Origin of the sequence: Flavobacterium piscis, from assembly GCF_031457575.1 — a bacterium.
GTDB lineage: Bacteria > Bacteroidota > Bacteroidia > Flavobacteriales > Flavobacteriaceae > Flavobacterium > Flavobacterium piscis_A.
The window spans coordinates 57,672-173,014 of the sequence record NZ_JAVDWQ010000005.1 but is presented as its reverse complement, the minus strand read 5'-3'; the positions used below and the strand labels follow the sequence as shown (position 1 = coordinate 173,014).

Annotated in this window: 73 protein-coding genes, 1 tRNA gene and 1 pseudogene (2 of these 75 cut by a window edge); 39 read left to right on the top strand and 36 right to left on the bottom strand. The window is 33.9% G+C overall.

The genetic code is table 11. The annotated features are described in order from the left end of the window. The 5 genes in view from J2W48_RS09260 to J2W48_RS09240 are tightly spaced (at most 24 nt apart) and all read left to right on the top strand, a layout consistent with a single transcriptional unit that may run on beyond the window. Positions 1–1,183, top strand: the 3' portion of a protein-coding gene (locus J2W48_RS09260; RefSeq protein ID WP_310280575.1) for a glycoside hydrolase family 10-like protein. It extends 389 nt beyond the left edge of the window; the window shows 1,183 of its 1,572 coding nt (coding positions 390–1,572); its start codon lies beyond the left edge, outside the window; its stop codon occupies positions 1,181–1,183. Continuing rightward, entirely contained in the window at positions 1,170–2,441 is a 1,272-nt protein-coding gene (locus J2W48_RS09255) for an MFS transporter (RefSeq protein WP_310280574.1), read from the top strand. Before J2W48_RS09260 ends, J2W48_RS09255 begins: the two co-directional genes overlap by 14 nt. A gap of 21 nt (positions 2,442–2,462) precedes the next feature. Next, complete coding sequence (locus J2W48_RS09250) at positions 2,463–2,804, top strand: hypothetical protein (RefSeq protein ID WP_310280573.1); 342 nt, start codon at positions 2,463–2,465, stop codon at positions 2,802–2,804. 24 nt (positions 2,805–2,828) lie between these two features. After that, positions 2,829–3,278, top strand: coding sequence for a GNAT family N-acetyltransferase (locus J2W48_RS09245; RefSeq protein WP_310280570.1), 450 nt, complete (start codon positions 2,829–2,831; stop codon positions 3,276–3,278). Positions 3,279–3,280: 2 nt separating this feature from the next. Then, entirely contained in the window at positions 3,281–4,894 is a 1,614-nt protein-coding gene (locus tag J2W48_RS09240; RefSeq protein ID WP_310280568.1) for a glycoside hydrolase family 3 protein, read from the top strand. Positions 4,895–5,062: 168 nt separating this feature from the next. On the opposite strand, the gene J2W48_RS09235 is transcribed toward J2W48_RS09240, so the two are convergent. After that, positions 5,063–5,554 (bottom strand): acyl-CoA thioesterase, encoded by a 492-nt coding sequence (locus J2W48_RS09235; RefSeq protein WP_310280566.1) that lies wholly within the window; start codon positions 5,552–5,554, stop codon positions 5,063–5,065. 54 nt (positions 5,555–5,608) lie between these two features. Then, entirely contained in the window at positions 5,609–6,190 is a 582-nt protein-coding gene (locus J2W48_RS09230) for a TetR/AcrR family transcriptional regulator (protein ID WP_310280565.1), read from the bottom strand. Positions 6,191–6,495: 305 nt separating this feature from the next. Between J2W48_RS09230 and J2W48_RS09225 the strand changes: the two genes are divergently transcribed. The 12 genes from J2W48_RS09225 (at position 6,496) to J2W48_RS09170 (ending at position 17,447) form a co-directional block, all read left to right on the top strand. Beyond that, positions 6,496–7,134, top strand: a complete 639-nt coding sequence (locus J2W48_RS09225) for a peroxiredoxin (protein WP_310280563.1) — start codon at positions 6,496–6,498, stop codon at positions 7,132–7,134. Positions 7,135–7,300: 166 nt separating this feature from the next. Further along, a complete protein-coding gene (locus J2W48_RS09220) occupies positions 7,301–7,609 on the top strand; it encodes a thioredoxin family protein (protein WP_310280561.1) in 309 nt (102 codons plus the stop codon). Positions 7,610–7,695: 86 nt separating this feature from the next. Further along, on the top strand, positions 7,696–7,953 hold the full coding sequence (locus J2W48_RS09215) for a DUF6952 family protein (RefSeq protein ID WP_017495510.1): 258 nt from the start codon (positions 7,696–7,698) through the stop codon (positions 7,951–7,953). Between the two features lie 721 nt (positions 7,954–8,674). Next, positions 8,675–9,172 (top strand): thiol peroxidase, encoded by a 498-nt coding sequence (gene tpx / locus J2W48_RS09210; protein WP_310280546.1) that lies wholly within the window; start codon positions 8,675–8,677, stop codon positions 9,170–9,172. A gap of 18 nt (positions 9,173–9,190) precedes the next feature. Next, positions 9,191–9,565 (top strand): diacylglycerol kinase family protein, encoded by a 375-nt coding sequence (locus J2W48_RS09205; RefSeq protein WP_310280544.1) that lies wholly within the window; start codon positions 9,191–9,193, stop codon positions 9,563–9,565. 15 nt (positions 9,566–9,580) lie between these two features. Then, entirely contained in the window at positions 9,581–12,028 is a 2,448-nt protein-coding gene (locus J2W48_RS09200) for a DNA translocase FtsK (RefSeq protein WP_310280542.1), read from the top strand. A 52-nt stretch (positions 12,029–12,080) separates the two neighbouring features. After that, positions 12,081–12,728 carry an outer membrane lipoprotein periplasmic chaperone LolA1 gene (gene lolA1, locus J2W48_RS09195; protein ID WP_475690761.1) on the top strand — a complete coding sequence of 216 codons (648 nt, stop codon included), beginning with the start codon at positions 12,081–12,083 and terminating at the stop codon, positions 12,726–12,728. 8 nt (positions 12,729–12,736) lie between these two features. Beyond that, positions 12,737–14,191, top strand: coding sequence for an LptF/LptG family permease (locus J2W48_RS09190; RefSeq protein ID WP_310280539.1), 1,455 nt, complete (start codon positions 12,737–12,739; stop codon positions 14,189–14,191). A gap of 2 nt (positions 14,192–14,193) precedes the next feature. Beyond that, positions 14,194–15,327, top strand: coding sequence for a 3,4-dihydroxy-2-butanone-4-phosphate synthase (gene ribB, locus J2W48_RS09185; protein ID WP_310280537.1), 1,134 nt, complete (start codon positions 14,194–14,196; stop codon positions 15,325–15,327). Between the two features lies 1 nt (position 15,328). Further along, positions 15,329–15,718: an acyl-CoA thioesterase gene (locus J2W48_RS09180; RefSeq protein WP_310280535.1), complete on the top strand. Its 390-nt coding sequence runs from the start codon at positions 15,329–15,331 to the stop codon at positions 15,716–15,718. Positions 15,719–15,877: 159 nt separating this feature from the next. Continuing rightward, a tRNA-Ser gene (locus J2W48_RS09175) sits at positions 15,878–15,965 on the top strand. A 261-nt stretch (positions 15,966–16,226) separates the two neighbouring features. Continuing rightward, the gene (locus J2W48_RS09170) at positions 16,227–17,447 is read left to right on the top strand and encodes a site-specific integrase (protein WP_310280533.1); all 1,221 of its coding nucleotides are present in this window, start codon (positions 16,227–16,229) and stop codon (positions 17,445–17,447) included. A gap of 72 nt (positions 17,448–17,519) precedes the next feature. On the opposite strand, the gene J2W48_RS09165 is transcribed toward J2W48_RS09170, so the two are convergent. The 3 genes from J2W48_RS09165 to mobA form a co-directional block, all read right to left on the bottom strand. Continuing rightward, positions 17,520–17,804: a helix-turn-helix domain-containing protein gene (locus J2W48_RS09165; protein ID WP_310280532.1), complete on the bottom strand. Its 285-nt coding sequence runs from the start codon at positions 17,802–17,804 to the stop codon at positions 17,520–17,522. Between the two features lie 44 nt (positions 17,805–17,848). After that, a complete protein-coding gene (locus J2W48_RS09160; protein WP_310280530.1) occupies positions 17,849–18,274 on the bottom strand; it encodes a hypothetical protein in 426 nt (141 codons plus the stop codon). A 243-nt stretch (positions 18,275–18,517) separates the two neighbouring features. Beyond that, complete coding sequence (gene mobA, locus J2W48_RS09155) at positions 18,518–18,949, bottom strand: conjugal transfer protein MobA (RefSeq protein ID WP_310280528.1); 432 nt, start codon at positions 18,947–18,949, stop codon at positions 18,518–18,520. Between the two features lie 198 nt (positions 18,950–19,147). Between mobA and J2W48_RS23085 the strand changes: the two genes are divergently transcribed. Continuing rightward, on the top strand, positions 19,148–19,270 hold the full coding sequence (locus J2W48_RS23085) for a DUF6922 domain-containing protein (protein WP_409025171.1): 123 nt from the start codon (positions 19,148–19,150) through the stop codon (positions 19,268–19,270). Between the two features lie 193 nt (positions 19,271–19,463). On the opposite strand, the gene J2W48_RS09150 is transcribed toward J2W48_RS23085, so the two are convergent. Further along, positions 19,464–19,886: a hypothetical protein gene (locus J2W48_RS09150; protein ID WP_310280526.1), complete on the bottom strand. Its 423-nt coding sequence runs from the start codon at positions 19,884–19,886 to the stop codon at positions 19,464–19,466. Positions 19,887–21,094: 1,208 nt separating this feature from the next. On the opposite strand from J2W48_RS09150, the gene J2W48_RS09145 reads away from it, so the two are divergent. Together J2W48_RS09145 and J2W48_RS09140 are read left to right on the top strand one after the other, a co-directional pair. Continuing rightward, complete coding sequence (locus J2W48_RS09145) at positions 21,095–22,585, top strand: DoxX family protein (protein ID WP_310280524.1); 1,491 nt, start codon at positions 21,095–21,097, stop codon at positions 22,583–22,585. An 81-nt stretch (positions 22,586–22,666) separates the two neighbouring features. Then, on the top strand, positions 22,667–22,927 hold the full coding sequence (locus J2W48_RS09140) for a hypothetical protein (RefSeq protein WP_310280522.1): 261 nt from the start codon (positions 22,667–22,669) through the stop codon (positions 22,925–22,927). A 59-nt stretch (positions 22,928–22,986) separates the two neighbouring features. Here the strand turns inward: J2W48_RS09140 and J2W48_RS09135 are convergent, their stop codons facing one another. From J2W48_RS09135 to J2W48_RS09125, 3 genes are all read right to left on the bottom strand, one after another. Beyond that, a complete protein-coding gene (locus J2W48_RS09135) occupies positions 22,987–24,615 on the bottom strand; it encodes a S9 family peptidase (protein ID WP_310280519.1) in 1,629 nt (542 codons plus the stop codon). A 927-nt stretch (positions 24,616–25,542) separates the two neighbouring features. Then, positions 25,543–26,919 (bottom strand): RagB/SusD family nutrient uptake outer membrane protein, encoded by a 1,377-nt coding sequence (locus tag J2W48_RS09130; protein WP_310280517.1) that lies wholly within the window; start codon positions 26,917–26,919, stop codon positions 25,543–25,545. Positions 26,920–26,936: 17 nt separating this feature from the next. Beyond that, positions 26,937–29,966 carry a SusC/RagA family TonB-linked outer membrane protein gene (locus tag J2W48_RS09125; protein ID WP_310280515.1) on the bottom strand — a complete coding sequence of 1,010 codons (3,030 nt, stop codon included), beginning with the start codon at positions 29,964–29,966 and terminating at the stop codon, positions 26,937–26,939. A 707-nt stretch (positions 29,967–30,673) separates the two neighbouring features. Here J2W48_RS09125 and J2W48_RS09120 point away from each other — a divergent pair. The 5 genes from J2W48_RS09120 (at position 30,674) to J2W48_RS09100 (ending at position 37,719) form a co-directional block, all read left to right on the top strand. After that, a complete protein-coding gene (locus J2W48_RS09120; protein WP_310280513.1) occupies positions 30,674–31,111 on the top strand; it encodes a transcriptional regulator in 438 nt (145 codons plus the stop codon). Positions 31,112–31,331: 220 nt separating this feature from the next. Then, complete coding sequence (locus J2W48_RS09115) at positions 31,332–33,005, top strand: hypothetical protein (RefSeq protein WP_310280511.1); 1,674 nt, start codon at positions 31,332–31,334, stop codon at positions 33,003–33,005. A 40-nt stretch (positions 33,006–33,045) separates the two neighbouring features. After that, positions 33,046–34,230: a Shedu immune nuclease family protein gene (locus tag J2W48_RS09110; protein ID WP_310280509.1), complete on the top strand. Its 1,185-nt coding sequence runs from the start codon at positions 33,046–33,048 to the stop codon at positions 34,228–34,230. Between the two features lie 35 nt (positions 34,231–34,265). Beyond that, positions 34,266–36,140 (top strand): ATP-dependent nuclease, encoded by a 1,875-nt coding sequence (locus J2W48_RS09105; protein ID WP_310280507.1) that lies wholly within the window; start codon positions 34,266–34,268, stop codon positions 36,138–36,140. 4 nt (positions 36,141–36,144) lie between these two features. Further along, positions 36,145–37,719: a UvrD-helicase domain-containing protein gene (locus tag J2W48_RS09100; protein WP_310280505.1), complete on the top strand. Its 1,575-nt coding sequence runs from the start codon at positions 36,145–36,147 to the stop codon at positions 37,717–37,719. 55 nt (positions 37,720–37,774) lie between these two features. Here J2W48_RS09100 and J2W48_RS09095 read toward each other — a convergent pair whose 3' ends face one another. The 4 genes from J2W48_RS09095 to J2W48_RS09080 are packed head-to-tail and all read right to left on the bottom strand — an operon-like array spanning position 37,775 to position 42,344. Then, positions 37,775–38,812, bottom strand: coding sequence for a nucleoid-associated protein (locus tag J2W48_RS09095; protein ID WP_310280503.1), 1,038 nt, complete (start codon positions 38,810–38,812; stop codon positions 37,775–37,777). A gap of 3 nt (positions 38,813–38,815) precedes the next feature. After that, positions 38,816–40,672 (bottom strand): DUF3732 domain-containing protein, encoded by a 1,857-nt coding sequence (locus J2W48_RS09090; protein WP_310280501.1) that lies wholly within the window; start codon positions 40,670–40,672, stop codon positions 38,816–38,818. Next, entirely contained in the window at positions 40,669–41,121 is a 453-nt protein-coding gene (locus J2W48_RS09085) for a three component ABC system middle component (protein ID WP_310280499.1), read from the bottom strand. The genes J2W48_RS09090 and J2W48_RS09085 overlap by 4 nt, the downstream gene beginning before the upstream one ends. After that, positions 41,118–42,344, bottom strand: a complete 1,227-nt coding sequence (locus J2W48_RS09080; protein WP_310280497.1) for an ABC-three component system protein — start codon at positions 42,342–42,344, stop codon at positions 41,118–41,120. The genes J2W48_RS09085 and J2W48_RS09080 overlap by 4 nt, the downstream gene beginning before the upstream one ends. 520 nt (positions 42,345–42,864) lie before the next feature. Here J2W48_RS09080 and J2W48_RS09075 point away from each other — a divergent pair. From J2W48_RS09075 to J2W48_RS09040, 8 genes are all read left to right on the top strand, one after another. Next, complete coding sequence (locus tag J2W48_RS09075; protein WP_310280495.1) at positions 42,865–43,701, top strand: competence protein CoiA; 837 nt, start codon at positions 42,865–42,867, stop codon at positions 43,699–43,701. A 306-nt stretch (positions 43,702–44,007) separates the two neighbouring features. Then, the gene (locus J2W48_RS09070) at positions 44,008–44,316 is read left to right on the top strand and encodes a hypothetical protein (protein WP_310280493.1); all 309 of its coding nucleotides are present in this window, start codon (positions 44,008–44,010) and stop codon (positions 44,314–44,316) included. Continuing rightward, positions 44,313–44,912: a M48 family metalloprotease gene (locus J2W48_RS09065; protein ID WP_310280491.1), complete on the top strand. Its 600-nt coding sequence runs from the start codon at positions 44,313–44,315 to the stop codon at positions 44,910–44,912. The genes J2W48_RS09070 and J2W48_RS09065 overlap by 4 nt, the downstream gene beginning before the upstream one ends. A 10-nt stretch (positions 44,913–44,922) precedes the next feature. Beyond that, entirely contained in the window at positions 44,923–46,113 is a 1,191-nt protein-coding gene (locus J2W48_RS09060; RefSeq protein ID WP_310280489.1) for an HNH endonuclease, read from the top strand. A 65-nt stretch (positions 46,114–46,178) separates the two neighbouring features. Then, positions 46,179–46,862, top strand: a complete 684-nt coding sequence (locus J2W48_RS09055; RefSeq protein WP_310280487.1) for a hypothetical protein — start codon at positions 46,179–46,181, stop codon at positions 46,860–46,862. 84 nt (positions 46,863–46,946) lie between these two features. Continuing rightward, complete coding sequence (locus J2W48_RS09050; RefSeq protein WP_310280485.1) at positions 46,947–48,695, top strand: DUF4209 domain-containing protein; 1,749 nt, start codon at positions 46,947–46,949, stop codon at positions 48,693–48,695. Between the two features lie 32 nt (positions 48,696–48,727). Further along, positions 48,728–49,438, top strand: a complete 711-nt coding sequence (locus tag J2W48_RS09045; protein ID WP_310280483.1) for a DUF3800 domain-containing protein — start codon at positions 48,728–48,730, stop codon at positions 49,436–49,438. After that, a complete protein-coding gene (locus J2W48_RS09040; RefSeq protein WP_310280481.1) occupies positions 49,438–49,923 on the top strand; it encodes a hypothetical protein in 486 nt (161 codons plus the stop codon). Before J2W48_RS09045 ends, J2W48_RS09040 begins: the two co-directional genes overlap by 1 nt. Positions 49,924–50,132: 209 nt before the next feature. Here the strand turns inward: J2W48_RS09040 and J2W48_RS09035 are convergent, their stop codons facing one another. The 5 genes from J2W48_RS09035 to J2W48_RS09015 all read right to left on the bottom strand — a co-directional run bounded on the left by J2W48_RS09035 (position 50,133) and on the right by J2W48_RS09015 (position 58,141). Then, entirely contained in the window at positions 50,133–51,149 is a 1,017-nt protein-coding gene (locus J2W48_RS09035; protein ID WP_310280480.1) for a hypothetical protein, read from the bottom strand. A gap of 481 nt (positions 51,150–51,630) precedes the next feature. Next, the gene (locus tag J2W48_RS09030) at positions 51,631–53,844 is read right to left on the bottom strand and encodes an AAA family ATPase (RefSeq protein ID WP_310280478.1); all 2,214 of its coding nucleotides are present in this window, start codon (positions 53,842–53,844) and stop codon (positions 51,631–51,633) included. Continuing rightward, positions 53,837–54,565: an ABC-three component system middle component 1 gene (locus J2W48_RS09025; RefSeq protein ID WP_310280476.1), complete on the bottom strand. Its 729-nt coding sequence runs from the start codon at positions 54,563–54,565 to the stop codon at positions 53,837–53,839. Before J2W48_RS09025 ends, J2W48_RS09030 begins: the two co-directional genes overlap by 8 nt. A 2-nt stretch (positions 54,566–54,567) precedes the next feature. Next, positions 54,568–55,770, bottom strand: coding sequence for an ABC-three component system protein (locus J2W48_RS09020; RefSeq protein ID WP_310280474.1), 1,203 nt, complete (start codon positions 55,768–55,770; stop codon positions 54,568–54,570). A gap of 109 nt (positions 55,771–55,879) precedes the next feature. After that, entirely contained in the window at positions 55,880–58,141 is a 2,262-nt protein-coding gene (locus J2W48_RS09015) for an nSTAND3 domain-containing NTPase (RefSeq protein WP_310280472.1), read from the bottom strand. Positions 58,142–58,373: 232 nt separating this feature from the next. On the opposite strand from J2W48_RS09015, the gene J2W48_RS09010 reads away from it, so the two are divergent. Both J2W48_RS09010 and J2W48_RS09005 read left to right on the top strand, forming a co-directional pair. Then, positions 58,374–59,276 carry a hypothetical protein gene (locus J2W48_RS09010; RefSeq protein WP_310280470.1) on the top strand — a complete coding sequence of 301 codons (903 nt, stop codon included), beginning with the start codon at positions 58,374–58,376 and terminating at the stop codon, positions 59,274–59,276. 5 nt (positions 59,277–59,281) lie between these two features. Beyond that, positions 59,282–60,733: a hypothetical protein gene (locus tag J2W48_RS09005; RefSeq protein ID WP_310280469.1), complete on the top strand. Its 1,452-nt coding sequence runs from the start codon at positions 59,282–59,284 to the stop codon at positions 60,731–60,733. Positions 60,734–61,602: 869 nt separating this feature from the next. Here the strand turns inward: J2W48_RS09005 and J2W48_RS23200 are convergent. From J2W48_RS23200 to J2W48_RS08995, 4 genes are all read right to left on the bottom strand, one after another. Then, on the bottom strand, positions 61,603–61,743 hold the full coding sequence (locus J2W48_RS23200; protein WP_262710917.1) for a transposase: 141 nt from the start codon (positions 61,741–61,743) through the stop codon (positions 61,603–61,605). After that, positions 61,737–62,078 carry a transposase gene (locus tag J2W48_RS23195; protein WP_475690759.1) on the bottom strand — a complete coding sequence of 114 codons (342 nt, stop codon included), beginning with the start codon at positions 62,076–62,078 and terminating at the stop codon, positions 61,737–61,739. The genes J2W48_RS23200 and J2W48_RS23195 overlap by 7 nt, the downstream gene beginning before the upstream one ends. A 2-nt stretch (positions 62,079–62,080) precedes the next feature. Next, positions 62,081–62,338, bottom strand: a complete 258-nt coding sequence (locus tag J2W48_RS23190; RefSeq protein ID WP_475690760.1) for a transposase — start codon at positions 62,336–62,338, stop codon at positions 62,081–62,083. A gap of 205 nt (positions 62,339–62,543) precedes the next feature. Continuing rightward, positions 62,544–62,891: an ISAon1 family transposase N-terminal region protein gene (locus J2W48_RS08995; protein WP_310280467.1), complete on the bottom strand. Its 348-nt coding sequence runs from the start codon at positions 62,889–62,891 to the stop codon at positions 62,544–62,546. 342 nt (positions 62,892–63,233) lie between these two features. On the opposite strand from J2W48_RS08995, the gene J2W48_RS08990 reads away from it, so the two are divergent. Beyond that, positions 63,234–64,796 carry a Fic family protein gene (locus tag J2W48_RS08990; protein ID WP_310280465.1) on the top strand — a complete coding sequence of 521 codons (1,563 nt, stop codon included), beginning with the start codon at positions 63,234–63,236 and terminating at the stop codon, positions 64,794–64,796. Positions 64,797–65,711: 915 nt separating this feature from the next. Here J2W48_RS08990 and J2W48_RS08985 read toward each other — a convergent pair. The 13 genes from J2W48_RS08985 to J2W48_RS08925 form a co-directional block, all read right to left on the bottom strand. Next, on the bottom strand, positions 65,712–67,652 hold the full coding sequence (locus tag J2W48_RS08985; RefSeq protein ID WP_310280464.1) for an alpha/beta fold hydrolase: 1,941 nt from the start codon (positions 67,650–67,652) through the stop codon (positions 65,712–65,714). Between the two features lie 23 nt (positions 67,653–67,675). Continuing rightward, entirely contained in the window at positions 67,676–68,311 is a 636-nt protein-coding gene (locus J2W48_RS08980; RefSeq protein ID WP_310280462.1) for a 4'-phosphopantetheinyl transferase family protein, read from the bottom strand. A gap of 12 nt (positions 68,312–68,323) precedes the next feature. Further along, positions 68,324–72,787 (bottom strand): amino acid adenylation domain-containing protein, encoded by a 4,464-nt coding sequence (locus tag J2W48_RS08975; protein WP_310280459.1) that lies wholly within the window; start codon positions 72,785–72,787, stop codon positions 68,324–68,326. 68 nt (positions 72,788–72,855) lie between these two features. Then, positions 72,856–74,505, bottom strand: a complete 1,650-nt coding sequence (locus tag J2W48_RS08970) for a cyclic peptide export ABC transporter (RefSeq protein ID WP_310280457.1) — start codon at positions 74,503–74,505, stop codon at positions 72,856–72,858. 21 nt (positions 74,506–74,526) lie between these two features. Then, positions 74,527–75,213 carry a thioesterase II family protein gene (locus J2W48_RS08965; protein WP_310280456.1) on the bottom strand — a complete coding sequence of 229 codons (687 nt, stop codon included), beginning with the start codon at positions 75,211–75,213 and terminating at the stop codon, positions 74,527–74,529. Positions 75,214–75,224: 11 nt separating this feature from the next. Then, complete coding sequence (locus J2W48_RS08960) at positions 75,225–77,027, bottom strand: outer membrane beta-barrel family protein (protein ID WP_310280454.1); 1,803 nt, start codon at positions 77,025–77,027, stop codon at positions 75,225–75,227. Positions 77,028–77,076: 49 nt separating this feature from the next. Further along, the gene (locus J2W48_RS08955) at positions 77,077–87,258 is read right to left on the bottom strand and encodes a non-ribosomal peptide synthetase (RefSeq protein WP_310280452.1); all 10,182 of its coding nucleotides are present in this window, start codon (positions 87,256–87,258) and stop codon (positions 77,077–77,079) included. Between the two features lie 107 nt (positions 87,259–87,365). Beyond that, positions 87,366–88,991 carry an MBL fold metallo-hydrolase gene (locus J2W48_RS08950; protein WP_310280450.1) on the bottom strand — a complete coding sequence of 542 codons (1,626 nt, stop codon included), beginning with the start codon at positions 88,989–88,991 and terminating at the stop codon, positions 87,366–87,368. A gap of 80 nt (positions 88,992–89,071) precedes the next feature. After that, positions 89,072–91,453 (bottom strand): TonB-dependent receptor domain-containing protein, encoded by a 2,382-nt coding sequence (locus tag J2W48_RS08945; RefSeq protein ID WP_310280448.1) that lies wholly within the window; start codon positions 91,451–91,453, stop codon positions 89,072–89,074. A 104-nt stretch (positions 91,454–91,557) separates the two neighbouring features. Next, positions 91,558–97,119, bottom strand: coding sequence for a non-ribosomal peptide synthetase (locus tag J2W48_RS08940; RefSeq protein WP_310280447.1), 5,562 nt, complete (start codon positions 97,117–97,119; stop codon positions 91,558–91,560). A 12-nt stretch (positions 97,120–97,131) separates the two neighbouring features. Beyond that, positions 97,132–106,014, bottom strand: a complete 8,883-nt coding sequence (locus J2W48_RS08935; RefSeq protein WP_310280445.1) for a non-ribosomal peptide synthetase — start codon at positions 106,012–106,014, stop codon at positions 97,132–97,134. 501 nt (positions 106,015–106,515) lie between these two features. Then, positions 106,516–108,333, bottom strand: coding sequence for an ATP-binding protein (locus tag J2W48_RS08930; RefSeq protein WP_310280443.1), 1,818 nt, complete (start codon positions 108,331–108,333; stop codon positions 106,516–106,518). Between the two features lie 266 nt (positions 108,334–108,599). Continuing rightward, positions 108,600–108,833: a hypothetical protein gene (locus J2W48_RS08925; RefSeq protein WP_310280441.1), complete on the bottom strand. Its 234-nt coding sequence runs from the start codon at positions 108,831–108,833 to the stop codon at positions 108,600–108,602. Between the two features lie 117 nt (positions 108,834–108,950). Here J2W48_RS08925 and J2W48_RS08920 point away from each other — a divergent pair, with 117 nt between their 5' ends. Beyond that, entirely contained in the window at positions 108,951–109,625 is a 675-nt protein-coding gene (locus J2W48_RS08920) for a response regulator (RefSeq protein WP_310280440.1), read from the top strand. Positions 109,626–109,838: 213 nt separating this feature from the next. Here the strand turns inward: J2W48_RS08920 and J2W48_RS08915 are convergent. Continuing rightward, positions 109,839–110,378, bottom strand: a pseudogene (locus J2W48_RS08915) (SDR family NAD(P)-dependent oxidoreductase); the annotation flags it as partial. Between the two features lie 574 nt (positions 110,379–110,952). Between J2W48_RS08915 and J2W48_RS08910 the strand changes: the two are divergent. Next, a complete protein-coding gene (locus J2W48_RS08910) occupies positions 110,953–113,904 on the top strand; it encodes a TIM-barrel domain-containing protein (RefSeq protein ID WP_310280438.1) in 2,952 nt (983 codons plus the stop codon). Positions 113,905–114,050: 146 nt separating this feature from the next. Continuing rightward, positions 114,051–115,343, top strand: the 5' portion of a protein-coding gene (locus J2W48_RS08905) for a beta-galactosidase (RefSeq protein ID WP_310280436.1). The gene runs 801 nt beyond the window's last position; the window shows 1,293 of its 2,094 coding nt (coding positions 1–1,293); its start codon is at positions 114,051–114,053; its stop codon lies beyond the right edge, outside the window.

Here is a 115,343-nt window from a genome sequence, read left to right as displayed (position 1 = left end):
TGCCTGGCTGAATCCGTATCGCGCGACTTTCGATTTGAATAAACAACAATTGAGTTCAACTCACGATATTTTCAAACACCCGGAATGGATGATTGAATATGGTGGAAAATTATATTACGATCCTGCATTGCCGGAAGTTCAGGCACATTTGACCAAAGTAGTAAAAGAAGTCGTGGATAAATACGATATCGATGCGATACATTTTGATGATTACTTTTATCCGTATGCCGTTCCCGGAAAAGTATTTAACGACACAGCATCGTACAGAAAATACGGGAAAGGTCTGTCACTTGCCGATTGGCGTCGTGCAAATGTGAGCAACTTTGTACAAACGATTTCGACTACGATAAAAACAAGTAAGCCATGGGTTCAGTTTGGAATCAGTCCGTTTGGGGTTTGGCGCAACAAATCGGTTGACCCAAAAGGTTCTGATACGCAGTCCACTTCCAATTATGATGATTTGTATGCAGATCCTGTTTTATGGATGGATCAAAAGTGGATCGATTATATTCTGCCGCAATTGTACTGGAGTATGAATAATCCACGGGCTTCTTATTCGAAATTAGTAAAATGGTGGGCAGAAAACTCCAATAATACTGCCGTTTATATTGGTCATGCTTCTTATAAAATCAGAGGTGACAGTGATAAAAGCTGGAACTTTGCCAATGAAATCCCAACACAGATTGATTTTGCCAGAAGTTTTAAAAACGTTTCCGGCAGTGCTTATTTCAGCGCTAAATGGTTTATGGACAAAAACTTTGATATTGTGCGTCTTTTAGAAGAAAACCAATATAAATATCCAGCTCTTCCTGCTGCGGTTCCAAATTTAAAACATATCGTTATTGATACGCCGGTTGTAAACGAATTTGTAAAAGACAGTCTGCATTATTCATTTAATATTAAATATCCATTCAATACGAAAGTACGTTATATAGTTGTTTACGGTGCGGAACATGCTTCTAAACTCGATATCAATGATGCCAGACAAATTGTAGAGAAAGTAATGGTTTGCGAAAATACAGGAACCATTTCATTTACTATTCCGGCAGAAAAAATGAAACAATACAATGCCTGTGCGGTAACTTTTATTGATTATTATGCTAATGAAAGTACACCAACCACAATCGATTTAAGAAAGACTTTTAAAATTTACTCCCCCGCGCAGCCCCATGAAAACAGATAACACACCCTGGTTTTGGATTCCGTTGTTAAATTTTGCCTCCGGATTTCCTTATATAATTATTACATCGGTATCGGTACTGATGTATAAAAAATTAGGCATCAACAATGAAGATATTGGTGTTTATACCAGTTTATTATACTTGCCGTGGGTTATAAAACCACTTTGGAGCCCGTTTATTGATTTGCACGGAACCAAAAGAAAGTGGTTTCTCTCTATGCAGCTGCTTATTTCGATTGCGTTTTTAATCGTTGGATTTACGATTCCGCTGAATCATTTTTTCCTACTCAGTTTGTCCATTTTTTGGGTCGCTGCTTTTGCCTCTGCTTCTAATGATGTCGCTACTGACGGATTTTATTTACTGGCTTTAAAAAAAGAACAGCAATCCCTTTTTCTTGGAATCAGAAATACATGTTACCGATTGGCAATGTTAACCGGAAATGGCGTTATTGTACTATTGGCAGGATATTTAGAACACAAATATGGTGACAACACAAAAGCCTGGTCACAAACAATGGTTTTTGTTGGCATCGTAATGGTATTTCTAACAGCATATAATTTCTTTTCGACACCAAAAACAGTTGAAACCAAAATAGATACAAAAGCCGAATCTGATCAAAAAAGCTTTGGTTCTGTTTTTGCCAGTTTTTTTAAAAAGAAACAAATTGGTTTGATTTTAGTTTTCATTCTTGTGTTCAGACTTGGTGAATCACAATTACTTAAAATGCTGACTCCATTTTTAGTGGATCCGATTAGTAAAGGCGGAATGGGTTTAGAAACTGAAGATGTGGGACTAATTTACGGTACTTTTGGTTTGATTGCCTTATTATTAGGCGGAATTTTAGGCGGAATTGCGATCTCTACACAAGGTCTGACCAAATGGATGTTGCCCATGATTTTAACCATGCATTTACCAATTTTAGGTTTTGTTTTGCTGGCACATTTTCATCCAGCCTCAATTTATTATATTTATGCCGTAGTTATATTAGAGCAATTTGGGTACGGATTTGGTTTTGCTTCGTTTATGATGTTTTTAATTTATGTGGCCGAAGGCGAATCCAAAACCTCCCATTACTCTATTGCTACTGGTTTTATGGCATTGGGAATGATGCTTCCCGGTATGCTTAGCGGTTATATTCAGGAATACTTAGGCTATGGAAATTTCTTTATCTGGGTATTTCTGGCAACAATTCCAGGTATTATTTTATCACGCTTTTTAATCTTTCCAAAAGATTACGGAAAAAAAACAGAAGAAGTTTAACCCCAAACAAACATCTTACATATGGAAATCAATGAAAATTTACAGGCCGAACGCAATCTGAAAGGAGCAGAATTCGAAAAAACAGGAAATTTTGAAAAAGCAATTGAAGAATATGAGAAGAATGTGGAGGAAAGCTTTAAAGGAAATCATCCCTATGATCGACTGGCAACAATCTACAAAAACCAAAATGATATCGACAACGAAATTCGGATACTGGAAAAAGCCATTATTGTTTTTGAAGAAATTACGATCGAAGACAGAATCGAGGGATTACCTAAACTCTTTCGTTTTAAAAACCGGTTGGAAAAAGCATTGTATACTAAAGCACAGCTTGCCAAACAAAAGAAAAACAAACTGAAGTAAGAAATAAATTTCATAGTATTTTATATGACCATCTTAAAAAGAACCAACTCCGATGATATCGATTTTATAAATCTGGTAGTCTTGCTAGACCGTGATTTAGCAATCAGAGATGGAGAAGATCACGCCTTTTACAACCAATATAATAAAACTGATAAGATAAAAAATGTTATTGTTTTTTATGAAAATGATGTAGCCGCTGGTTGTGGCGCTTTTAGGGAAAAGGAATCTGATACAGTTGAAATCAAACGAATGTTTGTGCATCCCGATTACAGAAAAAAAGGAATAGCATCACAAGTTTTAGCCAAATTAGAAATTTGGGCAGCTGAAAATAAGTATACTTGCACCATTCTCGAAACAGGAAAAAAACAACCTGAAGCGATCAATTTATATCAAAAATCAGGTTATACTATAATTCCAAATTATCCGCCATATGAACAAATGGATAATAGTGTTTGCATGAAAAAGACTTTATAATAATGAAAATGACAGCTCAGGCATTACGACAAAAAGTGGGACAATTCTTTTTTCCCGCAGTTTTCATAAACGATACCGAAGAAAACATTCAGGCAACCGAACGTTTGATTAAGGAACATAATATTGGCGGATTGACTTTTTTTCACAGCCGTGCAAGTGCTGCTACGAATTATGAAAGCAAGAAAAAAGTGGTGTTTAATGATGACAGCTATCAAAAAATAAAAGAACTGATTGTTCGCTACCAAAAAGCGGCTTCTACTCCACTTTTAATCAGCATTGATGCCGAATGGGGTTTGGCAATGCGTATAGAAAAAACACCTCAATATCCGTACGCACTCACACTTGGCGCTCTGCCGGAAAGCAAATCGAATTTGGTTTATGAAGTTGGAAAACAAATTGGTTTAGACCTTAAGTCAGCCGGAATTCATTATAACTTATCGCCTTTGGCAGATATCAATAATAACCCTAATAATCCGGTTATTGGCTATCGTTCTTTTGGTGAAAACAAAGAAAAAGTTGCCCATTTTGCTGTTGAATATTTAAAAGGAATGTCAGAGGTTGGCATTTTAGGCTGTCTTAAACACTTTCCCGGACACGGAAACACCAATGTCGATTCGCATTTAGGATTACCGGTTTTAAAGGAAACCCTGCAAGAATTAATGGAAAACGAATTGTATCCTTTCATAAAAGGAATTGAAAATAATGTAGATTCGATTATGATTGGGCATTTGGCTGTTCCAAGTTTAAATGGTGGAAAAGATACCTCGTCAACTTTATCAAAAACAATCATTCAGGATCTTTTACGTGAAAAATTAGGCTACGATGGCTTGGTGATTTCTGATGCCCTAAACATGCACAGCGTTTCAAAACTCTACGAAACTAAAGGGAAACTGGAATTAGAAGCTTTTAATGCCGGAAATGATATTTTATGTTTTGCTGAAAATGTTCCTGAAGGAATTGAAGCCATCTTTAAAAGTGCCTCACCAGATCGCATATTTGAAAGCTATAACCGAATCATGAAAGCCAAAGAAAAAGTTGGAATTCTGTCTGGAAACACTTTTGGTTCGGGTGAATTAAACTTCAAAAAAGCATCAGCGTTAAACTTTCAAATCGCTCAGGATTCAATTACAAAAATTATTGACAATTCAAATACAGATTTAGCTTTTAAAGCTCAAAAAAAGAATCAATTAGCAAAATTGAGTTTGTATAAAAATGTCGAAAATACATTCTTCAAAACCATAAATTCAAAATTAGAATCTCCTGAATTTGCTTATGAAAATCTGGAAGTTTCCGATATTTCGGAAATCAAAAAAAAGCTTGAAAATTTCGAAACCATCATCATATCATTATTTGTTCCGAAGGCAAAACCAATGAATAATTTCGAAATAAATGACGAAGTTTTAGAATTGCTTTCAGAATTGCTTCAAACCAAAAATTGTATCCTTTATGTTTTCGGAAATCCGTACGTTCTACCTATTATTCCGAATCTTTCTAAGGTTTCCGGACTAATACAGGTCTATCAGGATTTTGAAGAGTTTCAAAAAAATGCAGGAATTCAATTTCTTGAAAATAGTAATTGCAATGGAAGTCTACCCGTAAATATTGTACTTAATTAAGATATAAAAAACACAATCAACTTTATTACAAAATCAAAAATATAAAAAGAATTCCGTAGAATAAAAGCAAAAAGTAGTCAGAAATTCATTCGACTACTTTTAATCTTTATTAGCTAAAAAATACTACACCGGGTAATCTTTCAAAAAAAAAATATTCGATTTTTTCGTTTAGACAGACATACCAGCTTTTAATTTCTGAATGATTTCTAAATATCTATTTTCAAAAATAGAATGTTCTACAGGCTCAACAACCGATTGAAATAGTTGCATTAAATCCTCAGAATGGTTGGCTGTTTTTTGTGTTTGAATATTAAATTGAATAAACTTTATCCATAGAATTGCCTTTAATTCTGTTTCATTTTCATTCCACATTTTCATTTCAACTACTAGAAAATTATCGCTATATTGAATCAATTGTGATTCAATTAATACCGTTTCCATTGTAAAAGCAGGTCTTATATAATTTATTTGATTTGATGCAACGACCCAGCTAAGTCCTGTTGTTTTTAGATATTTAAATATATCCAAATCATAATATTCAGCAATTTGATCCTCTCTGGTATTGATAAAATATTCCAAATATTTTGAATTATTCAGATGATTAAAAGGGTCGCAATCCTGAAATCTAATTTTTCTTTTTGTTTTTAATACTTTTTCCATTATTATTAAGATATATTATTTCAAATACCAATCGGTATGAAGGGTTAAAAAATTTTAATTTACGATATTGTTTATTATTGTTTCATCAATAAAATCCATAGTGTTGTTTATGTAGGTCTTATTATTATGAGTAAATGCCAAAAGCGAACTTCCTTCAATTAATGATAATATTATTTGCGCATATTTAACTGGATCTGTACTGCTTTTAATCTCACCATTAGTGATACCTTCGCTAATAATAGTAGTTAGACCTGCAATAAATTTACCTGATAATTTTTGAGCTGCTTCAAATAAAATTGGATTGATAAATTTTGTATCAACTCCTACCCGCAGCATGGGACAACCACCTCTATCATTAACTAAATCATAATAACTTCGCTGATAATTTGTTATGGAATATAACTTATTGATACTTCCTTCCTGAGTGGCAACTAATTTGAATAAAGGTGTTATTGCTAAATTTATATTTAACTGAAATGACTTTAGAGCCAAGTCTTCTTTATTAGCAAAGTTGCAATAAATTGCACCTTTTGTAAGACCAGTAGCATTGGTTATATCACTCAAACTCGTTCCAACATATCCTTGCTTGTTGAAAATTGGTGCAACTTTATCTAATATAAATTCTGAAGTATCCATAATTATAGCTTTAAGAGAAATATTAAATACAAATATAATCCAAATACCAATCGGTATGTAAGCAAACTATGTTAATTTTTAATTCCGATTGTTTAATCAATGAATAATTTTATTAAAGTTTCAAATCAAATTTCTTATTTATTTGAAAAATATAACTCAAATTCAATAAATTATATCTTTTATCTCCAAAGTAATAACAAAAATCTATTAATATATAAATAATTATAATCACATCTTATTGTAAATAATTCTACTTATACCCTACTTTTGCATCAGAAAATAAATTTTAACTTAAAACGAAAAATATGTCTTTAGTAGGAAAAAAATTTCCAAGTATTGCAGTAGATGCTATCTCAGAAATGGGTGATAACTTAAAAATCAACATTTTTGAAGAAGCAGTAAACAACAACAAAAAAGTATTATTATTTTGGTACCCAAAAGATTTCACTTTTGTATGTCCAACTGAATTACACGCGTTTCAGGCTGCATTACCAGAATTTGAAAAAAGAAATACTATCGTAATCGGAGCTTCATGTGACACAAACGAAGTTCACTTTGCCTGGTTAAACACTCCAAAAAACAATGGTGGAATCGAAGGTGTAACGTACCCAATCCTAGCGGATACCAACCGTAATTTAGCTAACATTTTAGGAATCCTTGACATCGAAGCTACAAGCTACAGCGAAGAAACTGATTCAGTTATCATTGAAGGTTCAAACGTAACTTACAGAGCTACTTACCTAATTGACGAAACTGGAAAAATCTTCCACGAAAGTGTAAACGATATGCCATTAGGCCGTAATGTAAACGAGTACTTAAGAATGGTTGATGCTTATACACACATCCAAGAAAAAGGTGAAGTTTGTCCTGCAAACTGGGAAGCCGGAAAAGAAGCAATGTCTGCTGACAGAATCAGTACTGCTGAATACTTAAGCGCGAACTAATTCTTTTAAAGGTTCTAAGATACTAAGATGCTAAGGTTCTAAGATTTCTCTTAAAACCTTAGTAACTTAAAATCTTACTACCGAAAAACATTCAAGAGACTGAAATAAAGAAGCTAAAAAACTTAGCAACTTAGAGCCTCAGTACCTCAGAACCTAAAAAAAAACTATGTTAATCGACTTAAACGAAGATACGTTAGCAGATTTAGTTGCTAAAAACGAAAAAGTAGTAGTACAATATTCAGCCTCATGGTGTGGAAATTGCCGTATTATGAAACCAAAATTTAAAAAATTAGCTACAGAAAATGAAGCTATCACTTTTGTTTTGGTTGATGCAGAAAATTCTCCTGAATCCAGAAAATTAGCTAATGTAAGCAACCTGCCTACTTTTGCCACTTTTGTAAACGGACAATTAGTTGGTGAAACCCAAACCAACAAACAGGAAGTTTTAACTGATTTGGTAAACGCTATTGCGTAAATAGATCATTAGGTTTTTAGACTGTTAGTTTTTTTTGAATCTTATCTAAAAATCCAATAATTGAGTAATCTAACAAATCTAAAAAAATGAAATTACCCGTAATAAAGCAATTGACCCAGTTCATCGAAGAAAACGATCAGGATTATATTATCGAAACGATCGAAGTTCTGGAAGCGATGACCGAAATTCCTTCTCTAAAAGACGAAGAATTAGATGTAATTGGCGAATTGATTTCGAATATGTATGGTGCTCTTGAAGTACACAAAATGGTCGTTCAGGGCACAGATAAAAAAGAAGCTTTAAATGCGTTCATGAAACGTGTTTTAGGTTCAATCGATAAATAATCGGCCTCTTTCCTGAGAAATTAAAAAAACATCACGTAAGAAGCGTTTCTAATTAAGAGACGCTTTTTTTATTTTCAGCTTTCAGTCCAATCTTATCATCCTGACACAAGGAAGGATCACACTTTAAATTCGACAAAGAAAATCGATAAACTTTGTAGAACTTCTAGTGTTTTTTCGTTCTTCAAAATGACAAACTTTGCCGATTAAACACATAGTAAAAACAATACTTCGGGCGAGACACCATTAGAAAAAGGGGCTAACATACTTTATCTTTATTCGCCCCTTTCCCTAATGCTGTCGGGCTATTTGCGCTACTTCGGTAGCCAGCGTCCATCCCTCTCGCGGACAGACGAACATAGAAAGGAGAAAATAGAGCAAAGATGGAAGAATTAAGAAATAAGACCGCAATTGTCACCCTGAGCGTAGTTGATGGCCTTCATAGCCCGAAAGGTCTTCTGCATCGATCACACTGATATTCGGAAGACACCTATCATAAAAAACTTTGACAAAGTAAACGCACGCAAAGTCATTCCTGAGGAACAAAGCTACCACACTAACAAGAGCAAACTTATAGAAACATAAAATGTTTAATCTGTATGAGATTGCTCCGTTCCTCGCTAAGACAAATTCACGTCTTAACCTATACTTAAACCCACAACAAATTCTTTTAGATTCAAATATTAATCCTTACTTTTGAACCTCATAAATTTAAACAAAAATCATGGCTTCAATAACATTAGGAGGAAATCCGGTTCATACATCAGGCGAATTACCAGCAGTGGGATCAAAACTAGCTGATTTCAAATTAGTACAAAACGATTTATCAGTTGCTTCATTAAGTAATTTTGCCGGTAAAAAACTAGTTTTAAATATTTTTCCAAGTGTTGATACAGGAACTTGTGCAGCATCTGTTAGAAAATTCAACCAAAGTGCAAGCGGACTAGAAAATACTACTGTTTTATGCATTTCCAGAGATTTGCCTTTTGCCCAAAAACGCTTTTGCGGAGCTGAAGGATTAGAAAATGTGGTCAACTTATCTGATTTTCAAGAAGGAAGTTTTGGTAAAACTAACGGTTTAGAAATCGTTGACGGGCCTTTAGCAGGTTTACACTCAAGAGCCATTATCGTAGTTGATGGAGATGGAAAAGTTCTTCATACGGAACAAGTTGCTGAAATTGCAAACGAACCAAATTACGAAGCAGCTTTAGCCGTTCTTTAATACAATAATCCCCTTTAAATGGAGTTTCAAAAAGATAATACTTTTGTAACGGGTCGGTTAAAAAGCATGACGTATGCTTTTAACGGAGCCATAAAACTAATCAGAACAGAACACAGTATTATGGTTCAATTCTCATTGGGAATTTTAATGACCATTGCCGGGTTCTATTTTCATATTTCACAAACCGAATGGCTTTTCCAGATATTAGCCATAGGTTTGGTAATGAGTATTGAAGGATTAAATACGGCAGTGGAAAAAATTGCCGATTTTATTCATCCCGATTATCATCAAAGAATTGGATTTATTAAAGATATTGCTGCAGGAGCGGTATTTTTTGCCGCTATGACAGCAATAGCAATAGGTTTGATAATTTACATCCCAAAATTTGTATAGGCAATAAACGCAAGAATGGCAAAAACAACCAAAAAAGCAACTTTAGACAAAAAAAGCGAACCAAAAACGGATAATAAAAGGTCATGGCAAATTACCAAACAACAAAAATTTGTTTTGGGATGTTTGTTTATACTTTTTTCTATCGCATTATTAGTTGCATTTATTTCTTTTTACATCAACGGACAATGGCAATCAGACCAGAGTGCTATTAGCCAGTTAGGCGACCGTTCCGAAGAAGTACAAAACTGGCTTGGAAAATTTGGTGCTTATCTCGCTGATTTAATCTTATACAAAGGATTCGGGATTGCCTCTTTTATTTTTGTGCGATTATTTTTCCTCACAGGTTTATTTTATGCTTTGGAACTTTCAACTAAAAAACTGAAAAGTATCTGGTTTTGGGATTTATTTGCCATTATCATCGTTTCGATTTTGTTTGGTTTTTTTGCTACCTCAGCACCTGAACTGGGTGGGACAATTGGATTCGAATTAAATTCATTTTTACAGGATTACATCGGAAAAACAGGAACTTTACTAACCTTACTTTTTGGATTGATAGTGTATCTGATTTTCAAAATTAAATTATCTCCTGAAAAAATTCAATCGTATTTTGATTCAACCAAAAAAGAACTCAAATCAGAATTAGGCTCTTTAAAAGCACCTCAACAACCTGAAAGCGCTTATAATCTGGAAGAATTTGCTATTGAAGAAGATCCTGAATTAGATACTATTCATCTAAAAACGGAAGACACTCAATTCGAAATCAACAAAGAAGCTTTAAAACCTACCATATCAAATTCATCAGAAATTGATTTGAATCCAGTTTTGAAACCGCTTCAAATGAATATCAATCCGGTAACGGAGACACCTGTTCATACAGAGGAATTTGTTATTGAAAAAGCCGAAGAAGAAGATATTATCGAAGAAAACCTAGCTTCCCGTTTGGTGGCTGATTTTGGATTATTCGACCCCACTTTAGATTTATCAAATTATAAATTCCCAACCATCGATTTATTAAAAGAATATTCGACCGGTGGGATTACCATTAATCAGGAAGAATTAGAAGAAAACAAAAACAAAATTGTAGACACGCTTCGTAACTACAAAATTGAAATTGCACAGATAAAAGCAACCGTTGGTCCATCGGTAACCTTATATGAAATTGTACCGGAAGCCGGAATCAGAATCTCTAAAATTAAAAGCTTAGAGGACGATATTGCTCTTTCATTATCAGCATTAGGAATCCGTATTATTGCACCAATTCCTGGAAAAGGAACCATTGGTATAGAGGTTCCGAATAAAAACCCAACAATGGTTTCAATGAAAAGCGTAATTGGTTCGGCAAAGTTTCAGGAAGCTGAAATGGAACTGCCAATTGCTTTAGGAAAAACCATTTCGAACGAAACGTTTGTGGTTGATTTGGCTAAAATGCCTCACTTATTGATGGCAGGTGCAACAGGGCAAGGAAAATCGGTTGGACTGAATGCGGTTTTAACTTCTCTTTTGTACAAAAAGCATCCGGCAGAAGTAAAATTTGTTTTGGTCGATCCTAAAAAAGTAGAGCTTACTCTTTTTAATAAAATTGAAAGACATTATTTAGCCAAACTTCCTGATACCGATGACGCTATTATTACTGACAATGCAAAAGTTGTCAATACATTAAATTCCCTTTGTGTGGAGATGGATAATCGTTATTCGCTGCTAAAAGATGCGATGGTCCGTAATATTAAAGAATACAACGACAAATTCAAAGCCAGAAAATTAAATCCGGAAGCCGGACACCGGTTTTTACCATACATAATCTTAGTTGTCGATGAGTTCGCCGATTTGATTATGACTGCCGGAAAAGAAGTCGAAATTCCGATTGCCCGCTTGGCGCAGTTAGCTCGTGCTATTGGTATTCACTTGATAATTGCAACACAAAGACCTTCGGTAAACGTAATTACAGGTTTGATTAAAGCCAATTTCCCTGCAAGGATTGCCTTTAGAGTAACTTCAAAAATTGACTCCAGAACTATTTTGGACACACAAGGAGCTGATCAGCTAATTGGTCGTGGAGATTTATTATATACAAACGGAAACGATGTGGTTCGTGTACAATGTGCTTTCATTGATACTCCTGAGGTCGAAAAAATTACTGAATTTATTGGTTCGCAAAAAGCGTATGCCACAGCTTATTTGCTTCCGGAGTTTGTTGGAGAAGAAAGTGGCATTAATCTTGATATGGATATTTCCGAGAGAGATACCTTATTTAGAGAAGCTGCGGAGATTATTGTTAACGCACAACAAGGTTCTGCTTCTTTATTGCAAAGAAAATTAAAACTGGGCTACAACAGAGCAGGTCGTTTAATCGATCAGCTGGAAGCTGCCGGAATTGTTGGGCCGTTTGAAGGCAGTAAAGCACGTAGCGTAAATATTTCTGATTTAAGTGCTCTTGATCAATTTTTTAATAATGACCAAAATTAATCCCATCATGAGAACTAAAATTCAGGAGATCAAAAACAATTCTATCACTAACATGACTAAAAAGTATTTTCAAATTGCTGTTTTAATGCTTTTGAGCTTTACTTCTATTCAGGCACAGGATAAAAAGGCTAAAGATTTATTGAATCAGGTAACTTCAAAAATAAAAAGCTACAATAACATCGTTATCGATTTTAAATATTCTTTAAACAATTCAAAGGAAAACATCAATCAGGACAGTAAAGGAAATGTAACTATGAAAGACGATCAATATGTATTGAATTTTATGGGTGTTACCAAAATCTTTGATGGACAAAAAACCTATACGATTGTTCCTGAAGATGAAGAAATAACCATTTCTAAAGTAAACGAAAAGGATGACAGTGCCATAACACCATCTAAAATGCTTACTTTTTTCAATTCCGGTTACAAATACAACATGGATATTGTTCAAAATGTTAAAGGAAGAAAAATCCAATATATCAAATTGGTACCTACAAATACGAAAGATCAGCGTAAAGAAATCCTTTTAGGCATTGATGTTCAGACGAAACACATTTATAATTTGATTGAAACTGGTAAAAATGGTACAAAAACCACTTTAACCGTTAATTCTTTTAAAACCAATCAGCCTTTGTCAAAAAATCAATTTACCTTTGTGGCGAGTAAATATCCAAAATACTACATCAATAAATTAGACTAATTACAAGGTTGAAAATTTTAGACAAATACTTATTAAAAACATTCCTGATTACATTTACTACGGTATTTGTAATCCTTTTTTTTATATTCATTCTTCAAACAGTCTGGCTCTTTATTTCTGAATTGGCAGGGAAAGACCTTGATTTGATACTGGTTGTAAAATTCCTGCTATTTTCGATGCCAAGAATTATTCCGCTGGTTTTACCTTTATCTGTCTTACTGGCTTCCATTATGACTTTTGGTGATTTGGCTGAGAATTATGAATTTGCAGCTATGAAATCCTCTGGCATCTCTCTTCAAAGAGCCATGAGAGGTCTTATTGTTTTTATCTTTTTACTGAGTATCGTTGCTTTTTGGTTTTCGAACAATGTTATTCCATATGCCGAATATAAATTTATTAACTTCCGAAAAAATATTGCTCAGGCTAAACCAGCCATGGCAATAGCAGAAGGACAGTTTAATGATGTTGGTTTCTACAATATTAAAGTGAATAAAAAATCCGGTGAAAATGGCAATATATTGACCGGTGTTACCATTCATGAAAAAGCTACGAATAATGGAGAAAACAAAACCGTCATTAAGGCAAAAAACGGGAAATTAATCAGTAGTGAAAAGTCCAGCATTTTAAAATTAGTACTTAATGATGGCTATTACTATCAGGATGTGACTCCCAAAAAATATGAAGACAGGGCAAAATTACCTTTTGTAAAAGCATCTTTCAACAAACACATTATCAATATAGATTTATCAGAATTGAATAAGGTAGACACTGAAAATGAAAACATCAACGGCACCAGCAGTATGCTAAATATTAATGAGTTGCGCTACACACTTGACTCTTTAAGCAAAAATTTTAACAATGAGATTGTTTCGTTTTCTGAAAATATAAATCAAAGGACAGGTGTTTCAAAACCGTATTCCCTGTTTAAGACTGATAAAAAGAAAAAACCTTTGCCAAAAAACCTTTTATCACTTTATAACAATAATAAAAAAAGTGAGATTCTAAATGCAGCCAGCAGTAACGTTACCAGTACTATTTATTCTATAGAATCTACACAAAGTGACTTAAAAAACAAACAACGTGACATCAATAAACATTTGACGGCTTTATATGAAAAGTTCGTTATTGCTTTTGCCTGTTTTTTAATGTTTTTTATTGGAGCACCTTTGGGCGCCATTATTAGAAAAGGGGGACTTGGCTTACCAATTGTATTCGCCGTTTTAATTTTTATTACATTCCACTTTATCAATACTTTTGGAAAAAGACTTTCACAAGAAGGTGGTATGACTCCTTTTATGGGAGCATGGATGTCTTCGATTATTTTATTACCACTTGCAGTTCTATTGACCTACCGGGCAACAAACGATAGTGGCTTAATTAATTTTGACATTATCACCACTCCTATTCACAACATATTTCAAAAAATTTCCGAGAAGTTTTTTCCTTCTCAAAACCCAGAATAATTATGTCAACAACAAAAATCCAACTCAATACCATTGAAGAAGCTATAGAAGATATTCGTCAGGGTAAAATAATCATTGTAGTCGATGATGAAGATCGAGAAAATGAAGGAGATTTTTTGGCTGCAGCCGAAAAGACTACACCTGAAATGATTAACTTTATGGCAACTCATGGCCGTGGATTAATTTGTACACCACTTACAGAAAGCCGTTGCAAGGAACTTGATTTACGAGCGATGGTGAGCAATAATACAGACCATATGGAAACTGCCTTTACCGTTTCGGTAGATTTAAAGGGAAATGGTGTTACCACTGGAATTTCTGCAGCAGACCGATCTAAAACAGTTTTGTCATTAGTGGATTCCAATACAAAACCACATGAATTAGCACGCCCCGGGCATATTTTTCCTCTCGTAGCCAAGCAAGGTGGAGTTTTAAGAAGAACCGGACATACTGAAGCTGCAATTGATTTTGCAAGACTGGCAGGATTTAAACCAGCTGGGGTTATTTGTGAAATCCTCAACGAAGACGGAACAATGGCACGTTTGCCACAACTTATAAAAGTGGCGAAAAAATTCGATTTGAAATTAGTTTCAATTGAGGATTTAGTAGCATACAGAATGCAGCACGATAGCCTGATTGTTAAAAAAGAAGATTTTGATATAGAAACCCGTTTCGGAACTTTCAGATTAAGAGCGTACGAACAGACTACAAACAAGCAAATCCATATTGCACTTACAAAAGGAACATGGAATCTAGGGGAGGCAATTTTAACCCGTATTCACTCTTCTCAAGTAAATAATGATTTATTAGGAACCCTAACTAACAATGCCGAACAACAATTGGACGGCATGTTTAAGGTAATTAATGAGAACGGTAAAGGAGCCGTAATCTTTATTAATCAGGATATGCAGGCAGTTAATTTATTAAGCAGAATTTCTGAGCTTAAAGCATTGCAATCACAAGGAACAATGAAAGCACCAAAAGTAGTAATTGACAGTAAGGATTATGGAATTGGAGCACAGATTTTGCACGATATTGATATTTCAAAAATCAGATTAGTATCCAATACCGAGCAAACCAAACGTGTCGGAATGATTGGTTACGGATTGGAGATTACTGAATACGTAAGCTACTAACATGGGAACTTTAGAAGAAAGAATCATAAAATCGGAGACCCGTATTTTTAAAGCTGTTTTCCCAAGCACTACCAACCACTACGATACTTTATTTGGAGGTACTGCACTACAATTGATGGATGAAGTTTCTTTTATTTGTGCAACCCGGTTTAGCAGAAAAAAGGTAGTAACTATATCCACAGGTCAAATTGATTTTAAAAAGGCAATTCCCGCCGGTACTTTAATCGAATTAGTAGCAAAAGTAGTGAGTGTAGGAAGGACAAGCTGTAAAATTCACGTTGATATTTTTATGGAACAAATGTATTCCGAACTACGCGAAAGCGTTGTTGCCGGTACATTTTCATTTGTTGCCGTTGATGAAAACAAAAAACCGGTACCAATCTTAGATTAATTATAATATTTAGATGAAAACATTTCAAAACTAAATACTGATTATGAAGCACTTGAAAATTTATTTAAAATAAACATCAAAAAAGGACGGAAAAAGTTTTTATAATCGAAAAAGCGTACTATATTTGCACTCGCAATCAGCAAATGATAGCAACATACTGGAGAAATGGCAGAGCGGTCGAATGCGGCAGTCTTGAAAACTGTTGACTGTAACAGGTCCGGGGGTTCGAATCCCTCTTTCTCCGCCAGTAGAAGTTTCAAAAGAAACTTTAAACATCAAAACCCTTTAAATACTAGTATTTAAAGGGTTTTTTCTTTTTTTACAATATGTTAAAATACACATATTAGAGCAAAGCGTGGTACACTTTTTAGTACACTTTTATTTTTTTGCTTTTTGGGTCAAAAAAAAGTGTACTAAATTGAAAGAATTCCCCGGGAATTCCCTGTAAACAAAGGTGTCCTTCGAAATTTTTAAATCAATTTGAATATTAATTTAAAAACTAGAAAACATGTTAAAAGTAATTTTTTACCTTAAATCTGAAAAAGCAGATAAAAACGGAGAATGCTCAATATTTGCGCGCATTACCTACAAAACCAACAGAATTTCTCTCAGCACAGGAAAAACTATTTCTAAAGAAAGATGGGTTTACACCAACAACCTCAGGAATCTGCTGCGTCTCGAAAGGGAAAAGGTCCTTAAAAATTATCTTGAATTATACCGTCTTAATGTCGAGAAAAAATTTAACTACCTTTTCAATATTGATCCTGAGGTATCTTTAGAAATGCTTAAAGCCGAACTTACCGGAAAATCTAAAATCCAAACAAGTAAAACAACAATCAATGAAGTTATGAACCGACATAACAAATTCTTCAAAAAAAAAGTTGATGCGGGTGAAAGGTCAGCAGCATCTCTTCAGAAGTACAAACGAAGTGGTGAGCTTTTGACTGCGTTTATGAAAAAACATTATACTGTAGAAGATATGCCGGTCAGCGAAATTTCAAATTCTTTCGTTTATAATCTTGAAGAATACTTAAAGTACGAGAGTTCATTTAAGGGGCAGGTCGGAATAAAAAACAACTCTGTGGTTAAATATATGAAAATGTACAAAACAGCCTGCAACTATTGCATACGGATGGATTTGTTTGTCCGCAATCCCTTTGATGCCTACAACGGAAAATTAAGCGTAAAGGATGCTGTATTTCTAACCCAACAGGAACTTAAACTTATTGAAGAAAAGCCAATCTTTATGGAGCGCCTACAGAAAGTTAGAGACATATTTCTTTTCTGCTGCTACACAGGATACGCACCGGTAGATGCTTTGAACCTGACCCCTGCAAATCTCTTCGAAGACAATGACGGTAACCTTTGGATAATGACAAACAGGACAAAAACTGCGATTAGGGAAAATGTACCAGTGCTTCCTCCTGCTATGGCTGTGATCAAAAAATATAAAAATAAACAGATAGGGCTGCTTCCGCAGATTTCTAATCAAAAGATGAATGCTTACTTAAAGGAGATTGCGGATATATGTGAGATTAATAAACACCTGACCTGGTATGTTTCAAGACATACCTTTGCTACTACTGTCACGCTAGGAAATGGCGTGCGACTGGAACATGTCTCTGCAATGATGGGGCATACAAATATTAAGCAGACACAGCACTACGCTAAAGTTTTAGATGTTAATATAATGGAAGATATGGAAAAACTGAAACTAAAGTACAAGTAAAATTCTTAAACAAAAAAAGGCTCCAAATTTGGAGCCTTTCCTTTGATATTGTTGGGGTTAAACACAATTTTATTAGCCATTATTTTCATGAAGAATTTTATCTATTTTTGCAGCATCGTACAGAAATATATCCCCCAGTTTAGTAAATGGAAGTATTCCTGTCTGCCTGTATTTTATAATAGTATTGCTAGACAATCCAAATATCTTTTTTAAATCTTCATTTCTGTAATATACAGGTATCACGCCTTTACCCTGCCCGCTGATTTTTGAATCAATTGTTTCCAGCTTCACCAGTACAGGCTCTATTAATTGTTTTACTCTCATTACAAAAGAGAGTTTTCTTTCTTTTTTTATCATAACTAAAGATTTAAATTTTGACACTAAACTATTTTTACAAGCTCTTACCAACTCTGAAGTCTTCTTTTTCTTTCCTGCATTCTTGTAATGAGTTCTTCTAAAAATGTAATCTGCTTCTCTTTATAGGTATAACCTTTGCATTCGGAGAACTGTCTACTGATTGACTTAATTTTCGACTGCTCGCCCTCATCGCCGGCATATGTAAAATTATTTTCGAGAAAAAACTGAAACTTGCTTCTATTACTTTTTTCGTCTGCAGCATCAAAAAACAATAAACCTTCATCCATTAAAATATAAAACAGCTGGGCAAAATCAATTTTGCTGTAACATGATTTACATTTTTCTTTTGATGAAACGTGTTGCATTTTGTTTTCTTGGTCACTTGGACTAATTAGATTTTCTAATAATTGCAGCCGTTCATCAAAATTTAATATAACTTCTATAAACTTTATTAGCTTAACATTTTTCATTGCGTCTAAAATTTAGTCATCATTGCTTAAATAAACTGTATCGTTTATTTGTATTCCCCTATCAGGACATACAAAAGATTTCTACACTAATGCCAAATAGCATTGATGTAATTAAGACACCAATCTAATTAAAGTATTAAAGCGAATTTAAAAAGTAAAAGTATATCTCAGCTTTTTATTGTTTTCAAAGGAATATAATGACTTTATTTGGCGTTGTTGGAAAATATAAAACATTCGCAATTCCTATTTCTTCAGGTGCTTTTCTTCAAATTCCTCAGTAAGTGATATGATTTTTTGGGTTAAAACGGCAAATTCTGCGGTCTTTTTTTCCAGTTTGTACAGATATGCCGAAGCTTTCTTTTCGGAAAATTTTTGATATAAAATCTTTACCACTTGATTGTAATTTACCCCGACCGCTCTAAACTGGCTGTAGAAAGAGGTCAGGCGCATATAATAATCTATTGTCGCCTTATCAATCTTGACTGTTTTTATCCCTTTTTGAAAAACACACGCTGTAATAAAGTGCGCCATTACATGCATTCCTGATGTTTCAAAAAGAGTGAGGAAGCGTGCATTTTCTTCATCATTAAGACTGATAGAATAGCGGTGGACTGCTGGATCTATTTTGGCAGGTCTGCCTCCTTTATTCCGATTCTTTTTTTCTTCATTTTCCATGATTAATTGTATTACTTAAAACCAATATATCTGATAATCGGCAATTAAACTCCAATTTGGAAGTGTTTGGAAGTGTTTGGAAGCATTTGGCTTATTTGTTCCTTGGGTCAGTCTTAAACCTTTAACATGGGATATAAAAGACGCGGATTTAAGAGATAGAAATTTGAATAAGAAGCTTAAAAATAGTATTTTTACTATATGGCGGTAGTTAAAAAAAATAGCAGAGTTCGTAATATGGATCGGGTCTTTTTTTGGGATTTCAATATAGATGCTATGGACTTTGAGAAAGCCTACAAAACTATTATTGCCCGTATCACATAGAACGTGGAGGACAGGATGAAATAGATGAAATCGTGCATTTTTATGGACATGAAAAAGTTATCATAATTATTCGTGAAGAAATCTATTTCCTTCCGAATTATGCCATTGACCTTGCTTTAAAATTCTTTCCCGAACTCCAAAAGGAAGAAATATATTGCTATCTCAACCGCAAAGACAAACCCTATCACTGGATTTAATTCTGCTTCTGAAATTCATTTAAACACGATATTTTTTTATTTATATTTTTATCCAAAGAAAATAAAAAAAAGAAACCGAAGGTATGACGGGCTATATCAGTCTTGCAAAAAGACTTCGGCATAATGTCTTGCTCGTTCCTCACAAGCCACCCTTCGGGACTTATTCCGATTCCTTTTGGCCTGTCTGCATCCCGTCCTGTGAGATTGCTTTCTTTTTCTTTTTTCCGTTTTTCTGTTTTCTTTGGAAAAGATAATTTTATTGGTATTGTGCAGGTTTCACTTCTCTTTTTAAGTTTGCCTGAAATAAAATCGCAAAGTTTCCCGAAAAACCATAAAAGCATTTTTATGTTTTTAAAAATACCTATACAAATAAGTAAATGCTTGCAGGCTTGCACACCTGCATGCCAGAGTGCTTGCATGCCAACATACTTGAATACTTACATTCCTGCATACTTGCACATCTGCATACTTGAATCCCTGCATCTGCCCATGCCTGCTTACTTGTACCCATCCAAACTTGATTCCTTGCTTGTTAGTACAACACATAAGTTAATTATTGCGCAAATATCTTCCCGCAGTCTACCGGTTTCACCAAAAACTGTTGTATGATCAGGCTGTGTTATAAGCCTCTATACTTTGCATATTTCTAAAATAAATTAACTAACCATTGCAAAAAAAAGGTCATCAAGCCCTTTCATTAAATCTATCTCTAAAAATGGTTTCGCAGGAAACCAGCAAGTTGTGTTCTGAGCTGCTCGAAATACTTTCCGCAGCTCAAAACCACTTGCCCTTGCAGGGGCTGTAAAAAAAACTCCAAAGTCGTTTTTTTAATTAGTTGTATCGAATGTTTTCAGTGTTAGCTTTCCTCTTTATAAGTTCACTGATTTTTTAGTATCGATATCATTTTAAACATCCTTTCAGGTTTACGACGTTTTTTATACTCCATAATTCTAAGGTTTTTTTAGGTATCAAAGGAAAAAACTATTGCTTTTTGTCTATAAGACCTGTATTTGCTAGCCTTTTTGTGTGTTTTAGCTTTTTTAGTAGGCCAGTAAAATGGATCGTTTTTTGCAAATTTTGGCTCGCTTTTGTTAACAATCCTTCCACAATATTGTTTTAATTTAGCTTTTACAAGACACTAAAGATGTGGTTATTAGCTAATTTTTAGCAGTGCAAGCTAGGGTGAATTGCTATGCCCGCACGTCATGTTAATTATGATTCACAGATTTGCCCGGATTTATATTCTGCTATTTGTATATACATCCATAAGCAAAACATTCGATTTTGAAAGTTTGTTATTCAGCTATAGTCACTGATGGCATTTTTAATCCGCTTTTGGCATATGATTATCCTGATCTGACAAGAGTTAATTATTTATTTTACAGAACTTTATATTACAGATTCTCAATTGCATTATAATAAAATTTAGACAACGTTATAAGTGAAAAATGGATCGTTTTTTACAAATTTCGGATCGTTTTTTACATCAATCCTTTGACAGCTTTGTTCTAATTTAGATTTATAAAACACTTATAAAGTGGATGTTATAAAAGAAACACATCTACTAGGTTATTTTGATAGGCCTCAAGTAAGATTACAAAACATTGTAAACATTAAAAGCAATGACATGAAAACATCAATATCTTTTAAGAACACTATCGCCGACATAATCTGCCTGCTTTATATCCTGCTTTTTGTTTACGCGGCTTTAAGCAAACTGCTCGACTTTGAGAACTTCAGCGTGCAATTGGGACAGTCACCTTTATTAAGTCCATTTGCCGGATACATTGCATGGATGGTGCCGATGCTTGAATTATTCATTGTATTGCTTATCGTTTCAAAAAGATGGAGAATTATGGGGCTTTTTGGAGCGTTGTGCCTGATGGGAATGTTTACAGCATACATTTTCATAATTTTAAATTACAGCCCATTTGTCCCTTGCTCCTGTGGAGGAATTTTGGAGAAAATGGGATGGAAGGAACATTTCATTTTTAATTGTGTTTTCATGATGCTGGCCGCAGCAGGTATCCTGATACTGCGCCGGGGTGTGCCAAAGGCACACTTTATTTCAAAACCTGCTGCACTGGCCAGTGCCTTTTCCATAACTACTGTTTTTAGTATTAGTGTTGTTGCTCTATTGTTTATGTTATCAGAAGATATAATTCACCATCGAAATAATTTCATCCGTCGTTTTCCTCCCGGATTGGCCAGCCCTATTTTTGAAAAGAAACTGGATTTCAACAGTTATTATCTCGCCGGATTTGGTGATGGTAAAATCTATCTTGGTAATATTACGGCTCCTCTTACAGTGACTATTCTAGATACCCTGTTGCACAAGCAGGAACGTTATATGATTTCGCTTTCCGATACCCAATTAAATTTCAAATCCATTAAAGTTGCCGTTCGTCCTCCATATTTCTATGTTTTCGATGGTTCAGTTCCCTGTCTTTTTAGTGGCAAAACATCGAACTGGAAAGCGCAGTTATGGCCTAATAAAAAGGCATTCTTTACTAATTTTGAGCCTATTGATTCTACAACCGTTGCCTTTAGGGGTATTGATACCAAGTCAAAAGAAAATGTTTTGGGTATTGTATCTGCCCATCAGGGTTCAACCCTGCAACTGTCTGACAAATTACTGCAGAAACAGATTGATGGGGTATTTGATACGGACGGAATGCTGCTCTATAACGCAAAAAAGCAAAAGCTGATCTATCCTTACTATTACAGGAACCAATACGTGGTTGCCGATAAAGACCTCAATTTGAAGTACCGCGGAAAAACAATAGACACCAATACGATTGCAAAAATTAAGGTTGCCTTTCATTCCAAAGAAAAACAGAGCCAGCTATCGGGCCCGCCCCTTATTGTAAATAAAGATGCAGCGACCGATGGCAAGTACCTCTATATAAATGCAGGCCTGATGGGAAAGTTTGAGCGTAGCTCCATGTGGAAAAAAGCGTCTATTATTGACGTCTATGATATTGAAACCGCAACATACATTTCCAGTTTTTACATCTATAATAAAGGAGCTAAAAAGGTACGACAGTTCAGGATCAACAGTGGACTACTGGTTGCCTTTTTTGGTGAAGATATCGTTATATATAAGCTTCGCTACTAATAATATAAAGAACTACTGATCAGCAGCAGGGGAAGGTTGAAAACCTGTAACAGAGTAAACCGTAATTTAATATTAGAAACCATGAAAAATAGATTTTTCAAACCGGGGCTGCAAATTGCAGCTATTCTAATCGCAGCATTCGGTGCATTCGCCTTTAGCCAGGCACCCGCAAAAGATGCTTCATTAGCAATTGTTTTTGGTAGAATGCCAGTTAGCTGTGCTGACACCAACATCCAGTGTCAAACTGAAGATGTAGGCCCATTATGTAAAAGCGGTACTACCACTCTCTATGAGTGGGACGGCAGCGGCTGTGCACAACCATTGCACAAATTACCGCAGTAGTTTGTTTAACCCTTAAAGTTCAATGCCGGGACAGATGTTCCGGCATTGTTTTAATTTCCTTATGGCATAGTACCAATTCCTTTGAGGTAGTAGTCAAACCAATCGCGAACCCTATCACAGAGATCTTTACAAGCTTCGGGTGCTGCCAAAGCATGGCCTTCTCCCGGATAAATAAGCATTGTATGCTTTTTACCTAATCTGCGTAATGCGACATGTAACTCCAGACTTTGCTCCCACTTAACAGAGGAATCTTGTTTACCATGCCAACTCAACAATGGTGTGGTGATATTTGCTGCCTGTCCTACGGGAGAATTTTCGATATAACCGTCAAAGTCCACATATAATGATCTGCCCATTCTATACTGTCCATTCTCATATCTAGAATTTTGCACCTGTCTGCTGCGAATATCCAGTGTGCCACTTATCATATCCGTTACACCGGCTCCTGCGACCGCTGCAGCAAACAGCTTTGACTGTGTCACTATAAACGAAGTTTCGTAGCCGCCAAAGGAATGTCCGATCAATCCTATATGATTTTCCTCTACAATCCCAAGTTTCATAACTGCCTTTACCGCATTTTCCACACAATCAACTGCCGATCTGCCCGGCTCGCCAATTTCGTAGATAATATCCGGGTACAGTACCAAGTACCCCTCAGAAGCATAATTTAGCGGACTAAACCCTAATGTATCGTATTGGGTAGGCTTAGCATAAGAATGGAATAAGTAAGACTGCTTTTCGTATATAGAAACAATCAACGGGTATGCCTTTCCGAGTCTAAAATCAGTTGGGTAATATAATTTTCCCTGCAATTTATTCCCGCGCGCATCCGTATATGAAATAAGCTGGACGGTTGCATTTTCGAAATTATCTTCATGCGCATTGCTTCGTACCAAAACTTCCGATTTTCCCTTTGCGAGAAACATTAGCTTTGGAGCGGTTACAGCAGTTTCGTTTATAAAAATATAGGCATTCCTATTATGTGCCTTTTTTAAACGGGAATTTTTTGCAGCTGTGTCAAATAACTTTTGAAGTTTGCTTTTATTCAAATAATAATATCCCGTTACTTTATCGTCTCCTTGTGATTCCAGAACCAGCCCATTGTTAGTGTCGTAGCAGGCGCTTACAAAATTGAAACTGTTTACTTTCGATTCCAGTTTGTTGACAGCAGCTAGCCGATAGGTAGTACCTCGTTTAAAACCATCGGTGATTCGTTGCCTGTTTTTGCCATCAGGTGACATCAGCCAGATATCATAGCGGTCATAAATAATGACCCTGCCATCGGAAGTCCAATCAGGACTTCCGTAGGGATGCGATGGCGATGTCCGGTCATTTTCAACATCTGTCAGGGGTGTAGTCATGGTACCCGTCAGGCAGGTGTGTTTCATTGTTCTTGTATCATATACCCACCAATTCTTGAGATCAAAGTAGCTGATGTATCGACCGTCCGGAGATGTTCCCATGGTCAATAACTTGCGGTTTTGTTTTGTGACTATCAATGTTGTTGCGCCCGTTTCAACATTTGTAATATAAAAATCGGCGTAGCCATAAACATCGTATTGGGGTTCGTAGTCCTGCGGATGATAACCCACAAAAAACCTGTAATCCTGCGTAAAAGTTCCGACAGGAAGTTTTTGAGTTGTAATCTGCATAACCTTATCCTGCTCTGGTATCCACACCGTTACCATCGGCGTATGTTCATAGTTTCCATAGATTTTTTGGCGCGGATATTCCCACACGGTTTCAGAATCCCACACCTCGGGTATTGCAGGAATATCCAGAGGTTTTTCCTTTACGCAGTAAAAAATAATTCTATTCCCGTCAGCGCTTATATCTAAAGGTGTAAAGCCAAGGGGTCTATCAATGTACCGATCCTTTAATTCTTGAAATGTTTTACTATCTAACATTTGTAAAGAAGGCGCGGTCTGGACGTTTTGGCAATAGCCAATATTGTAAGCACCTCCATTTTTCTCCATAAAAACAAATGTATTTCCATTTGCAGACCAAACGACATTAGTGAAGTCAGAGCCTTTTGCAATGACTATTGGCTCAAATTTTCCACTATGCTGTGGTTGCAATAACAATATACTATCGGAAGAGACACCTACAATACCGGTTGCCTCATGAATGCTAAAAGACAGTATTCCTGGGTAAAAATGCTCACTGCCATTATTAAGGTTGACGATTCGCAATCCCTTTTCATTATTGCTTTCCAATGCTACCAAGAATTTTCCTTTACTGAAAAATTCTGCCTTGCCAATATCATTGAGTAATCTGGTGCTACCCGTATTGAGGTTGTGTAAAAGCAGGCCGCGTTTAGGCGCGCAAAGCTTGACCCATTTACCATCCCCACTAAAGCTGGCATCGATGAAATCTGGGTATGCAATCTTTTTACCTGTCTTTACATTTTGTATAAAGAGCGTGTCAATACCGGTATCATAATCAAGAATATAGCTTATCCATTTGGCATCCGGAGAAATTTGCTCGCTTATCAATGTATTCCATTTGTCTGCATCAGACCAGCGCATTTTTTTCTTGGAAACCTGACCGTAGATTGCACCGAACGAAAACAGCATTACTACAATCGCTATGTAACTATTTTTACTTAACATGTTTTAGTAGCCGGGGTTTTGGTATAGGTTGCTGTTCAAAAGGATTTCTGTTTCTGGTAACGGAAACAGAAGATGTGTAGCCTGCCATGAGGGTTTGATTGCTCCAATGACCGTTGCCGCCTTATTTGTTCGTACAAGGTCAAACCAGCGGTGGCCTTGTTCGGTAAAAAGTTCCAATCGTCTTTCTGCCATAATTGCCTCCAGTAAATCTGCAGGGTTTGCCGAAACATTGTCGGAAAGTCCAGCCCTATGGCGAATTACATTCAAATCCGTACGCGCGCCATCTATATCACCAAGGTGTGCCAGGGCTTCAGCCCGTATCAAATATTGTTCGGCCAATCGCAGCATTATAGTAAATTCCATGGACGTACCCGTATTGACTATTTGCTTATATTTGAAGGGATAGTACCAGGTATTGGTTCCGTTTGTGGCACTTCCTATCCAGTTTGCGCGACGCAAATCTCCTGTACTGTATGCGTTTACGAGTGTATTCTCGAGGGCGAAAAAAGGCGGTGGCGTAGCAGTAAATACAAATGTTCTTGCATCAATCGTGTTAGCGCCTGCAAGTCCTGCGTGAAGCGACCAAATCGTTTCGTTACTTTCTTTTAAAAAGACAGTTGCCGGATCCTGTACTATTGCATATAGCGGATTACCAATTACTGTGGTGGCCTCAGCAGCAGCCAAATCCCAATTTTCGTTGTACAGATATATACGCGCAAGCAATGCCGAAGCAGCTGCTTTGTTTGGCCTCACCCGAAAAGAGACAGCATAAGCATCGGGCAGTAACATTTTCGCCTGCAATAAATCGGCAATTACTGCCTCATATACCTCAGGTATGGATTGCCTTGAAACTACTGCGTTAATGTGGTAATCTGTTGTAGTTACGTATGGGATTTTACCGAAAACATTCATTAAGTGGAAATGCAGCAGTGCACGAATAAACAACGCTTCACCTTTTAGTTTTTCCTTGTCGGCAGTCTCTATTGTTTCAGAGTTTTCTAACCCTTCAATCAGTGCATTTGCTGCGTATATCTGACCATAGCCCGTGTTCCAAAAGTTTGCAACGGACAAGTTTGTTGCACTGACCGTATGGTTATAGTAAGGTGCAGCGGCGGAACTGCTGCTATAAAAAACCAGTTCGTCTGAATAAGATGCCATTAAAGCAGAAAGTCCCTGACCGTTTCCGGAAACAAGACCACTTTCACGCATTCGTGCATAGATATCCGACAATGCTGCCGTTGCCGTCGCAACATCATTATAAACTGCTTCACCCGTGAGCTGCGATTGAGGCAAATCTACCTCGGTAAAACTTTCGCAGGCCGAAAACCAACTTGCCAGCGTTAGAATCAATACTATTTTTATAGAATTATATGTTTTCATTGTATATAGCTTTTAGATTAGAAACCTATTTGAAATCCAATTGTGAATTGACGAAGCGGCGGCAGGTATAATCCGGAACGATTCTCGGGATCGGCACCTTTGTAATTCGTAAAAGTTAGCAGGTTTTGGCCCTGCAGGTATAATTTTCCGGTAAATGCCTTGCTCCAGTTTTCGGGAATCTGCCAGGAAAGACTGATGCTCTTTAATCTTATGAATGATGCATCACTTATGGATGCACTGCTATTGCTAAACCTATCGGCTGCATTAATTGCATCATCATTTAGCCCGCTCGTATATATTTGGCTATACGCACTCGTTCCATCCTGCGGCCAATGGCTAGCTACTTCTGCAGCCTGATTTACCATTAATCCTGAAGCCAGTGCCGTATAGGCGAAGTTCCTGCCTTGCTGTTTTACAAATTGAAACAGGAAATCTAGTTCCCAACTTTTGTAATTGAGTTTGTTTCCCAATCCACCGAAGTATTCCGGAGCGGTATCTGCAATATATTGGCGGTCACTTGCATTGATTATACCATCGTCATTGTAATCCTCAAAAGTGTAAATACCCGTTTGGGGATCGATACCCGTATAATGGTATACTTTGGCAATGCCCAATGATTTGCCTACTACCAATGAATTTGCATAGGTCGAGCCTTCAAGGCCGGGAAATGAAACAAGTTTATTTTTAGAAACCGAAAGGTTTACTGTTGTTGTCCAATTAAAATCCTTTGCTTTCAGGTTGACCGTTCGCAGTTCTAACTCGATACCATTGTTTTCGACCGTTGCATCAAGATTTGCCAGTATTGATGGGAATCCCGTAGTTCCCGGCAATGGAACGCCGACCAGCTGATTTGATGAGCGGTTCTGAAAATAAGCCGCGGAGAAAAACAGATTATCGTGCAGAAAACCAAGGTCGATAGCAGCTTCAAATTTCCTGTTAGATTCCCAGCCAAACTGCGGATTATAAAGGCGTGTCGGTACCATTCCAATAATGCCGTTATAATTATTTGTCGAAACGGAATAGGTATCAAGGAACTGGTAATCGCCGATCTGGTCGTTGCCCGTTATACCGTAACTAGCCCTTAGTTTTCCGAAACTAAGAACTGCAAACTTATCCTTTAATAGTTGCTCGTTTGAGAAAACCCATGCACCGCCGATTGCCCCAAAATTTGCAAAGCGATTTCCCGGCCCGAACCGGCTGGAACCATCACGCCTGCCCGTAACATTGATAATGTACTTGTCTGCCCAGACTGCATTGAGGCGCGCAAAAAATGCATTATAACGGTACTCCGACAAGATGTGGCTTTGGACGGCGCGGTTGGTAGCGGCCGCCAAATTATTGATCAGGCTGTTACTCACGAAGCCAGAACCCGATTGTGAAAGCTGTTCTGCATTTTGCTCCTGAAACGTCGTACCGATAAGCGCACTTAATTTCAAATTATCCCATTTCCTGTTCCAGTTTAATTGCGGCTCGACAATCCAGGAGCGGCGGGCACCGGTGCTTACCGCTAACGATGAATTAGCGCTTGTAAGACCATAGGAAGGATTGTACATTGTTGATGGTGCAGTACGAATTTCAGATATACGGCTGTCATTGTAACCAACGCTTGTTCGGAGCTCCCAAGCTGAATTAAACTTATAAGACAGTATTGCATTTGAAATCAGGTTCTGTGTTTTGGCAGAAAATTTGGCTTCTAGATAGCCCAATGGATTATTGAATGTCCCATTTTCCCAGTTTAATTTCCCTTGATCATCATACAGGGCAGGTGCATTGGGTGGCAGCATGTATGCCTCGGAAGTCAGATCAAAACCGGGCAGTGCATTATTATCGGAAACATAATCAGCTGAAAATATCAGGCTGAATTTTTCATTATCGGAACGGTGCGTAATGCTGCTATGCACGGAACCCTTTTTATACTTTGAGCTGCCCGGAAAGACAGTCGTTTCATCACGAAATGTTCCACTTAAAAGGAATTGCGTTTTTGCCGAACCGCCTGATATTGAGCCCTGCAATGTGTTTATCAGGGCAGTACCGCCAATCAGCTTATCCTGCCAATTGGTATAGCGGTTACGATCCCAAGTCCCATTTACATCATATTCCCACTCAGGATATTCAGTTATGCCATCATTTGCAAAAGCTTCATCCCGCATGGCGATGTATTGCTGCGTATTCATTAGGTTTACTTTCTTTGTGACAACTCCGAATGTGGTGGCGCTGCCCACTGTAAATCTTGTTGCACCGACTTTTCCTTTCTTAGTTGTAATAAGCACCACACCATTTGCGCCCCTCGAACCATAAATGGCGGTAGCATCAGCATCTTTTAATACTTCGATGCTTTCTATATCAGATGGGTTAATACTATTGAGCGGACTTGCTGTTCCCGGCATGATTCCACCAGAAAGACCTGTAGTCATTACCGACTGTGAAGAATATGGGACACCATCAATAATGTAAAGCGGGGCATTCCCTTCGGTACGTATGCTGTTGCGCCCTCGAATCTGAATATCAAAAGCTCCACCGGGAATCCCCGTGCTTTGTGTAATGTTTACTCCCGACATACGTCCCTGCATCGCTGCAAGCGGATTGCTTACCGGTTGATTTTCAATATCTTTTGAGGTTATTTTAGCAATACTGCCCGTGCGTTCTTTATCTTTTACTTTATAATACCCTGCATTAATAGTCACTTCCTTAAGCTGAGTGCTATCTTCTGTTAATACAACATTTATAGAAGTTTGGTTTCCAATGGTGATTTCCTGCGTGGTATAGCCTAAAAATGAAAACACGAGTACGTTGGTAGAATTAGCCGTAATTGAAAAATTGCCTTTTTCATCTGTTACGGTCGAGGTAGCAGTTCCTTTAACAATGACCGTTACCCTTGAAAGTGGTCCAGTGGCATCGGAGACGGTGCCTGTAATTTGCTGTTGTGACTGCTTCGTATAGTTTCCAAACGTTAGTTTGGCGGCATATATCTGACTGGAAAGCAGTATTGCGAAAATAAAAATGCAAAGACAGTAAGGTCTGCCCTTGTTTAATGAAAGATTTTTCATAAATTTAAAAAGGATTAAAATTGAACGAAAGTTTTGTTTTCTCTCGCCTTCTATACTAGTAATCGACCACGAGTTATAGAAGGCTTTTCTTGTTAATTATTTCATCATAGGCATAGTTTGTTTTGGTTATTCAATACAATAATTAATTAGCTGTTGTGTGGGTTTAAAATCTGCGCTCTTGTAAGCAATTGTAGATGGCGAAGTTGATAGTATAAACCTGGCCCTTTCCCCGACTAACTCAGCGGGAATACCAGTACGGGCCAGGCATCATCAATGGAAAATTATATGTTGTACATAGGCAAATGGCTAAAGGTTAAATAAACCAATGCGATTCTTTTTATTATATTGAAGTAGCTTGAAAAGTTGAGAAAAACAAAAAAAGGCGCGGGTACTCAACATATCCGCTTCCGAGGTACTGCTAAGAACCTTTTCACACGAATAAGTGAGCCCACGCCCTTTTATAGAGGCGTGAGCATTTACACTTAGTCATCTCGCGTGATTAAAAATTAGCAGTTTTCGGAAACGAGACTCCAAGCGAATGCTTCATATATTTTATAAGAAGTATCGCAAATTTACACAATCATTACTTAATACCAATTATTAAGTAATTCATTTAATTATTCCCAAATATAATAAAAAAACATATACATCTACAGGTGGATGTGTATATTTTTTAAAAAAGGCGGTTCTTTCATCTTTTATAAAACATGCAAGAGGAAGTAATAGAAATAATAATTTCACAGTTAGATTTTTATTTAATTGAAAAAGTAAGAGATATGAGAGTTAATGCAACACCTTATATTTCACAAGTGTCTTTGTCTCAAAAACTGGATTTATCAGAAGGATTTGTAAGCAAAGTTGAAAATCTCAAAGAAAGATCAAAGTATAATATTCGCCTTGTCAATAGAATAGTTAATGTGTTTAATCTAAAATCTTATTCAGATCTATTTCCTTCAGAAATTATAAAGAATGACATTGTTCGAATGAGGATAAAATTGTTCAAGAACATAAAATCTCAAAGAAGTAATAGTGTGAACGAAATGTCAAAGAAATCTTATCAGATAATTTCTATAAATCCATTGAGTGAAAAGGAAGTGATACTTTGGAAATCTAATAAATTAGAATACTTAACTATTATAAAGTAATTTCGTATAGCCTCATAATGTTAGATGAGTTTTAAAGATGTCCTCTGGGCATCTTTTTTTGTGGCATTTTCAACTTTTAGGAAATTATTAATGAGTTCTGATTTAAATTATATTTGTCTGCTTGTTCAATCTCCAAACGTAACAATCAAATTATAACTGACGAATTAACTGATCTTTATAGTTTTACCTTTAGTACACAACTACTTAAAGTTTAATATATTTGACAGAAATTGAACAAATCTTACTTATGCCAGGATACATAATCGATAAAAAAAGGGTTCTTATTTCAGATGATAAATACAAAGAGATTTATTGGCCTGAACTTACAGAATATATAAAAGATAAGTATTTTCAAGATACAATAGAAATCAAAGAACCTCAAAAGGTACAAGATATTTTAAAGGATTGCTTTAGTTTTCTATGCAATAAACTTAGTGAGCTGATAGAAAATGAAAAAAGATTTTCCTTCTACTTATTTTGTCACAATCTGCACGAAGATTCAATAGATGTTTTTATAAAGCAATTAGAAGGTTTTAAACTTCCATTCAATGAAGAGAAATTTGCGGCATCAAGAAGAATTCTAAAAATAATATTGGAGCAATCAACTAAGTATGATTTAAATGGCTGCCCCAATTTTTCCCAGGAAATGAAAAGTAATTGGCTTGAGTATTGCGAACTATTGGAAAGAATGATTTATGTTGGCGAATGGGCATTTATAAGTAGCGAATATACCGCGAGAAGCCAACTTTTTCCAAAAGCTATTGGTATTAGCATTAATGATAATGAACTCACTTTTTTAACGCATCAACCATTCGAACTCTTATTTTCATATATTTTTAATGAGATGCCAAATCACGATTCAAACGTAGCGCTGTCGGATTGCATTGATGATTTTAAAGAACTGGTTGAAGAAAAATATAATATTACATATGATCATTTATGCTATTTCATCGCAGAGATTATCAATAAACCAGCAAATAAATTAGGTGTCACAATTTTACCGACGATCATTGAAAATATTAAAGAGAATAGCAATGTAAATCACATGTTTATAGAAAGTTTTTATAAAGGGCTGACGATAACAAAGGAAAATGCCCTTGATATTGAGAAGTGCTTTTATAATAATCAGGATTTAAACAGGCATATGTACAGACCAATTTTAGAATACAATATCGATAAAAAAACATTTCACGTTATTGGACCCAACAAATGGAAAGAGAGTCTTTCCCAACTATCAACAAATTGCTTTCCATTTGGTTTGTTTCCTGAAGAATGGAAGGCAAATAAGGATCTAAAGAAATTTATTGAGAATGTGGACAATACACATGATAAAATATTACAAGACCCAATTATTAAAAAACTAGTTGAAAATTCGCTTCCCCATGAAGTAGATATCAAGAGTTTTCAAACTCATAAAAAACAATTTATAAACATTAATAACGATATTGGCGATATAGATATTCTTTTTCTAGACTCAAAAAATAAGATAATCTACGTCTGTGAATGCAAACATAACAGGTCAAGATTTGATTATAATAATTGGAAAAGGGATTATGCGAATTTCCGTGATAAATATGAAAAACAATTAAAGAGAAAAGTCAATTGGGCTACCCAAAACATTGAAATTATTGAAAATCATTTCAAACTAAGAATAGAGAATCCAATACCTAATATCGATTTGTCTAAGTTTTCAGTCGAAGGGGTTTTTATAATAAATGCGCCAACATTATATATGTTTAATAGTAAATCTAAATGCTACACAATTCATGATTTCTCAAAAATCATGAATAATAAACAAGTCTTTATGGATTTTCATTTTACCGTTGAAGACCAAAATAAAACATATATAATTAAGCATCCTTATTTTGACAACATTGAAAAGATGAGGGAGTAATATATATTTAGGTTAGGAAAGTTAATCTAATACACATACTGTGATAAATATAGAAAAAGACAAGAAACGATTAATTCTTAGATATCATTCAGATTTTCAGCCAACAGCTTGGCTCGATAGGTTATTAAAAACCGATAAGAAATTCACTTTGGCAGGTGTTTTTCATCTTGATAAATCAAAATTTCATAAGAAGATTGATGACGAATTTGATGAGCCAGACTTTTTGTTTGTGATAGGAAATCTGATTGGCAAATATTATAAGATTGATAAGTCAGTTTTTGGAGTAAAAAATGATTTTTATTTTTACCAAAATCTCAATATGACTGAAAGTGTTTTCGTAGTCAAATCAAAAATATCATTATTATACCAGATAGATTTATTATTAAAGGATGATTTATATATTGGTGGTGCAGAGATCAAAAACTTGCCGTATACTGACTTTATTAATTTAATAAAAATCTTTCCAACAACTCATGAAATAAAACTTTATCGTCAGGCAAAAGTTACTTCAATTTTAAAAAACTACTTTAAAGATGTTTATGATAAGGAGTTGGCATACAATAATTATCTAAATAAAAAGATTCCACTTATTGAAAGCAAAATTAGAAAGACTTTTAAGGAATCCGAAATTATTAAGTACGAGACCTTGGTAGAACGTTTAGAGACAATGCTAAATAATGAAATAAACTACACTGAAAATCAATGGCAATCTGAAATTATACAAATCATACTTTTACTTTTCCCAAAGTATATTGCAGTATTTAAAGAAGTTCATTTTCTTGATATTTACAGTAATAAAAATCGTAGGTTAGATTATGGTTTGATAGATTTTATGGGCAATCTGGACATTGTTGAAATAAAAATCCCATTCGAAAAAAGTATTGTTTCAGATGTAACGTATAGAGATAACCATATTCCTAACAGGGACTTGTCCGGCACGATAATGCAAATTGAAAAATATATCTTTTACTTAAATAAATCTGGAAAAGAAATAGAAAACAAACTTACTAAAAAATATAAAAATGAATTACCCGATAATTTGGAAATCAAAATAACTAATCCAAACGCTATAATTATTATGGGTCGCGATAACAAAATGGATGAAAACCAACTCCATGATTTTGAAATTATTAAAAGGAAATACAAGAATGTAATTGATATATTTACTTACGATGATTTACTCAGAAGGCTTAAAATGATTATTAGTCAACTCAAAAAAATTTAACAATAACCAAACTCATTTTACTAATCATATTTTAAATGTATATATCAGAACTTGGAATAAAAAACTATAGAAGTTTTAGGGATTTTACAATCGAGCTAAAACCGCTCACACTAATAATTGGTGAAAATAATGTTGGTAAATCTAATTTATTGGATTCAATTGGATTGATTTTTGGTCAAGATATATCGTTCTTCAAAAAGCGATTTCTAGAAGTAGCCGATTTTAATTACGATACCCTTTTAGATTTTAAAAGGCAAGTACTCGACTTCAATACTCCTATTGATGCTATTCAATTTCCTGAGATAATAATTGAAGCTACTTTAAAAGATTGGGATGACGACCAAGAATCTGTTATATCAGATTGGTATAGCAATCCAGAGTTCAGCGAAGCCAAAATAACATATGTTTTTGCACCTGTTACTAATTTTAACAAACAAGATGAACTACAGCAACAGCGAAATTTCATAGCAAAATTTAAAAACGAAATTACTGAATCCGAGTATGAAAAACTTCCCGAAAGTGTCAAACTAGATTTAATCAACTTTCCTATTTCAAAATACCATTATAGCATTTACGGTGGCATAGGTAAAAATACTCAGGCGAATACTTATCATCTAAATCAGTTACGGTTTGAACTTCTGGATGCTCTTAGGGATGCATGTACTGAATTGGTAGCCAGCCATAATAATAAATTACTTTTCAGGATTTTAAATTCAAAAGAAGAAAAAGAATATCAAGACTTAAAAGGGCAACTTGTCGGTTTACAACAGGCAATAAATAATAATGATGCACTACAGGAAATCAAGAAAGGAATTTCAGTTCAATTGGATAAGATATCATTAGCAACCGACGATACAACAAATATTGTTGATTTAATCTTTACACTTCCTGATGTTTCAGATTTGCTCAAAAAAATCAGTTTAATTTATGGTGATAACCCCATCAAAATAGAGCGAAATGGAACTGGTAGAAACAATCTTTTATTTATATCTCTGGTTTTATCATATATTGAAGATGTCACTAGGGCTCAAAGTTCTTATTTTAGGGTAGTTGGACTAGAGGAGCCTGAATCGCATCTACATCCAAATCTTCAGGACCATTTGGCTCACAATATTGAATCCTTGATTAAAACAGCAAATCAGAAGGAATACAGAAAGGATATCCAACTTCTTATAACTTCTCATTCAACACATATAACTACTAAAATTGACTTTGAGAACACTGCTGTTCTCTACAAAAAAGATAATCAGATAGTATCACATTATGTTTTGGATGGGTTTAGTTCAGATGCATTGGGTAAAAAGCAGATTAAATATTTAAATAAATACTTGGATGCAGTCAATACAAATTTCTTTTATTCCAGAAAAGTAATTTTAGTGGAAGGTATATCTGAAAAACTACTGATACCTGTATTTTTTGAAAAGATAGTTAAACACTCTACTGAAAAATCGAGTTGTTGCATAATTAGTGTAAACGGTTTGGCATTCAGTTATTTTTTAGAAATTATTAAAAATGGCTTCTTTCAAAAGTGCCTAGTCCTGACTGATCGTGATTCAGATACAAAAGCAAAAGATCGCGCTGATAATTTAGCAGCTAAATATACTGGTGTTGCTGAAATACATATAGGAATCACTACGGAATCAACTTTTGAGAAAGATTTAATTTCTGTTAATACAATTGGCACGGGAAGAGACATTCTGTTAAAAGTGATTCAGGAAGTTAGGCCTAATAGTGGTAAATCATATTTTATAAATATTGGCAGCAATCCTATAGCAGTTGAAGAGTACTTCGCACTCATAGAACATTATAAATCTGAGTTTGCCTACAGTCTTATGCTGAATCTACGTGAAGGAGACGAGGAATTTGCTATACCTACATATATCAAAGATGGCATAAATTTCTTGAAATAAATAAATGATAATGGCAGTAAAGAAGATTTTAGGGGAATTAATAATAGCTGGTCCAGGTGCCGGCAAAACATTCAATATGGTAGAATCCATCATTGAAGCACTTCAGGACTTATCACCCTGCAGGTATTTGGCAGTCATAACCTATACCAATTCTGCTACAAATAACATATACAATAGGCTTTCGAAAAGAATAATCATTCCCGAAAATTTATTTATTGGCACCATGCATTCCTTCTTAAATAGATTCATTGTAATTCCATTTTCCTCATATGGAGTTGAAAATGTAGGTAAAGAAAAACTGTTTATGCAATGTGGCATCAATGATGTATTTCAAAAGGTTGAAAAAATGAAAGACAAAGAGAAGAGAAGCAAAACTAATCAGGATGCCGCAATTATTAAGTCAAATATCAAAAAAAAACTTAATAAGCTTGGATATATTACGTTTGACCAAACATTATCCATTTCAAAAGAATGTATGTCAAAAACACCAATAAGTAGAATAATAAGTAATCGAATACAGTACTTATTTGTTGATGAATTCCAAGACTCCGGCAATGAAGTTTTCAGTATAATAGATAATATTCGAAAAGCAAATAAGACAAAAATCTATTGTGTCGGAGATCCTGAACAGTACATTCAAAGTTTTGATTCATCAATAAGGGATTTCAAAAACATCCCTATTCTAAAAGCCTCTGGAAGTAATAGTTATAATGTAAAAATCAACAATAAGAATTACAGGTCAGCAAATACAATAGTTGAATTTTTAAATCAATTTAATGGACGAGTATTTAAGAATCAGAAATTTGAGCAAATAGCGGTATCAAAAGTTTCAGGTACAAAGGAAGTAAATTCAGGTGAAAAAGTATTGTTCATTTCACAATGGGAAACTGTAAAGCCAATAATTGAGGCTTTCACTAGTAAGTGTGAAAGCATCTCTATTTCTAAGGCTAACAGATGCATTTTGGCTAAAAGAAATGATGTCATTAATCGTGTAAAAGCAGCTCTAAATAATCAATATATGGATCCTAAAAAGAATTCTGGAGTACTGCCTATAAAAGCTATTCAGGATACATTACTTTCAACCTTACAATTGAATCAGACACAGTTCTGCGATAAATATGAAACCAATATATTTACCCTTCGGAAATATGCAGTGGCAATATTTAAAGCAATAAATTCAGGAATTATAACAAATGAAAATACTTTTGGATTATTTGTTAAAGATGTTCTTAAATTGGAAATGAAGGAAGGATTGCCAGTAAAAATCGAAAATTTAAAATTTGATTTCAACAATAAAGAAGTAGGTAATTATGTCACGGTTGCAAATATACATACGATAAAAGGTTTGGAATCCGAAGCTGTACTTGCAATTTCTAAAACCGAAGAAGAACTTTTATTATGGATAGAAACTGACCATGCGATAAGAGAAAGCAAACGAGATAATGAAAAAACGGACTACCCTCGTTTGGGCTACGTAGCTTTCAGTCGAGCAGAGCGATTGTTATGTATAGCATGTTTGGAAAAAATATCCGATACAACAATATCAAAACTAAGTAATTTAGGTGTAGTTATACCTTAAAAATGTGAATCGTCGAAACGGTCAATACAAAGATTCATAATGCTTTAACAGATTACTAACTTTCTTCTTCATAATATATTTTATAAAATTTTCTCCCGACTTCATCTGTTCCGCTTTCAATCAGTTTTTTGTCGCCATGAATGTAGATATGAAAATTTTTATCTAATTTTAATACACTTTTAAAAACCCGAGCTTGCTTCTTTACTGCTTTATTTGAGATTTCAAAGTTTTCAGAAGGTGCTATTTCATTATCTTTTCTGAAATTTTTATCAAAATTTTGAAAAGATTCAATTAAACTATCATCTTCAAAGACTTTTTTTTCGAATTCTTGTTTGTCGAACTTTTCATGATTCTTAAAATAATCTACAGAACGATTTAAAAAATCTATTTGATCTGTTTTAGTTACATCGAAATCTTGTAATAATTGTTTAGTAACAAATTGTTTCGCTATCCCCAAAAATTGCTGAGTTTGATGAAAACCATTTTTTACAGGTTGTACATTTAGAAAATGTTCTTTCCAGTATTGAGCTTCAGTGCTACGATTGGTATTATCAACTACAGCAATTAGATAGCCATTCTCTTTCTGAACATTAAAAATAAGACAGCCCTTATCTAATTTATTAACATTCATCCCTTTTTCATCTTTTAAATTAAAGCCGTCATTAGAACTACAAACTTTAAGAACTGTATCTTTATTTTCGGATTTAAATATACCTATAGCATCAGCCTGTTCTTCGCCAATCTTACAATCTTTAAAATATACCATTAATAATTCTCCAGCTTTAATCTGAGGATGTATACTTTTATCGTATAAATAGCGAGCGCTATTATGTGACTGTTCAACAAATGAATCATTATCTTCAAAAATTGAACTAATAAATTGATACACCGGATTCAATTCAATTTTTGGTAAAGAATAAAAAGAAAATAATTCTTCTAACTTGAAGTTAGTTTCTACTAATTTTTTAAAATATTGCTCAATATCTTCAAAATTAGTAAGATCATCAGAAAAGCGAACGCCATCTCCACTGTTTTTATTTCCAACAAAATGGATAATTAGTTTATCCATTTGTCCTAAAGTCATGTCTTTCATTTGCTAGCTATTGTAAATATCATTAGGTATTAATCCTTTCCCTTCAAAAAATTCAGCTACAGTATGGAAATAAGATAATTCATTGTCTATCCAGTAATCTTTAGACGCATGTTCAACCATAATAATTTGAAAATGCTTATTTTTTTTCACCCTGATATAATCAACAAACGAGTTTAGTAGTGTAAAAGCGTCAATTAGTTTTGCTTTATCATCGTTTTTCCCTTCGTAATAAGGGGTACTAGGTTGGTCTATAAATAAAAATTCCGGTATATGATCCTGCTCAATATTTAAAACGTGTTCGTGTAGTCCTAAATAGACGCATAAATGCATAAACATATAATTCGAGGCACTACCAACATTATCCAATGGAAACATTTGTCCATCAGGAATTAATTGTAGTATCATTTTATCACTGTTAAACTCTACGCGACTACTCTTATATGTTGGCAAAGAGCTTAATAGATTGAAATTTCGTTGAATACTTTGATTCAACTCTGTTTTCATCAAAAATTTAATTTGTGATGTTTCCTGCGGGACTTTTGCTAATCGTTCTTTTTCCTCATTTAAACTATTCAGTTTGATTTTATCAATAGGTTTGCTTACCTCTTTCTTCAATATCTGCTCATAAGCATACTTTATTTCACCAAGGACAATAAATTTCTCTCCTTCGGATTGATAATTCTTTTTTATTTCGTTCAGCTTAGCTATTTGTTTATCTATTTCCTGGATTTGCGTTCGTAATTCTTTCACATCTCCTGTAACTTTTAGAGGTTCGGTGATTTTTTTTGAAAGATTAGCCTTGATGTTTTTCAAGGAAGATTCTAATGATTCGACAAATAGTTTTGTCTCGTATGAATCTACTAATTGATCTGATAATTGCTGACTTAAAAACTCAATAGGCTGTAAGCTATCAGCAGATTTGTTAAGGTTCTTTTTATATAGATCGTATTCTTTTTGGTATTGACTTATGGCATTAATTTGGGTTTGTATTGCATTCCTGCTTTTGTACAAACCATCAACTTCGGAAAATAATTTTGAATTTTCCGCAACTTTTTTTGTATTGGCTATCGTTTCTTTAATCACCAATATTGCGTCATCTACACTGTCGATAGATTCGGAATATTCAATAAACTTATATGCTTTACATTTTTCGACCAGTTTAAATATTTCTGCTTCAAAATTTTTGATTTTATTTTGATTTCCCTTTTCCTGATTTTGAATTGCTTTTAGTCCGGCTTCAATTTCTTGTAGGCGTTCAATGGCTTTGATATTCTCCATATCATTTACGCCAATAACTAAATCGAAAATATGACTTAACGCTTTGTCGTATTCTTCTTTCCCATAAAATGTAGTGTCAAAATACGTTTCTGGTGCATCAATAATAGTTTGTGTTAATGAGTTAAAAAGCAAAAAGTGTCTATACGAAATATTGAATGTTGTTTTACCTAATCCTTTTCCATAAGGAAATCTCAAAGCATCAGTGATTCCAAATTCCTCATCTAAAATTGCCTTGATTTCTGCAACTTCCTTGTTGCCCTCAGGATTATCAGGAAAACCACCCAAATTAAAGAATACATCAGAAGAAACTGAGCCATTACTTGGGGTTCTTCGAACTATTGATATTTCTTTTTCATTTACTGTAAATCGAATTCCAAACCATAAAACTTTGTCTATGATTTCAGTTGGAATAGTTACCTTACCGGATAGAAGGCAATAGTCTATTACATTCCAAAAACTTGTTTTCCCAGTAGTTGAATCACCAGTTATAACATTTACTTTATCGGGTAAAAAATGATAGCTTTTAGGTACTGCGTTTTCATCCTTAAACCAGAGCTTTAATTCGTGAAGTATAAATTTCATAATTGTACTTTTAATGTTTTGTAGAGTTGGACAGTAGAATATTTTTCCAACATTAATAAAAACTTCGGTATAACTTCTTCTATTTTATTAAATCGGTCTCCTAAGTTTTTCTTCTCTAAATTTAAACTGGTATTATTTACTATTTCACTTCCCAAGCTTACTTGATTACTATTACTAAGTAATACCAAAGAATTAATAGTAACTGGCAATAATGACAAATATCTTTTATTGAAAGATGTAAATAATCTTGACTGTTCTTTTATCAGTTGTTCCAATTCTAATTCATTATCTAGGTTTCTTGATAAATAACTAACCGTTCTATCATCCAATAAAAATGGTAAAATCAAACATGAACGAGCAATATCCAATTTATCTACGTTATTTAGTATTGACAAAAAAATACAACTTGCTATTGCTTCGTTGTTATACACATAGTAAATTTCTTTCATTCCTTTTTATATTTGTTTCCCCAATCATAATGCCAGCCTATTTCAAGGTTATCGGAAAGGGCGTAATAATGTCCGTTACTAAATTCAACCCCTAAAGCTGAAAATCCCGGTATAGATAAATCTTGTTTTCTGATATAGTCAACTAAATCAATAGCCAGGTTTTTGACTTCATCTTCTAAATCATCAATAGACGAACCAGAATTTATTTGTCTCTCTATTTGTCTGTATTTTGCTTTAAATTCATTTGTCCATATTTGAACACTATTGTTTTTAAACTCTTCTATATCAGTAAGTAAAATAAAATTTTCCTCTTCAGACCAATAAGTAAAATGATTTAAAAATTTAAGCATTTGAGTAGTGTAGTTCCTAATATCATTTGCACCGGTTTGTATCTCTCCTATGTCAATTAATTGCTTTATGAAAATTTGATTTTCTAAGTCATCTGGTAATAAAATAGGAAATTCTCTTCTAGGTAAAGGTTTAATTTCTGTTGCTACTTTAAAACATTTTCCAAATCGCTTAGCAAAATCTTCGCTCGAAATCTCAAATTTTTTTCGATCCTTAATGTCTATATATTTAGCCATATTCAAATTTGACGATAAGCTTTCAAATATTGGTTCAACTAAATCAGCCTGGTAATATTTTTCCAAAAGTCTATTCTTAATTTTTTCTATTATTCCGTCATTATCAGTTTCTATTTCTAATTTTTTCAAAAACTGTTTCAGTTTACTCTTGCTGAGTTTGCTAACTTTTTTAAGATATTTTTTTAATGTATCATCTTGAGTTTTATTTTCCAATTCATTTATTTTCAAAACTACTTTATCTATATCATTATCTGATTTGAATAGAGTTAGTGTTGCTATAAAATCATTATTATTTTCGCTTTTATTTGTAACTAAGATAAATGAGTTCTCATTGAGAAAGGTAGAATTTTTACCATCTGCATTAATAAAATCAACCCAATTACTTAGGGTTTTCCATAGATCAGTATCTAAAGTAGTTAAATTCTGTATATCCCCATTTGCGTTTGTTACAATGGTATGTTTTGTCTGATACAAGATTGTTGTTCCATCTTGCTTGTCAATATGAATATCATCTTTGACTTCAAAGCCAATCTTCTGTCCCTGTTTAAGCTCAAGTGCTAAGTACATGAAGTAATAGAACTGATAATCAAATCCTATTGCTATTGGCCCAGCCGTATGTTGGTCTTGAATTGTACTCATAAATGAAAGTTAGCTTTTAACAAATGTAAATTATTCGTGGTTAAATATAAATTGTTAGAATGTAATATTAGAAATGGCTAAAATAAAATTTAAACATTATGTGGAGTGATTAGCCCTCTTTAATAGGTTATTTCGGTTTTGAACTTGTTTCAATAGCTTAAATTTTTACAATAATACTTGTTTAAAATCAAATAACTTATAAACAAGAATGGGCTGCAACAAATAACACGAATAAATCCATCACTTCATTACGGAAAACCGTAACAAGGAAGTTATTCTAAAGATTATACACAATAGGTATTTATACTGTTTTTTGATTGGTTGAGGATTTGGTGGAAAAACCGGTCAATTTGACCACCATTTTCCGGAGTAAATTTGGTGGTAAAACAAAGGATGTAAGCGTTGTTCACCCATCCCTGCTACCCGAATGTTGTTGGAAAAGGATTAAATATTTTGAAATACTATTTCTTATATTATTATATTAGCAAGTAAATAATAACCCTTCGAAAAAATCTAAAATATGCACTTTGCTTTAATAGGTAATAATCGGATAGAAGCTCAACCGCACCTTAAAGGATTATGTTCTTGTTGTTCAAAGCCTGTTATTGCAAAATGTGGCACACGAAAAATTTGGCATTGGGCACATAAAAGCAAAACAGATTGTGATAATTGGTGGGAACCTGAAACAGAATGGCACCGAACTTGGAAAAACAATTATCCAAGCGATTGGCAGGAAATATCTTTATTTAATGAGAGAACAGGCGAAAAACATATTGCAGATGTTCGTACAGTTCATAATCTCGCTGTAGAGTTTCAACATTCGCACATTGACCCTAAAGAACGAACTTCCCGAGAACTGTTTTATAAAAATATGGTTTGGGTAGTTGACGGCGCACGTCTAAAAAGAGATTATCCTCGTTTTCTTAAAGAGTGGAAAAGTGCTGGAATTAGTGAAGTGCGTCAAACTGACAAATCGGGAATATTTCAGGTTTGGTTTCCAGAGTTTTGTTTTCCAGAGGCTTGGCTTAAAAGTTCTGTACCTGTTATCTTTGATTTTCGAGGAGATGGTTCAATGGACGATTCCGAAGGGTTGCGAAATACCCTTTACTGTTTATTCCCGCAAGTTGGAAGGCATGCGAGAGTTGTGGAGATTTCACGTAAAGCTTTCATCAATACGACTACAAATGGAGAATGGACCCTGCGAGTTCAGGAATTCATAAATGACTTTAGAAAACAAGATGAAATAGAACGGAGAGAACAGCAGCAAACAATGTCTCGGTCATCAAATAAAGTAATATATTCATGGAGAGGAATTCCCCTCATTGGTGGCTACAAAAAATACCGAAAACGCCTTTAGATATCTTAGAAACCTATTCGTAAAGGGACATGAAATAATGATATGCCAGCCACTAACAGCAATTTAGAATTTAAAGTTTATTATAATGAGCATTTATGCCCATCCCTTTAGGTACGTTTGGTACAGGATCTTCTAGGTGAGAAATTATTATACCAAAATATCAATTTTGTAGAGTTAGCGCAGATCAATAATGATAATGAGGAATTAATATATTTATATGATTTGCAAATGTACATTGACAGCATAAATAGTAAAAATAAAAGCAATAAGTTCTAACTTTACACCACTAAAAAACTAACCAAAAATATGAATGACCTTGTAATAACCCCCACAGAATTATTTAATGCCGTAATTGAAAAATTACCAATTCCTGAAATTCATCCCCTGCACAAAGCAATGATGGAGGAATGTTGTGAAAATGCTATTAATAGTAACGCCGAAAAAGATTTAGAAACTTTAATTCCGATTGTACACTTGGCGATGCTGTCATGTGACTCGCTTTTGAAAGGATTATTGAAAGGCAGTTTAGAAAGTACTGATGCAGATTTCGTAAAGCTAAATTATCGTAACGAGACTTTTACAATTCCTCGTGATTCCCCTTTTTTAAAATCATGATTATCGTTTTCAACGAAACTGAAAATCCATTACTGGCTGAACTCGTGAATGAGATTCATGATGAATTAATGGAGCAATGCGAGCATTACCGGGAATTCCATGAAACAATTTTTATTTCCACTTGGGATGAAACTAAAGAAAGAATGGGCGGTCATAAGGATAATGGCTTTGGTTTCGGAATTTCAAATCATCCTTTTCAAGGAGAATATCATCGGTTTGTCATAATTAATTGGCAAAAATGTACTGAGGCAGATCTTAATCGTCGGGAAATTAAAGCAGTTATTATGCACGAATTAGGGCATCTTTTAAATGCTCATGAAAAGCAGCTTGAACCTAATACATGGCATTGCATAAGAAATGGTATTGAGTTTAATGACGAATTATATCAGGAAATTAAAGTTTCGAATGCTTTAAATAATGAATTGTATGCAGATTCATATCCCTTAAAGTTTGGCTATGGAGATTCGTTAATTTCAAGTTTTGAAAAGCATAGAATAACATTCGAAGATGTTGGATTTGCAGAAGAAAGGATAGAGAAAATTAATAACAATGAACTTTTAATAGGTACTGTCAAAGAAATAGTGCCGTTTTCATAATGATTTAACTATGGAAAGACCTTTTGTTTGGCAGATGATAAGAGAAGCAATCGACGACATAAATGGTCAGGCTTCCTATGATGACATTAAAAATTACATCAACGATAAGTGGGAAAATGTAAATCAAAAAACAATAAATGCACAAATTATAGCAATTACTGTAAATCATGATTCGCGTGGGTATTATCCTGAAAATAGAAAACCCCGATTGACAAATTCGCACTCGCCCTATGATGTTTTATTCAAAATAGGAAGAGGATTAGTTATGAAATACGATGCAATTGAGCATGGTATTTGGGAAGTTTACGAACAGGATGATCACAAACTAAGTGTACGCCGGCATAGTGTTCCAATGAAGATCTTTACACCGGCAGATATAATTTGGTTTAAGAATGTAACCAATCAAGTTAATGGCGAGGCCTATCTTGACTTAACATACGATGAATTTACGCTTCATTTCCCTACAATACATGAAACAAATGCGGGCAAGCCACAAGTTGGCGAAATAATATTGATAAGACAAAAAGTAAATGGTATTCCTGCATTTACCCATCTGGTGACGCCTGCTGACATGCATGTAGATGATGCCAATGACAGGAGTGATTATCAATACGGCCGCCGCGTAAAAATCATTGCCAAAACCAATATTGAAAATTTTATTCCTGTTTCAGAAACATTGTGGGATCGACTGAAATATGGAGGAATTACGCAAGGGAATGCCTGTCGTATTAAGAATATCAATAATGTTGGAAATGTAGATGAACTGCAGTTTGATATTTGGCAAAAGTTCCATGGGCGTTTTGTCGCTGCAGGTATCCAATCTGAATCTGTTACTTCATCGATACTCACTGAACTTGAAAATACAAATCCTGAATTAAGCGTAACCGAAGGAGAACTTCTTTTAGTTTCGCATCTTGTTAAAGAACGAAACAGAAAAATTGTAAACGAAAAGAAGAATCAGGCTATAAAAAATAATACGCTAATATGTGAGGTTTGTGAATTTTCATTTCCTTCTATATACGGTGCCGAATTTATCGAATGCCATCATATAATCCCAATATCACAGCCAGGAATACGAGAAACTACGTTGAAGGACCTTTCATTAGTCTGCGCTAATTGTCACCGGATGTTGCATAAAAAATTCGATGGTGAATACCTTTCAATTAAGCAATTGAGCGAAAGAATGAAATCATTAAAATAAGAATCGTTAATTTTTCCTTTTCTGCATAAACAAAATTGTTCCTTTGTATTTCTAAAACAGTTACTATGGAAAATGAAAAACAATTAATCTTGGCTTTTATTAATAAGTCAATTTTAGATGCACAAAGAAACCTTGAAACAATAAAACTATCGATGGATATGACAGTTTTTTCGGCTAAGTTAAAGATAGAAACACCTGTTACCAAATCTGCATTGATTTTTTCATTTAATTCTCTAATTACAATTGGAAAACTTGAAACTGCAATACAGTTAAAAAATATTCTTACCGTTGAATCTGAATGGGAACAAAAATATTTCCTCAGACTTGCGTACCTTTCTATAAAAAACGTTTTGGAAACCTATGAAGTTTATCCTGAAAAATTAACGAATTTTGTTTCCGAACACCCTGCACTTATAACTATTTGGGAAGAAGTTAAAGCTGATATTTTGGCTTTTAAAACAACACTTTACATTGAAAATCAAGTCGAAGAAATTCTTAATACAACGGTAACTAGTATAGATGCTGATTTTAAAAATTATCACGATTCAATTGCAGAAATTAATATCGATAATGCCAAGAGCATGCTTTTTGAGTTCATTATTCTTCTGGAGAAAATATTTTTCTTTTCCTGTGAATGTCTTGAAATTGATATCGTCAAAAATATAGATATTAATGAAGTTGAAAGGAGACTATCGGCATTGACGCTAAGAATGGAAGCAATCAGAAATGCGTATAAAAATTTAAATTAGCCCTCATGTATTAACTTAAAAGAGAGAAATCTTCCGCCTTTATCCGATAAAAAAGGGTAGAGTAATTTCAAAATACCTATTACGATGTTTAACGATCTACAGGAATATTACGATTATATCGAAGCGAATACAAACATCCAAAAAGATGATACCATTTCGGCATCACTTACACGAATGCGTGATAAAATTACAGATGACGATTTAAAAAAACTTTGCTCTTATGAGTTGTTTATCAATGATTTTCACATTCGCAAAAATGAGTTAAAAGCCCGGTTTACGCAACAAACTGAAAACGGCAGGCAGGAATATCCAAACTTACAATTGTTCGAGGATAATCTTGACTATTTAAAATCTCGCGCAGAAAATATTACGCATTCAAAGTTAAAAGCAAAATACAATCACATTCTTTGGCTTAGCAAGGCAAAGCATATCAATTTTGCCAAAGCTGCTGTTGACAATTATTACGATTATGTTACTACTTGTACGTTCCCGAACAATGATGTTATATTGTCAATGAATTATATTGAGTTGATCGAAAACCTTTTTTTGTTATCACAGGAAATTTCATATAAAAGCAAAGAGGTATTGGCATATCTTGTTTCAATTCTCGGGACCGGAAGAATTCACGGCTATCAGGAATATGCAATAATGAATTTTATTGCTGTTGAAGGAAAGAAAATTCCGGATACGCTAAAAGCCTTTTTTGATTATACTCATAAGGTCATTAGTGGAAATCTTTATCCGAATGCTTTAAAAGATTATATAAAAGTACAACTCGTCATAGCACAAAAAAGTAATCTGCCGCTTGCGCCGTTTTATAACGAGTTAGCTGAATTTTATGTTGATGACTCAAAAAAACATGACGGTACTTTCGTAGTTATGGGCTATTACATGAAAGCGCTTCAGCAATATAAAAAAGCCGGCAATAAGGACAAAATCGAGGAAATATCGATATTAATGGATAAGGCAAAAAATAACCTTAACCTTAATTCGGTCCCCTTTGAATTTTCAGATCCGGCAATTGATGATTTTTTCAAAAATGCAGAAAAGCAAATTGACGGTGTAATAGATAATTTTGGGCCTGATCAATTATTCCAATATTTGATCATTTGTCCTGATATGTTTCCTAAAGCCGACCAATTAAACAATAGCATAACCAACTCTCTTATGCAAGTCGTAAGTGTTACAACATTTGATCAGAATAAGAATATCAGCGGAAGGACTGGAGGTGGATTCAATATATACGATATTTATCTAAAGACAATATCGATGCAGCACCTCTCAATGTTTTTTCACAAAGCGCATTTAAGCGGTAAGTTTTCTTTCAGCACAATCACTGAATTTATCCTTAAAAGTACTTGGTATGGGGATGATGCGGAACACATCAAATCAAATGGAACAATAACGCACTTCCAGTGGGCCCAATTAATTTTCCCGGCTTTAGAAAATTTCTTTAGTCAGACTGAAATTGATTTCAGCCTCAATAAATTCAACCGTCAGGCATATATACTTTGCATAGATTCTCTCGCATTGAAGTTTGAAGGATTATTACGCGAGTTTTCCCGAAGGATTGGCGCGCAGGCTATTGAGATTAAAGATAATTCTACACAAGAAAGAATTACAATCGACAGGTTATTAGATAATCAAAAATTCATAGATTTGGTTCCACCTGATGATATTGCTTTGTTCAAATATCTTTTTACTAATCAAGGCGAAAATCTGAGGAATAATATAGCGCATTGTTTTTTCCTTCCAATGAATTATTCGCAGGAATGGATGTGGCTTTTAATTACTGCGACATTAAAATTGGGGGCATATAAATTGAATAAATAAGCTATAATAACAAATGTTTAAACAAAACAAAAGTGAGTACCGAATTTGATTTTTTTATTGATGAAAGCTGTCATTTAGAAAATGACCATTACCCGGTTATGTGTATCGGATATATAAAAGTTCCCCGTGATCAATATGCGGTGTTGACTGAAAAATTTAAAGCTGTTCTCGAAAAGCACAATTTCGATAAGGAATTGAAATGGCAGAATTTTTCCGGTGTAAGGATAGAGCTTTATAAAGAACTGGTAGATTTTTTCTTCGGGGTAGATATTTGTTTCCGGAGCATTTTGATCAAATACAAAGACAGGCTGAAGCACGAAGATTTCAATCAGGGATCGCACGACAATTTTTATTACAAAATGGTGTATTATCTTTTGCGTCCAAATGATAATGAAACGCATTCCTATCGTGTTTTTATCGATGTAAAGGATACGCGCGGCCGTGAAAAATTACGCAAGATCAATGAGGTCTTTGATAGCAAATGGCATGGCAAATCTCCATTCAAGCACTTTCAGCATTTGCATTCGCATGACAATTTATTCTTCCAGTTGGCAGATTTTTTCATTGGCGCAATAACCTATAAAACGAGGGTAGTGCAGCAGAATATTCCACAAGGTAATAAGGATAAAATGACATTCATTGATTATCTTGAAGAAAAATCGGGTTTTCATCTTAACGAGGGCACCGAGCCTTGGGAATACAAATTCAACATTTTCGATCACCAACCCAAACAACGATCGTGATGGATTTATTTGATTTAGATGATTTAATTCCTGCTTTGGGTATTGATCCTTCACCTGAACACCTTGAAGAATTATATCAGGCCTTTAAGGTTGATTTCATTGATAACGACTTTTTTGTTGACGGGATAAAAGTTCTTATAGATGTCCGCAATTCAAAGGAAGAAGGTTTCGAAGCCTACCCGCACACTTTTGTAAAAATCGTAACCCGTGGCACAAAAGGGCATCGCAATTTCGACAGGAAAAGAGCCAATAAAATTCATTGGATTAAGCCGATACTGGAAAATAGAAATACTGATGATGTTACTTGCTTTAGCTATTTAGAATCTGACGGTGCTATACGGGACTACTTTTGGTTCAGGGAGGGCGGTTTTCTGGTCATTATGGAAAAAATATTGCCTGACATGGTTATAATATCTTGTTTCCACATCGACGACGATAGAAACCAGCTTTATTATGAGAAGCGGTATAATGACAGGATTATATAAAAAAAATGCCACAGCTGAGGTGCTGTGGCCGACCAGGTCCTTTACCCGAGGGTAATGACACTGCAAATATAAGCATCTTTATTATTATCTCCAAGTCTTTCTCTAAGTTTATCATCTATTCTACCTGTAGTTGCAGCATTATTTCTATTTCTATTATTATCTTTATTAACTATTATACCAGCATCTTATCTATTATCATTAAGACTTCCTTATTCAAAACTAATCGATGGTTTTAATCTTTCAGGTTTCCAATAAAAGATTTTACCATCTTCAAAAAAAGATATTGGTTGTTGTGGCGGAATAACATTTCCGCCATCACTACTAGGTTGAAATATCGATGACATTTTTCTTTCTGTTAATTGTGAGGTAGCTTGTTCAATAGGTTTTAAGATAGCAGGTACAGTCCCAATGAAATCTTGCTTATAGTCAGACCGCAAATCCCCTACCGTATTATGCAATACACATTGGGTGAATATATACGCAAACTTTATCGTATTGGTTTCACGATTAAGAATATCTTCTACAATGGCTTTAAAAAGGGCATGCTCCAGACTAAAGTAACCTGTGTTCAGTAAAAATACCCCAGCATATTCTACCTCATTTGTTTTTGAGTATTCCTTAATTTGTGTCGAAGCTTTTTTAATGATATTCTTGATTGAATTCGTTATAAGCCGCGTGTAAGCAGTTAAATATTCTTCTTCAATAGATTCAAAATTTAGGCAGACAGCTAAATTAGACTCATTCTCAAATATTTTAGCAATGGCTTTTCTCCTTCCTTTGTCATACATGCTTTCGTTTTGTAGATCTTTCAATTCAATAGCAATACTTTCAATCAGGAAATCAGGAGTTTTCGTTGTTGTTTCTGGGACTTTTCTACCACCTAACTGATTAATTAAACTTTCAAAATCACTTTCAGAATATCGTGGGATTCCGTAATGAAATATGTTTGAAAAACTTATCTCTGAAAAATCGTTAAATGAATATTCCTCGACTTCTGCAACTTTATATGCTTCCCACACATCACCGCCATCTTGTTCGCAATATTCACGAATGAGATAATTTATCTTTATCTCCGAACACACAACAACATTTTGGCTGGCTATTTTTTGGTAAAACCATAGCTTTGAAAAATTACTTTCACGAAAAATCAAAAAGCAATTGGAATAGCATTTTTTTTCAGAATTATAACCTTCAAAATTGGCAAGCAGCATTTTTGGATAAATCATATTCTGTTTTTTAAAATAATTCCGGTAGTTGTATCAAAAATATTAAATTGTTTTTACCCTGATATTTCTATTAAGTTACACCTTCTGAAATCTAAAGGCGAAATACTCGTGTGTGTTTTTAAAATATTTTACAAAATAAGAGTCATCAAAACCAAGATGATATCCAATCTTACTGATATTGTAACTAGTAGACAGAAGCATTCTTTGAGCTTATGCTATAATCCTTTCGTTTATTATCTCAGAAGATAGCGCTGGGCTGTCCATATATAATGAAATACATCTCCAGCTCCTAAGTCATTTGCCATGTAATGAAATGTTAATCAAATTTAAAAAATCCACAAATTAATCCCAACTACCGGAATAGAACAGATCTTGAACCTTCAATCTCTTACTCTTAAAATCAAATTTTTCAAACTTATATGTCAAGTAATTTGCAATATCATCTTCATGTGTAGACATAATGATTTGATAATCTTTAAAATCATGTCTCATCAGTTCTATGAATGAATGAATGAATATTTATGTCGTCCAATGTCTGTACAGGATCATCAATAGCTAAAAATTTAAAGTGATTAGTTGTCTCATAAACTTTATTTAGAGCGAGACAAAAAGCAATAGATACAACAGCTAGCTGACCAGAACTAAGATGATGGATAATATCATGATCTGATTCACTATCGGTAAGAAATCTTACTCTGTTAGTAGTTCCTTGCATATCAATAAAAATTCCCAATCCCTGTTGATAATTCTGCAGAATTTTACCTGAATAGAGATAAAACGGTATTTTAATTTTCTCGATCATTTCCATTTTATACTTTTTAATAGATTGATCAAGTGCATTTTTTATCTTTGTAATCTTAACCTCCAATTCGCTAAACTTCGTTAATCGTGCATTAAAAATATTTAATGAGAACATTCGGGACTCATTAAATTTGTATTCAACGTACTTCTTTTTATTTTGTACTTCAGAAGGACTAACCAGTAAAGAGCTCTTTTCTGAAAACAAGTCTTTATAAAGATGTTTGTGCAATAATTTTTCTTGGTCAGGAACTATATCAGATAGGATTTTAGTCATTTCAAATCGCAATTTCTCTACGTGTTCGTCTAATTGAGAAATAGATAAAGGTAAGAACAGTATATAAGTGTCAAAGCTTATACTGTTTTCGGAAAGAACATTTTGAAATCGTTTAATTCTTTCATCAAATCCTCTAAATTCACGAACACGAGCAAAAAAAGCAGATTCTATCTGATTTTCTTTTTTACTGAAATAATCTGTAATTGCCTGCTTTATAATCAACTGGAAATTAGTTTTAATTGCAGTATTCAATTCCTGCAACTTGTTTAATTGTATCTTATTAAAGTTAGTTAAAGCGATAGTCTTGTTATCAATAACACTACGAAGTAAATCGGCGGATTCAAAACTAGTATCACAAAGTGGGCAATTTGCAGGATGTGTAAGGTCAGGTACTTCAGTTGCCTTTTCAACTGCAGTTTTTCGGGCATTATTTAAATCGTTAATTATATTACCAATATCTCCAATTTCTTTTTCTTGGGTGTTTTTTTCCTTGATAGCAATATCATAAGCCAGAATAAAATCTTGCTCGAATCCAAGTTCTTCTAAGACGGAAGTTTCATATTCATTGTTTTCAATGTTTATAAGAGCCTTTTCAAACTTAGTCTTACGTTGATCCAATAACTGAAGCTTTTCAAAGTTTTCCAACCTGCATAAAATCTGAAGAGCAAAGGCGTTAAGAATATTGCTGTTATCTATCGCATAACTAATAGATTCCCTTAGTTTATCTTTATTATACTCCCTAAAATCAAAAGTGTTGCTAAACTCTTCAAGTATTTCCAAATCTTTTGTATATGCTTCGTACACTACGGTTATATTAGCAGGTTCGACACCTGAAAATGGTTCCTCATTGTCATATGCTATCTCCTTATCAGTAAATAATTTTAAGTAGGTTTGAGTTTCGCCTTCGTTTGCACTATTTCCAAGCTGTTTTACCTTTTCAGTAAGTAAATCTTTGGAAGACTTGATTCCTTTTAAAATGAAATTTAATTTATCAAGTTCTGTGGCTTGTTGTTGGGTCTGAAAAAGAAAATTAAGTTCTTCTTTTTTTTCTTCTTCATCTTTTTTAAGAAAATAAATATTCTCTTCCTGTTGCAGATAATTGAATAGAGGATATAAGTTTTGATGGCTTAAATAAGCATTTGTGAAAAATAATTCGTCAATTTGTTGCTGGCTATATTCCTCCAATACATCCTTGTCAAAAGCCACTGGAAAAACTGCTTCATTATCACTATAATAAGTTTCTAAAATTCCCCACGCATCCGGTCTAAATGATTTGGAATTACCAATCTTACCTGAATTGTCCTTGTCAAGAAATTTTATAAAAATATGAGCACTGTTTGTTGTTGTATCTCTAAAAAGTACCTTAATCGTTACATCTTTTCCGACAGTATTCTGATAAAAAGGCTTTTTATAGTTCTGCGTATTTTTCTGAATATTACTGAATTGAACGGTTCTTTCAAGTTTGCCTCTCAGACATAGCTCAATGGCGTCAAAAATCGTTGTTTTTCCAAAGCCGTTTGGACCATTTAAAATTGAGAAGTCTGCATTTTCGAAATCAACTATTTTCGAGCTGGCTATTCCCTTGAAATTTTCAAGATAAATTTTTTCTAATCTAAGCATTGTGTTCAAATTTATCAAAGAATTCCTTAATCAAATCATCTGAATCTGTGCTAGCTACACAATTATTTTTTAATCTTTCCCAATATTCAGCATCTTCAAGTCCCTCAATACTATTGAGATTAAGTGCAAATTGCATTTCAATAGTGGAAAGCTGCTGGCTTAGAATATCTCCAATTGTATTAAAATTATTCTGAGTGTTTATCGGAACATTAAGAAATGGGAGTTTAAGAAACAACTGAATGACCAAAAAGTATTTTTCATTCAAATATACATCATTTTTGTACTCTCTAAAAGTATCATTATCTAACAATAATTGATTAAAATACTCTAGGTATGTTCCGCTTACAGGAGCATCTGGCACTGAGGTGTCTGAATAAGTTATTACATACTTCTTAAACCAAAAATCATCTTCCTCAATAAGAAGTATATCATTTTTTATTACGTTAATATCACTTTTTATATTATTAAGTCGCACGCATAAAAGCAAAGAAGTATTCTTCTCTATGTCTACTCCTTGTTTCTTCTGTTCTTCAAAGAGTTCAAATATATTATTAGCTTTTTCTTTACTCATAAAATCTGTAAGATCCTGAGGATTGATAAAATCTACCAAATAATACTCTTTTTTTTGTTCATCCTGTTTTTTATAAAATATGGCTGAATCCTTATGACCGGATTCTATAAATCCACTTTCAGCAAAAACAATCTCTATAAGTTCTTTCATTATTAGGCATTTAATTTATCTATTGCTTCTGTATGAGGGATAAACTGCATTTTTTTTGGGTTGCAGAATTTAGTAGAATCTCTTCCAATAATACTGATTTTTGCTGCACATTCTCCCAATTCTCCACTATAGTTCTGAGTTATTATATAATCCGTTTCATATGCAGAGAAGTTAATTGATTCATTAGTAAGTATACTTTTGGCGTGATGCCTTTTTTGCATTTCAGAAGACTGAATTGCGGTAAGGATATAACTGACATCCTTAAAATAGTTTGGTATAACATTTCCATCCAAAGAGTAATCAATTTCTGTTACCCCTATCAATGTAGTCAAAAAAGTTCCGTAGAAAGCATCTGAGCTAAAAAAAGCATCCGTTGTTTCACAATGTTCTAAAATTTTGCCTTGAGTTGTATGCGGATTTATATTTTTCAGGAATTGTATCAGTTGGTCGTTCGATAACTTATAAATAGCTTCCAATGCCATGTCAATAAGTTTCTCATGTTCAGGTGTAGGGGTAAATGTATTGCTTTCTAAGTCATCAATGAATTTAAGATACTCCTGATATAATGCATTTCGGATTGCAGATAATTTACTTTTTGACTTTACACCAGGAGCGGTCATAATACCAACAATTTCATCTAAACTGAAGCTTATGTTGTAAGTTGCAGCATTATGATGTTGATGCTCGTATCGGATTTTCTCATCCAATGTTGCTAGAAATTCCTGAAAGACGTTTTCACGCCAACCAGTGTTATCGTGTTGAGGATGCATTTGGTTTGAAAGTAACGTTTGTATTTCAGTATCTATGTAAGTAAAAATATCGGCAAGTGGACAATGATTTAAAACTGCGCTGTATGGATAGCGAATGACTCCTCCAGGATTTTGAGCAGCTGTTAAATTTGACCAATTTCTTATTTCACAAATGGAATGTAAATAATTGCTTCCTGGACAGACTTCAAAAACAGAAAGTGCTTCAGTGTAGCTACCAATAGTTTCTGAACTTTGCAAAGCCTTTACCTGATGTACTTCTAAAACAACACCTAGATTAGAAATCTTTGCATCTTCCTGAGTTTCATATTCTAACACAAATTCTGACAGGTTGTGAGCACTACCATGTAAAGCATTAATTTTTTTTAAAGCTATAAGTAAACCTATTTTACCTTGGTGAGCATAACCGCTCCAACTTGAGGTTGCGTTTCTTGACATTGAAAGAATTTAAACATTAAATGTATATTATTTTCTTAAATAATACTAAGAAAATACTGTAATCTTTATTAATTGAAATCATTTTTACTTTTCAATGGAGCAGATGAAATTATTTGTCAATATCATCAAATATACTTCTTTCTTTATCTTCGTTTTCATCACTTTTAGTACTTAATTTTTCTCTTTTTATCATTTCTTTTTCTGATGTATTCTGAGCAATCCAATCTTCAATTTCAACTAGTTCTTTATTGACAGCAAATACTATTTGTGGATCCTCCGAAAATTCCTGTTCAATAATTTCTAAATCTTCTTTTAGCGAAGACATATGATATTCGGCATCTTCATCCTGTTGATAATTAGACTTGTAAGTTTCTTTTAAAGTTGAGATCTTTGGGATAAGTTCAATTCTAATTTTCTGTAAAAGTTCCTCAAATTCGTCATCCTTAAACATTTCTTTTATTTCGTCTGAAATTAAAGCGTATAGAGTATGGCCTTCAATTGCATAACTAGATACTATATCAATAAATTCTTTCCTTAAATTTTCAGGAAATAGGCCTGAAGTAAATAAAACGTGAGCAAGCCTAACTTCAGGAGAATAATCTAAATTAACACTAGGGTGAGATATTTGGTGTAGTATATTAGGATTTTCTTCAACGTACATTTTTAAAAAACTTGTAGAACATCTTCGTGACAGAAAAGTGTGGAGATTTCTCTTAGCTCCCCACTCCGAAAGATAATCTGTTTTATATTGATTAGTAGCTCTATACGCTTTTAATTTTTCTAGTATTATAGGAAATAAATTTTTAGGAACTATAACAGCTTTCTCCAAACTAACATTTCCGCAAGTAATCTGACCAAGTAACATGTCAACTGAACTTCCATAAAGGTAAATAACAAGCATATCTGACGAACTAACTATGAATTTAGCATATGCATCCCCTATTGTAGGGTGTTTATATTTCCAAAACATTTCATCTTCTGATATTATGGACTGTACCATATTACCTTTCATCGCTTCAAGTGCGTCAATACAACCAGAAAGTGAACTTCCAAGTCGTGAAATTGCATTAAGCTCAATTTCGTTTAAGAGTAGAGGTGATTTTAGTTTTTCACTATTCATGTAAATCAAAGCCAAAGCTGCTTGACTATCTTTATCCAGATCATTTAAAATATCTAAAAGAAAGCTTTCTTGCTTATGAACAAATTCATTTAAAGCATAATCTTTGATTTCTAAATTTTTAGTAAAAAAAGGATCTGCAATTCTTCTTGCTATTTCTGGGATAAAACGTTCATGAGTTGCGATTTGCTCCAGATGTTTTTTTATTATAGTGCGGAATTTTTGTGGTTGTCTCCCCATCTTTATATGGTTGTACAACATTTGTCTTTTCTCATTCAGCGTTAAGTTATGAACATCAATGACGACTTGGCTCTCATTTAATAATGGAAATGCTCCTTCCTTTAAATCCTTTCTAGCGGCATTGTAAATATAATCCCTAGAAGTCATCACAATTTTTGCACCTTTATGCAACATCGTTTTTATTAAAGGCATAGCGTGATTCCATCGACCACTAAGAGTCGATTCATATTGTGTTACTCCAAATGCATCATCAATCCAAAAGAATTGGCCGGGTTCTTCAGGATTCCAATGTTTTATCACTTGTTCCGCAGTATCCAATTTCATTGTCATTGCTTTCCACTGATCAAGCGCACCCATTGCGAGAAGTGATGCAATTGTAGTTTTTCCAGCTGCTGGTTCGCCAATTAACAAAACAAAATTATGTTCCTCTATTGCTTTCGCCGCTCTATCGTAAGCAGTTGTAATTACAACTTTTGCCAAATCTTCTTTTAGGTATTCAAGTAATGCAACACCTTGTGAATAGACTCGCGCATCTAAAATTTGCGTTAGATCACCTAAGCCATATACTCTTGGAACCATTCTTCTTAGTCTTGAATTTTCTTTAATTTGAGTAGATATCCAATCATTCCCAAAAACAAAAACATGTTTTATTCCTACAAGTTTAAATTCTGTTTGAATTTTTTCGGCAACTCTTCCTGAAATTCCTGCATTTGTCATAATAAGATAAATATCACACATGCCCTTATTTACAAGAACTCCTGCTTTGGGTAATTCTTCACTTAAATCTGAAAATTTCAGATTGTAATTTTGCTTAGATGTAAATTTACATTGTATAACAAAATTACCTTTAACAGAATCATTGTCTTTTTTCTTCCATTTACCATAATAACTCCCATCACGACCACCGTCATTTGATGGCAAATATGACATTGCTGTCTGTCCTAGAATCTCTCTTGCAATTGAATTACACAATTCTTGGAATCCATACCACCCTAAATGCTGTAAATTATACATAATTCCTAATTTTGTTTTTAATTATTTACTTACAACAATTTATAATTTCCTGAGTAAACTCTTCTAATGTAGATTTATCTTCTGGAAATTTTGCAGAATTCAACACTGAATAAATATAACTAATCTACAACATGAAAAAACACGTAATTATACGTATTTTTTTATCAAGATATATATGTAATTTTCCTGTTATAATTCAAGTTACTCGACAACGTTATAATAAAATAAAATTATGAAACGGGAGTTACAAAAACATTTAGTGGAATTACAAAACCATACCAAAAGAAATTTCAAGAGATGGTTTAAAACTTACTCCGGACTTAGAGGGGTTCATGTGGGGAAAAAAACTGTTAAGGGAAAGCTGACTCCATCTTACTCTTTTGTATTTCATGTTGATACAAAATCTAAAGCTATTAAAAAAGAAATCCCAAAGCAGCTTTATATTGTACGTGACGGTATCAGAATTTATGTACCAACCGATGTAGTCGAAGCAGGTGGATTAGAACTTCAGGGTGTTAAAGTAGGTGATACAGCACAAAATAACACATCAGGTTTAGCAGGAACAATTTCACTTTACTTCGAAAACACAAGAGGTGTTTTTTTAGGTTCTAATATGCATGTTTTAGCTCCACAATTGTTAGCACACAGGCAAATTTTATACGATGTAAGAAGGGAACCTCAAAATGACCAAAAAATTATTATTTATGATTCAATTATTGAATCAACAGCTAAGCTTTTTATTGCAAAGTTCAATGGCATTGATTTTGGCTTTGCAAGAGTTAGTAATCCATTGCTAATTGAAAAGACAATAAAACAGTTTGGTCCAGTAACTGGATATATTTCTTTAAACTCTTCCAACTCTCATTCATTTAAAATGTCGTTTCAAGGCATTACATCTGGTTTAAGGCAATGTAAAGTACTGAATTTCGACGCAGTGAAAGATACCCAATTCAAAAACATCTTTCTAACAAATCTAATAAGGCTTAACAGATGCACAGAACTTGGTGATTCTGGCGCACCTTTATTTGACAGTCAAGGCCGTATTGCAGGAGCTATGGTAGGATTCGATAAAGATTCAAGCTACGCACTTCATATAGATGATATCATACAATTTTTTCAATCTTCAAAACTATAGCAATTATGAAAAATTTTACTTTATTAATTTTATTCACATTGATCACTTTTACAGGTCACTCCCAAACCTATAAGATACGTATTGGAGGAGCAGCAGGCCAGGAAGTAGATATAGAGAATTTATCTGATTCAAAATTTAAAGAAGCAATAAAAACATTTGAAATTAAAAAGGATCCCGGTGATGCTAAAAAAAATGTCAAAAAATTTAAAATAAGTTCAAGCAATGAGTCAGAAGAATTCTTAACAGATGGAAATTATCATACAGTAACATTTACTTCTGATGTAAGAAATGGATCATTATACATTTCAGACGATAAGGGCGTATCTATTGGCACTCCTTTTAAGCTGCTAGGAAGCGGTGCAGGAACCCTGGTTACAGATAAAGATGGAGCTACATTTGAAATGCCCCGGGATAAAACCGCCACTAACTATATTGTAAATACCTTATTTAAAGGAGAAATAAAGTATCATGAAGGAATTGGGTTGAAAATTAAAACAAGTAAAAATACAGAATTTATTGGAAATGATTACGTGCATGTTTTCTTTGACCAAAATGGAAATAGTCTTATACGTTCAATTCCAATCGGTATTGGGAGGGCAAATTATGTAGCACATATAGTGTATCTAACCCCAAGTGATAATCCTCTTAACATAGAATATCACATAAACCAGGTTTCTGCCGATGTTGATGAAGGTGTAAATATTAGAGGAGATGGAGGCTTGAATAATAATCCAATAACGCTAGCAGGTATAGATAAGACAACTGTAAAATTAGAATGGAAACATTATGAAATTCTATTAGAACCTTCAAGCTATGATGTTGTTTTTGATATAAAAAGAAGTGAAGGTTTTCTTGAAAATTCTGACCCAAAAATTGTCGCAACAAGAGTCATAAAAATGAAAAAAGTCTATCATGGAAGTATTGACATTGGAGTACTTAAAACAGATTTAGAGAACCCTGATTTTGCATTGGTAACTAATCCTGCAGATCCTGCACAGTCTGTTGTTAAAAAAACAAATGCTGGCTCCCGTATTTTGGCTTCCGCCATGTACACTTTTTACTTTTCACCGATTGTAGCTCTCGAAAAACTCTTTCAGAGTAAGAAAGTAAGCAATTACAGACTTGAAGGCAGAACTTTTGTAGACGATCATAAATGGTACGAGCGTATCTACCCCACAGTAGGTGTAGGCTTAAATGATCGCCTACTTGATAATGTATTTGTTGGAGGAAAATGGGAATTTATACGTGGCGGGTCTGTTTTTGCAGGCTATAACTGGGGTAAAGTAAACACACTAAATGTTGATGAAAATTTTGAGTATGAAAGCACAGCCATTACGCAAGCCGAATTTGATTTAAAAACAAATACAAAATGGGATGGTGCATTTTGCTTTGGCTTTAATTTAGACTTGCGAATCATTACAAACTTATTCCGAACGGGATCTGATACAACCGAATAATTATAACGCATTATTATATTATTACTATCTTTTCTTTTATTGATTAATCAAGCAAAAGATTTTGGCAGTCTCAGTGCCCCGCAATTACCTGACGTAGGAAGTGCAATTACGGGGCGGCGGGCTTTAGCCCACCACCGCTATAGGACCTGAAATTTCCAAGATTCAGAAAGAACCCCCTTTGCGGGGTCATCGGAACAGCTTCCATAAAAGCGATGCCCACATATTGTCGAGAGTGGAATTAATAAATAAATCCTATTTTTCCAATGCCTCAGCAAGGAACAACTCGCTCATTATTATCCTGTTGTCCTTTAACTCATCAGTCACCATGAGAAGACTGGGACCTAAACGGGATTCGAACCAATCGAATCAAATTATTCTGGAGGTTTTTTATTTTTGCTAAGTCATATATATTTCAAACCATTGAAACCATTGAAATTTTATATTAAAAGAAAGTAAAATGAAACTAATTATAAAAGAGTAAATCAACTTTATATTTTAAAATTTATTAAAAAAAAATGAATTACACTTCCACAAAATTGCTAGAAAATAGATCGCGTAACAAAGATAAATATCAACCATTTAATTAGTGTTTTTTTTATTCTAAATAGTAAACTTTTCCATACTTTTGTAATGTAATTTTTTACAAAATTTCGAAGTACACTTTTTTGTTTACTTGTTCTTAAAAAATACTGAAAAGTCCAGTATTTACTGGGGTTTATAAAATATATAGTGGAGCCTCTTTCTCCGCTGAAAGCGCGAGCCCCAATGTTTATTGGGGCTCGCAGTGTTTTTAGAGGGATCAATACGAAAACCTGTGGAGTGGTAAAAATTAAGCATAAATATTAGGGATCATGCGCAAAAGTTGGGGATTAGGCAAAAAGATTCGATAATCTAAATAAGAAGAAGTCTATATTTCTTACTCCTCTAAATTGGCTTCTAAATGCTTTTATTTTTGCATTAAAGGATTCTGCCGAAGCATTTGTACTTCTGTTATCAAAATAGTTTAAGATTGACTGGTATTAAAAGTTATGGTATTGAGTAAAATATTAAAGTTTTTAAAACCCGACTCCTCTACATTTCTATACCAATGAGCGAGTTTGGTCATGGCAATGTGTTTATCATTGTAGTTATTGTAAATCCCTCGGAGTTGTTGGTTTAGATTATATGCTGTTTTTATATCAGGGTATAATTCAAATAGCATTTGTGCCCTTTCTTGCTGATTCAGTGTCCATTTTTCACGAGATTTGTATAGCAGATACCTACTTCTTGCCAGTAGCTGTTTAACAGAATCTCCGTTAGATAAAAGCTTTGGGACATATGCTTTGTTCTCTCTTTTTGCCAGCAATATCAATTGATTCTCATCTCTTGTAAGGCTTCCAGTGCTAACTTTTGAACATGGAACCTATCGGTAACTTGTATGGCTTTGGAGAAACATCTCTTTGATATCAGTTTCATAGAATTAGCCATATCGAGTGTTATTTCTTGTACAGAAGATCTCTTTTTATCATCTATTTTACTAATGTGTTCTATGACCTGTTCTGCCTTTGTTCCAGCAATAATAGCCACCAAGGAGCCTTTTTTACCTTTGAATTTCTTGTTGGTCACAATGGTGTAAAGCTCTCCCTGAGACAAAGCTACTTCATCAATTGATAAATGTGTACCTATATTCTCAGGGTAAACAATCCACTGATGAGCATGTTCACGTGGAGCCCAGGCAGTGAAGGAACTCAGATGCTTTTTATATTGTCTTTGAAGTTTTTTACCGTTAACGCCGAAGAAGCGTCCAATGGTGTGACAATCAGTAGCGCTGTTATCTATTAATTTCTTTTAAAAAAACCGCAAACTCTTGAGTCATGCGGGTTCCCTTGGCTACTAAATTCCAATCTCTTTTAATAATTTCTCCTGTGTTTTTATTTGTCCAACGACGTCTTTTAATATGCAGATACACATACTTACCTCTAAGGGGAAAGTCCTGAATAGTAATCTCATCTTGAAAACCCTTTGATACCAGTTCAAATGCACTAAATTCTTGTGGAGGATTAATTTTCTCTTCAAAAGACAAGTGTAATATCTCTTCTGTATTAGTAGAAGAAACTACTTCAAAATGATCTACTAAAAAATCAGGAAGCATAAATTTTAAAAGCTCTATCGGGGTCATCTTAAATTCTTAGATTGTAAATTTCTGATTTTATTTTCACATTCCTCCTCAGGTTTTGTTCTTGATCCGTTTTATTTTCTAAAAATTAAGCACTTTTGAAAATTTCAGTTAACTTATAAAATAAAAAACAACAGTTGTCAAAGAACGGCTACACAAGAGGATTGTCATTGTATAAAGTCACTTCATTATTTGTGTTTACTAATTTTACCACTTTTTTATTTACTAATTATACCACGTCTATGTTTGCTAATTTTAGTACATTTGCATATACTAATTTCATCACACAGCAGAGCATTAAAATTTCAAATGAAATTATAGTATTTCACCAATAAATAATTAAAAATGGCAACACCAAAAGAAAGATTTATAGAAGCACTTACTTTTCTTAAAGACATTCAGGATAAAGATATTGTGGGAATACACACTGATGATATACCTAACACAAAATATCGACAGTTATTAGTAAAAAACGGATTTATTCGAGAGGTCTCCAAAGGCTGGTATATTGCAACAGACCCAAGTGAAAAAGAAGGAGAAACAACTGCCTGGTTTAGTTCATACTGGGATTTTATTTCTCAATTTCTTAATAAAAAATACGGGGGCAATTGGTGTATCTCTGCTGATCAATCACTTCTTATACATTCAGGAAACTGGTCAGTGCCGCAGCAGCTAATCGTACGTTCGCCCGACGGCAACAACAAACCAACGCCATTACCATACAATACCTCACTTTTCAATCTAAAAACTAATACAGCTTCAGCTGATCAAATTGAGATTCAAAGAGGCATAAAGATATACAATCTTCAGAGTGCCCTTATCTATAGCAGCCCTTCATTATATACTCACAATGCAATTGATGCCAGAACTGCACTTTCAATGATCAGAGATGCTTCTGAGTTATTGCCAATATTGCTGGAGAATGGGCATACCACACTCGCAGGACGCTTAGCGGGCGCATTTCGAAATATACGTCGTGACAGAATAGCAGATCAGATTATTGAAACATTCAAGACAGCCGATTATGATATTCGTGAAGAAGATCCATTTAACAATCAGCTTGATATCAAATTATCTCCGCGCGAGCGATCGCCATATGCTAACCGCATCCGCTTAATGTGGATGCAGATGCGCGAAGATATTATAAATAGCTTTCCTGCTCAGCCCGGACTGCCCAAAGACACTGATTCATATCTTAAAGAAATTGATGATATTTTTATTACTGATGCTTACCATTCCTTATCTATTGAACGCTATCGTGTAACACCTGAATTAATTGCCAAAGTAAGCAGCGGTCGATGGAATGCAAAAGAAAATGAAGAAGATAGAAAACAAAGGGATGCTATGGCTGCCAGAGGTTATTATCAAGCATTTACACAAGTTAAAGAGACAATCAAAGAAATTTTAAAGGGAACAAACTCTGGCATCCAAGTAGACAAAGATCATTCCAAATGGTACAGAGAACTATTTGATCCAAGTGTCACCGCCGGTATATTAAAAGCATCTGATCTGGCCGGATATCGAAATCATCAAGTCTATATAGGCAACTCTAAACATACACCTCTTAACGTCGAGGCTATGCGTGATACAATGCCTGTTCTTTTTGAATTGCTTGAAGAAGAAAGTGAGGCCTCGGTGCGTGCTGTTTTAGGCCATTTCATATTTGTATTTATTCATCCCTACATGGATGGAAATGGAAGAATGGGTCGTTTTCTTCTAAATACTATGCTGGCATCAGGCGGATATCCGTGGACAGTAATACCAGTTGAAAGAAGAGATGACTACATGGAGGCATTGGAAAAAGCCAGCGTAGATCAGAATATTATTCCATTTGCGTCTTTCCTTGGTTATTTGGTCAATGAAGGATTAAAAGGAAAAGCTGTAGCGGAATTACCTGCTTCTATGTAAACAACAATTTTAAAAATAAAAAAATAAATGACAGCAATAAAAATTGAAAAAAAGATAAGGGAATCTTTATGTGGTTTCTGCAACACAGGATGCTAAAGTTTTTGCAATCAATCAGAAGGCTTCATTTGGTAATTGGGGAGAAACAGCAAGAACAATAAATACCGGCCTACTTAATATTAAAAAACAACTATCAAAATTGCTTTCGAAATTGGTTTTACAGCAAAATAGACCTAGCATTATGCAAAAATTTTAGATGTCAACATAATGGAAGATATGGAAAAACTAAATCTACATTTAGTTGATGTCAATTTAGAAATAGGCTCCTAATTTGGACTGCATCCAAAAGTTTTAAAAAAAATGGAACAACGTATATTGGAGAACTAAATAAAGTAAAATAACTATCTAAATCCACATAATTTTCTATTTTTTGGCAAAATTGTGGTACATAGGATTAGGAAAAAGCACAGCCTCAGCAAAATCAAGGTCTGCCAATTCTAGGTTCGAATAGATGTAAACCTCGAGCATTTACAGTTTACATCATATGATTTTTACCTTACTTCCAGAAACGGAAGAATCATCAGCATTTTGCAAAAGTTAATAACCAAAATGCTTAGCCAAATACATTCAGATAAATGTTGAATTTTTAAGGATGGACTATTTAAAATCAGAAAGGGTTATATGGAAGAGATGAATCCAGTATTTGTGCTCGTATACGCTACAAACAGGAATCTATATCTATATCCACAGGTAAATATATTTCGAAATAGAGGTGGGATTTTACTAATTAAGTTAAATCAGAAATTTACTTTGCTTTAAAACGTCTAATTACTAAAAAGAACATTTTCAGTGCCCTCGCCATCAACATCCATATTGACAGCTCCACTATTTAACTTTTTCATTCTAAAACAAGTTATTTTAAAGCAAAAATCCCCAATATTGAAAGTAAACCCCTAAAATAATCAAAGAGAACAGAATTGTCGATATAAAGCTTGCATTTGAAATGGATTTAATTTTAAGCGCAAAATATAGTATTGAAACTATAGTAAATACGATAAAAAACCACTGTACGACAAACAAGTAATTAAACTGGTTGCGCATTCCAAAAGCCAGTATGTAAAAATTATCTTGTGCAGTATCATTTATCGCTAATACAAATCCGATAATAGTAAACAACCCTAATAAGGATGCAATTATAATTAAAATTCTAATGAATTTATTTGCGTTCGTATCTTCTTTTCTTTTTATGAATAGATAAATAAATCCAAAAATTGAAATCAATAAAATTATAAAGGCAACAAGCAATGGTGCAAAAAATAAAATATTAAAACCATTTAGGCTGTTTGCAAAGTTTGAAATCCCTCCGCTTAATTTGACATCGCTGACAAAATTTACTTTATTAACGGACTGAAATCCACTTACGTCCGGTTTTTTATTCGGATTACTTACAAAATCCGCTATAATTTTACCACCAATTTTAGAAAAACCGGGGGCATGTCCAAAAAACGGAGCATTAACCAAAAATCCGTTTTTAAATCGATCTACAGTAGTTTTTCCATTTGAAGCCGGAGTAATAGGGTCAAATGCTCCCGCAAGCACTAAAACAGGGGCTGTTACCGCAGACAGATCAGATAAATCGTTTTTGGTTTCAGCATCGCTTATCACCCCTAAATTCCATTTATCACATACTGAAAAGTCTGATTTATAAAAAGACAATCCGCCTTTTAATTTTTTGTATTTAATCGCATTTGCATCAAACGTTGCAATCGAATTATAAGGAACAGTCTCTTTACAGCTCACACAATAATACTGTCCATAGTCTAATCCCAGTGCTCCTGAAAAAGCCGCTACTAGTGCGCTTAAAGTATTCTTATTGCCTTCATTAAATTCAGTAATCAATAGAGGTAAGAGTTCTATCAATTTCCTTTTATACAGTGATTGCTGAATAGCGATTTTGAAATCCTCGACATTATAAGTGAATTCACCATTGGGGATAATCTTCTTATCTACTTTTACAGTAATTGGTTTCTTTTCTAATTTTTCTATGGTTTCATAATAGATGTTTTTTAAATCCGGATAATTTTTGTTGCAATTTGGATCATTTTTGCAGGTATTGAAAATTTTTTCAAGACTGTTTATATAATTGGTTGTATTGAGGTTATAATAATTAGAAATATCTGAAACAGAAGAATCAAGAATTAAAGACTCAATATCCTCAGGAAAATCATTTGCATACACCTGAGCGGTATACGATCCGTACGAAACACCATAGGCATTCCATTTGCTATATCCTAAGGCCTTTTTTAAAGCATTCAGGTCTTTAGCTATTGCTTTGCTATTGTAAGCGTTCAGATCAATATTCCTATTTAATAAGTCTTGTTTACAAGCCAATGCTGCGATAGTTTTTTGCTGTTCATCTTGCGTCGCATTTTGATTTTTAGCCAGTATTTCAAGGAATTTCTTTCCTAAGTCGGGACAAAATTTAGGAAGCGAGAAACCAGTTCCTCTTACATCAGTTAAAATAATAGTACTATTACTTCTTAAAGGATTTTTAAACCAGCCCCATATTCCCGCAATTCCTCCTGCACCTGGCCCTCCTTCAATATAGATAACAGGATTTGCGCCTGCTTTTTTTGAGGTGCTTTTTAAAACTGCAACTGCAATTTTAATTTTTTTACCTTCTGGCTTATCCCAATTTTCAGGAACTATCAAATATCCCCAGTCTATGTCCTCGTGATTTATGTTTTTTGCTTCGTGGAAGAAAGTGGTCGTTTTTTCAAATTTAAAAACATCAGTTTGGGAAAACAAACAAGAAGGCAGCAGACCTAGCAATAAAAATAGTCGTAATAGGTTTTTCATTTTATTTAAATTAAATTATTAGCTTATAATATGTGTTTTAACACAACATCATTAATATTCGATTTTAATGAAATAGTACACTTGTACTTTTTATCCATTTTTATTTCTTTCACATAGAATTTTTGTCCCTGGATTTCGGTTGTATTAGCAACAATTTCAAATGATTGTAGTGGAATTGTTAATCCATACCCATGTGCTTTTATAACAGCTTCTTTCTGTGTCCAGTAATCAAAAAAGGCATTTTGTATGTTATTGGAATTACTAATTTTATTCCATTCGTTTTCGGTCATCTGAAACTTGAAATCATGAATTTTAATATCAGTCATAACTTCTATATCGATTCCTATTTCAGTTGTAGCACTTAAGGCACAAACCACGATTTCTCCCGAATGTGAGATATTAAAATGTATTTTTTTATCTTCAAAATAGGGCTTATTGTATTTTGTGTATTTAATCTCTTTATCGTGGGGACGTCGCAAACTAGTTTCGTCTATTGCTCTGAACAATAATATCCGACCCAAAAGTGATAATTGAGCATCCTGCCACCTTCTGAATCGCTTAATTTTATCCTGATATTCTTGTGAAAAATGCAATAAATTATTCTTCAGCAAGCTTTCGTGATTCTCCTCCGACAAATAAGAATAATAGATATAAACCAAAGCTATTGCTGTTTAGAAATTAAAATCAAAATCAGAGATTATACTTTTCTGCAGTTCCAGTTTAATATCAATTACATCTAATTTTACTGATGTATTTTTTACTATGTCATTCAAAAGAGTATCATACTTATCAGCAATAAGCTGTATTGTATCCTTATGAAACAGATCACAATTATAGTCAATGATTCCTTTCAGAGTATCTTCGCTTTCAAACAAATTAAACACTATCGGCATTCTGCTGTATTTATTTTCAATTGGATAAGAAGTCAACTTTAGATCATTTAATTCATTGATGCTTTCAAAGGAAAACTCCGGATTCTGATACACCAGCATCACATCAAAAACAGCTTGGGGAACTTTTAAAAATGGAACATTATTATGCTCATTAATCATAACTAAATTACTTTGAATGTTTTTTAAGAGCGTTGTAAAGGCTTGTTCAGGTTCCAGTTTTGTCCTTAAAACAAGTGTTTTAACAAACATTCCAATCTGATTGTTCATTTCTGGGATATTTCTGCCCGAGTTTACAGTTCCTATACAAATATCAGTGTGATTTGAAAATTTAAAGATGAGCACCTTTAAGGCTGCTACTAAAAGAGTATAAAAAGTAACCTGCTCTTCAATTGCTACTTTCTTTAGAGCCGAAGTAGTAGCTGGGTTTAGCTCAAAGAAATAACTGGCTCCGCCCTGCTGATTCTGCTGATTGTCAAAGTCTCTTTCAAAGGAATCAGCAGGTTGATAATCCTGCAGGTAATTTTTCCAGAACAACTCATTCTTTCCGGCATTATCTTCTGCTGTTCTATTAAACCACTCTGAATAATCTTTAAACTGAAATTTTAGAATATTCTCTTTTGAAATTCCTAAAAAAGTGTTTCTGTTATAATTTTGAATAAATTCTTTTATGAGAATTTCTAAAGATAAACCATCCATTATAATATGATGCGTGCAAAAAAGCAATATCGATTTATTTTCGGCTATCCTGAGCATCTGCACTTTTAACAGTAAATCTGCTTCTAAATCAAATGCCGTATTATTGAATTGATTAATAATTTCCTCTGCTTTTTGATCTTCTGACTCAACGGAAGAAATGGCAAATTTCACTCTTTCTAATGGTTTAATTATTTGATAAGGAATTCCGTTTACTTCAATAAAATTGGTTCGCAGAATTTCATGTTTTTCAATTATTGTATATATTGCAGTACAAATTTTATCAAGATTTACAATCTCTTCTATACTATAAGCAGCATACATGTTGTAGGCTATTGAAGTGTTTTTTTGCTGAGAAGCCAACCAGATATTGTATTGTGACGGTGTTAATTCATAATTTTTTTTAGCGTCTGATAACGTAATAGCTACTGGTTGATTCAGAGTGATTTTTTGCAAATAATTAGCCAGTAATTCAATTGTAGGGTAGTCAAAGATAGTTTTAAGGGAAATATCCATTGAAAGTTCTCTGGTTATCAAACCAATTAATTTAACTGCATTTAAAGAATGTCCCCCTAAGGCAAAAAAATTATCGTTTACACTTATCTCTTCTTTACTTTTTAAAACTTCCTGCCAATATTCAGTAAGTTTTTTTTCTAAATCTGAAATCGGTGCTTTAAAATTATCATCATTTATATTTTTTAGAATGGCTCTTTGCGTCAGGGATTTTCGGTCTATCTTTTGGTTTGGCGTAAGCGGAAATTCTTCCATGTGAATAATGAAATTCGGAATCATATAGTTTGGCAGGTTTAGTTTTAATGCTCCCTTAATTTTTTCCGCATCCATTACTTCCTTATTTTTTAAAAAATAAGCTACTAAAAAAGCTTCCTGTTGCTCTCCTTTTTTGGCAATTACAACCGAATTTTGAATTCCCTCGATTTGATTTAATTGCGACTCAATATCACCAAGTTCAATTCTATAGCCTCTAATCTTAACCTGATTGTCATTTCTTCCTAAAAACGTGATCTCGCCATTGTCATTCCATTTTCCTAAATCACCGGTTTCGTATAGCAAACTGCTGCTGTCAAACGGATTTGCAATAAATTTTTCGTTTGTTAATTTCTCATTTTTATAATATCCCTTCGCCAATCCGTCGCCTGCTATGTAAATTGCTCCAGGGGTTCCCACCGGCTTAGGGCTTAAAAACTCATCCAGAATATAAAACTGTGTGTTGTTTATGGGCTTCCCAATGTTTGATGCGTCTCTAAAATGTTCAATCTTTTTTATACTTGACCAAATCGTAGTTTCAGTTGGCCCATACATGTTCCAGACTTCCAAACTATTTTGGATTAGTTTTTCTGCCAGTGCTTCACTCAGTAAATCTCCTCCACACAAAACTTTTAATTGCTTGTCGCCTTGCCAGCCGGTATGAAATAACATTTGATAAAAACTTGGCGTAGCCTGAATTATTGTTGGTTGTATTTCTTTTATTTTCTGGATGATAAAATTCACATCAGACAAAACACTCTGATTTGCAACATATAAAGTTCCTCCTGATATTAGGAGTACAAAAAATTCTAATATTGAAATATCAAAAGAATATGTCGTTACAGAAAAAAAAGTGTCACTTAATCCAACGCCGGGTTTTTGCTGGATACTAATTAAAAAATTAAGTAATGATTGATGAGCAATTTCTACGCCTTTCGGGTTTCCTGTCGAACCAGAAGTATAAATTATATAGGCAGTGTCTTGAGGGTAAACTATTATTTCGGGAGTTTCGTTAGAAATATCGATTCCTTCCAAAATATTTTCTAATGCAACTACCTCTACATCACCTGCCGTATTGAGCCAGTATTCTTTTTCATTTATAAGTATTTTACTTTGACTGTGGTTAATAATATAATTAAGCCTGTCTTCTGGAAATGAGGGGTCTAAGGGAATATAAGATCTTCCCGATTTTAAAATTCCGAGTAAAACAACCACTATATTAGCCGATCGTTCCAATAAAACAGCAATAGGAGATTTATCTTTTTCTCCATACTTCGTTATTAAATATTGGGCTATTTGGTTGGATGATTTATGAAGCTCAGAATAAGAATATGATCTGTATTCGTCTTTTAGAGCTTCTTTGCCCGGTAATTTTTCTACCTGTTCATAAAATAAGTCAAGTAAGGTTCTATTCTTTTGATAATCTGTTTTGGTTGCATTGAATGTTTGTAAAACCTGATTTTTTTCTTCTTTAGTTAAATATGTGAGTTCTTTTAATTTTTGATTCGAATTGCTTAAAATATCTGTTAGCAGGTTTTCAAAATGATGCACCACTTGTGTAATCCGGGCTTCATTAAAATAGTTCAGATTATAATCGAAATCAATTTTTACATCTTCCAATTCATCAAATTCGCGGATGTAAATAGCAAGGGCTACGCGCTCTGACTCATGCGTTAATGGAATTACGCAAGTTTGGGTGTTCTTAAAATTAGTAGCATAATTTTGCTTCTCGTACGAAAGCGTAATATTAAATATTTTTTCTTTTTCCGTAAAAACCTGAAGCTCCTGGATAAGTTTTCCCAAAGGAAATCGCTGGTGGCGGTAATCATTCCTCAATTGATTTTTGATCAGAGTTACTAAATCTTCAAAAGTAATGTCGAAATCCAACGCAACTCTCAAAGGTGATATTCCCATAAAAAGTCCTACTGTTTTCTTGTACTTCGATTTGCTTCTGTTTAAAACAGGAATACCTATGGCAAAGTCTCTATTTTGATGTTTTCTTCCGAAATAGGTATACAAAACAGCTAAAATTAAATGAAAAGAAGAAGATTTATTTTCAGCCGCCAGTTGGTTTAATTGATTGTATACTTCCCTTTTTATAACCAATTCCTTCCGGCTGCTTTTATTGCTTTCTATGAAATCATTTGTTGTGTCTAATAAAACCTCTTTTTCTAAAAGTGCTTCCGGCAGTGTTTTAAATTTTTCTACCCAATATTTTTTATCCTCTAAAAATGCAGCAGCGTTTTGATACTCATAATCGTCTTCTATAAAATCCTTATAACTATAAGGATAGATTGTTGTAACATTCCCAAATTCATAGATTTCATTATAGTTTTGTACCAGTCTATGAAACATTAAGGACGTTCCCCAGCCATCGGTAATAATGTGATGGTAAACCGAAAACAGGTAATAAAAATCTTCTTTTACCTTAACCAAAGTAAAAACATGTAAAAGATTTTCGTTAAATAAATTAAAAGGTTTCATAAATTCCTTTTGCATATAAGCAGACGCTTCTTCTACAGGGTCCACACAATCGGAGAAATCTACAAATCCTAATTGTGACTGATGCTCCTCTAATACTTTAATCGATATATCTTCTCCATTTTTTACCAGTATACTTCTGTAGGTATCATGCTGATCAATAAGCGTTGCATAGGCTTTTTTTAAAGCATCTCTATTTATTATTCCTTTAATTTCGATTTTAGCCCCAATGTTATATATAGGATCATTAGGAAATAATAATTGTTCAAAGTAAACATCTTGTTGTGGAAGCGTAAGTTTCATTGAAAAGTGTGTTATTTAATAATCAGTATAAATTTATGATTGACAAATTGCAGCTTTGCCATTTCATCTTAACGCTGTACCTCTTTATGCCATAAGCTTTCTGTGTGCAGGCAATCGTCTTTTACTTTAAAATCTTTTACAATTTCTCCATAATCAAATTTTAGTATCCTGTCTGCATATTTAAAGTAAGCATCATCATGGGTTACCGCAATAATAGTTTTACCTTCTTGTTTTAACTTAGGCAGCAGATTTTCATAAAAATATTTCCTGAAATGAGGATCCTGATCGGCTGCCCATTCATCTAATACCAAAATTGGCTTATCTTCAAGAAGCGCAAAAATCAATGACATTCTTTTGCCCTGCCCTTTCGAAAAAGGCCGCCTTGCAGAATCTTCTTTGTCATCCTGAATTACTTTGTCGAGCTCCATTATTCGTAGCAAATCACGATACTCCTGATTGTTTTCTAAGGTATATTTATCGTAATTTTTGGAAAATATATGATTGTCTGTGAAAACTGCCGATATCAGGTTATGTGTAGTAGTGTTTCCTTTAACATATTGTTGTTCGTTTATTATCACCTCTCCTGCTGTAGGCTGATACAAACCGGTTAAAATGTTGATAAAAGTACTTTTACCGCTGCCGTTTCCGCCTATTATAAATATCATTTCTCCTTTTTCTATCGAAAGATTTACGGGTCCTAAAGCAAATGTTTTTTCGGCAGTATCATTTTCATATTCAAAACGAATTTTTTCAAATCGTAATAAACTGAAATCTTCCTGATCCGTATTTTGAATTGTAACTATTGCATCAGTACTGTCAAAATCCTTTAAAAATTTCTTGATCCTGTTGTTGGCAACTTTTAGTCTTGTATAAACGTTCTGCATATTGATAAGGTTGTTAATAGGTCCTGAAACAAATAATAGAATAACGACATAGGAAATCACATCTTCTCTTTTTAATAAACCAATTTCGGGTAATAAAAACAGAATAGCGCCAATTACCAGATACAGCCCGTACTGACTAATTAAATTGATGGATAAAAAGACATAATTAATATTAAAATCCAGTATTTTGGCATTTTCCCTGTTAGGGGATAAGTGGTCATTCATTAATTTTTCCCTTCTGTGTAAGCTTAGCTTAAAACTTTTAAACCCCTTTATTACATCATCTACATACTTATAGTAATGCTCGTTGTACTTTCTAAGGCTGGCTACTTTTTGCGACATTGTATTGATTACCAAAAAATAGGTTACAGCTATCAGGACTATTAATGCAACTACAACTACAGCTGCTGAAACAGACAGCGTAAATAAGTATATCATACAAAGCAATAACATCAATAAGGAATTGATGGTATGCGTAACCACTTCGGGAAAAGTTGCGAAGATCCTTAAATCTTCTATGGCAGTATAAAAGCGTTGTGAGCCTAGTTTTTCAAGTGTTATTAAGGGAGCCTTTAATATTTTATCAAATATTTTTTTTTCGTTTTCATACAATACTTCAAAAGAGTATTTATTGATTTTTTTTTGAAAAATTATATTTAGCAAATAAGTGTATATAACTGTTGAAATAAATACAATACCCATATAATCTGTTATGAAATCTGTTTTTCCGGATATTACATTATTAATGATATAAACGATTCCAAAGCTCAAAATCGTATTAGGTATTGCATAAAGCAATAGATAAACGACATAGGAAAATTTTAATTTAAACATAATAGTTTATTTTTTGATTGTTTATTTTTTTTTTGCACTTGTAAAAATATTAGCTAATGCAACAGCATTTTTGTAGATAAAGAAGTGATTTCCATCCCATATATCAGAGGTGAACGTGTTGTGAGTAAAACTTTTCCAGTTTTCGATCTTATCACAGGTTTCTTCATCGACTCCCATTAAAGCATGTATTGGGATATTTATCCGTAGTCCCTGTTCAGAAAAAAAATCTTTTTCGAGACACTCAAAATCGGCCCTGATGATTGGCAGGAAATAATCAAATAATCCTTCGTTTTCGCTTATTTCTTCCGGGATTCCGCCTAGGCTCAGCAATTCTTTTTTAAAATTATAATCATCCAGTGTATAATGTATAATATCTTTATTTTTTTTTATTCCGGGCCCTGCATTTCCGGATACAATAAGTGATTTGGGGCTATCTCCCGCAATTTCCATTTTTGCAGCTACAGAAAGTCCTAAAGTGGCTCCCATGCTATGTCCGTAAATTAAATAAGGCTCTTTGTTTCGTAAAGATGTAATCTGATTATAATAATCTTCAATAGCCTGGTCTTTATTCGTAATTAATTGCTCTCTGTGCCTTTTACCTCTTCCCGGTAATTCAAGAGGAATAAAATCGACATTGGAGATCTCTTTTCTGAGAAACTCAAATGAGTAAACATTTCCTCCGGCAAAGTGTAGTAAAAAAAGCTGCATATGTTTGGGTTTTATCTGGAGTGATCTGTTGCGTTTTCGGCAATTCTTTCTGCGTAATTTAATTTCCTGTTTCCAAATTTATAGATCGCCGAAATCCTGAAAGCTCTTGGATCCTGGTAATTTCTGAAGGTTTGCCTAACATTATCAACGGTAGCTACTTTGTATTCATTCATTGATTTTAAAATATCCGTCACATTAACCTCAACTATAAAATCTTTACGAAGCATTAAAAATTTTATTCCAAAATCCATAGCATATTGTTTGCTGATTAAGGCTTCCTGACTAAGATTTTTAGAACGGTACCAAAAACTTAAATTACTTGAAATGTTTCGCTCTGCATTGAAATAGAACTGACTGTTTATCATACCATACCAGCCCCAGACATCGACATCCTCTATAGCCGGCACCAATGATTGGTTGAACTTGTAGAATCCCTGTAACTGGATATTCGTTTCAAAAGAATTCCCGTATTTTAAGAAAGAGTTACCTGAAACCTGCAAGGTGTTTAAATCCATATAGCTGACCACTTTATGCGCTACGATATGATCTTCTGTAAAATTGGTCAGGGACCAGAAATTGTCTTTTGTTTTCGAATAGGAAACACCTAAGTCATATTGTGATTTGTAAGCATATACCAGATTGAAATTGCTTGTTAATGATGGCTTTAAAAACGGATTTCCCAAATAATTCTCATAAGCATTATAAATCCCTAAAGATGGGTTTATAAATCTGTATAGAGGTCTGTTGTAATACTCCGAATAGGCAAAACTTAGTTTGTTTTTTTCATCAAACCTGTATGTTGCATTTAGGAAGAGAAATAACTTTAAATATTTATCATCCAGATCGTTATAGTCAATATCATCAACATAACCGTTTATGATTGTATTTTCAAGCTTAAATCCAATCTGAAGATCTAGTTTTCCAAAACTTTTTTTTAAATCTGAAAATACCATCTGTCTGTTTTCAATGTAAGTACAGATTGGTGATAATGATAAATCCTGCACATAATCTTCATCATACTTCCTAAAATTCCTGATGTTATAATTGGATTCAATGTAGATCCATTTGCCTCCAATGGTGAAATTGAAAAGTCCTGTAGGAAAATGATACAAACCATTCAGGGTATATATATTCAAATCTGTACGTCCGTCATGGTAAACTGTATAGTTGCGATTGGGCACAGCTGCACCATTTACATCGTAATCCTGTCCATAAGTATTTTGATTATAGTTCCACGGTCTTTGAAGCCAATCTGCTTCGATAGTCAAAAATTTATTTTCATTAAAATCATGCCTTAACAGCACATTCAGGGAATTCCGTTTCAGATTCGAAATTAATTTCTTACTTCCAATATAATACCGATCTAATACGTCCGGGCTGTTATAGATATCTATATTTGTTTTAGTATCTAATATATTCTCATATGTATCATTCATGGAGGAGACATTTATTTTCGTCTTTTTTGAAATCTGGTACTGCACATCGATAAAGGTCACAAAACTATTAAAGTCATAATCTGTTGTTCCCGAACTAATAAATGATGCATCAGAAAAAAAAGTACTGACATCATTTTCCCTGAAAAATTTCTCCCGCCCATAACTTATACTTGAATTGACTTTCCATCTACCACGATTGTAAACCAGATTGATGCTGTTGTTAAAACTCGGAAACTTATGCTGTTTGTAAACTGATTTTACAGCACCACCAAAATATTCACCAGAATCTTCTGTAGAATTGGGTTGATTTAGGGAAGTACCTGTTTGTGAAAAGCTTAAAAATGGAATGAACATCAAGCAAAATAATTTATATTTCATTTACAATTTGTATTTTTATTGGTGATTCTTTAGCCGCTTTCATGAAGCATTACTCCTGGAAAATAGCTGTAAGAATATCCTCTTTGGCAATAATTTTATTTAATATTTTTTTATTGTGCTTCAAATTATCTCCTTCCAGCATGTTCTGGTGCTGTCCTTTTCCAGTTATATAGCACACTGTTTCAAAATTTTCTTCCCATTTTTTATTTTCATTGGTTTCTGTTTTTACCAACACTAATTCGGCGGGCAGTTTGTTGGTGAATTTTATACGCATCAGATAATTGATATACCCAATTCGCTTTTCCTGCGCCTGCGCCAGTATTTCCTGCATGTTTTCATCGATTTCCATTCCTAAGTCAAATATGTCGGCGGATAACTCTATATTTAGTTTTTCCTCGTCCAGCATTACAGAATCAAACATTATAATTCGGGATACAGTTCTGTTTAGCTTCTTTGTCAGATAACTGGCAACATCGTATGATAAGATACCACCTGCCGACCAGCCAAATAAAACGATGTCACCACTTTCCTGAATTTCATTGATTTTGTTAGCATAATACGCTGCTGGATTTTCTTCATTTTCCATAAAATTGAAGGATATATATCTGGAATCTTCCTTATTTTGAAATAAGTCCCTGTAGACGTTTCCACAACCCAAAATTGGTGGAAAGGCGAAAACCATATTTTGGGCATGACTGTTTCCGTATTCATAAAAGTCCTTATCCAAATCAAAAATGGTAGTGAGGTGGTATTGTATTATTTCTGCAATCGTATTATAGCGAAACAGTGAATCTACAGGATAATCACTAGAAAGTTCTCTATTCATTTTAAAAATGGCATTTATTGCCGAAATACTATTTCCGCCCAACTCAAAGAAATTATCAGTTATTCCTACTTTTTCAAGACCCAGAATTTCCTGCCATATTCGTGCTATTTTCTTTTCTATTTCATTTTTAGGTGCTACATACTCTACCCTTATGATATCTTCGCCACTAATACCAGGCAATGCTTTTCGGTCTGTTTTCCCGTTAGGTGTCAATGGCAGACTATCCAGAACCACATAAAAGGAAGGCACCATATATGCCGGCAGTTTTCCTAAAAGGTAGTTTCTGATCTCTGTTTTGTCTATTTCGATCTGGCTTGCATAATACGCGACTAATACCTTTTCTGTATTTACTTCTTTCACCTCTACCACTACTTGTTTGATGTCTTCTGAATATTGTGCAAAACGGGCTTCGATTTCGCCTAATTCAATTCTGAATCCTCTTATTTTTACCTGTTGGTCATTTCTTCCTAAAAATTCAATATTTCCATCCGGCAACCATCTTCCCAAATCTCCGGTATCATACATTTTGCTTTCAGGCCTAAACGGGTTGATACTAAATTTCTCTGCCGTAAGTTCCGGCTTGTTCAGATACCCTCTGGCTACTCCTGCTCCTGCTACATATATTTTACCAACCACCCCAACAGGTACCGCTTGCAACTTTTTATCTAATATATAAAGTTGCGTATTCGAGATTGGTTTCCCAATTGGTACTGATAAATAATCTTTTTGTTTGATTTTAAAATAGGTACTATACGTAGTATCTTCAGACGGGCCGTACAAATTGTAAACTTCTATCTCATCCACAGGTAATCTTTGTATGGTGCTGTGCGCTATTGGCTCTCCGGCCATATTTAATATGCTTACAGATTCAAAAGAAACGCCATCATCTAAAAGCTGCTTCACAACAGACGGAACTGTATTTATTAATACATTCTTGTCTTTATCGATATGGTTTTTGATTTCCAGACCATTTTTTAAGAGCTTTATTTTCTTACCAATCAAAAGGGTATAAAATAGTTCAAAAACGGATAAATCGAAGCAATAAGAAGTTACGGCATATACGGTTTCGAATTTAGTGTTATCAAATTCTGTGTCAGCCCAATTAATCAGGGCCACTGCATTTCTATGCTCAATCATAACCCCTTTAGGATTACCTGTAGTTCCGGAAGTGTAAATGATATACGCTAAATCATTGGCAGTATTGATGCTCTTAAGATTTACTTTAGCGTATTCTTGCTGACTATTATAGAAGGATTCAAGTATATTTTCGTCAATTACTATTTTACAATTACTGTCCTTTTCGATATACTCAATTCTTTCCTGAGGATATGAAGTATCTATTGGCACATAAGCAGCTCCCGATTTCAGGATTCCTAAGAGTGTGATAATCATTTTCTCGCTTCGATCTAATTTAATCCCTATTAAATCGTCGGTTTTTATTTTGTAATGCTCTCTTAAATAATGCCCCAACTGATTGGCCTCCTCGTTGATTTCTTTGTAACTAAAACTGTTGTTTTCGCAAATAACTGCAATATTTTCAGGAGTTTTTCCAACCTGATCCTCAAACAAATCGATTATGGTTTTTTCCTGGGGATACACAGTCGAAGTGTTGTTATAATCCAGCAATAGTTTCTTTTCTTCTGCAATAGTTAAATAATCCAATTCTTCTATGGCGTATTTGGGATTATCAATTGCTTCGTTTAATATATTTTCAAGATGACCGAATATTGAATTTATAAATATGGCATCGTATATGTCTGTATTGTAATCAATGTTTAGTACCAGATGTTCTGTTTCGACAAAAGTAAAGGTGATATCCAGCTTTGCGACCTTATTTTCAAACTCAACACCGGATATGTCTATTCCTGCTAATGTGGCATTTTTTGTTAAATTCCTTAATTGGTTCTGGCTTTGAAGAACCACCAGTACATCAAACAAAGCCGAGCGGCTCAGGTCTCTCTTCAGGTTCAGGTTTTCTACCAATTCATCAAAAGAATATTCCTGGTACTCATAAGCATTTAAAAGTGCTTGCTTTTCCTTATTTAAAATATCCAAAAAAGCATCCTCATCTTCAAACTGTGTGCGAATGGCCAATGTGTTAAGGTAAAGTCCTATTTGGTTTTCTATATCCGGATGTTCTCTTCCTGCTATAGGTGTCCCTACAATAATATCTTTCTGATTCGTGTATCGGTGCAGCAACGTTTTTATACCCGCCATTAAGGTCATAAACAGAGTAACATCATGCTCTTTTGAATAAGTTTTTAGCTTTTCTAAAAGTGCCCCGGAGAATTTATACGATATATTATCCCCTTTATAGGTTTGCACTAAAGGTCTTTTCTTAAAACTCGGAAGTTCTAATACCGGTAATTGTCCCTGAAACTGGTTTAACCAGAAGTCTTGGGATTTTTGATATTTTTCCTGTTGCAGTTGTTCATTGATCCATACTGCATAATCTTTGTAATGGATGTTTAAATCGGGTAAATCAATCGCAATTCCTTGAACGATAGAATTGTATGATTTTATCACTTCGGAGACTATTAATTGCATCGACCATCCATCACCAATTATATGATGTATACATAGCGAAAAGATATGTTCCTTTTCATGGGTTTTAATTAGGGAGGCTCTTATTAAAGGGGCTTGTTCCAGATTAAAAGCAATTGCATTTTGTTCTTTCAAATAGTCAGAAACAAGAGCTTCCTGTCCTTCTTTAGAAGTGAAATCTTTTTCTGTTACTTCAAAAACAACATCCTCTGCAGGTTTTATAAATTGACGCAGTTGTCCCTCTGCATTATTTCTGAAGCCTGTTCGTAGTATTTCGTGTCGTTTGATTAATAAATTAAAGGTTTTCTTAAATTTAGCGGTATCCACATCACCTGTCAATTTAAGGACTGCGGGCATATTATAAGCCAGCGAGCCTCCTTCTAACTGACTCAATATCCAGAATCTGTATTGGGAAGCCGTTAAAGGGTAACTTTCCATAATCGCTGCCTGTGGAATGGCCGTATAATCATTTTGATTCAGCGTTTTACCCAAGGCATCGATGGTTGGGTTAGCGAAAAAATCCCTGAACGATACTGTTTTATTCAATTGTTTGTTTAGTCTGTTGATCACTTGTGCCACAATAAGGCTATGTCCGCCTAATTCAAAGAAATTATCGGTAATCCCTACTTTTTCAAGACCAAGCACTTCCTGCCAGATTTCGACCATTTTTTGTTCTGTCTCATTTCGTGCCTCGACATATTCTCTTCGAATACCGTCTTCTCCACTAATACCCGGCAATGCTTTACGGTCTATTTTCCCGTTGAGTGTTACCGGGAACTGATCAAGACCGATATAAAAGGAAGGTACCATATATTCCGGCAGCTTTCCTAACAGATAGTTTCTGATTGCTGCTTTATCTATTGCTGCATCGGTCACGTAATAGGCAACCAGTACTTTTTCTCCGTTTACTTCTTTTGCCTGAACGACCGCCTGCTTTAAATGAGAGGAATACTGCAAAAGGCCGATCTCTATCTCGCCTAATTCAATTCTGAATCCTCTTACTTTTACCTGATGGTCATTTCTGCCTGAAAATTCAATATTTCCATCCGCCAGCCATCGTCCTACATCACCGGTATCGTACATTTTAGTACCCGGAATAAATGGATTTTCGACAAACTTTTCTGAGGTGAGCTCCGGTTTATTCCAATAACCGCGGGTTACACCTGCCCCTGAAATGTATAGGTTACCTGAAACACCTAATGGCGTCGGTTGCAATGCATTATTAAGGATATACACCTGCGTATTTGAAATAGGACGACCGATAGAAAACGGCCTGTCTTGACTATACAAAAATTCTATCGAAGTAACAGTTGTTTCAGTAGGACCATACTTATTGTAAAAATCACAAATAGCACTCCAGGAGGCTGCCAGTTTTTCGGAACAGATATCTCCTCCTGACAAAACTCTCTTTAAGCTAAATCTATTAGAAGGCTTCAATTTACTTACCACTGATGGAACGGAATGGAAGTGGGTAATTTTGTTTTCAAATACAAATTGCTCCAATTCGATTTCATCCAATAGCACTCTTCTTGGCAGTATGTATAAAGCTGCTCCATTTAATAACGCTAGGAAAGTTTGCTCCACAGAGGCATCAAAAGAAAAATTGGATAACTGCAGAATTCTCTCGGTTTCATCAATTTTAAACTGCTTTGTCTGCGAATTGATTAAGTTGATTACATTTCTATGCTCGACCATTACTCCTTTTGGATTGCCTGTGGTACCTGAAGTATAAATAATATACGCCAGATCTGTCGGAGTATTCCTTTTTTCGATGGTTGCACCGGAGTAGGTTTGTCTTGTTTTATAAAAGGCCGCAAAAACAGGTTCATCAATTACAATTTTGCAATTGCTGTCTCTTTCTATATATTCAATTCTTTCCTGAGGATAAGAAGAATCGATCGGTACGTAAGCCGCTCCTGATTTTAATATTCCTAAAACAGTTATAATTATTCTCTCACTTCGATCCAGTTTTATTCCAACTAAATCACCTGGTTCAATCGCATGGCTTTTTCTTAAATAAGATGCCAGTTGGCTTGCTTGTTCATTAAGCTGCTGGTACGTGAGTGTTGTTTCTTCAAAAACAACAGCAGTATTATTTGGCGTTTTTTCAAGCTGTTCTTCAAATAAATCTATCAGTGTTTTATTTTCCGGATAAGCTGCCGCAGTAGCATTAAAATCTGAAAGTAATTTTGTTTTTTCCGCAGCTGATAAGTAATCCAGTTTATCAATGTCTTGTGCGGGATTATTAATTCCTTCATTAAATATATTTTCCAGATGACTGAAGAGCGCATCTATCAAAAACAAATCGTATATATCCGTATTGTAATTAATCGAAAGAAGCAGCTGTTCTGTCTCGACAAAAATGAAACTGATATCAAATTTTGATGTTTTATTCTCAAAATCAAAACCTTCTGCTTCTAATCCTGTTAAACCCGCATTGTTGGCTATATTTTTTAACTGAGCCTGGTTTTGAAGCACCACCAATATGTCAAACAAAGCCGATCGGCTCAGGTCTCTCTTTAGATTCAGGTTCCCTGCCAGTTCATCAAAAGAATAATCCTGATGCTGGTAAGCGTTTAAAAGTGTTTCCTTTTCTTTATTTAAAATAGTCAGAAAACTATCTCCCTGCTCAAACTTGGTACGAATGGCTAGTGTGTTCAGAAAAAGCCCCAGCTGATTTTCTAAATCAGGGTGTTCTCTGCCTGCTATGGGGGTACCAATAATAATGTCGTTCTGGTTACTGTAGCGATGCAGTAACGTTTTGATACCGGCCATTAAGGTCATAAACAACGTTACATCATGCTCGCCTGAAAACGTTTTTAGTTTTTTTAAAAATTCACCGGAGAACTCATACGATTTAACAGCGCCATTATAGGTTTGCATCAAAGGTCTTTTCTTAAAACTTGGAAGTTCCAATACCTGTAATTCTCCACTGAATTGGTTTAACCAGAATTCTTTCGCCTTTTGATATTTTTCCTGTTGAATTTGTTCATTTATCCATACTGCATAATCTTTGTAATGGATGTCCAACTGTGGCAAATTAGCCGGGATTCCCTGAACGATGGCATTGTATATTTTTACTACTTCGGAGACTATTAATTGCATCGACCATCCGTCACCAATGATATGATGCATACACAGCGAAAAAATATGTTCCTTTTCTTGTGTTCTAATCAAAGAGGCTCTTATTAAAGGGGCTTGTTCCAGATTAAAAGCAATAACATTCTGCTGCTCCAAATGCTGTAAAACAAGATCTTCCTGCTCCTTATGATTGCTCAAATCCTGCTGTGTTACTTCAAAATTAATTTCACTTGCAGGTGTTATATATTGATGTATCTCACCTTTTGAATTGTTTTTAAAGCTTGTTCTTAATATTTCATAGCGCTGAATTAGCAAACTAAAGGTTTCCTTAAATGTAGCGATATCCAGATCGCCAGTTAATTTAATCGCCGAAGGCATATTGTAGGCCAGAGAACCTCCCTCGAGCTGGCTCAGAATCCAAAATCGGTTCTGGGAAGCCGTTAAAGGGTAACTTTCCATAATCGTTGCCAGTGGAATGGCCGCATAATCATTTTGGTTCAGCGTTTTGCTTAGTGCATCGATGGTTGGGTTAGCGAAAAAATCCCTGAACGATACTGTTTTATTCAATTGTTTGTTGAGTCTGTTGATGACTTGTGCCACAATAAGACTATGTCCACCCATTTCAAAGAAATTATCGGTAATCCCAACTTTTTCAAGGCCGAGGACTTCCTGCCATATTTCGACCATTTTTTGTTCGGTTTCATTTCGTGGCTGTACGTACTCTCTTCGAATACTGGCTTCTCCGTTTATTCCCGGCAATGCATTACGATCGGTTTTACCATTTGATGTCAAAGGTATCTGCTCCAAAAGCACATAAAAGGCAGGAATCATATAATCCGGCAACTTTGTCTGCAGGTAATTTCTAATTTCAATCTTGTCTATTTCGATGTCCGAAACATAATAAGCAACCAAGACTTTTTCTCCGTTTACATCTTTAACCTGAACTACGACTTGTTTTAAATCAGTTGAAAATTGCAAAAGGCTCGTTTCTATTTCTCCCAGCTCTATTCTGTAACCCCTTATTTTTACCTGATGGTCATTTCTGCCCAAAAATTCAATAGTCCCATTGGGAAGCCAACGGCCTAAATCGCCGGTGTCGTACATCCTCGTTCCTGAAATAAACGGATTGGCTACAAATTTTTCGGCGGTAAGTTCGGGTTGATTTAAATAGCCTCTCGAAACGCCTGCACCGGATAAATACAATTTACCGCTTATCCCAACAGCAACCGGCTGTAAGTTTTGATCCAGTATATAAGCCTGGCTATTTGGGATCGGTTTGCCTATTGGAATGGTGATGTACTTTTCGTTCTGAATATCAAAAGTTGCCGAAAAAGTAGTATTTTCAGTAGGCCCGTAACCATTTACGATTTTTATGGATGGATTGCTTTCGAAAACTTTTTGGGTATGTTTTGGTGATACTACATCTCCTCCCACAATCAGTTGACTGATGTTTTCAAAAAAACTGATATTATTTTCGACCACACTGTTAAACCAAGATGCTGTCATCCAGAGACTATTGACCTCATTTGTTTTAACGATATTTTCTAAGGTGGATAAGTCAAGTAAATCGTCCTGACTGGTTAGTACCAATGTAGCCCCATTTAGTAAGGTTCCGAAAAACTCTATCGTTGTGGCATCAAAAGAGATGGAACCTGTGCTTAGCAGTGTCTTATCTGAATTTAATGGGAAATAAGAACAAGGCTTCACGAGTCTTACCACATTCCGATGCTCCACCATCACTCCTTTTGGATTTCCGGTTGAACCGGAAGTGTAAATGATATAAGTTAAATCGGACGGAGTATTTACCCTTTCCGGATTTTCAAGTTTATATCTGAATCGCTGGAAATTAAAAAGCATCAGTTCGTCCTCATCAATAATAGCTTTGCAATTAGTATCTTCTTCAATGTAATCTATTCTTTCTTGTGGATAATCGGAGTCAATTGGAACATACGCGGCTCCTGATTTCAGTACTCCTAAAATGATAATAATCAACTGTTCGCTTCGGCTTAATTTTATGCCCACAAGATCATCCGGCTGAATATCATAGTTCTCTCTCAGATAAAAAGCAAATTGATTTACTTTTTCGTTAAGTTCTTTATAGGTTAATTGCAATTCTTCAAAAACAATTGCAATATGATCCGGTGTCCGGGCTGCCTGCTCTTCAAACAATTCTATAATCGTTTTATCTTTTGGGTAGGCTATCAAAGTGTCATTAAAATCAACTGTTAACTGCTTTATTTCATCCGGAGATAAATACGTAATATGTGAAACAGGAAGGTTTGGTTCTGCAATAACTCCTTGAAGCAGATTACCAAAATGTCCTGTTATTTTTTCTATAAAATCTACAGTATAAATATCAGTATTGAATGTTAAATTGAAATTTAATTCATTACCAAACTCATCAAATGTAAATTCCAGATCGTATTTAATAAGCAAATTTTGTTTGTTTTGATATTGTTGGATCGTTATGCCCTCCAGTTGTTGTGAACTACTGTCGTAACTGTCCATGTTCTGTAATATTAACATCACATCAAATAATGGACTGCGGCTTACCTCTCTTTTTAAGTTTAGGTTTTCGATCAATTCATTAAACGGATAGAGCTGATGTTCGTAGGCTTCAAGTGTTCTGTTTTTGACATTCCGTAATAAATCAATAAAGCTGTTCTGCCCGTCAAATTGGGTGCGCAGTGCTAATGTGTTTAGATAAAGTCCCAACTGATTTTGCAAATCCGAATGGGGTCTTCCGGCAATTGGGGTACCAATTATAATATCACTCTGATTGGTATATCTGTAAAATAACAGATTTAGCAGGCTTGTTAATCCCATGAATAGCGTAGCATCCTGAGATTGGCATAAATTGGAGAATTCTTTTAAAATTTCACTGTTGAAACTTCTTTTTACAATGCCGCCGTTAAATGTTTTTGTTAACGGTCTTGTTTTATAGGTCGGTAAATCCAGTGTCGGAATGGTATCCTGAAATTGTTTCAACCAGTATTCCTTGTGCGTTGTATTACTGTCCCTTAACTGGTTTTGCTGCCAGGCCGCGTAATCTTTATATTGAATTTGTAAAGGAAGAAATGGATCGGAACTGTTTTTTGTAAAGGCATTATAGAATACAAATAATTCATTAATCATTAACTGTATCGACCAGCCATCCGTAATTATATGATGGATTACCAGTACAAAAACAAAAGTGTCTTTTGAAGTTTTTATTAGTTTAGCACGGACTAAACAATCTTTTGATAAATCGAATGAAAATTTTAATTCTTTTTCGATAATGCTTTCCATCTGTTCATCACTTTCATTATGTGATAAGTCTTCTATTCTAAACTGAAAATCAAGGTCCTTCACGGCAACAATCTGCTGTCGTACTTGGGCATTTGTTGTTTCAACAAAAACTGTTCTTAGGGATTCATGGCGTTCCAGTACAGAATAAAATGCTTTTTCAAGTGCCTCTATATTTAAATCTCCTTTTAATTCAAAGATGCTGGGAATGTTGTAGACAGTATTTTGCTCTTCTAATTGACATAGCAACCATATACTTTTTTGCGATGATGATACAATATAATTTTCCTGCAGATCTACATTGGGGATATCACTATGGTGATCACCTGAGTTTTGTGAAAGTTTGATAAAATCAATTATTTTTTGCTTGTTTAATTTTATTTCATCTAATAACTCATGTGTAAGCACTCCTTTAGGAGCATTAATATCCAGTTTATCTCCCGATAAATTAAGTTTTATATTGGAAGCTCTTAATTTTTTGAGTAATGTATGCATTGCTTTATCTTATTATGTACTTATCTGTAATGATTCCCTAATTTGTTTCATCATGGTTTACACAGGATTTTAAATAAAAACCTGCATAATCCGTTTACAATTCACTTTTAAACCAAACTATAGTTTTCTGTTTTTTTCTTACTATATAAGATCTCTTTTTCACCAAATAAACGTTCTGTAATTATCCCCCTTGAACTGCATTCTGCAATGAGGCGGTTAGATTGTATAATAGGATTGGATTCATCGGTGTACTTGATACTGCTAATAAATTCACACCAAGGTTCCTGTCCCATGGCATAAACATAAACTTCTAAGGGATTAAAAACATCTACTAAATGCATTCCCCTTTCAAAATCAGATCCCGCTAATCTTCTGGATTGATCATTTTCTTTAGACAATTCATTCACCACCAATGGCCCGTACAACCATGATAATGGAGCTCCATCGCATTCCATTCCTAAGAAAACAACATCTACATCGCCAATTATATGTTGTGTATTCTCATATAATTTCTTTTCTAAAATCCTGGAATCTGCTGCAAAGAGCAAGGAAAATTCAGAGATTTCTACGTGGTAGCAAATCTTTGCCTTTATGTCCAGATCACTGTGTTCTCCTGTAAACGGAATTCCTGTAATCTTACAATCTGAAAAATTCACGGTAGAGAATTCTTCAATTTCAATAATATTATCAAAACCTATATTGTTAAACATCAGTTTTAGAGAAGGATCCTGAAGTTGTCCGCCTCCTGAGCGGGGCACTATAATATTTTTTATTTTATGTCTAAGCGGCAAAAGCGTTTCCAATAAAATATGATCCTGATGATTGTGGGTTATCAGCACATAATCGATTTTTTCAGGTAATTCATAATCCGAAAAATGCTCTACACTAGATTGATATCCGTAATAACTAATTAATGGATCTACGAGTACGCTTACTTCTTTGGTCTCAATTAAAATACAGGCATGGCCAAAGTATCTCATTCTTATTTTATCACCTTCATACTTCACATATGGCACAGAAGGCATATCTGTAAAAAACGATTCAAATAAAGCATTCTCTGTTTCGGTTAAATTTCCCAACAATTCCTTTATTTCATTATAAGGACGCGGGGTTCTTTTCATTTTACTCAGCTCATCTATAAACTTATGCTCAAAAGGCATATCTAAATGCAATACGTCTTTCTCATCCAGTCTCGGGGTACTTAAACAAAAAGGACGAGAATCATTATTTGTCACCCACAAAGCCAGGCTCTGGTTGTTTTTATTATAAAATTTACTTTTATATAAAAGCTGCTCATAAAACCTAAAAGATGGATTACCATTAAGATCATATATTAATTCTACATATCCTTTTAGTACATCCGGTACATTTTTATATAATCCTTCCAACGATTGCCCCTTGGCTTCCTTATTCAACATTAAAACCAGTTTTCTAATGGCCATCGAAAGATTAATCAGTTCTTTTTGATTGGTAAAGGTTGATTCCAGTAATTTTCTTATGTCTTCTGAACGATCCTCTTTATAATCCATAAAAGGCCCACCCAGCATTTTTGGATCTTTTACGGCTTCATCATGTATTGCAGGCGATTCCAGATAAGAATTCATTATTTCAATATGCCTTTTGGTTACATTCATGGATGCAGTTCCAGGCGATATCAGATGAGCCCAGGCATACCATCTTTCTATTAAAGGCTCAATAACAACGTTCGGTTTTAAATAAACTAATCCTTCCATTTAAAGTTTTTTTAATGATTTATGTTTCTATTATGATTACGTTACTATTTGTGTGTTGGCTGAGTTCTGTGCCTAAACGACTAATTTCCTACTCTTTTTCTTTCTTCTTCGTTACCCGTATTTCTTGTTACATTTTTTGCCTTTTTGCTTCCTAGCCTGTAATTTATATAGAGCTGTACATACCTCGCATCATTATAAAGACTGTACTTCTGGTACACGCCGTTCACAGTTGGATTGAATTTTATTTTTTCTGTCCTAAAAATATCATTAGCTTTCAGTGATACTCTGAGGTTGTCGTTAAATAAATATTGAAGGGTCACTGAGGCAGAACTTGAGGCGTCTAACTTTACAAATCCTTCTGTTTTTGGAAAAACATACCAGTAGTTCAGGTTTAGCAGGACAGATTTTTTATCATTTAAGATAAAATCGTTATTTGTTGCTAATTTCAAATTAAACCCTTCTATCCCTTTTGTCGATTCAATTAAAGTTTTTGATTTTGAATAATTAAAATCGACTGTATTATTACTCGTCCACCATTTAAATTTGTTGAAGACATAAATTTCCGAAATCCCGTATCTTTCAATATTAAAGATATTTCTGTTCACTATTCGAACCACATTGGTCTCAGGATCGGGTGTAGATATTTGCATGAATACACTTTTATCATGGCTGTAATACAGTTTACTCTCGAGTTTTTTATAAGAATAAATAAACTCAAAATTATCTATAAAGGCGGGCTGCAATAAAGGATTTCCCTGAATACTCTGAAACGGGTTGATATAAGCTATGTTGGGATTTAACTGGGCAAAAGTAGGCCTGTCTATTCTTCGGCTATAGCTTGCTCTGTATACAGAATTAGGTTGAGGGGTGTAAGCGATATTAAAAGAAGGAAATAACTTTGTATAACTATTGTTTATGGATTGATCCAAAGCTACATCATACGATTTTGCCTGAGTATTTTCAACTCTCAATCCTATTTGGGATTCCAGATTATTTGTAAACTTCTTATTTCCTGACAGATATACTGCCTGTACATTTTCTTTATATCCAAATTCAAAGTTTGATAGTGGTAAATCTGTTACTGGCTCATCTGTAAAATCACTATTGAAGATTGAAATTAAATTCTTTGTATCTGAAAAGGAAACTTTTCCTCCAAAACTCAAATTAATCCATTCTATTGGTAATTCAAAATCAATTTTACCAGAAAAATTATTAATGTTTTGATCGTTGTTATTAATTCCTTTAAAAAATTCTTCCTTAGGAGGATTATATTCTTCTGAAGTCCCCTCATAGGGTCTGGAATCAGTGCTTTTATATTTAAAGTAATCTAAATTAAAGAACATTTTTCCCGCTTTCTGATTGAGCTTGTATTCATTAAAAAAATTTACTGAATGAAGCTTTGGTCTTAAAAAGGCATATCCCACAGAGGTAATATTTTTGGTCACTTCATTAGTATCATTATCATAAATCAATAAACTTCTGGTTGCATCAGTGTCTGTTTTATTCAAATTAGTAAGATATTGAAAACCAAAAAACCATTTGGGTGTCGCTATATACTGCATACTGAAAATTCCGTTAAGTATTTTACTTTTTTTCTGAAGCGGGTAATTCAAAACCCATAATCCATCTGCAAAATGAATTCGGCTTTCCTGTTCAAGATAGATTCCGCCCTCTCTGTAATTCAGGGAAGCAGACATGCTTAGCTTATCCTTATTGTATATAAAATTGCTTGTGTTCGATCCTTCTCCATCGTGGTGTCGCTGCAGATAACTACTCCCGATAGAGAGATTCCAAGAGTCCTGTTTGGCTTTCTTTAATTTGATATTGATCAGTCCGCTGTTTCCTAAAGCCTCATATTTAGCCGGTGGTGTTGTAATTACTTCAATACTCCTGATGTTCTCAGAAGGAATTGATTTTAACAAATTTGTCAATTCTTCCTGTCCAAGTTCAATCATTTTATCCTCTAGTAAAACTCTTACTGTGCTCTTACCTACTATGGTTATACTCTCATTCTGAATCTGTATCCCAGGTGTGATTTTCAAAGCATCCATCGCATCGCCACCCGCTGTACTGATCGTGTTTTCTATGTTAAAAACCAACCGGTCAACTTTACGCTCTACAAGCTCTTTCCTTTTAGTAATCACGACAGTCTGTAATTCCTGTGCCATATTTACTTTTATCTCGCCCAAATTCAGTTCTGAATTTAATTCTATTGTCTTTGAATATAAAACAGTATTAAAATGATTGATCTGCAATTTGTACGAACCTGGTTTATATTCTAATGTAAACTCCCCTTTTTCATTGGTTACCTGATTTTTTACAGGAACAGTCCCATTTGCAAAGAGGACAATTTCAGCAAACTCTACAGGGGTATTTTCTGTAGTAACTACTTTACCGGATATTTTGACTTGTGCTGTTAATACGTTACTTAAAATTAATGCTATAAATAATAACCGATTCATTAGTAATTTTGTTTTTTTAGTATTTAAATTAGCCCCGCATACCAACTTGTCAAAATTCATTTAACGCATAGAAATTGCAGGATGAGGGCGTAAATCTTTATAAATTATATAGTAAAATTTTCAGATTCTTCAATTGAAATATTTTCTTCATTACTGCTGCTGTACAATATGGTATTTTCTAAAAGCAGAGCTAATTCCTCCAATATGATATTATTGAACAAATCGATAATTGATAATTTAACATTAAACTGTTTATGAATGATGCTTATTAATTTTGTTGCGTTCAGACTATGACCTCCCAATTCAAAAAAGCTGTCTGTAGCTCCTACTTTTTCAACTCCAAGAATTTCCTGCCATATTTTGGCTATTTTTTGTTCGATTTCATTTCTTGGTTGCACATATTCTTTCCTTATAATATCTTCTTCGCTGATGCCCCGCAATGCATTACGATCTATTTTTCCGTTGGCAGTTAAGGGCATGTGTTCCAGCGCGACAAGAAAGGAAGGAACCATATATTCAGGAAGCTTAGTGATGAGATAGCTGCGAATTTCTTTTTTGTCAATTTCGTTATCCGAAACATAATAGGCTACTAGTATTTTATCTCCGTTTACATCTTGCGGCTGTACTACAACTTGTTGTAAATGTGACGAAAATTGTAAAAGAATATTTTCTATTTCACCCAGTTCAATTCTGAAACCTCTTATTTTTACCTGATCGTCGTTTCTGCCTAAAAATTCAATATTTCCATCTGGCAGCCATCTTCCTAAATCTCCGGTATCATACATTTTTGTATTAATCACAAAGGGATTATCAATAAATTTTTCAGATGTAAGCTCCGGTTTATTCAAATAACCACGGGTTACCCCAGCACCGGAAATATAAATTTTACCCAGAACCCCTAATTGTGTTGGAAAAAGGTTGTTGTCGAGAATATACACTTGCGTATTTGAAATTGGACTACCAATACAAAAAGTCCTTTTCTTATCATAAAGAAGTTCTATCGAAGTCACTGTAGTTTCGGTTGGACCATATTCGTTATAAAAATCACAAGTCGTACCCCATAATTCCGCCAGTTTTCCAGAACAATTGTCACCTCCAGCAATCACTCTTTTTAAACTAAAACGGCTACTTGGTGTTATTTTCTCTAAAACAGATGGTACTGCATGAAGATGTGTAATTTCATTTTTAGAAATAAATTCTGCAAAAATATCTGCTTCTAATAATGCTGTTCTTGAAATAATGTACAGGTGCGCACCATTGCAAAGGGCTAGAAATATTTGCTCTACAGATGCATCAAAAGTATAGTTAGAAAGCTGAATAATTTTTTCGTTCTCGTCTATTTTAAACTGTTTTGTCTGCGAAACGATCAGGTTAACTACATTCCTATGTTCGACCATCACACCTTTTGGATGGCCTGTAGTCCCTGAAGTGTAAATAATATAGGCCAAATCTTTTGAGCTATTTATTTTTTCAATATTCTTATCGAGGTATACATTTTGATTTTTATAAAATAGTAGTAATACATTTTCATCAATTACAATTTTACAATTGCTGTCCTTCTCTATATAATCAATTCTTTCCTGGGGGTAAGCAGGATCTATAGGCACATAAGCAGCACCTGCTTTGAGTATTCCTAAAATAGCCAGAATCATTTTGTCGCTTCGTTCAAGCTTGATTCCTATCAGATCATCGGGTACAATTTGGAAAAGCTCTCTTAAAAAGCTGCCCAACTGATTGGCTTCTGCATTGAGTTCCTGATACGTTACTTGCCTATCTTCAAAAATAACCGCTATATTATCTGGCGTTTTTTCTACTTGTTGTTCAAATACCTCTATAATGGTTTTATCTTCTGGAAAATCAGATTTGGTGTTATTAAATCCGTATACAATAACATCAAACTGATTTTTGTTTAAAATCGAAAACTGGGAGATCTTTTGTTCAGGAACATCGACAAATTGTTCAAGAAGATGGAAAAACGTATCAATCATTGCATGTACAAACTCTTGACTGAATACACCTGTTTTGTATTCCAATTCCAATTCAATAGCATCAAAAACATCGAAAAAAGTAAAGGATAAATTGAATCTTGAAAATACAGAAGTCTGATTAATCTCTTCTTCAATTTCAAACGGCAGATCACTCTTGCCAACCATTCCTGCCCTGTTGTTTTGATTTTGCAATACCACCATTACATCAAAAAATGATTTCTTATTCACTATTTTCAAATCATTCAATATTAGATCATAAGGATATATCTGATATTCTAATGCTTTTATAATAGTATTCATTTCATCGGCAACACAATCAGCAAAACTTTTATCAGTATCAATTTCGGTATAAATAGGCAGTGTATTGATAAACATACCAATTGTAGATTCAAATTCCTTTTTAACCCTTCCGGACACAGCAGTACCGATTACAAAATTTTCCTGAGCCAGTTTATATAATGAGATTCTTACGGAAGAAATTAGAATACTAAATAGTGTAACCCTGTTTTTATTGGCATAATCAACTAATTTATCTTTTAGTTTTTTATCAATGCTAAAGTTTAAACGAGCTCCTTCTAAAGATCCGGCATCAGGATTTCCTAATTTTAAATTTGAATTAATGTTCCCTAATTTCTCTGTCCAGTAGTCTGTATAAGATGCTGTTTTTTCGATCTGTAAATTGTCTTTCAGCCAGATCAGATATTCAAAATAATCATTTTTAGGAGCTGTGGAAACATATATATTATTTATAATTTGCTTGTAAATAGTCACAAAATCTTTTATAAAAACACCTGTAGACCAACCATCAAAAATGATGTGATGAAACACAAAAAGTATTTTGTAATTACTTTCATCTATTTGAAGAACAGTTGCCTGAAATAATTCTCCATGTTCTAAATCAAATTTAAAATTTTGAATTTCTTTTGTTTTTTGCTCCACAATAAAAGGGTCATTTGTAGAATAAAAAGTAAAAAAAAAGTTATCTATCTCTATATTTTTAATCTCCTTTATTTTCTGCTGGATTGTTCCGTCCTCATCGGCAAAGAACGTTGACCGCAAGCAGGGATGCATCCAGATTAATTTCTGTATTGTTTCTTTAAAAACATCAATATTTAAACTTCCTTTGGTATTGTAGGTTAATGTAATATTATATATAGATTGCATCGACGAATCTACCAGAGATTCAATCCACATTCTTTGTTGTGAGTTTGATGCTTCAAGGGTTTCAAAAGCAAATTCATTCTTCTCCGGAAGTATTGCAAGATCATTGCTGTTCCTGTCCTTAACCGCTTCTTTTATAAGAGTTACAATTTCATTAATTTCATAACATTCAAACAATGCATCAAAGTGTATGGTGATACCAAATAATTCATTTACCCGGTTTATAAACTGAACGCCTACAATAGAATTACCACCTAATTCAAAAAAATCATCCGTAAGAGTTAAATTTTCATTTTTTAAAATTTCTTTTAAAATACCAACCACAATTTCTTCCTCACTCAGATTTTTAACAATAAGTTTTGGTTGTTCTATATTTGGTTTTGAATTTAGATTATTAAATAATAAAGGATTTTTATTCTCATTCCAACATGAAATTTTTTCAAATGGATATGTCGGTGCTATAACTTTCTTGAAAACTTCATTGCTGTAAAATTCTTTCCAGTTAAACTCTAATCCATTATTATATAAGCTGCTCCATAACAAATTCCAATTATTATTTTCCATGATTTTTAATACATCTATGCATGGAATTTGTTCTTCTGTTAATGATTCGAAAATACTTGGCATCGAATGGTTATTGTTACCGACGACAACTAACAATATGTTGTTATCAGCACAGTTTTTGGCCAGTACTTTTAATTTCCCTAAGTCTAAATTAAAATCTTCATCAAATTTTAAATCTTTAGTAATGCTGTTTTTTCCTTCAATTATTTCTTTGGAATTTTTAGCAATATTACCATTACAAATAAGCTGGTTTACATTAAATCCTTTTGAATTCAGGTATCTGAATAGGGAAATCTGGAATGCTAAAGTTTGTGAAACAGCAAAATCTGTTTCAGGATTGTCAAGCTCCTTTTGCAGGCTGAGGAAAGTATCTTTAAATTGATTGCATTTTAAGAAATTTTCTACATTTGAAACTTTATCAGAAAGATATAATAAAGCGATTTTAGTATACTTTACTGTACTAATTTGCTCATTCTCTCTTTGGGCTAAAAGCGATCTCTTTATTTCAGCAATAGTATTACCTGATACTGCCAATCGATATTTATAATCTTTTCTGCCAGTATTTAAAGTATAGGCTAAATCTTCTATGGGAGTATTTTCAGAAATAAAATTATAAATATTGTCAATATACTCTCTTAAAGTATTTTTGTTCTTTGCAGCTATCTTAAACCAGTTATTGTTGCCTGTATATGAATCTGTTACTTCATTTGCTTTATATTCTTCAAGTATAATGTGTGCATTTGTACCGCTCAAACCAAATGAGCTAACTCCTGCTCTTCTAATTTTATCCGTATGCCATTTGGTCCCCTCTTTTTGCAAAAGAATATTAGGGTCTTCTTCAATAAATTTATTTACCGTATTAAAATTAGCCAATGGGAAAAACTCTTTCTCCTTTAGTACAAGAGCTGCTTTTATAAATCCAAATAATCCTGACATATTATCCAGATGTCCAATATTTGGTTTTAAAGTTCCCAAACGAACTGAATATGGTTCGTTATCAGAGGAAAAAGCATCTTTTATACCTTTGTACTCTATAGGATCTCCTAATTTAGTTCCTGTTCCATGTGTTTCTATATAACTAATGCTGGATACAGGAATAGCTGCATTTTTACAAGCACTTAAAATTACATTCTTTTGGGCAACGGGGCTAGGAGCCGCTATACTATTAGAACTGCTTCCGTCATTATTAATAGCTGATCCTTTTATTACTGCTAAAATGTTATCATTATCCTTTATGGCATGATTTAACCTTTTTAAAATAACAACTGCAATACCTTCTCCTCCTGCAGTTCCAGAGGCATCTTCATCAAACGCTCTGCACATCCCATCGGTAGACATTATAGCATCTTTTTCGAAACTATTAGCTTCATTAAACAGAAATAATAAGCGTGAACCTGCAACTATGCCTAAATCAATTTCACCTCTTTTTATGTTTTGCACGGCTTCATGAAGAGCAACCAGAGAGGAAGAACATGCTGTATCTATGTTCATGACCGGTCCTCTGATATTCAAAACATTAGCCACTCTTCCACCCCCAATAGAAGCTAGTCCACCTATAAAATCCAATCCTTTATTTTCAGATTGGTACAATAAATTATAAAGTCCGGTTTGAGTGGTTGTAAACAATCCTGTATTTTGAGATGAAATATAGTCTAAATCATATCCGCTATTTTCAATAGCATTACAGACTCCTTCCAGAATCATTCGGTGCCCAGGATCTATTGCATTGGCTTCTCCTTTTGACAAATTAAAAAATTCATGATCAAAGAAATCAGCCCTGTCCAAATAACCATAAGGATGATACTGCTCTTTTTTATCTATTTTCGAATATAAGACTCTATCTTCTGTAGGCTGTTTTATACAAATACTATTATTTCTAATAACTTCTGCAAACTGTTGCAGGGTTGTTATATCAGCATATTTTATACTAACTCCAATTAATGCAATATCCATAATCGTTTGTTTTTATATTTCAAAGAATTTCATCTCGTCTTTTTCTTCTAAATCAGTTTGTCCTGAATCCTTATTGATAAAGAAAGCTATGTCTTTAATCGAATTAAATTCAAACAAATCCGAAATAACCATTTTATTGGGCCATAACAATTCAATCATTTTTTGTAATTTGATAAGCTGAAAAGAAGTACCACCCAACTCAAAAAAGTTATCATTAATCCCAATCTTATCAATTCCAAGAATGTCCTGCCAGATGGTCGCCAGTTTTTCTTCTGTTGCATTTCCAGGTGCCACGTATTCATTGCGAATAAGATCACCGCCTGCTATTTCAGGTAAGGCTTTACGATCGACTTTACCACTGGAAGTCATTGGTAAGGTTTCCAGCTGTACATAAAAACCAGGTATCATAAATTCGGGAAGTTTTCCCTGCAAATAAGTACGTACCGCAGATTTGTCTATTGTGGTTCCCCTTTCTAAAAGATAATAAGCCACCAACACTTTCTCTGCTTTTAATTCTTTAGGAGTTGCTACAACTTGCTGAATACCACCGTAAGACATGATCGCGTTTTCTACCTCGCCCAGCTCAATCCTGTTGCCTCTTATTTTAACCTGATTGTCTATTCTTCCCATATAATGGATAGAACCGTCCGATTTCCATTGTGCAATGTCACCGGTGCGGTACACCTGATAGCCTGCCCTGAACGGGTCGGCTATAAAACGGTCTTGTGTAAGTTCGGGAAGGTTCAGATACCCTCTGGCAACCTGTATGCCCGAAATTAATAACTCACCCGGTACTCCAAAGGGTTGCAGACCAAGGGAATTATTGACAATATAAATACTGGTGTTTGCGATAGGTTTGCCAATGCTCACTCCTTGCTCGATTACATCTACTCCTGCCAAATTGATCGCTGTTACATCAATAGCTGCTTCTGTAGGACCATAGAGATTGTGCAATTGCGCCTTTACAAATTTTTCTTTGCATTCCTGTGCCATAAGTGCTGGCAACTCTTCACCACTGCACACAATATATGATAAGCTATTGCATTTTTCGCTATCTGCATCCAACAGGAAAACCCCTAACATCGAAGGCACAAAATGTACTATGGATACCTGTTTCTTACTTATTATTTCCTGCAAATAGGCAACATCCTTATGCCCTTCGGGTTTGGCTACAACAAGAGTACTTCCGGTAAGGAAAGGAAGAATCAGCTCCCAAACGGAAACGTCAAAGGTATAAGGGGTTTTTTGAAGAAATACTTCCTTCTCTTCCACTTCCAGATATTCTTTCATCCACATCAGGCGATTGTACAGACCTGCGTGATGGTTCAGTACACCTTTTGGGTTTCCTGTTGAGCCGGAAGTGTAAATACAATATGCCAGATGATTAATTAAATCTCCTCGCTCAGGCGCTAATGTGCTGTAAGAATCCTGCTGTAACTTAAATTTCTCAAATTCAAATTCATCAATGCTAAGTTTTAGTTTGGCATCGCTTGTTATAAAGTCTACTCTTTCCTGAGGATAATGCACATCCATCGGAACATAAGCACCTCCCGATTTTAATATACCGAAAATAGAAATAATCATTCGCTCACTTCTCTCGAGTATGATTCCAACCAAATCATCGGCTTCAATAGCATAATTCGTAGTCAGATAACCGGCCAATTGACTGGATTGCTCGTCAAGCTCTTTGTAGGTTAACTGTATTTCTTCAAATACTATGGCTATGTTATTTGGGGTTCTGGCAACCTGTTCTTCAAATAAATTCAGTACCGTTTTACCAAAAGGATATTCGATCGTAGTGTTGTTCAGATCAAATAGTAGGTGATGCTTCTCTATTTCTGACAAAACAGATTCATTTTTTAAAACAGCATTACCCGAACTTACCAATGTAGATAAAAAGTTAGTATAGTATTCTTGAAGCTGCTCTATTGTTAAGCCGTATTTTAAGGCTCTTTGCTGATTCCATGATGCTTTTATGCCGTTTACAACCGGACGAATGTTTAGGTCCAGGAATGTATTTGTTGCTTCAAAATTGAGTTCTGCAAATCTAAATTCGGTTAATTTTTCATCATCATGTACACTAAGATCGTTATAAATATGAAAATCGATATAATTAAAATGAGTATCAAAAAAAGGATTCTCTCCTTTCTTGTTTAAAGAGAAACGTGTCTGCAATTCATTCAGGCTAATCCTTTCAAACTGTTTATGAAGGATTAATAATTCATCAATTTTTTCTACAAATGAAAGTGCAGTTCCATTTGCTTCCTTAATTCGAAAAGGAATGGTGTTTAGGAAACAACCCAATATTTTATCTGCATCTTCCTGCAAAGGTCTTCCGCTTGTCACAATACCTACAATTAGATCTCCATCATAGGTTAGCGTTTTTAAGGTATGTAAATAGGCTGCAAAGGATATTGTTTTTAAACTTAAACCATGAGTCTGGCTAAATTGCAGTAATGAATTGTAAAGCTCTCCCTCAATCGTAAAATCATGTCTCTTTGAAAAATTTTCTTCTGTGAAAATACCCAGCTTTTTATATTCGCTTAAATTTTCTTTCCAGAAATCATTGTACTTATCATTCTTTTTAATACAATTTTGCTCAAAAACATAATCTTTATAAGTTAGTGATAATTTCTCTGTTGCTACTTTTTTATTATTTAAAACAGACAGGTAAACATTATTTAGTTCTGTCATTAAGGTAGCCACGCTCCAACCATCTAATATGGCATGGTGAAATTGGAAAAGGAGGTTGTATTCTTTTTCGTCCGTTTTATAAATTTTCATCCTCCATAAACCCGGTTCAGATGTAACAAAAGAATTGTGAATTCTCTCATGAATCATAAATTCATTTATTTTAGTGTAAATTTCTTCCTGGTTATTTGCCGAAAGATCTTCATAGTCTAATTTGACTGCTATTTTTTCATAAACAAGATGCACAGGGGTACTATATCTTTCAATATTATACGCTGTTCTGAGAATTTCATGCTTTTCAGTTAAAAGTAAAATTGCTTTAGTAAATGATTCCTTGTCAAATTTTGCTGTTGGCAATGGAAAAATGAACTGATCGTGATAAACTCCTTTATTTCGGGTTGCGAGAGAACCAAACAGCATCCCTAATTCAATATCACTCATAGGATAAATAGAAACAATTTTTTCTTCCGAAAATAGTGCTATGCCATTAATTTCCTCAGAGTCTTCCTTATTTGTACCCTTCAGAAATTTTCTCTCTTCATAAAATTCATACGGATTAAATTCTTTTTCCAGATTTTCAAATTGCGCTTCAACTTCAGCCTTGATTGCCATTGGAATCTCACTCGTTGTTCGTTCCGTTTCTATAGATAATATTTTTTTTATAGACGGCAACGTGTAGATATCTGCCAGCTTATAATTTATGTTGAGTTCTTTATTAATTTTTGCCAAAATTCGTATTGCACGTATGGAGTCACCACCCAACTCAAAAAAGTTATCATTAATCCCAATCTTATCAATTCCAAGAATGTCCTGCCAGATGGTCGCCAGTTTTTCTTCTGTTGCATTTCCAGGTGCCACGTATTCATTGCGAATAAGATCACCGCCTGCTATTTCAGGTAAGGCTTTACGATCGACTTTACCACTGGAAGTCATTGGTAAGGTTTCCAGCTGTACATAAAAACCAGGTATCATAAATTCGGGAAGTTTTCCCTGCAAATAAGTACGTACCGCAGATTTGTCTATTGTGGTTCCCCTTTCTAAAAGATAATAAGCCACCAACACTTTCTCTGCTTTTAATTCTTTAGGAGTTGCTACAACTTGCTGAATACCACCGTAAGACATGATCGCGTTTTCTACCTCGCCCAGCTCAATCCTGTTGCCTCTTATTTTAACCTGATTGTCTATTCTTCCCATATAATGGATAGAACCGTCCGATTTCCATTGTGCAATGTCACCGGTGCGGTACACCTGATAGCCTGCCCTGAACGGGTCGGCTATAAAACGGTCTTGTGTAAGTTCGGGAAGGTTCAGATACCCTCTGGCAACCTGTATGCCCGAAATTAATAACTCACCCGGTACTCCAAAGGGTTGCAGACCAAGGGAATTATTGACAATATAAATACTGGTGTTTGCGATAGGTTTGCCAATGCTCACTCCTTGCTCGATTACATCTACTCCTGCCAAATTGATCGCTGTTACATCAATAGCTGCTTCTGTAGGACCATAGAGATTGTGCAATTGCGCCTTTACAAATTTTTCTTTGCATTCCTGTGCCATAAGTGCTGGCAACTCTTCACCACTGCACACAATATATGATAAGCTATTGCATTTTTCGCTATCTGCATCCAACAGGAAAACCCCTAACATCGAAGGCACAAAATGTACTATGGATACCTGTTTCTTACTTATTATTTCCTGCAAATAGGCAACATCCTTATGCCCTTCGGGTTTGGCTACAACAAGAGTACTTCCGGTAAGGAAAGGAAGAATCAGCTCCCAAACGGAAACGTCAAAGGTATAAGGGGTTTTTTGAAGAAATACTTCCTTCTCTTCCACTTCCAGATATTCTTTCATCCACATCAGGCGATTGTACAGACCTGCGTGATGGTTCAGTACACCTTTTGGGTTTCCTGTTGAGCCGGAAGTGTAAATACAATATGCCAGATGATTAATTAAATCTCCTCGCTCAGGCGCTAATGTGCTGTAAGAATCCTGCTGTAACTTAAATTTCTCAAATTCAAATTCATCAATGCTAAGTTTTAGTTTGGCATCGCTTGTTATAAAGTCTACTCTTTCCTGAGGATAATGCACATCCATCGGAACATAAGCACCTCCCGATTTTAATATACCGAAAATAGAAATAATCATTCGCTCACTTCTCTCGAGTATGATTCCAACCAAATCATCGGCTTCAATAGCATAATTCGTAGTCAGATAACCGGCCAATTGACTGGATTGCTCGTCAAGCTCTTTGTAGGTTAACTGTATTTCTTCAAATACTATGGCTATGTTATTTGGGGTTCTGGCAACCTGTTCTTCAAATAAATTCAGTACCGTTTTACCAAAAGGATATTCGATCGTAGTGTTGTTCAGATCAAATAGTAGGTGATGCTTCTCTTCCTTGGTTAAATAATCTACTTCCTGAATAAGCAACTCAGGTTGTTCTAATGTTTGCAGCATTAGATTTTCAAAATGACCAAACATTCTTTCGATGAGATAGCCGTCGTAGATATCTGTATTGTATTCAATTCTCAGATCTAATCCTTCTGTTTCAACGAAAATAAAACTAACATCAAATTGAGATGTTTTACTCTTAAACTCATAATTGCTTATTTCAAGGTCAATGAGATCTTCAGTATTAAGATTATTCAACTGTTGCTGGTTTTGCAACACTACCAGGACGTCAAATAAAACAGAGCGGCTGGTATCTCTTTTTAAATTTAATTTTCCTGCCAGCTCATCAAAAGGATAATTTTGATGGTCATATGCACTTAATAAAGTTTCTTTTTGCAGTGCAACTATATCCAGAAAATTACTTTTTTCTTTTAATTGGGTTCGTATAGCAAGCGTGTTTAGATATAATCCCATTTGATTCTCCAAATCGGGATGCTCTCTTCCTGCTATCGGGGTTCCTAATATAATATCGTTCTGACCAGTATATCTATGCAACAGTGCATTTATACCTGACATTAAAGTCATAAACAAAGTAACATCGTGCTCTTTTGAAAATAGCTTTAATTTTTCCAAAAAAGCATCCGAAAACTTATGGTTTATAGTATCACCATTGTAGGTTTGTACCAAAGGACGGGCGTTAAAGCCTGGCAAATTTAATACCGGTAATTCTCCCATAAACTGGTCTAACCAATATTCTTTTGATAGTTGCTGTTTCTCATTTTGTAATTCCGCATTCTGCCATACCGCATAATCTTTATATTGAATGCTTAATTCAGGGAAAGTAATTTCTTTTCCTTGTAGTAATGCATTATAGGTTTTTACAACTTCGGCTATTAACAGTTCTATTGACCAGCCATCGCCAATGATATGATGCAGGGATAGAAAAAAAACATATTCGTCTACTTTTAATTTGATTAAGGAAGCTCTTACCAGTGGTGCTTGTTCTAAATTAAAAGGCTGACTATTTTTATTCTGCAAATACTCAAAAACAACTTTCTCCTGATTTTCTGCCGAACTAAAATCTTGTTCCGTTATCTTAAAGTTTACTTGTTCTGCCGGAATTATAAATTGTTGAACTTCACCCTCATCAGTCGCTTTAAAACAGGTTCTTAAAATCTCATGGCGACAAACCAATAGGCTAAATGATTCTTCAAATTTCGGTATATCAACAGTTCCTCTTAATTTTATCGTTGCAGGCATATTATAGGCCAATGTACCTCCATCTAACTGACTCAGTATCCATAACCGTTTTTGTGCTGCCGTTAGTGGATATGAATGCGCTTCGGAAGTTTTAGGGATTGAAAAATAATCATTATCCTGCAATTGTTTGCTTAATGCACGTATGTTTGGGTTTGTGAAAAACGTTTTAAAAGAAACCGTTTTTCCCAATTGTTTTTGGATTCTGTTAATTACCTGAGCTATAATTAAACTATGTCCGCCTAACTCAAAAAAATCATCTGTAATTCCAATTTTCTCTATTCCCAACACTTCCTGCCATATGGCGACTAAACTTTTTTCGGTTTCATTTTCTGGTTTTACATAAGCTTTTCTTATTAGGTCATCACTGGTAATATCCGGCAGTGCTTTTCTGTCTATTTTCCCATTTGGAGTTAAAGCCAATTTATCTAATGCTATATAAAAACCCGGAACCAAATAGTCAGGCAGCACATTTTGCAGAAAAGTTCTCAATTTAGATTTATCGATTTGCGTCGTGGCTACCAGATAGGCTACCAATACTTTCTCGTGGTTGTTTTCTTTTAATTCGACAACTACTTGTTTTAAATCATCAGAATACTGTAAAATTGTGTTTTCTATTTCCCCCAATTCTATCCTGTATCCTCTTATTTTTACCTGATAGTCTTTTCGTCCCAAAAATTCAATATTTCCATCGGATAACCAGCAGCCTAAATCTCCGGTATCATACATCCGTTCGTCTGTCTTAAAAGGATTTGCGACGAACTTCTCCAAAGTAAGTTCCGGTTTGTTTAAATACCCTCTGCCGACACCGGCACCCGATATATATATCTTTCCTGCAACACCTATTGGTAAGGGCTGCAACGCTTCGTCTAATATGTAAATTTTAGTATTCGATATTGGTTTGCCAATTGGAATGACTATCTTATCAAAATCATTTTCGGACATCTTGTAAATCGACACACAAACCGCACATTCTGTAGGTCCATAAGCATTATAATAATCAATTCCAGATTTTACAACAGCAATTGCTTTAGTTGGATTAGCTGATTCTCCAGCTGTAATAACACATCGCAATCCCGAAATATCCTTTTCGGATAATAATCCTAAATAGCTGGGAGGAAAAGTGACTACTGTTGCTTTTGTTTCTTTTAAAAAGTGTATAAATTGATCTTTGTCTTTTATAACTTCTTCTGTCGGAATACATAATAATGCGCCGCTGTACAAACTCATCATAATCTCCGATATAGATGCATCAAAAGCTACTGAAGCAAACCATACAATCTTATCATCTTTACTAATCTCAAAAGATTTAATCTGATCCAGAGACATATTTATATTACTCGTATGCTCAATCTCTACTCCTTTTGGATATCCTGTAGAACCCGATGTATAAATTATATATGCTAAATCGTTTGGTGAAATAGCTGTATTGATATTCTCTCCATTGTAAGTATCAAAATTTACTGATTGTAAAGTTATTCTCTCGCAATTATTGATCTCTAACGCTGCAGAACTATCAGTAATTAATAATTTTAAACCACTGTCTTTTATCAAATAATCAATTCTTTCCTGAGGATAATTAGTATCGATTGGTAAATAAACTACGCCTAGCTTTAATATTGCCAATAAGGAAATGATTCCAATATCTGATTTAGGTAAAAACACACCAATAATATCTCCCTTGTTTATGGTGTGTTTAGAGGAAATATAATGGGCTAACTGGTTGACTTTTTTATTTAATACAGAATAGGTTAAATTCGAATCTTTGAATAAAACAGCAACATTATTCGGTGTTTTAGCAACTTGTTCTTCAAATAAATCAATTATTGTTTTTTCTTTCGGATAAGCCCCATCGGTAGCATTAAAATCTACTAATAATTGATGCTTTTCTGTATCAGACAGCAATTCATAATATGATAGGTTAGTTGTTATGTTATTTTCTAAATTAACTATAAACCGGCTAAACTCTTTAACCAGATACTCAACAATTGTTTTCTTTACAAAATCTTCTAAATAAGAAACGTTAATTTCAATATCTTCCTTCTCATTTATTTTTACATTAAACAAAATACCATTACAATCTAAATGAATTACCGAGTTAAACCTAATACTATAATTAGAAAAAATACTTAAATCTTTAAAATCGATGTTTTCTGATAAATCATCATTAATATATTCTGAATGTTTTAATGTCTCTAAAATTTCAAATTTTACTTCTTGAAGATATTCTTTAAAAGATAAATTTAAATTTACAGGAAGTGACAGCAGCAAAGAATTAGATTTCTCTTTATAATCTGAAACAACAAAGCCATCAAACTCATTAATGAGCCTCTTTAACAAAAAAGAATAAATAGCACTTAAAACTGTGGCCTGAGCTATTAGATTTCTATTTGTAAGCTTGTTAAAATAGTTTAGATTAGCTGCTTGAACAGTAATACACGATAGATTATTTTGTCGATCCTGCAAACCCAAAACCTGCATTCTATCAGCTATTTTTTTCTTCCAATATTTTCTAACTAAATAAAAATTATTAGCCACTACGCTCTTATCCATAATCTGTCAATTCGTATTTCTTGTTTACAATCAGTATTCTATTACTATTCTTTATTTTTTTAAGTACTATTATGATTATTGAAGCTTTTTTTCGATTCTCTAATTAAGCTCCAAGTCAAAATGATTGCTTTAAAATGTTATGTTCTAATTCTTAAACACAATAGATTTTTTGCTAAAATAGTAGTAATTTTTCTTATAAATTTACGGACTTTTGATATAAAAATTACGGACTTACAAATTCATAAATAACACGTAATACATTATAAATAAAGATATTAAATAATAAATTAAAGATCTTTTTACATTAAAAAAAAACAATACTACTTCTATAAAATTAGTATGTTTTAAATTTACTTTTGGTAAATCAGAGATTTATTTAATCCCTAAGTACTTTATGAAATTATTATAATAAATACTCTTGAAGATTTAGTATTTGGAGATGCTATTTATAACATCAAAAAAGGATAAGATTTTAGTTGTGGAAATAAAAAAAAACAATTTTCAGGTATCTACAACTATAGTGTCAAGATTAAAAGTTGCTATTATTTTTGTCCCCCTGGATATTTTTGATTTAATTTTAAATTTGCCTTGTAAGGAAAGAGTTCTGTTCTTCATATTAGTCAATCCAATTCCACTTTTAGATCTTTTAATGTTAAATCCATCTCCATCGTCAATAATGGTTAACTTCAATGAATTACCATCTTTTTTTTGAATTTTAATTTCACAATTAGTGGCATTTGAATATTTGTTAACATTTAAAATTGATTCCTGAATTATTCTGTACAAATTTATTTTATAGATATTTTCAATAGAAGTCCAATCTATAGAATCTTCAACAATGCACTTAAATTGTACAGAACTAATATCCTTTTGGTCATTGATTAAACTCATTAGCAAAGTATCAAAATCATTTCCTTCAAAAAATGAATTCTGATTTAATTCATGCGATATCATTCTTATTTCATTTTCGACATTTTGTAACTCTGTAATATAACCTTTTCGTTTTTCAATTATTTCTTCACTATTCTTAGAATTAAAAAAACCTAAATTCATTCTGATTCCGTAAATTCTATTCATTACTCCGTCATGTAATTCTCTGGCTATTTTAGCTTTTTCATTTTCTCTTGCAATATTTATTTGCTCTTTTTGTTCCATTAGCAATAAATAAATTTCTTCATTGGCTTTCTTCTGTTCAATTAAAAACTGCAGTTCTTTATTTTTATATTTTGAATATCTTAGAACAAGAATGATCAGGAATAAAAGTATTAGTATAAATGAAATAATTAAAATGTATAGATTTTTTTTTGTCAAAACCTTATTTTCATCTTCAATTCTTGAAGTTTCATATTCTATTCTGGCATATTTATCATGAGCATTTTTTTGCACTGCATTTATACTGTCACTTACTTTTATATAATAGTTAGTATAAAACAAACTATTTTTTTTATCTATTTCAGAAAGCAATTTCAACGAACTTAAGATCTCATTACTACTTTTAATTTTAATTGCAAGCTGGTTAGCTTCTTTCAAAACCTGAATTGATTTTGCGGTATCTTTCTGTGTTAAAAAAAAATCTCCAATATAGATTTTCTTATATAATATATAGGATTCAACCCCTATACTGTCAACAATTTTCAAAGATTCAAAAAACATTGATTCTACATTTTTATAATCTCCGCTTCTCATTTTTGAATAAGCCAGATTACTTAAAACGTTAGCATATAAAAGTCGTTTTTTTTTCAAATCTTTCGAAAGCAGCCCTTGTAATTTTTTTATTGACTTAGAATACTCTTCTTTTAAATCATATAGATTACAAATATTAACAATAGAACTTATATAGTAATCATTAAGAACGTCATTAGCTTTCATTTTTTTTAATTCCGCCAATGCTTGTTTATGATATTGTAATGCTTTATTATAATTACTTAACTTCTCTAAACAATTACCCATTAAGGTGTTACAAGAATAAACTAATTCATGGTTTGCAGATTTTTTTAAATACTGTAACGCCTTAGAAGCTTCAATTTCACACTCTACATAATTTCCATCATAAAATAAAACATGAGCTTTATTAAATAACATTCTGCCCACATTATCATGGTCATGAATTTTATTATATATTTTTTCGGCTTTTAAATAATAAAAGTAGGCACTATCCTTTTTATAGTATTCATAACAATCTCCAGCATAATATAGTGACTTTGCCATTCTGACACTATCGTTTGTCAATTGAGAAAGTTCTAGCACTTTTAGGCTGGAATTTAAAGATTTTTTTGAATTATTAAGATAGTAATATTCCGAAGCAATTTTTAAATACAAATTTCTGGTAACCGAATCATTTTTTCTTGATTTTAGTAAATCTATTATCGAATCCAGGTATCTTTCTTTTTTGCTTTCTACTAAAGTACCAAGATGAATTTTATCAAATAAAATAGGTTCACTTTTTTTACATGAAAAAAAAATGATTAACAAAAAGAAAAGCACTATTATTTTAGTAGATATTCTCAATACAAAAATTGCTTTAAGAGCATCAAATATAGCATAATTAAGAGAATCTAATTTTCAAAAATATAAGTTTTTTTTCACTAACGTCTTGGTGGTTTAGGATTAATTGGTTCCCCTTCTGCTTCAATAATTTCACTTGTTCTGATGGAGGCTGAATCAATTACTTTTTTGTTTAAATCACCTTTTAATTCTTCTTTAGAAATTAGTTTTAAATTGTTATTTTCAACTTTAGGATTTTCATAATCATCATTTGAACATGAAAAAACCAACAGTGAAATAAAAATTAGACCTGTTATATATAATTTACTTCTCATAAAAACAATTAATTTAAATTAATAATATTTTCAGAATAAAAGAACATATAAACTTCAATTAAATTGTACGGTAAATCCGTAATATTTAATTAGATTTGTATAAAATAGTATAAAAAAATGAACATGCTCCTTAATATTTTGGTAGTTGATGACCATCCTATGACTGTTGACAGTTATATAAATCTATTATCTGATAAAGAGTTCAAAAAAAAAATGCCTAATTTTATAACGAGTTATAACTGTGAGGATGCTTATAATAAAATAATTTTAGAATTAAATCAAGGCAGAGAGATTGACTTTGCTTTATTGGATATTAACCTTCCGCCAAGCAAAAAAATGAATATCAATAATGGTATTGACTTAGCAGAAGTTATTCGACAAAAATTTAAAAATTGTAAAATTGTTCTTCTTACAATGCATAGCGAACCCTTAACTGTCGATAAAATAATTAAAGGAGTAAAACCTGAAGGATTTATTTCTAAGAATGATATTAACTTCGAATTGTTTCCTGTCATTTGTAAGAAAATCATAGAAGGAGAAATATTCCAAAGCAAGACTATAATAGAATCTCAAAGAAATTTGTTCAAAAAAAATATAAATTGGGATAATCATGATAATCAGATTTTAATCTTAATTTCACAAGGAGTTAAAACAGTAAATCTACCAGAATATATCCCTCTTTCTATGAGTGCAATAGAAAAAAGAAAAGCAAGTATCAAAGATCAGCTTTTACAAGGAAAAGGAAGCGATAAAGATTTAATTGAAAAAGCTAAAAAATTAGGATTATTATAAACTCAGACAACTATATAATTTAATGCACCAGTCTAAAATCATGTCCTAAAACCAGTTTAAGACCAACAATACTAATTATCCCATACCAATTAATTTTTTAAGTTTATTAAAATTGTCAGTTAAACTAAAGTATATAAATTCCCAATTTTATTACTTTACAACTCATAAAACCTTAAACCTGTATTGACGCTGTCGTGTCAAAATCCACATTCGTCAACCGTTTCGAGGTACCTTACTTTTTTCTTTTGTTCCATTGTCAATCAAATCTGACCTGGATAAACCCAGATGAGCGGCAATGCTCATAATGCCCCAATTTTCGGCTACGCTGCGACGATGAAACTCAAGTGAAAAAATCAAATTGGCTAGCTTTGATTGCCCATATACCGCCATGATTTTATATGACTGTTCTGACTGTAAATCATCAAAGTTTATTACTTCATGATTAGTGGCTAGGGCACAGACATTAACTACACGAGAGTTATGTCCTTTTCGCAAAAGCGGTATAAGATGAGCAGTCAAAGCAAAATGCCCAAGGTAATTTGTGCCAAACTGTAATTCAAAGCCATCCTTTGTTACTTGCCGCTCTTTGTTCATAATAACTCCTGCATTATTAATAAGAACGTCTATCTTTTGATATTTATTGAACATTCGTTTTGCGGGTGCTTCAATGGATGCAAAGTCAGTAAGATCAAGCTGTTCAAAATGAACGTTTGCCGAAGTGACAATTGACTCGATTTTTTTAAGTGCAGTCTGCCCCTCACTTTTGTTTCAAAAAGAAATTAGAAAAACCAAAATCATAAAATAAAAAGCAGAGGGAGTTCAAATTTGAAATCGCTCTGCTTCCTTTTTTTTTACATACTGCGGCACCCACAGCACATTCTATTTCATAGTCGTGAAGTATCGTGTCTATTTTGCGAGAATCATACAATGCTGCCAATGAAATTTATTGAGTCCAGAATGGGACATACTACTTTTGTTCAATGGCAAGATCTATAATATTTGAGCACTATTTTAGATATATATTAAAAATAATACATTTAAGTACAATATTGAATACATTTGCACCCGCTTTAATTTTTCCTTAATTGATACTTTTACACCGCAGTATAAATAGTTCAAGAGTAGTTTTACAACTGTTTTTATAGATTGGGTTAATTTTCATCCATTTTTTATTAATAAATTGATAATTATAAATTATTATAAGATATTTATTTTCAATTTATTAAAATTAAAAAAGTTAATTTTAGATAAATGTATGAATGCCATTTCATTTTAAAAACAATCTTGTAAGTCACAAAATAAATTTAAAAATCGACAAAATAATTATATGCAAATGATCGTAAAAGAAAATTGGTCACAAATACCAATGAAGATATACGAATTATATATGACCAATAAAAAAACACCACTTATGAAAGGAAATAAAATATGTTTAGGCTTAATCACTGGATTGGTATTCGCATCTTGCGCTACTAAACATTACAAAAAGACGGATAATGGCATAATTGTAAACATAAGCCATCCTAAAGAGGGCCAATTGAGCAAATTACGCTTACAGGTTTTAGGAAATGATTTGATTCATGTGTCCGCAACACCAGAAAATGAATTTCCAAAAGATTCCAGTTTAATTATTGTGCCTAATATTGGAACTGTTCCGTTTAACGTTAGCGAAGCAAATGATTCTATCAAATTAGTTACCGAAACTTTAAATGTAATGATTTCTCCAAAAGATGGTGGCATTAAGTTTAAAGATAAAAACGGAAAACTTATTTTGTCCGAAAGAGCTGGTGGTGGTAAAACATTCAGTCCTATGGAAGTTGAAGGGACTAAAGGGTATTCAGTTCGTCAAATTTTTGAATCGCCCAAAGACGAAGCTTTTTATGGTTTAGGACAGCATCAGTCAGACGAGTTCAATTACAAAGACAAAAGCGAAGAATTATTTCAATATAACACTAAAGTTTCAGTACCTTTTATTGTTTCCAATAAAAACTATGGTCTTTTATGGGATAGTTATTCATTAAGCCGTTTTGGAGACAGTCGACCTTTTGAACAATTAAATGCTGTTTTTAAATTATTCGATAAAAATGGTGAACCTAATAATTTAACTGGTACTTATGTTACACCAGATAATGGAAATACAAAACTAGTACGTAAAGAAGCATCTATTTTCTTTGAAGATATTAAAAGTTTTAAAAACTTACCCGAAAATTTTCCTTTAAAAAATGCTAACGTTACTTATGAAGGCGATATTGAAGCACCGCAAAATGGCGAATATAAATTTACCTTATATTATTCAGGCTATGTTAAAGTGTATTTGAATAATCAATTAGTAGTTCCTGAACGTTGGAGAACAGCCTGGAATCCTAACAGTTATAAGTTTTCAATGAATTTAGAAGCCGGAAAACGAGTTCCTTTACGAATAGAATGGAAACCAAATGGAGGTACATCTTACTGCGGATTAAGAGTAAGAACCCCTCAACTAATTGAAGAAAAAAGCAATCAGGTATGGTGGAGCGAAATGAATAAAAAAATAGATTATTATTTTGTTCATGGCAATTCTATGGATGAAATAGTTAAAGGATACCGTACTTTGACCGGAAAAGCTCAGATTATGCCAAAATGGGCAATGGGTTATTGGCAAAGTCGTGAACGATATAAAACCGAGGACGAGATTTTAAGCAATTTAAAAGAATTCAGAGAGCGTAAGATTCCTATAGACAATATTGTACTAGATTGGAATTACTGGGAAGAAGATTCCTGGGGAAGTCATCAATTTGACCCAAAACGTTTCCCTAACCCAAAAGCGATGGTAGATTCTATCCATGCGATGAATGGTAAAATGATGATTTCGGTATGGCCTAAATTTTATAAAACTACCGAACATTTCAAAGAATTTGACCGAAAAGGATGGATGTACCAACAAGCTATAAAAGATAGTGTTCGTGACTGGGTTGGTCCAGGTTATGTGGGTTCTTTTTATGACGCTTATTCAGGCGGTGCGAGAAAACTATTTTGGAAACAAATTTATGAAAATTTATATCCGATGGGAGTTGATGCATGGTGGATGGATGCCAGTGAACCAAATGTACTGGACTGTACAGATATGGACTATCGCAAAGCATTGCAGGGTCCAACAGCTTTAGGATCATCCACAGAATATTTCAATACCTATGCCTTAATGAATGCTGAAGCCATTTATGACGGACAACGCAGTGTAGAACCAAACAAACGGGTTTTTTTATTAACCAGATCAGGTTTTGCAGGATTACAACGTTATTCAACAGCAACATGGAGTGGTGATATTGCAACACGCTGGGAAGATTTGAAAGCACAAATTTCGGCAGGTTTAAACTTTGCTATTAGTGGTATTCCTTATTGGACTATGGATATTGGTGGATTTTGTGTAGAAGATCGTTATGTCGATGCTCAAATGGAATTCGACAAAAATGGAAAAGAAAATGCCGATAATAAAGAATGGAGAGAATTAAATACACGTTGGCATCAGTTTGGTGTTTTTGCACCATTATACAGATCGCACGGACAATTTCCTTTTCGTGAACCATGGAATATAGCTCCTAAAGGGCATCCGGCTTACGAGTCCATTTTGTTTTATGATAATTTGCGTTATAGATTAATGCCCTATATCTACACCATGACAGGGATGACCCATTTTGACGATTATACTATTATGCGTCCTTTAATTATGGATTTTTCTAATGATAAAAATGTTGTAAACAGTAATGATCAATTTATGTTTGGTCAAAATTTCATGGTTTGCCCCGTTTATAAGTATGGCGCTCGTAAAAGAGATGTTTACTTTCCTGCAGGAACTAATTGGTATGATTTTAATACTGGAAATTATATTAAAGGGGGGCAAACTTTATCAATAGATGCGCCTTATGGTCGTATTCCTTTATTTATTCCCGAAGGAGCTATTATTCCTGTTGGGCCAGAAATACAATATACTGATGAAAAACCAGCAGATACTATTGTTCTTTATGTCTATAAAGGAAAAAACGGAAGCTTTAATTTATATGAGGACGAAGGATCAAATTATAATTATGAAAAAGGATTCCATTCCAGCATTCCATTCAGTTATAATGAAGCAAATGGTGTTTTGACTATTGGAGAGCGTAAAGGAGAATTCAAAGGAATGTTGAAAAACAGAAAGTTTGTTATTGTTCCTGTAAGTAAAGAAAACCGTAAAGTTTTTGTATATGATGCTCAGGGGCAAGTTGTCAATTATGATGGGCACCTGCAAACCATTACATTAAAATAAACCACAAAACCATAAAGCAAAATAATCAAAATGAAAAATAAATTAAACCAGGAAGAATCTTTTTTCATAAAATATAAGCATTCACGATTAAAAATTAATCATCCTGAAGTAATTAATTTTTCAGAATGGTTTCAGTAAAAAAACATATGAAAAATAAAATTTATATCTCGCTTTTGTTTGTATTATTAACAATAGTTGTTAAAGCTCAGGATTCTCATCGTTTCTTTCCTAAGGAAAATCTAATGTCTATGGGCATTTATTATTATCCGGAGCATTGGAATAAAAACGACTGGGAAAGAGATATCAGCAATATTTCAAAGATTGGTTTTGAATTTATCCACATCGCTGAATTTGCATGGATAGATATGGAACCTCAAGAAGGTGTTTATAAATTCGAATGGCTGGATGAGGTTATTACCCTGGCAGCTAAGTATAAATTGAAAGTTATTTTAGGTACTCCCACGGCTATTTCGCCTGTTTGGCTGGGAATTAAATATCCGGAAATTTATGCAATGGGGTCTGATTATCAGCGTGCAGAACATGGAACCAGGGCACAACAATCATTAAGCAATCCGGTTTGGAGAAGTTTTTCTAAAAAAATAATTGTAAAATTAGGCGAGCGCTATGGTAAAAACCCTAACGTAATAGGCTGGCAATTAGACAATGAACCCGAAGCAAAGGAAGATTACAGCCCTTCTTCTCAAAAAGCCTTTAGAAAATGGTTAGAAAATAAATACAAAACCATAAGTGCTCTTAATAATGCTTGGGGAGCCCAATTTTGGAGTCAAACTTATAGCACTTTCAGTCAAATTAAGATTCACAATGCAAATCATGTAGGATGGTGGGGAACTAATCCGCATGCTCTATTGGATTTTAAACGGTATACTGCCGATACACAGGCAGAATTTTTAGATTATCAGGCGAATATTCTTAGACCGTTAATTTCTAAAAATCAATTTATTACTACTAACTATACCGCCACAACACCTTTAGCCGATCCCAGAAGAACGAAAGAATTGGATTTTGATTCTTTTACCAGTTATCTAAATAAAGGAAATGCAAATATAGGGAACCAAGGATTTCGACTGGGAGATCCTAAAGAACTTTCATTTGCTTTGAGCTTTTTCAAACCTGATACTAAAATTTCCGGAATCATGGAACTTCAGCCAGGATTTGTAAATTGGGGAAATGTAAATCCATTGTTGCAGCCTGGAGCAGTACGTATGTGGCTATTTCATTGTTTTGCAGAAGATATGTCATTTGCCTGCTCGTATCGATACAGACAAATTAATTATGGTTCAGAACAATACCACAGTGGTATTACCAAATTAGATGGAGTTACCTTATCTCAAGGAGGAAAAGATTATAAGCAAACTATTAGCGAAATGAAATTATTGCGCGATGCTTACAAGCCAAATACAAAAGTTCCAAAAGAACTC

Coding starts and splice junctions, on each gene's coding strand:
- J2W48_RS09255 (WP_310280574.1), top strand. CDS start 1,170: ATGAAAACAGATAACACACCCTGGTTTTGGATTCCGTTGTTAAATTTT.
- J2W48_RS09250 (WP_310280573.1), top strand. CDS start 2,463: ATGGAAATCAATGAAAATTTACAGGCCGAACGCAATCTGAAAGGAGCA.
- J2W48_RS09245 (WP_310280570.1), top strand. CDS start 2,829: ATGACCATCTTAAAAAGAACCAACTCCGATGATATCGATTTTATAAAT.
- J2W48_RS09240 (WP_310280568.1), top strand. CDS start 3,281: ATGAAAATGACAGCTCAGGCATTACGACAAAAAGTGGGACAATTCTTT.
- J2W48_RS09235 (WP_310280566.1), bottom strand. CDS start 5,554: ATGGAAAAAGTATTAAAAACAAAAAGAAAAATTAGATTTCAGGATTGC.
- J2W48_RS09230 (WP_310280565.1), bottom strand. CDS start 6,190: ATGGATACTTCAGAATTTATATTAGATAAAGTTGCACCAATTTTCAAC.
- J2W48_RS09225 (WP_310280563.1), top strand. CDS start 6,496: ATGTCTTTAGTAGGAAAAAAATTTCCAAGTATTGCAGTAGATGCTATC.
- J2W48_RS09220 (WP_310280561.1), top strand. CDS start 7,301: ATGTTAATCGACTTAAACGAAGATACGTTAGCAGATTTAGTTGCTAAA.
- J2W48_RS09215 (WP_017495510.1), top strand. CDS start 7,696: ATGAAATTACCCGTAATAAAGCAATTGACCCAGTTCATCGAAGAAAAC.
- tpx (WP_310280546.1), top strand. CDS start 8,675: ATGGCTTCAATAACATTAGGAGGAAATCCGGTTCATACATCAGGCGAA.
- J2W48_RS09205 (WP_310280544.1), top strand. CDS start 9,191: ATGGAGTTTCAAAAAGATAATACTTTTGTAACGGGTCGGTTAAAAAGC.
- J2W48_RS09200 (WP_310280542.1), top strand. CDS start 9,581: ATGGCAAAAACAACCAAAAAAGCAACTTTAGACAAAAAAAGCGAACCA.
- lolA1 (WP_475690761.1), top strand. CDS start 12,081: ATGACTAAAAAGTATTTTCAAATTGCTGTTTTAATGCTTTTGAGCTTT.
- ribB (WP_310280537.1), top strand. CDS start 14,194: ATGTCAACAACAAAAATCCAACTCAATACCATTGAAGAAGCTATAGAA.
- J2W48_RS09180 (WP_310280535.1), top strand. CDS start 15,329: ATGGGAACTTTAGAAGAAAGAATCATAAAATCGGAGACCCGTATTTTT.
- J2W48_RS09170 (WP_310280533.1), top strand. CDS start 16,227: ATGTTAAAAGTAATTTTTTACCTTAAATCTGAAAAAGCAGATAAAAAC.
- J2W48_RS09165 (WP_310280532.1), bottom strand. CDS start 17,804: ATGATAAAAAAAGAAAGAAAACTCTCTTTTGTAATGAGAGTAAAACAA.
- J2W48_RS09160 (WP_310280530.1), bottom strand. CDS start 18,274: ATGAAAAATGTTAAGCTAATAAAGTTTATAGAAGTTATATTAAATTTT.
- mobA (WP_310280528.1), bottom strand. CDS start 18,949: ATGGAAAATGAAGAAAAAAAGAATCGGAATAAAGGAGGCAGACCTGCC.
- J2W48_RS23085 (WP_409025171.1), top strand. CDS start 19,148: ATGGCGGTAGTTAAAAAAAATAGCAGAGTTCGTAATATGGATCGGGTC.
- J2W48_RS09150 (WP_310280526.1), bottom strand. CDS start 19,886: ATGCAAGCACTCTGGCATGCAGGTGTGCAAGCCTGCAAGCATTTACTT.
- J2W48_RS09145 (WP_310280524.1), top strand. CDS start 21,095: ATGAAAACATCAATATCTTTTAAGAACACTATCGCCGACATAATCTGC.
- J2W48_RS09140 (WP_310280522.1), top strand. CDS start 22,667: ATGAAAAATAGATTTTTCAAACCGGGGCTGCAAATTGCAGCTATTCTA.
- J2W48_RS09135 (WP_310280519.1), bottom strand. CDS start 24,615: ATGGTAACGGTGTGGATACCAGAGCAGGATAAGGTTATGCAGATTACA.
- J2W48_RS09130 (WP_310280517.1), bottom strand. CDS start 26,919: ATGAAAACATATAATTCTATAAAAATAGTATTGATTCTAACGCTGGCA.
- J2W48_RS09125 (WP_310280515.1), bottom strand. CDS start 29,966: ATGAAAAATCTTTCATTAAACAAGGGCAGACCTTACTGTCTTTGCATT.
- J2W48_RS09120 (WP_310280513.1), top strand. CDS start 30,674: ATGCAAGAGGAAGTAATAGAAATAATAATTTCACAGTTAGATTTTTAT.
- J2W48_RS09105 (WP_310280507.1), top strand. CDS start 34,266: ATGTATATATCAGAACTTGGAATAAAAAACTATAGAAGTTTTAGGGAT.
- J2W48_RS09100 (WP_310280505.1), top strand. CDS start 36,145: ATGATAATGGCAGTAAAGAAGATTTTAGGGGAATTAATAATAGCTGGT.
- J2W48_RS09095 (WP_310280503.1), bottom strand. CDS start 38,812: ATGAAAGACATGACTTTAGGACAAATGGATAAACTAATTATCCATTTT.
- J2W48_RS09090 (WP_310280501.1), bottom strand. CDS start 40,672: ATGAAATTTATACTTCACGAATTAAAGCTCTGGTTTAAGGATGAAAAC.
- J2W48_RS09085 (WP_310280499.1), bottom strand. CDS start 41,121: ATGAAAGAAATTTACTATGTGTATAACAACGAAGCAATAGCAAGTTGT.
- J2W48_RS09080 (WP_310280497.1), bottom strand. CDS start 42,344: ATGAGTACAATTCAAGACCAACATACGGCTGGGCCAATAGCAATAGGA.
- J2W48_RS09075 (WP_310280495.1), top strand. CDS start 42,865: ATGCACTTTGCTTTAATAGGTAATAATCGGATAGAAGCTCAACCGCAC.
- J2W48_RS09070 (WP_310280493.1), top strand. CDS start 44,008: ATGAATGACCTTGTAATAACCCCCACAGAATTATTTAATGCCGTAATT.
- J2W48_RS09065 (WP_310280491.1), top strand. CDS start 44,313: ATGATTATCGTTTTCAACGAAACTGAAAATCCATTACTGGCTGAACTC.
- J2W48_RS09060 (WP_310280489.1), top strand. CDS start 44,923: ATGGAAAGACCTTTTGTTTGGCAGATGATAAGAGAAGCAATCGACGAC.
- J2W48_RS09055 (WP_310280487.1), top strand. CDS start 46,179: ATGGAAAATGAAAAACAATTAATCTTGGCTTTTATTAATAAGTCAATT.
- J2W48_RS09050 (WP_310280485.1), top strand. CDS start 46,947: ATGTTTAACGATCTACAGGAATATTACGATTATATCGAAGCGAATACA.
- J2W48_RS09040 (WP_310280481.1), top strand. CDS start 49,438: ATGGATTTATTTGATTTAGATGATTTAATTCCTGCTTTGGGTATTGAT.
- J2W48_RS09035 (WP_310280480.1), bottom strand. CDS start 51,149: ATGATTTATCCAAAAATGCTGCTTGCCAATTTTGAAGGTTATAATTCT.
- J2W48_RS09030 (WP_310280478.1), bottom strand. CDS start 53,844: ATGCTTAGATTAGAAAAAATTTATCTTGAAAATTTCAAGGGAATAGCC.
- J2W48_RS09025 (WP_310280476.1), bottom strand. CDS start 54,565: ATGAAAGAACTTATAGAGATTGTTTTTGCTGAAAGTGGATTTATAGAA.
- J2W48_RS09020 (WP_310280474.1), bottom strand. CDS start 55,770: ATGTCAAGAAACGCAACCTCAAGTTGGAGCGGTTATGCTCACCAAGGT.
- J2W48_RS09015 (WP_310280472.1), bottom strand. CDS start 58,141: ATGTATAATTTACAGCATTTAGGGTGGTATGGATTCCAAGAATTGTGT.
- J2W48_RS09010 (WP_310280470.1), top strand. CDS start 58,374: ATGAAACGGGAGTTACAAAAACATTTAGTGGAATTACAAAACCATACC.
- J2W48_RS09005 (WP_310280469.1), top strand. CDS start 59,282: ATGAAAAATTTTACTTTATTAATTTTATTCACATTGATCACTTTTACA.
- J2W48_RS08995 (WP_310280467.1), bottom strand. CDS start 62,891: ATGACCCCGATAGAGCTTTTAAAATTTATGCTTCCTGATTTTTTAGTA.
- J2W48_RS08990 (WP_310280465.1), top strand. CDS start 63,234: ATGGCAACACCAAAAGAAAGATTTATAGAAGCACTTACTTTTCTTAAA.
- J2W48_RS08985 (WP_310280464.1), bottom strand. CDS start 67,652: ATGAAAAACCTATTACGACTATTTTTATTGCTAGGTCTGCTGCCTTCT.
- J2W48_RS08975 (WP_310280459.1), bottom strand. CDS start 72,787: ATGAAACTTACGCTTCCACAACAAGATGTTTACTTTGAACAATTATTA.
- J2W48_RS08970 (WP_310280457.1), bottom strand. CDS start 74,505: ATGTTTAAATTAAAATTTTCCTATGTCGTTTATCTATTGCTTTATGCA.
- J2W48_RS08965 (WP_310280456.1), bottom strand. CDS start 75,213: ATGCAGCTTTTTTTACTACACTTTGCCGGAGGAAATGTTTACTCATTT.
- J2W48_RS08960 (WP_310280454.1), bottom strand. CDS start 77,027: ATGAAATATAAATTATTTTGCTTGATGTTCATTCCATTTTTAAGCTTT.
- J2W48_RS08955 (WP_310280452.1), bottom strand. CDS start 87,258: ATGCATACATTACTCAAAAAATTAAGAGCTTCCAATATAAAACTTAAT.
- J2W48_RS08950 (WP_310280450.1), bottom strand. CDS start 88,991: ATGGAAGGATTAGTTTATTTAAAACCGAACGTTGTTATTGAGCCTTTA.
- J2W48_RS08945 (WP_310280448.1), bottom strand. CDS start 91,453: ATGAATCGGTTATTATTTATAGCATTAATTTTAAGTAACGTATTAACA.
- J2W48_RS08940 (WP_310280447.1), bottom strand. CDS start 97,119: ATGGATATTGCATTAATTGGAGTTAGTATAAAATATGCTGATATAACA.
- J2W48_RS08935 (WP_310280445.1), bottom strand. CDS start 106,014: ATGGATAAGAGCGTAGTGGCTAATAATTTTTATTTAGTTAGAAAATAT.
- J2W48_RS08925 (WP_310280441.1), bottom strand. CDS start 108,833: ATGAGAAGTAAATTATATATAACAGGTCTAATTTTTATTTCACTGTTG.
- J2W48_RS08920 (WP_310280440.1), top strand. CDS start 108,951: ATGAACATGCTCCTTAATATTTTGGTAGTTGATGACCATCCTATGACT.
- J2W48_RS08910 (WP_310280438.1), top strand. CDS start 110,953: ATGCAAATGATCGTAAAAGAAAATTGGTCACAAATACCAATGAAGATA.